The 115,343-nt window shown below is 46.4% G+C and carries 84 protein-coding genes and 2 pseudogenes (1 of these 86 running past the window's edge); 55 read left to right on the forward strand and 31 right to left on the reverse strand.

The window, feature by feature from the left end:
- Nucleotides 1-347 precede the first annotated feature (347 nt).
- The 6 genes from QUB77_RS12410 (at nucleotide 348) to QUB77_RS12435 (ending at nucleotide 6,650) form a co-directional block, all read left to right on the forward strand.
- Nucleotides 348-533, forward strand: coding sequence for a LysM domain-containing protein (locus QUB77_RS12410; protein ID WP_333138832.1), 186 nt, complete (start codon nucleotides 348-350; stop codon nucleotides 531-533).
- Nucleotides 534-697: 164 nt separating this feature from the next.
- A complete protein-coding gene (locus QUB77_RS12415) occupies nucleotides 698-1,402 on the forward strand; it encodes a CAP domain-containing protein (RefSeq protein WP_333172742.1) in 705 nt (234 codons plus the stop codon).
- 146 nt (nucleotides 1,403-1,548) lie between these two features.
- Nucleotides 1,549-5,436: a glycosyl hydrolase family 18 protein gene (locus QUB77_RS12420; RefSeq protein ID WP_333172739.1), complete on the forward strand. Its 3,888-nt coding sequence runs from the start codon at nucleotides 1,549-1,551 to the stop codon at nucleotides 5,434-5,436.
- Nucleotides 5,437-5,613: 177 nt separating this feature from the next.
- Entirely contained in the window at nucleotides 5,614-5,856 is a 243-nt protein-coding gene (locus QUB77_RS12425; protein ID WP_333172737.1) for a hypothetical protein, read from the forward strand.
- A 114-nt stretch (nucleotides 5,857-5,970) separates the two neighbouring features.
- Nucleotides 5,971-6,087 carry a hypothetical protein gene (locus QUB77_RS12430; RefSeq protein ID WP_333172735.1) on the forward strand — a complete coding sequence of 39 codons (117 nt, stop codon included), beginning with the start codon at nucleotides 5,971-5,973 and terminating at the stop codon, nucleotides 6,085-6,087.
- A gap of 206 nt (nucleotides 6,088-6,293) precedes the next feature.
- Nucleotides 6,294-6,650 (forward strand): DNA cytosine methyltransferase, encoded by a 357-nt coding sequence (locus QUB77_RS12435; protein ID WP_333172733.1) that lies wholly within the window; start codon nucleotides 6,294-6,296, stop codon nucleotides 6,648-6,650.
- 517 nt (nucleotides 6,651-7,167) lie between these two features.
- On the opposite strand, the gene QUB77_RS12440 is transcribed toward QUB77_RS12435, so the two are convergent.
- The gene (locus tag QUB77_RS12440; RefSeq protein WP_333172759.1) at nucleotides 7,168-8,172 is read right to left on the reverse strand and encodes a zinc-dependent alcohol dehydrogenase family protein; all 1,005 of its coding nucleotides are present in this window, start codon (nucleotides 8,170-8,172) and stop codon (nucleotides 7,168-7,170) included.
- A 91-nt stretch (nucleotides 8,173-8,263) separates the two neighbouring features.
- Between QUB77_RS12440 and QUB77_RS12445 the strand changes: the two genes are divergently transcribed.
- Both QUB77_RS12445 and QUB77_RS12450 read left to right on the forward strand, forming a co-directional pair.
- Nucleotides 8,264-9,490 (forward strand): transposase, encoded by a 1,227-nt coding sequence (locus QUB77_RS12445; RefSeq protein ID WP_333172730.1) that lies wholly within the window; start codon nucleotides 8,264-8,266, stop codon nucleotides 9,488-9,490.
- A gap of 190 nt (nucleotides 9,491-9,680) precedes the next feature.
- Entirely contained in the window at nucleotides 9,681-13,226 is a 3,546-nt protein-coding gene (locus tag QUB77_RS12450; protein ID WP_333172727.1) for an EAL domain-containing protein, read from the forward strand.
- A gap of 43 nt (nucleotides 13,227-13,269) precedes the next feature.
- Here the strand turns inward: QUB77_RS12450 and QUB77_RS12455 are convergent, their stop codons facing one another.
- The 5 genes from QUB77_RS12455 to QUB77_RS12475 form a co-directional block, all read right to left on the reverse strand.
- Nucleotides 13,270-13,635: a four helix bundle protein gene (locus QUB77_RS12455; protein WP_333172725.1), complete on the reverse strand. Its 366-nt coding sequence runs from the start codon at nucleotides 13,633-13,635 to the stop codon at nucleotides 13,270-13,272.
- Between the two features lie 118 nt (nucleotides 13,636-13,753).
- Complete coding sequence (gene ilvN, locus QUB77_RS12460; RefSeq protein ID WP_333172723.1) at nucleotides 13,754-14,272, reverse strand: acetolactate synthase small subunit; 519 nt, start codon at nucleotides 14,270-14,272, stop codon at nucleotides 13,754-13,756.
- 452 nt (nucleotides 14,273-14,724) lie between these two features.
- A complete protein-coding gene (locus QUB77_RS12465) occupies nucleotides 14,725-15,537 on the reverse strand; it encodes a carbon-nitrogen hydrolase family protein (protein WP_333172720.1) in 813 nt (270 codons plus the stop codon).
- Nucleotides 15,538-15,781: 244 nt separating this feature from the next.
- The gene (psaJ, locus tag QUB77_RS12470) at nucleotides 15,782-15,910 is read right to left on the reverse strand and encodes a photosystem I reaction center subunit IX (protein WP_333037175.1); all 129 of its coding nucleotides are present in this window, start codon (nucleotides 15,908-15,910) and stop codon (nucleotides 15,782-15,784) included.
- A 118-nt stretch (nucleotides 15,911-16,028) separates the two neighbouring features.
- On the reverse strand, nucleotides 16,029-16,517 hold the full coding sequence (locus QUB77_RS12475) for a Photosystem I reaction center subunit III (protein WP_333172718.1): 489 nt from the start codon (nucleotides 16,515-16,517) through the stop codon (nucleotides 16,029-16,031).
- 330 nt (nucleotides 16,518-16,847) lie between these two features.
- Between QUB77_RS12475 and tsaD the strand changes: the two genes are divergently transcribed.
- Both tsaD and QUB77_RS12485 read left to right on the forward strand, forming a co-directional pair.
- Nucleotides 16,848-17,921 (forward strand): tRNA (adenosine(37)-N6)-threonylcarbamoyltransferase complex transferase subunit TsaD, encoded by a 1,074-nt coding sequence (gene tsaD / locus QUB77_RS12480; protein ID WP_333172715.1) that lies wholly within the window; start codon nucleotides 16,848-16,850, stop codon nucleotides 17,919-17,921.
- 53 nt (nucleotides 17,922-17,974) lie between these two features.
- Nucleotides 17,975-18,463 carry an N-acetyltransferase family protein gene (locus QUB77_RS12485; protein WP_333172713.1) on the forward strand — a complete coding sequence of 163 codons (489 nt, stop codon included), beginning with the start codon at nucleotides 17,975-17,977 and terminating at the stop codon, nucleotides 18,461-18,463.
- A 292-nt stretch (nucleotides 18,464-18,755) separates the two neighbouring features.
- On the opposite strand, the gene QUB77_RS12490 is transcribed toward QUB77_RS12485, so the two are convergent.
- The 8 genes from QUB77_RS12490 to QUB77_RS12525 form a co-directional block, all read right to left on the reverse strand.
- Nucleotides 18,756-19,496: an HAD family hydrolase gene (locus QUB77_RS12490; protein WP_333172711.1), complete on the reverse strand. Its 741-nt coding sequence runs from the start codon at nucleotides 19,494-19,496 to the stop codon at nucleotides 18,756-18,758.
- A 242-nt stretch (nucleotides 19,497-19,738) separates the two neighbouring features.
- Nucleotides 19,739-23,896: a chemotaxis protein CheB gene (locus QUB77_RS12495; RefSeq protein WP_333172709.1), complete on the reverse strand. Its 4,158-nt coding sequence runs from the start codon at nucleotides 23,894-23,896 to the stop codon at nucleotides 19,739-19,741.
- A gap of 483 nt (nucleotides 23,897-24,379) precedes the next feature.
- Nucleotides 24,380-25,771 (reverse strand): adenylate/guanylate cyclase domain-containing protein, encoded by a 1,392-nt coding sequence (locus QUB77_RS12500; RefSeq protein ID WP_333172706.1) that lies wholly within the window; start codon nucleotides 25,769-25,771, stop codon nucleotides 24,380-24,382.
- 462 nt (nucleotides 25,772-26,233) lie between these two features.
- Entirely contained in the window at nucleotides 26,234-27,325 is a 1,092-nt protein-coding gene (locus QUB77_RS12505; RefSeq protein ID WP_333073817.1) for a 30S ribosomal protein S1, read from the reverse strand.
- Between the two features lie 639 nt (nucleotides 27,326-27,964).
- Nucleotides 27,965-28,522, reverse strand: coding sequence for a transcriptional regulator NrdR (gene nrdR, locus QUB77_RS12510; protein WP_333051824.1), 558 nt, complete (start codon nucleotides 28,520-28,522; stop codon nucleotides 27,965-27,967).
- A 194-nt stretch (nucleotides 28,523-28,716) separates the two neighbouring features.
- A complete protein-coding gene (locus QUB77_RS12515; RefSeq protein WP_006635641.1) occupies nucleotides 28,717-28,812 on the reverse strand; it encodes a photosystem II reaction center protein T in 96 nt (31 codons plus the stop codon).
- 143 nt (nucleotides 28,813-28,955) lie between these two features.
- The gene (gene psbB, locus QUB77_RS12520) at nucleotides 28,956-30,485 is read right to left on the reverse strand and encodes a photosystem II chlorophyll-binding protein CP47 (RefSeq protein ID WP_333172704.1); all 1,530 of its coding nucleotides are present in this window, start codon (nucleotides 30,483-30,485) and stop codon (nucleotides 28,956-28,958) included.
- A gap of 198 nt (nucleotides 30,486-30,683) precedes the next feature.
- Nucleotides 30,684-31,013 carry a hypothetical protein gene (locus QUB77_RS12525; protein WP_039887994.1) on the reverse strand — a complete coding sequence of 110 codons (330 nt, stop codon included), beginning with the start codon at nucleotides 31,011-31,013 and terminating at the stop codon, nucleotides 30,684-30,686.
- 215 nt (nucleotides 31,014-31,228) lie between these two features.
- Between QUB77_RS12525 and QUB77_RS12530 the strand changes: the two genes are divergently transcribed.
- Together QUB77_RS12530 and mnmG are read left to right on the forward strand one after the other, a co-directional pair.
- Nucleotides 31,229-31,576 (forward strand): transcriptional regulator, encoded by a 348-nt coding sequence (locus tag QUB77_RS12530; RefSeq protein ID WP_333172701.1) that lies wholly within the window; start codon nucleotides 31,229-31,231, stop codon nucleotides 31,574-31,576.
- A gap of 82 nt (nucleotides 31,577-31,658) precedes the next feature.
- Nucleotides 31,659-33,575, forward strand: coding sequence for a tRNA uridine-5-carboxymethylaminomethyl(34) synthesis enzyme MnmG (gene mnmG / locus QUB77_RS12535; protein ID WP_333172698.1), 1,917 nt, complete (start codon nucleotides 31,659-31,661; stop codon nucleotides 33,573-33,575).
- Nucleotides 33,576-34,252: 677 nt separating this feature from the next.
- On the opposite strand, the gene glgP is transcribed toward mnmG, so the two are convergent.
- Nucleotides 34,253-36,811: an alpha-glucan family phosphorylase gene (gene glgP / locus QUB77_RS12540; RefSeq protein WP_333172757.1), complete on the reverse strand. Its 2,559-nt coding sequence runs from the start codon at nucleotides 36,809-36,811 to the stop codon at nucleotides 34,253-34,255.
- Between the two features lie 362 nt (nucleotides 36,812-37,173).
- Between glgP and QUB77_RS12545 the strand changes: the two genes are divergently transcribed.
- From QUB77_RS12545 to QUB77_RS12555, 3 genes are all read left to right on the forward strand, one after another.
- Nucleotides 37,174-40,092, forward strand: a complete 2,919-nt coding sequence (locus QUB77_RS12545) for a TonB-dependent receptor (protein ID WP_333323027.1) — start codon at nucleotides 37,174-37,176, stop codon at nucleotides 40,090-40,092.
- A 62-nt stretch (nucleotides 40,093-40,154) separates the two neighbouring features.
- Nucleotides 40,155-40,847: a hypothetical protein gene (locus QUB77_RS12550; protein ID WP_333172693.1), complete on the forward strand. Its 693-nt coding sequence runs from the start codon at nucleotides 40,155-40,157 to the stop codon at nucleotides 40,845-40,847.
- 11 nt (nucleotides 40,848-40,858) lie between these two features.
- Nucleotides 40,859-41,983: a PepSY-associated TM helix domain-containing protein gene (locus tag QUB77_RS12555; RefSeq protein ID WP_333323029.1), complete on the forward strand. Its 1,125-nt coding sequence runs from the start codon at nucleotides 40,859-40,861 to the stop codon at nucleotides 41,981-41,983.
- Nucleotides 41,984-42,050: 67 nt separating this feature from the next.
- Here the strand turns inward: QUB77_RS12555 and QUB77_RS12560 are convergent, their stop codons facing one another.
- Nucleotides 42,051-45,398 carry an EAL domain-containing protein gene (locus QUB77_RS12560; protein ID WP_333323031.1) on the reverse strand — a complete coding sequence of 1,116 codons (3,348 nt, stop codon included), beginning with the start codon at nucleotides 45,396-45,398 and terminating at the stop codon, nucleotides 42,051-42,053.
- A gap of 342 nt (nucleotides 45,399-45,740) precedes the next feature.
- On the opposite strand from QUB77_RS12560, the gene QUB77_RS12565 reads away from it, so the two are divergent.
- The 6 genes from QUB77_RS12565 (at nucleotide 45,741) to QUB77_RS12590 (ending at nucleotide 53,149) form a co-directional block, all read left to right on the forward strand.
- Nucleotides 45,741-46,319 carry a hypothetical protein gene (locus QUB77_RS12565; RefSeq protein WP_333172685.1) on the forward strand — a complete coding sequence of 193 codons (579 nt, stop codon included), beginning with the start codon at nucleotides 45,741-45,743 and terminating at the stop codon, nucleotides 46,317-46,319.
- A 352-nt stretch (nucleotides 46,320-46,671) separates the two neighbouring features.
- Nucleotides 46,672-47,709 (forward strand): M28 family peptidase, encoded by a 1,038-nt coding sequence (locus QUB77_RS12570; protein ID WP_333172682.1) that lies wholly within the window; start codon nucleotides 46,672-46,674, stop codon nucleotides 47,707-47,709.
- Between the two features lie 89 nt (nucleotides 47,710-47,798).
- A complete protein-coding gene (locus QUB77_RS12575; RefSeq protein ID WP_333172679.1) occupies nucleotides 47,799-49,712 on the forward strand; it encodes a P-loop domain-containing protein in 1,914 nt (637 codons plus the stop codon).
- Nucleotides 49,713-49,791: 79 nt separating this feature from the next.
- On the forward strand, nucleotides 49,792-52,152 hold the full coding sequence (locus tag QUB77_RS12580) for an FHA domain-containing protein (RefSeq protein WP_333172676.1): 2,361 nt from the start codon (nucleotides 49,792-49,794) through the stop codon (nucleotides 52,150-52,152).
- A 59-nt stretch (nucleotides 52,153-52,211) separates the two neighbouring features.
- Complete coding sequence (locus QUB77_RS12585; RefSeq protein WP_333172673.1) at nucleotides 52,212-52,694, forward strand: SRPBCC family protein; 483 nt, start codon at nucleotides 52,212-52,214, stop codon at nucleotides 52,692-52,694.
- 5 nt (nucleotides 52,695-52,699) lie between these two features.
- Nucleotides 52,700-53,149 carry an EVE domain-containing protein gene (locus QUB77_RS12590; protein ID WP_333172670.1) on the forward strand — a complete coding sequence of 150 codons (450 nt, stop codon included), beginning with the start codon at nucleotides 52,700-52,702 and terminating at the stop codon, nucleotides 53,147-53,149.
- Nucleotides 53,150-53,233: 84 nt separating this feature from the next.
- Here QUB77_RS12590 and QUB77_RS12595 read toward each other — a convergent pair whose 3' ends face one another.
- Together QUB77_RS12595 and QUB77_RS12600 are read right to left on the reverse strand one after the other, a co-directional pair.
- On the reverse strand, nucleotides 53,234-54,274 hold the full coding sequence (locus tag QUB77_RS12595; RefSeq protein WP_333172668.1) for a glucokinase: 1,041 nt from the start codon (nucleotides 54,272-54,274) through the stop codon (nucleotides 53,234-53,236).
- Nucleotides 54,275-54,309: 35 nt separating this feature from the next.
- Nucleotides 54,310-56,370 carry an amylo-alpha-1,6-glucosidase gene (locus tag QUB77_RS12600; RefSeq protein ID WP_333172666.1) on the reverse strand — a complete coding sequence of 687 codons (2,061 nt, stop codon included), beginning with the start codon at nucleotides 56,368-56,370 and terminating at the stop codon, nucleotides 54,310-54,312.
- A 316-nt stretch (nucleotides 56,371-56,686) separates the two neighbouring features.
- Here QUB77_RS12600 and treZ point away from each other — a divergent pair, with 316 nt between their 5' ends.
- The 7 genes from treZ to QUB77_RS12635 all read left to right on the forward strand — a co-directional run bounded on the left by treZ (nucleotide 56,687) and on the right by QUB77_RS12635 (nucleotide 71,070).
- Nucleotides 56,687-58,510, forward strand: a complete 1,824-nt coding sequence (treZ, locus tag QUB77_RS12605) for a malto-oligosyltrehalose trehalohydrolase (RefSeq protein ID WP_333172664.1) — start codon at nucleotides 56,687-56,689, stop codon at nucleotides 58,508-58,510.
- A gap of 233 nt (nucleotides 58,511-58,743) precedes the next feature.
- Nucleotides 58,744-61,539, forward strand: coding sequence for a malto-oligosyltrehalose synthase (gene treY, locus QUB77_RS12610; RefSeq protein WP_333172662.1), 2,796 nt, complete (start codon nucleotides 58,744-58,746; stop codon nucleotides 61,537-61,539).
- Nucleotides 61,540-62,075: 536 nt separating this feature from the next.
- Complete coding sequence (gene dnaK / locus QUB77_RS12615; RefSeq protein WP_333073796.1) at nucleotides 62,076-63,983, forward strand: molecular chaperone DnaK; 1,908 nt, start codon at nucleotides 62,076-62,078, stop codon at nucleotides 63,981-63,983.
- 198 nt (nucleotides 63,984-64,181) lie between these two features.
- Complete coding sequence (locus QUB77_RS12620) at nucleotides 64,182-64,694, forward strand: DUF4112 domain-containing protein (RefSeq protein WP_333172660.1); 513 nt, start codon at nucleotides 64,182-64,184, stop codon at nucleotides 64,692-64,694.
- 321 nt (nucleotides 64,695-65,015) lie between these two features.
- A complete protein-coding gene (locus QUB77_RS12625) occupies nucleotides 65,016-65,624 on the forward strand; it encodes a PadR family transcriptional regulator (protein ID WP_333172658.1) in 609 nt (202 codons plus the stop codon).
- 270 nt (nucleotides 65,625-65,894) lie between these two features.
- Entirely contained in the window at nucleotides 65,895-67,679 is a 1,785-nt protein-coding gene (locus QUB77_RS12630) for an efflux RND transporter periplasmic adaptor subunit (RefSeq protein WP_333172656.1), read from the forward strand.
- Between the two features lie 187 nt (nucleotides 67,680-67,866).
- Complete coding sequence (locus QUB77_RS12635) at nucleotides 67,867-71,070, forward strand: efflux RND transporter permease subunit (protein WP_333172653.1); 3,204 nt, start codon at nucleotides 67,867-67,869, stop codon at nucleotides 71,068-71,070.
- Nucleotides 71,071-71,342: 272 nt separating this feature from the next.
- Here the strand turns inward: QUB77_RS12635 and QUB77_RS12640 are convergent, their stop codons facing one another.
- Nucleotides 71,343-71,498: a hypothetical protein gene (locus QUB77_RS12640; RefSeq protein WP_333073783.1), complete on the reverse strand. Its 156-nt coding sequence runs from the start codon at nucleotides 71,496-71,498 to the stop codon at nucleotides 71,343-71,345.
- A gap of 88 nt (nucleotides 71,499-71,586) precedes the next feature.
- Here QUB77_RS12640 and QUB77_RS12645 point away from each other — a divergent pair, with 88 nt between their 5' ends.
- Nucleotides 71,587-71,880 carry a hypothetical protein gene (locus QUB77_RS12645; RefSeq protein WP_333172651.1) on the forward strand — a complete coding sequence of 98 codons (294 nt, stop codon included), beginning with the start codon at nucleotides 71,587-71,589 and terminating at the stop codon, nucleotides 71,878-71,880.
- Between the two features lie 98 nt (nucleotides 71,881-71,978).
- Here QUB77_RS12645 and QUB77_RS12650 read toward each other — a convergent pair whose 3' ends face one another.
- The 4 genes and pseudogenes from QUB77_RS12650 to QUB77_RS12665 all read right to left on the reverse strand — a co-directional run bounded on the left by QUB77_RS12650 (nucleotide 71,979) and on the right by QUB77_RS12665 (nucleotide 75,444).
- Nucleotides 71,979-72,620: a hypothetical protein gene (locus QUB77_RS12650; protein ID WP_333172649.1), complete on the reverse strand. Its 642-nt coding sequence runs from the start codon at nucleotides 72,618-72,620 to the stop codon at nucleotides 71,979-71,981.
- Between the two features lie 21 nt (nucleotides 72,621-72,641).
- On the reverse strand, nucleotides 72,642-73,181 hold the full coding sequence (locus tag QUB77_RS12655) for a hypothetical protein (RefSeq protein ID WP_333172647.1): 540 nt from the start codon (nucleotides 73,179-73,181) through the stop codon (nucleotides 72,642-72,644).
- Nucleotides 73,182-73,241: 60 nt separating this feature from the next.
- Nucleotides 73,242-75,128 (reverse strand): pentapeptide repeat-containing protein, encoded by a 1,887-nt coding sequence (locus tag QUB77_RS12660; protein ID WP_333172645.1) that lies wholly within the window; start codon nucleotides 75,126-75,128, stop codon nucleotides 73,242-73,244.
- Between the two features lie 133 nt (nucleotides 75,129-75,261).
- A pseudogene (locus QUB77_RS12665) lies at nucleotides 75,262-75,444 on the reverse strand (DUF433 domain-containing protein).
- A gap of 364 nt (nucleotides 75,445-75,808) precedes the next feature.
- On the opposite strand from QUB77_RS12665, the gene QUB77_RS12670 reads away from it, so the two are divergent.
- The gene (locus tag QUB77_RS12670) at nucleotides 75,809-76,837 is read left to right on the forward strand and encodes a hypothetical protein (RefSeq protein WP_333172644.1); all 1,029 of its coding nucleotides are present in this window, start codon (nucleotides 75,809-75,811) and stop codon (nucleotides 76,835-76,837) included.
- A gap of 60 nt (nucleotides 76,838-76,897) precedes the next feature.
- On the opposite strand, the gene QUB77_RS12675 is transcribed toward QUB77_RS12670, so the two are convergent.
- From QUB77_RS12675 to QUB77_RS12685, 3 genes are all read right to left on the reverse strand, one after another.
- The gene (locus tag QUB77_RS12675) at nucleotides 76,898-77,146 is read right to left on the reverse strand and encodes a transporter suffix domain-containing protein (protein ID WP_333172640.1); all 249 of its coding nucleotides are present in this window, start codon (nucleotides 77,144-77,146) and stop codon (nucleotides 76,898-76,900) included.
- A 244-nt stretch (nucleotides 77,147-77,390) separates the two neighbouring features.
- Nucleotides 77,391-78,209 carry a carbohydrate ABC transporter permease gene (locus QUB77_RS12680; RefSeq protein WP_333172637.1) on the reverse strand — a complete coding sequence of 273 codons (819 nt, stop codon included), beginning with the start codon at nucleotides 78,207-78,209 and terminating at the stop codon, nucleotides 77,391-77,393.
- Nucleotides 78,210-78,440: 231 nt separating this feature from the next.
- On the reverse strand, nucleotides 78,441-78,638 hold the full coding sequence (locus tag QUB77_RS12685) for a hypothetical protein (RefSeq protein ID WP_333172635.1): 198 nt from the start codon (nucleotides 78,636-78,638) through the stop codon (nucleotides 78,441-78,443).
- Between the two features lie 63 nt (nucleotides 78,639-78,701).
- On the opposite strand from QUB77_RS12685, the gene QUB77_RS12690 reads away from it, so the two are divergent.
- The 14 genes from QUB77_RS12690 (at nucleotide 78,702) to rdgB (ending at nucleotide 94,207) form a co-directional block, all read left to right on the forward strand.
- Entirely contained in the window at nucleotides 78,702-79,394 is a 693-nt protein-coding gene (locus QUB77_RS12690; protein ID WP_333172633.1) for an aldehyde oxygenase (deformylating), read from the forward strand.
- A 149-nt stretch (nucleotides 79,395-79,543) separates the two neighbouring features.
- Complete coding sequence (locus tag QUB77_RS12695) at nucleotides 79,544-80,569, forward strand: long-chain acyl-[acyl-carrier-protein] reductase (RefSeq protein WP_333172630.1); 1,026 nt, start codon at nucleotides 79,544-79,546, stop codon at nucleotides 80,567-80,569.
- 273 nt (nucleotides 80,570-80,842) lie between these two features.
- Nucleotides 80,843-81,823 (forward strand): acetyl-CoA carboxylase carboxyl transferase subunit alpha, encoded by a 981-nt coding sequence (gene accA, locus QUB77_RS12700; RefSeq protein ID WP_333323033.1) that lies wholly within the window; start codon nucleotides 80,843-80,845, stop codon nucleotides 81,821-81,823.
- A gap of 241 nt (nucleotides 81,824-82,064) precedes the next feature.
- Nucleotides 82,065-82,790, forward strand: coding sequence for an SDR family oxidoreductase (locus tag QUB77_RS12705; protein WP_333323036.1), 726 nt, complete (start codon nucleotides 82,065-82,067; stop codon nucleotides 82,788-82,790).
- A 105-nt stretch (nucleotides 82,791-82,895) separates the two neighbouring features.
- The gene (gene folE, locus QUB77_RS12710; protein ID WP_333323038.1) at nucleotides 82,896-83,630 is read left to right on the forward strand and encodes a GTP cyclohydrolase I FolE; all 735 of its coding nucleotides are present in this window, start codon (nucleotides 82,896-82,898) and stop codon (nucleotides 83,628-83,630) included.
- Nucleotides 83,631-84,065: 435 nt separating this feature from the next.
- The gene (locus QUB77_RS12715) at nucleotides 84,066-85,508 is read left to right on the forward strand and encodes a tyrosine-type recombinase/integrase (RefSeq protein WP_333172618.1); all 1,443 of its coding nucleotides are present in this window, start codon (nucleotides 84,066-84,068) and stop codon (nucleotides 85,506-85,508) included.
- 438 nt (nucleotides 85,509-85,946) lie between these two features.
- Complete coding sequence (locus QUB77_RS12720; RefSeq protein WP_333172615.1) at nucleotides 85,947-86,699, forward strand: hypothetical protein; 753 nt, start codon at nucleotides 85,947-85,949, stop codon at nucleotides 86,697-86,699.
- 90 nt (nucleotides 86,700-86,789) lie between these two features.
- Nucleotides 86,790-87,164 (forward strand): hypothetical protein, encoded by a 375-nt coding sequence (locus QUB77_RS12725; RefSeq protein ID WP_333172613.1) that lies wholly within the window; start codon nucleotides 86,790-86,792, stop codon nucleotides 87,162-87,164.
- 545 nt (nucleotides 87,165-87,709) lie between these two features.
- Entirely contained in the window at nucleotides 87,710-89,317 is a 1,608-nt protein-coding gene (locus QUB77_RS12730; RefSeq protein ID WP_333172611.1) for a DUF3854 domain-containing protein, read from the forward strand.
- Nucleotides 89,311-90,492, forward strand: a complete 1,182-nt coding sequence (locus QUB77_RS12735; protein ID WP_333172609.1) for a hypothetical protein — start codon at nucleotides 89,311-89,313, stop codon at nucleotides 90,490-90,492. The genes QUB77_RS12730 and QUB77_RS12735 overlap by 7 nt, the downstream gene beginning before the upstream one ends.
- Nucleotides 90,493-90,659: 167 nt before the next feature.
- Nucleotides 90,660-90,938, forward strand: coding sequence for a hypothetical protein (locus QUB77_RS12740; RefSeq protein WP_333172606.1), 279 nt, complete (start codon nucleotides 90,660-90,662; stop codon nucleotides 90,936-90,938).
- Nucleotides 90,939-91,282: 344 nt separating this feature from the next.
- A complete protein-coding gene (locus QUB77_RS12745) occupies nucleotides 91,283-92,707 on the forward strand; it encodes a phosphoglucomutase/phosphomannomutase family protein (protein ID WP_333172604.1) in 1,425 nt (474 codons plus the stop codon).
- Between the two features lie 275 nt (nucleotides 92,708-92,982).
- The gene (locus tag QUB77_RS12750) at nucleotides 92,983-93,591 is read left to right on the forward strand and encodes a hypothetical protein (RefSeq protein WP_333172602.1); all 609 of its coding nucleotides are present in this window, start codon (nucleotides 92,983-92,985) and stop codon (nucleotides 93,589-93,591) included.
- A 28-nt stretch (nucleotides 93,592-93,619) separates the two neighbouring features.
- Entirely contained in the window at nucleotides 93,620-94,207 is a 588-nt protein-coding gene (rdgB, locus tag QUB77_RS12755) for an RdgB/HAM1 family non-canonical purine NTP pyrophosphatase (RefSeq protein ID WP_333172600.1), read from the forward strand.
- Nucleotides 94,208-94,363: 156 nt separating this feature from the next.
- Here rdgB and QUB77_RS12760 read toward each other — a convergent pair whose 3' ends face one another.
- Nucleotides 94,364-94,702 (reverse strand): P-II family nitrogen regulator, encoded by a 339-nt coding sequence (locus QUB77_RS12760; protein ID WP_006633346.1) that lies wholly within the window; start codon nucleotides 94,700-94,702, stop codon nucleotides 94,364-94,366.
- Nucleotides 94,703-95,055: 353 nt separating this feature from the next.
- Here QUB77_RS12760 and QUB77_RS12765 point away from each other — a divergent pair, with 353 nt between their 5' ends.
- From QUB77_RS12765 to QUB77_RS12790, 6 genes are all read left to right on the forward strand, one after another.
- Nucleotides 95,056-96,366, forward strand: coding sequence for an MFS transporter (locus tag QUB77_RS12765; protein WP_333172597.1), 1,311 nt, complete (start codon nucleotides 95,056-95,058; stop codon nucleotides 96,364-96,366).
- A complete protein-coding gene (locus QUB77_RS12770; RefSeq protein WP_333172595.1) occupies nucleotides 96,356-96,502 on the forward strand; it encodes a hypothetical protein in 147 nt (48 codons plus the stop codon). The genes QUB77_RS12765 and QUB77_RS12770 overlap by 11 nt, the downstream gene beginning before the upstream one ends.
- A 304-nt stretch (nucleotides 96,503-96,806) precedes the next feature.
- A complete protein-coding gene (gene ilvB / locus QUB77_RS12775) occupies nucleotides 96,807-98,642 on the forward strand; it encodes a biosynthetic-type acetolactate synthase large subunit (RefSeq protein WP_333172593.1) in 1,836 nt (611 codons plus the stop codon).
- Between the two features lie 196 nt (nucleotides 98,643-98,838).
- Nucleotides 98,839-100,266 (forward strand): serine/threonine-protein kinase, encoded by a 1,428-nt coding sequence (locus QUB77_RS12780; protein ID WP_333172590.1) that lies wholly within the window; start codon nucleotides 98,839-98,841, stop codon nucleotides 100,264-100,266.
- 580 nt (nucleotides 100,267-100,846) lie between these two features.
- A complete protein-coding gene (locus QUB77_RS12785; protein WP_333172587.1) occupies nucleotides 100,847-102,208 on the forward strand; it encodes a cytochrome 450 in 1,362 nt (453 codons plus the stop codon).
- Between the two features lie 397 nt (nucleotides 102,209-102,605).
- Nucleotides 102,606-103,151, forward strand: coding sequence for a hypothetical protein (locus QUB77_RS12790; protein WP_333172583.1), 546 nt, complete (start codon nucleotides 102,606-102,608; stop codon nucleotides 103,149-103,151).
- 492 nt (nucleotides 103,152-103,643) lie between these two features.
- On the opposite strand, the gene QUB77_RS12795 is transcribed toward QUB77_RS12790, so the two are convergent.
- Nucleotides 103,644-109,142 (reverse strand): SdrD B-like domain-containing protein, encoded by a 5,499-nt coding sequence (locus tag QUB77_RS12795; protein ID WP_333323040.1) that lies wholly within the window; start codon nucleotides 109,140-109,142, stop codon nucleotides 103,644-103,646.
- 349 nt (nucleotides 109,143-109,491) lie between these two features.
- On the reverse strand, nucleotides 109,492-109,635 hold the full coding sequence (locus QUB77_RS12800) for a hypothetical protein (protein ID WP_333172576.1): 144 nt from the start codon (nucleotides 109,633-109,635) through the stop codon (nucleotides 109,492-109,494).
- 38 nt (nucleotides 109,636-109,673) lie between these two features.
- On the opposite strand from QUB77_RS12800, the gene mtnA reads away from it, so the two are divergent.
- Genes mtnA through QUB77_RS12815 form a run of 3 tightly spaced genes read left to right on the forward strand, consistent with a single transcriptional unit; the run spans nucleotide 109,674 to nucleotide 112,122 of the window.
- Nucleotides 109,674-110,735, forward strand: a complete 1,062-nt coding sequence (gene mtnA, locus QUB77_RS12805) for an S-methyl-5-thioribose-1-phosphate isomerase (protein WP_333172573.1) — start codon at nucleotides 109,674-109,676, stop codon at nucleotides 110,733-110,735.
- Nucleotides 110,736-110,763: 28 nt separating this feature from the next.
- Nucleotides 110,764-111,261 carry a type IV pilin-like G/H family protein gene (locus QUB77_RS12810; RefSeq protein ID WP_333172754.1) on the forward strand — a complete coding sequence of 166 codons (498 nt, stop codon included), beginning with the start codon at nucleotides 110,764-110,766 and terminating at the stop codon, nucleotides 111,259-111,261.
- Nucleotides 111,262-111,264: 3 nt separating this feature from the next.
- A complete protein-coding gene (locus QUB77_RS12815) occupies nucleotides 111,265-112,122 on the forward strand; it encodes a rhodanese-like domain-containing protein (RefSeq protein WP_333172571.1) in 858 nt (285 codons plus the stop codon).
- 117 nt (nucleotides 112,123-112,239) lie between these two features.
- Here the strand turns inward: QUB77_RS12815 and QUB77_RS12820 are convergent, their stop codons facing one another.
- A complete protein-coding gene (locus QUB77_RS12820) occupies nucleotides 112,240-112,587 on the reverse strand; it encodes a hypothetical protein (protein ID WP_333172567.1) in 348 nt (115 codons plus the stop codon).
- A gap of 241 nt (nucleotides 112,588-112,828) precedes the next feature.
- Here QUB77_RS12820 and QUB77_RS12825 point away from each other — a divergent pair, with 241 nt between their 5' ends.
- A complete protein-coding gene (locus tag QUB77_RS12825; RefSeq protein ID WP_333172566.1) occupies nucleotides 112,829-113,776 on the forward strand; it encodes a cation diffusion facilitator family transporter in 948 nt (315 codons plus the stop codon).
- A gap of 276 nt (nucleotides 113,777-114,052) precedes the next feature.
- Here the strand turns inward: QUB77_RS12825 and QUB77_RS12830 are convergent.
- Nucleotides 114,053-114,349 (reverse strand): annotated as a pseudogene (locus tag QUB77_RS12830) (TIGR03985 family CRISPR-associated protein); the annotation flags it as partial.
- A 78-nt stretch (nucleotides 114,350-114,427) separates the two neighbouring features.
- On the opposite strand from QUB77_RS12830, the gene QUB77_RS12835 reads away from it, so the two are divergent.
- Nucleotides 114,428-115,343, forward strand: partial view of a Card1-like endonuclease domain-containing protein gene (locus QUB77_RS12835; RefSeq protein WP_333172563.1) — the 5' portion only. 398 nt of this gene lie beyond the right edge of the window; only the first 916 of its 1,314 coding nucleotides appear in the window; its start codon is at nucleotides 114,428-114,430; the stop codon falls past the right edge of the window.

A 115,343-nucleotide genomic window follows, 5' to 3' on the forward strand; every position in this document is an offset into this window, starting at 1 on the left:
TTATTCATTTTTTTATTCACGATCGAGTATTGCATATAATTGTATCATAGTCTTGATAATGATTTAGGATTGCTATATAAGCTGCTACGCATTTAAATTGAATCCAGAGACGGGATCTAACTCCCGACCAATTTTGGCCGGGTTTTTTTTGTCAATCGCCCGCCCTCGCCACAAATTCTCCTAAATTCTGCCAAAGTGTCCTGAAAGAGGTGCTGTGAGGCGAAAGACTAAATTAGTAGATGCACCCGTCGCTAATTTAGGATGATTGTATTTATGTATTTGTGTAGTTAATTCTGTCTAACTACTTATCTAACACAACTACGTCAATAATCTTTCAAGGAAAAAATATGTCCAGTAAACAAGGTCAACCCCCCTGTCAACATACTGTAGAGTCTGGAGATACATTTTCCAATCTTGCACTTGCCTACTATGGTGATGGTAGCGATGCGAACGCGAACAAAATTGCAGGTGCAAATCCTGGCGTTTCCCCTACAAGTTTGCAAATTGGTCAGAAACTTCAAATTCCTGCTTAACAGATTTGGAAAGCTTGTCCAACTAACCACTGCTAATAGCAGTTATTAAGAGTGCAGAAGGTTAGCCAATCAAACTGACCTTCTGCAACTAACACTTGCAAATGGATTTATATTGACCCGAAGAAGCCAGAAATAACTCTTTTTCAAATTTTGGAGCGTTAATTATGTCAGTCGAAATTTTTGTGGATTCCCAATTCTCTGGAACCGCATCAGGTTCTCTGGATCAGGACTATTCTTATGTTGGGGATTTTTGGAACGACAAAATATCCTCAATTAAAGTTTACTCCGGCACTTGGGAATTTTTTGAGCATGCAAACTTCCAAGGGCGAAGTTTTCAGCTTACACCAGGTCAATATCCTTGGGTCACCAACGCCTGGAATGATATGATCTCATCCTTCAAACAAGTCGAACAAGGTACTCCATCTGCTCCGTCAGGCGGTGGTATGGCGCAAGAGATCCTGAACGCCCACAACTCGTACCGATCGCAAGTCGGAGTTCCACCCCTCACTTGGTCTGATACTTTGGCGAGTCATGCTCAAGAGTGGGCAAATTACCTCAGTTCTAACGGATTATTTGAGCATAGTGGAGCGGAAGGAGAAGGAGAGAACCTTTGGATGGGTACTTCAGGGGCGTTCTCTTTTACGCAAATGATTCAGAGTTTTGGTAACGAAAAGCAGCATTTTGTCAGTGGAACTTTCCCGAATGTTAGTAATACTGGCAATTGGCAGGATGTCGGTCACTATACTCAAATGGTTTGGAAGAATACTACGCAAGTAGGATGTGCTGTTGTTGACGGTGGTGATGGGAACGCTAGACTCGTTTGCCGCTACAGTCCTCAAGGAAATTTTATGGGTCAATCAGTTTTCTAACGGCATCTATCTTCATTAGACATCGACCGAATTTAGATTTTTACTCCAGCATTGCAAGGGTTTTAGTCTCCTAATCGGAGATGTCTAATGGCAGATTTATTGTAAGTTAAATGTAGAACAGTTTATTTAGCGAAAAAAGTTGAAAAATGGGATTCTCTCAATATTATTCAAACGTTCCTGACTGGGTAGCTAAAAGCGAAGGATACCAGACAGGAGCAATGGTCAAATACCAAGGCAACATCTTTTATGCCAACTTCGGGGCTTCAGAACCAGGGGTAGGGGATGCAGCTTATAATGGTTGGCGGTTTTACGATGAGTTGTACGATCAAACACCTCACACGCCGACCGCACAAGCTAAAATCATTGCCTATATTCCTACTTGGAGAAAGAAAGAGGGATTTAACTATGCCAATGATGAGATGTATCGATACATCACCCACGGTATCGTCTCGTTTCTCATGTTTAGTGAGGTAAATCTCAGTGAGTTTGAACCAAAGTCCTTGGATGACGTTAAGGCAATCCTCTCAGATGTGGTCAACACCGGACATCGAAACGGCACCAGAATCTTAATTGCGCTGGGAGGTGCAGTTGATTATGGATTTCTCAATTTGATGACTTCTATAGGAAATAATCCCGATAATCAACTTCTGGATCTCGCCGTACAAAATGTAGTCAATTTTGTCAAGTCAAACAATCTCGATGGCGTAGACCTGGATTTAGAGTGCTGGTGGGGTAAGCCCGGTCAAGGAGATATAGGAGGAAGAGCAAAAGCGGATGGCCCCCACCCAGCAGGATTTGCATTAACTTCATTTGCCCAAAAATTAAAGCAAGCGATGCCTGATAAACTGGTTTCCGCAGCTATTTTTGGCACCTCATGGTATGGCAATAACTACGATCCGAAATTAGCAGACTATACTGATTGGCTTGCGATTATGACCTATGATCTGACGGGTTCGTGGAATGCGTCTCCAGTCGGACCTCAGTCAGCGCTTCTTAAAATACGCAATCAAGAGTCTTATCTGCGAGAGCAACAGGGGAAGTGGCCCGATCCCCAAAATCAAGATCAAGGCCCCGTCAATAATCCGATTCTTTCTGTGGAAGATACTCTCTGGTACTGGACGAACCCATTATTTGTGAACTGGCAAGGTAAGGGACAAAATATACCCAGAGATAAGATAGCGGGAGGAGTTCCAATCTATGGCTATGACTTTGCCTACGGGAAAGATCCAGATGACCTGAGTGGTGAAGTTCCTCCAGGGTATAAATCTATTCGGTACAAAGATATCCTGGCTCAATTTCCGGATGCTCATACGGCTGCCAATGGCAATATTAAAGTGTCGGGAAGTACACCTAGACCTCCTTTTATCTCTGCTTCAGGAAATTACCCGTATACTCACAATATCTACTTTGAAACTCCAGACACTGCTGTTAGCAAACTGAATTTCTTAAAGGATGTGGGAGCGCAGGGAGTGATTATTTGGGAACTTTCTAATGATGTCTGGGAAGATAATAAGAGTATCATTAAAGCTCTTTACCAAAACTCAGGTAATCCGGAGAAACCGCCCTTGCCCTCGACGTTAGAGCCATCTATCACCCCTTTAGGTATTTTTGATAATGCTAAAGCCCTAACGACTGATAGCGCCAACATTATTGGTACATCTGGACCACCAGCCGTGGCGGTCTATGATGACAAGCTTTTCTGCGTTCATGAGGGACAAAGAGAAGATGGTTACCTATGGTACTGCACTTTTGATTTTAAACGTAACGAATGGTCTCAAGATATAAAGTTGAGTTTTGGAACAGGTGGACCACCAGCCGTGGCGGTCTATGATAACAAGCTTTTCTGCGTTCATGAGGGACAAGGAGAAGATGGTTACCTATGGTACTGCACTTTTGATTTTAAACGTAACGAATGGTCTCAAGATATAAGGCTGAATGTAGGAGTAGGATCGAGGAGACATAACAACCCCTCTGCGGCTTTAGCAGTGTATCGTGAGAAGCTTTTCTGCGTTCACGAGGGACGAGGGGAAGATGGGTTGCTGTGGGGCTGCACTTTTGATAAAAATACTCAGACTTGGTCTGAAGATTCAAAGTTGTCATCAGGAGGAAAATGGCCTTGGGACCTCAAAGCAGGAACTTTCGGCTCTGCTCCGCCATTTATCAAAAGCTCTGGTGCACCAGGTCTAGCGGTATTAAATGATCGGCTAATTTGCTTGCATGAGGGATCGTCTGAAAGTGGCACCTTGTGGCATTGTGATTTTAACGGTACAGAATGGTCTAAAGACCAAGAATTCTTTCCGACAGCGGAGCTAGCAGCGCCAGTAATTAGTATAACTGGTCCTCCCTCTCTGGAAGTAATCGATGGCAAGCTCTTCTGCTTTTATGAGGGACCTGGAGCAGATGGTTCCCTACGTACTTTGAATTACGATTCAAAACATGAAGATCGAAATACAAATATTGGTCTATCCGGTTCTCCCGCTGTAAAAGCCTATAATGGCGAGTTGTACATCCTCCATGAGGGGCCTGGGGAAGATGGTCGTTTAATGATGACTATTGCTCCTTTACCCAAAGTACAAAAAGGCTGGATTGAAGTACGAGGGGAGAATTCTTACTGCTACTGTGTATGTAATAGAGCTTCTAGTGAGCAACAAGGGGATATCTCTCATAGCCATACGATGAATATCGAAGCGGGTGCCCCATATTTTTATGCTGTCCTCACTAAAGATGATGATACGGTAGATTTCCCAACTGGTGCAATACTGACAATTCAAGATCCCGATGGAACCAAATACGATCGCGACATTCAAGAAGAAAACCTACTGGTGATCATGTCGGATTCTTCGGTTCGATGTCTTATTGTCAAAGACCCCAAGCCCGGAAATTGGACGATGACGATGACAGTGCCTGAGGGAGTTGGCTTCCATTGTGAATGCAATACAGTTCCGTCTAAAGACCCCTATAAAACGATAACGACTGCCCACAGATATACAAATCGACTTCAGAAGAGAGATTTTTCAGATGACAAGTGGGCGTGGGTTGGACTAGCTATGGTAGCGACCATAACTACTGGCTTTACTCTTACAGGAACCTCCATAGGAGGTCCGTTAGTAGGAGCCGCCATAGGAGGTGCAGTAAACAGCACAATGCTTGCATACATCGCTATTCATTCGGTCGATAACAATGTCCATTATCTTAAATCCATTGCAGAGGCTAATAGTCAGCAGTCCAACATTACCGCTCATGTAGTAAGAATAGCAACATGGAATGTTTTCCATGGCAGGTTAGCAGCCGGCGTTGACCCTTATGGTAACGACCGACCGACATCGGAGGTTGCAAATCGGGTGAATGAGCTGGTTAACTATGGAGCTGACAATAATATTGATATCATTGCTTTCCAAGAGATCCCGCAGTCAATTTTGACTGATGACAACCATCAAATATTTGCAAACATTCGTAACACACCCTATGGATGCATAAAAGTTAATAATGAGTACCCACCACGCCCTAACATAAATGCTCCAGCCCCAGCAAGTGCAACAACTGATGGTTATTTGATACTTTATAATCGACAGCGATTGACATTGATTGGTAATTGGCAGTATTTCAATCCAGCGTCGTTTTTGCAAGGATTAGCCCAGTCTCGTCCGCCAGTCCAACTCCAATTCGGTTTTCGTGAAGTAGATTTCAATTTTTTAACATGGCATACTGAACCTCAACACCACTTCGCCAGCGCGGGTGTGGCACAGGCGGTTAATCTACTCACTCAGCAGCAAGGCAATTGGATAATAGCAGGAGATTTGAATATATATGAACATGAACTCCCACAAGGTGTTGTAAATCCACATCACTTGACACATGATGCTCAGACTCTAGACCACATCATTACAAGCGGAACAGTTGTTAATCCACATGAAGTTCCAGTCATAGGTCCAAACGGAATTCCTGTTAATCCTATTATAGTAACCGATACGCAATGGGGTCGTTTCTGGAGTGATGCCCATTATGTATTATTTGGGATAGCGTGGTTCGAATAAAAGCAGTGCGAGCGCCGCTTTCATCGGGTGCTAAAACATGCGTTACACGCACCATCTAATTCCCCTCTAAATGCCTCAGTCGAGGTGGGTTAGAGTCAGCATAACCCACCCTACAAAATTCTACTCATCCCTATTGCCTTTCAATCATACTCAATTCTTCGGAAGAAGAATATACCCATGAATAACTTACAAATTGTTGCCCCAAAAGGGCATCAAGTCGAGGAAACCATGATAGCCAAAGAGACCATCAGTACAGCAATGCAAAATCTTCGCGAAGCTGTCACGAGCATAGCGCAAAGCTCCAACAAAGAAAAAATTATAGTCGAGGAGTTTCAGGTCGTCGGCTTCGACCCCCAGTCTGCTGTAGCACTTCTCACTCTCCTCGAAGACTCTCAAGGCAATCTCCTCGAAGACCAATGAATATCTAGAGGCTCTGCCTCGATTGAAAAATAGTAGAAAAGATGAGTTTTTACCGCCGGCTTAATAGCCATGAAAAAAATCCGTTTTATTGACTTATTCTCAGGAAGAGGGGGCATGAGATTAGCGTTTGAAGCCGCCGCTCGTTCCTTGAATCTGGGAACGGAATGCCTCTTAAGCAGCGAAATTAATCCCGACGCTCAGTTACTTTACCAGTACCGGGTAGGCGACTAATTGACTATCGCGGTGGCACTTCTCTTCATTCTTGGGAACTGGGTTTGCGAGGCGAGTTCAGTTTAGACAAAATTGAGTTGATGAAGAGTTTTATTTTGAAAAGGCGAAATAAATAATTTGGGCATGACCCAGATGACAAGCTATTAACTAAAGAGCAAATAGCTACTTTTTTTGCTCATCCCAATCTCGATAAAATTTTGGATTCCTTGGTAACAAAAAAGTACCTGCAAGGGAACAACAATCAGCACAAACCTGTAGCCAGTAACTTTTCCTTTGAAGTCTATAAATTTCTCGCTCCGCATAAGATTTCGGTAACAATTGTTGCCAGTGATGCTAATAGATTAGGGGTTTACTCTCATAACCGAGTCCGCAGGATTACTCCCCGCGAAGCAGCACGGTTACAAGGTTTTTCAGATAGTTTTATTTTGCATCCTAACGATGATAAAGCTTATCATCAACTGGGTAATAGTGTAAGTATTAATGTAGTTAAAGCTGTTGCTCTAGAAGTTATCCATAATTGTTTATCCTCAGCAAAGCAAGTTCCTTTGAAAAATGCAGTTTAATAATTCTCAATCATAACCTAAAACTGTATAGGATGGGCAAAGCGATTCGCCCGCCCAACTAATTATTGCGTCACGACCTGTATTATGCAAATGGTGAGTAGTATGGGGAGCATCTCATATTTGTAAAAACACTTCTTCTGGCTCCTTCCTTCTTCCTCCTGCCTTCTGCCTCAAAACTTAGATTTCTACCTGGCTTGGCTGCAAAAGTGAGATTCTCCCGACGGGATCTCCTGCCCGTTCCACAATAATTATATAAAAATTGACTGTCAAATTAGGTGTACAACAGCTTAGCAATCCTCGCATCATTTGTGAATTTCTTACTCCCTCCCCTTGGTAAGGGGAGGGTTGGGGTGGGGTAAAAAATTTACTGCTCCTGCAAGGATTACTATAGCTTTCCTGGGATGATTATGGGATGTTTTGTTTCACCCTTTTTAAATTCACCAACAGTCTCTGGAAATCGCCCCCAATTCTCAATCGCCTGCGATTCTTCAACCCGCCAATTTAAAAATCCGCATTTTTAACCCCCAATTTCAAACACTATTTTACCAGTTACTGAGCCTGTTTCTAACAGTTCGTGAGCGGCTTGCGCTTCTTCGAGAGGGAAAGTTTTGCTGACGTGAATTTGTAGCAAGTTGCGATCGCACAAACGAGCACACTTCTGCAAAATATGAGCCTGCTGTTCCTGTTCCTCCACCAAACCTTCCAGCATTGGTGTTAACATTAATTCCAGACTAATTCTCAGATTCCGCATTCTCGCTGTTTTCAAATTGCCCAAAGCTGGATCGGGTTCCAAAATTGTTACCAAATCTCCATAAATCTTCACCGCCGGAATAGTTTGGTAAAAAGTTTCTCCCCCGACTGTATCGAAAGCCAAATCAACTCCTTGTCCTTGAGTCCAAGTCAAAACCTCATCGACAACATTGGTATTTTTGTATAAAATAACTGAATCTGCCCCTAAGTGCTTGACAAAATTGGCTTTTTCCTCAGAGCTAACAGTTGTGCAAACCTCTGCCCCCTGCAACTTAGCCAACTGTACCGCGACGTGGCCGACACCGCCGGCACCAGCTTGAATCAGCACTTTTTGGCCGGCTTCCAAGCGCCCTCGATCGTACAGCGATTCCCAAGCTGTAATTAAAACTAACGGTGCCGCCGCCGCCTCAGCAAAACTTAAAGCAGCAGGCTTGAGGGCGAGAAAGCGTTCGTCTACAACGGCAAACTCAGCATAAGTACCGATCGACCCGCCCAAACCGCCATTGCAGAAAAAAACCTCGTCTCCCACTTGGAAACTTTGCACACCAGCACCGACAGCCTCTACGACTCCAGCACCGTCGCACCCCAAAACGTGAGGAGCTTTATCGGGGTAAAAAGTGCCGCGCGATCGCAACTTAGTATCGATCGGATTGATACCTGCCGCTCGCAACCGTACCAAAACTTCAGTTTCTGTTTGTATAGTAGGGGCGGGGATATCTTGCAGTTTCAATACGGACGGGCTGCCGGGGGTTTGAAAAACGATCGCTTTCATCATGGGTGTTACACTAGATCAGATAATCCGTAGACTTTATTGTATATTGCTTAGCAAAGCAACAAAAAACTTTTCGTTTATCCCCAAATTTATGATTGTTGTTGAAAGGCCTTACATAGATCGGCAGCATCAGTTTTATAAACAGTTTGAGGACTTTTTCTTTCTGTCGTTCAATCTCTACAATCATGGTAAATATTATATGAGGAAACACTTTTTTACTTCAGGAGCTAAAGGGGGTAGTACCAGAATTATCAAAGAGTTATCGGCCCTTTTAAAACCTACAGATATCTCTCAATCATTCCCTGCTACAATTAGCCATCAAGTTCTCAAGCAAATTCTCAAACAAGTAGTTCACGATTGGGAGGACGGCCAAAAGTCAAAAATAGCTTATGACCGAGATATACCTCGATTTTCATTCCTCCCCAGCATCCCCCAATACAAACATCAAATCTGGGGACATAACTTGGTAAGTCATGATAACCAATCGATAGAAAAAAGGGTAGGCAACAAAAATAATAAACTACTTTATTTATCTCAAAATGACCTAATAATTTCTACAAAATTTCCAATTTTAATCAAGGTAGGTATAGGTCTTGAAACAGCGCTATACTTTGTTAAGGCTGCCCATCAAAAGCTTGTAAGGTTGGTGGATTTAAATTATCACCTCATAACAGGTATAGATTTAGGGATCGATTATCTCGTAGTTGTGGCATCCAATAAGCCAACATTTACTCCAACTATATATGATAAAAAACATCTCAAATCAATCAATCAAGGTTTCAATCAGCGCCGAGCATTTTTACTGTCAAAACTTGATCAGGGAAAATCTACCACGCGCCAAACCCAGCAAATCACCTTTAATCGAAACAAGCAATTAGAAAACTACCTTCATCAAACCAGCAGTTTGATTGTCAAGCGGTTGGTGGATGAGAAAATTATCCAGTTAATTATTGGCACAAATGTGACGTATAAACAAAATATAAGATTAGAAAAAAAGTATGATAATTTTATGGTAATTCCTCCTAGCCAGCTCATAAAATTTATTACTTACAAAAGTGAGTTATTCGGTATCAAGGTAATAGTTACACAAGCATCTTATACAAATAAGCACAGCTTTTGGGATTTAGAGCCTGTGGGTAAGCAAGAGTCTTACCAGCGTAAGAGAGGTAAACGAGGGTGGTTTAGGTCTTTCAATGAAAGTCGGATTAATGCTGATGTCAAGGCCGCGTTAAATATGATTATAAAAGTAAACGAAAACTCACTCTTAGAGGAGTGCCACAACCGTATATGTGTTTGCAATTTCACCTGTCCGGGTTGATCCGGTACGAAAAGAACAACAAAAAGTTTGGTAATGTCAAGTATTGTCCGGTTTTTTGTGAACTGTTAACTCTCTTGTCGCCTTCACGGCGATCTGACCTTGTATTCGTTACCCATCCGTGACGATACTTAGTTATTTTTAAATAGATTGGCTTCAGATAACTACCATAATTGTCGAGCGGTGCTAATCGATGTTCGAGCTAGATTTATTTTTTTACTTTGAGATTCTTGCATATTTTCTGGGATTATCGGCGACTTTAGCCTTGGTGTCCGCGATTTATCTCAAGTGGCGCCGAAGGCCTTCCAATCTACCGCTAGCCCAAGAGCAACGGCAGTTGGCAGAATTAAAGCCCGACGATTTATCTGCGGGATTGAAAATGCGGAAAAACTTTTTGATTTTCCCCAACTCAAATCAGTGGCCGGCAACTGACAGCTTCTTGGGTAAAGTTTTAGGTATGGGCCGCGCTGTATTCTTGGCCAAGCAAGAGCGCCTAAGTGTTAATTCTTCGCCTCTTTTGGGGTCTGGAACTAGCAAAACCCTAAATCTGAGCATTTCGGGTTCGATGGGAGAAAATCCCGATCGCCCGAATGCCGAGAATCCTCCCAAAGTTACTGCTTCCGAGCAATTAGAAGAACATTTGCTGGGCGAAATCCTAGCAGCTACTGATTCGCCGGGGGGAGCTGAATTCTTTGATGCCTTAGTTTGCCACTTAGCCTCAGCACTCGGAGTTCGCACCGCCGTCGCTGCCAAATCGATTAAGTCGAAGGCACGCACCAATGCTGCGACCAATAGATTGCAACTTATCAGTTTTTGGAGCGACGGACAGCAGCAGCCAAACTTTGAGTTCGACACCGCCAATACTCCCGAAGCGCGGGTGCTCGAGGCGGGAATGTATTCGTGTCCCGACTACCTGTGGGAAACTTTTCCAGAAGACCGCAGACCGGTAGTTAAAGGTGCGCGCAGTTTCCTAGGAGTCTTGCTTAAGAACTCTTACGGGGAACCTTTAGGCATTATTTGTATTTTTCACGATCGACCCTTGGTCGAAGCGGATCTGGCCAAATTCCGATTAATTCTCAGCATCTTTGCGGGACGGGCCGCCGCCGAATTAGAGCGGCAGCGCCTAGAAGCAGCACTGTCCACTGTAGAAGCGAAATACTGCGCCTTGGTAGAACAAATGCCCGCTGTCACCTACATTTCTCCCCTCAACCGCAAGGCTGCCAAACTTTACATCAGCCCGCAAATCGAGACTTTTCTGGGTTATTCTGTAGCTGAATGGAGAGCCGACCCCGACCTGTGGCTGAAACTCGTTCACCCAGAAGACCGCGACCGCGTGTTAGTTGAAAACGCTACACAGAAATTCAGCGATGGAGAAGATATCTTCTGCGAGGGGTCGCTGGTTTCAGAATACCGCGCGATCGCCCGCAACGGTCGAGTCGTCTGGTTTCGCGATCAAGCGACTGCAGTTCGCGATGAAGCAAGCAAGTCTGTCATCCTTCAAGGTGCAATGTTTGACATCACAGAGACTAAAGTAGCAGCCAGCGCGCTGCTAGAAAGTGAATACCGCTATTACACTTTGGCAAAAATACTGCCGGTCGGGATTTTCCGCGCCGACGCGGCTGGAGATTGCTTGTATGTCAATGAGCGATTTTTGGAGATGGCGGGACTGACGGCGCCAAAGGCACTAGGCGAAGGTTGGGCGCAAAGTTTGCATCCCGAAGACCGCGAGCGTGTTTTGAGCCAGTGGTATGGCGCTGTTACACAAAAGTTGCCCTGTAAGTTAGAGTATCGCTTTTGCAACGGTGACTTCACAACCTGGGTATTTTGGCAAGCAGTGCCAGAAATGACCAAAAGCGGAGAAGTTCTAGGCTATCTAGGCACGTTGACCGATATCACCGATCGCAAGCAGGCAGAATTCGCCCTGCAACAGGCGGAAGAGAAATACCGCAGTATCTTTGAAAATGCGATCGAAGGCATTTTTCAGACAACGCCCGACGGACGCTACCTCAGCGCTAACCCTGCTTTGGCGAGAATTTACGGCTACGAGTCGGCGGCCGAATTGATCGCGAATATCCAAGACATAGACCGCCAACTCTACGTCGATCCCAGCCGGCGTGTCGAGTTTTTGCGCGCGATCGAAAAACAAGGTTTTGTGTCTGAGTTCGAGTCCCAAGTTTACCGCGCTGACGGCACTACTATCTGGGTTTCGGAGAACGGCCGGGCAGTTCGTGACCCTGATGGAAATTTACTTTACTACGAAGGCACTGTCGAAGATATTACCCTCCGCAAAATAGCCGAAGATAAGTTAGTACACGATGCTTTGCACGATATGCTAACCGGTTTGCCCAACCGATCTTTATTTATGGATCGCTTGGGACACGCGATCGATCTTTCAAAACGCCGCCCCGAGATTTTGTTTGCGGTGCTGTTTATCGATCTCGATCGCTTTAAGGTTGTTAACGACAGTTTGGGGCATTTAGTGGGCGATCGGTTGCTGATCGCGATCGCGCAGCGCCTGGGAATCTGTTTACGCGCTGGAGATACTGTTGCCCGTCTCGGCGGCGACGAATTCGCTATTTTGCTGGAAAATATCAAAAGCGCCGAGGATGCGATCCAGATTGCCGAACGAGTGCAGGCGGAACTGGCAGAGCCTTTTTACCTTAACGAATATCAAGTTTTTACCAGTGCTAGCATTGGCATTGTTTGTTCTGGTTTTCCTCCGTATCCAACGGAAACTCGCAAACTGTCGAGTCCCGAAAATCTGGGAAATATCGATCGGGAAACTTCTTTGTCTTGCTTATCTTCCGACTCTCCTGTTCCCAATGTCCCGTTCGCCATGTTGTACGATCGACCGGAAGAACTGCTCCGAGATGCAGATGCTGCCATGTATCATGCGAAGGGATTGGGCAAAGCTCGCCACGAAGTTTTTGACTTAAGTATGCACACTCGCGCCGTCGCCCTTTTGCAACTGGAAAACGACCTGCGACGCGCTTTAGACTCCCAGGAATTTCAGCTTTACTATCAGCCCATCGTCTCTCTAATTACGGGTAAAATCAGCGGTTTTGAAGCGCTGCTGCGGTGGTATCACCCGGAGCGGGGTGTCGTATCTCCTGCCGAGTTTATTTTAGTAGCTGAAGAAACTAGATTGATTATACCTATGGGCTGGTGGATGATGCGATCGGCTTGTCATCAGATCCACGAGTGGCACCAAAAATTCCCAGCAAATCCGCCCTTGACTGTCAGCGTCAACCTTTCTAATCAACAATTTAAACAACCGGATTTAATCGATCGCATTCGCGAAATTTTACAAGAAACTCAGCTTGACCCCCGCACTTTAAAGGTAGAAATTACTGAAGGCGTCATCATGGAGAATGCCGAATCGGCAGTCGCTATCCTCGCGGAATTGAAAAATTTAGAAATTCAATTATATATTGACGATTTCGGCACTGGCTATTCTTCTTTGAGCCGCCTGCACACTTTTCCAACTGATGCTTTAAAAATTGATCGAGCTTTTGTCAGCCGCATGACTGAAGATGAAGGCAACGAAGCGATTGTACAGACTATTTTAATTTTAGCCAGTCATTTAGGTATGGATGTAATTGCTGAAGGCATCGAAACCAGCGAACAGCTTAATTTACTCAGAGCGCTGCAATGCGAATACGGACAAGGATACTTTTTCTCAAAGCCGATAGACAGCATCGCAGCCACACTTTTGATAGAAAGTCAACCCAAGTGGTAATTTGACTGTTAACTGTTGACTGTTAACTGTTGACTGTTGACTGTTAACTTTTGGGTTTTTGTTTTAGTGAGTTAAGATCAGCATTAAGTTTTGGTGAAAGTTCATTTAATAAGGGATGCAGTCGATCGCTCTGTTCTTGAGTTAAAAGATTTCGAGCGTAGGCTAGTCTTAACCAGTGTCTTGTTTCGTTTAAGGAGCCTCTGGCAATTTTAACAAAACGCTGATTATCTTGGCAGCTATAGCGTCCATGTCCTTCTGCAATATTAGCACCAACACTATCAGCCGATCGCACTATTTGTTTGCCCATCGTATCCTTCGTAAACTCGTCCCATTTTTTAACAATAAACCATATTTCGTTTGATATTTTTTCAGCTAATTGATAAACTTGTAGCTGGTGAAAGCTTTCCATATTAGCTTGTTTAAATAATTGATAGCCAACAATTAATTAATAACCCATACAAGTAAACCGTCAACAGTCAACAGTCAACAGTCAACAGTCAACCATCAACTGTCAACCGTCAACTTCCTTAAAGCTTCGCTTCCAAAGACTTGAGAAACTCAGTATTTACACCCGACTCCCGCGTCAGGGCAATTTTCCCAGTACGAGCAATTTCCTTAATCCCAAATCTATTGAGAACCTGGACGATCGCCACCATTTTACCGGGATCTCCGACAACTTCCAATGTCAGCGTATCATCACCAATATCGACCACTCGCGCTCTAAAAATTTGAGCTAACTCAATGATCTCCGATCGCGTCCCGCTAGCAGCATTAACTTTCAGCAACATCAACTCCCGTTCCACACAGGGAATTTCCGTTATATCCTGAACTTTAAGCACGTTAATCAACTTGTACAGTTGTTTTGTCAACTGCTCGATAATTTGGTCGTCTCCCGGTACAACCATCGTAATCCGAGAAATTCCTCCTTGTTCCGCCGGGCCAACGGCCAGACTTTCAATATTAAAACCCCGACGGGCAAACAAACCAGCAATTCGAGTGAGGACACCCGCTTCATCTTCAACTAAAACCGAAAGAGTGTGTTTCATTTATCCCAAAAAGACGCATTTCGTGCAATTCTACTGTTGCCAATTCGCCTTTTAGCAGAACTGCACGGTCATTGAACCTGTATTAAACAATATATAGCAGTTGACAGTTGGCAGTTACATATAGCAGTTCGATCGCTTTGTGAGGTAAGCCCGCTGTGCCCTATATCCCAGAACACCTGATGTTACTGAGAAAGGCTCTAGTATCCGCCTCAAACCGTTGATGAAGCAAGGGATCGGGGGAGCTATTCATCACGTTGTTTATGTCAAGACCGATGTAGCGGTTGCTATATTATGTTGTACGAGCAGGTATGGGGTCGATTCTTCAATTCAAAAATTGCTTTCGCATTGTTCGCGATCGCCCTGCAACCTCTAAAATCTAAAATCTAAAATCTAAAATCTAAAATCGATTGACAGGGACTGAAATTTTGAGACCAATCGGTCTCAAAATTCCTTCAAATAAAAACCCGGTGTTGCAGAGATGGCATCTGGCGGCGGACTTGTTCTAGTCGATCGGGATTAATTTCTGCAATCGCCACACCCGGTTCCTCTCCAGCATCCGCCAAAACCGCGCCCCAAGGATCTATAATCATCGCGTGGCCGTGAGTTTGACGGCGACCGTAGTGGCGGCCAGTTTGTGCAGGGGCAATCATATAACAAGTATTTTCGATCGCCCTAGCTTGCAACAAAACCTTCCAGTGATCCTTGCCTGTGTAAGCAGTAAACGCCGCGGGCACGAACAAAATATCAGCCCCCTTGTACGACAAATGCCTGTACACTTCCGGGAACCGCACGTCATAGCACACCGAAAGTCCCAGCGTCCCCAACTCCGGCGACACATAAAGCGATGGCAAATCTTCACCAGCTTTCACAGTGTTCGATTCCCTGTAAGTAATGCCGTCGGGAACATCCACATCGAACAAATGTACTTTTCTGTACCTTGCCACTTCAGTGCCGTTTGGGTCTACCAGCAAACAAGTATTGTATACCTTCCCCCCAGCAGTCGGCACGGGAAATCCGCCGCCCAGAATCGTTACCTGGAACCGTTGTGCCATTGTTTTGAGGAATTTTTCGCTTTGGAGCCCGATCGCCTCTGCTTGAGCAATCTTTTCTTCCTCTTCTCCCATAAACGAGAAATTTTCTGGTAAGGAAACTAACTCCGCACCCCGACGCACTGCCAGGTCGATTAATTCCTCTGCCTGAACCAAATTTTTTTGCAGGTCAGGCAAGCTAGTCATTTGAATTGCTGCGGCGAGATAAGACTTCATCGATTCACAATATTAGTCAATAGTCAATAGTTATTAGTCATTAGTCATTAGTCATTGGTAACTAATTTGATAACTAAATAGTTGATATCCTTGGATTTTACCCATTTATGCGCTGTCTGGCACGAACTGGTATGGCTTGAGAGTTTTGATATTTGAGCTTTAAATTAACCTGTAACTCATCATTCAAAAATCAAAACTCTCAACTTTTGCTTTCTAGGTTTTGCAACCTAATTTCCCTCAAATCTTAAGGCATTGGATGGAAAAGCAGGTCGGGGAAAAAGCGATTAAATTCAATTAAAGCCGCAGCTTGAATAGATATCCAAAGGATAGCCAATACTGGTGCTGTCGAAAGAAACTTGACAAAGTATTGCATGAATTCTGCTCCTGAAAATTCGAGACAGTTGGTAATTGCCGATCGATAAGCGCCCTAATTGCTAATTTGCAGTTAATAGATTAACTGTTAGCTATTAGCTCTTCTCCATTTCCCAATTTTAGCGGGGGGAAACAGTAATTTCGTCGTCCTTCGCAAACATTTCACCGCTGGTGATTGATGTCAGAGCTGCCAGAGGCCATAAAACGCCGCTCAGCATACATTTGATTGCCAAAGGAACGTCGATAATAATCTCTTTTTCCTCTGGGGTTGCTGATTTTTTGGTAACTTGCAGATAAGAACGGCCCACCCAACCAATCCAACCTGCCATATACAAGAACAGTATGCTAGGAATCAAAAAGTCCCCTGCTTTGCTCAAGTTGCCGTCTACGATTAAGTGCGGGTATCCTTCCGGGCCGCACATAGCTTGAGAGTAGCGATCGAATCTTGCTTTCGCAGATGCCGGGTCGCCATTTGTAGAACGTGCATTTTTAGCCAGTTCCTTGAATTCGGGAGAGTCTTTGCACGGCACTAAATTGTAAGCCGAAGCAACTGGAGCAAAACTGAACCAGACACTCAACACTAAAATTGCAGCAAACAATCGTCGCATGGAATTGTTTCCTTTTGTTACAAAACAATAAGTTTTTGTACAAGCATTTCAACTTGCCGATCTGGAATCCAGATTACCGTGTTTGTTGACAGTGTAAAGTATCCATCATTGATGTGGCAAAGCGCAATAGAATGAGGGATTCCCGTTTTCATAGGTCAATGCTGAGCTAGCAATACCGCGAGGATATTCCTTCCTTGCATCAGATGATGGCCTTACCTGTCGATCGGGCAAATATCCCTTAACAATAACCTGAGTACAGGTAGAGCGGGGGACTGGCGCCGAATTAGCTAAGCTAGCAATAACTAACCTATCAAATAAAATTACCAGTTAATGGCAACCATTTTCGCGATCGAAACAAGTTGTGACGAAACAGCAGCAGCGATTGTTAAGAATCGTCAAGTTTGCAGCAATGTTGTAGCATCACAAATTAAAATCCACGAGCAGTTTGGCGGAGTAGTGCCGGAAGTCGCTTCGCGGAGTCACCTAGAAATGCTCAATCAGGTAATTGCCCAGTGTCTCGGTGAAGCAAACCTGAGTTGGTCAGAAATTGACGGCATTGCAGCGACTTGTGCCCCCGGTTTAGTAGGTGCATTGTTAGTCGGGCTGACAGCGGCGAAAAGCTTGGCAATAGTCCATCAAAAACCTTTTTTAGGCGTCCACCACCTCGAAGGGCACATCTACGCTTCTTACCTTACCGAACCAGACTTGCAGCCACCGTTTTTGTGTTTGTTAGTTTCCGGGGGACACACTAGCTTTATTTATGTCAAAGATTGCGGCGTTTACGAAACAGTAGGACACACGCGCGACGACGCCGCCGGCGAAGCTTTTGATAAAGTTGCGAGACTGTTGCAGCTAGGATATCCGGGCGGGCCGCTGATTGACAAATTGGCCACCCTTGGCAATCCCCAAGCATACCCCCTACCAGAAGGCAGAATTTCTTTGCCTGGTGGCGGCTACCATCCTTACGACAGCAGTTTTAGCGGCTTGAAAACCGCAGTTTTGCAATTAGTACAGAAACTCAAGAAACAAAATAACAATGTGGGTGCGGAAAGCACCTTGCCTGCCTCTACAATTAATGATATTGCGGCCAGCTTTCAGGAAACAGTAGCCAAGGGTTTAACAAAAAGAGCGATCGACTGTGCCGTAAATTTCGGGCTTACCACTATTGTAGTCGGTGGGGGAGTTGCAGCTAACAGCGGACTGCGAAAAAATTTACAAGCAGCAGCAGCAAAACACAACTTGCGAGTATTGTTTCCGCCATTAAAATATTGTACGGACAACGCAGCAATGATTGGCTGTGCGGCGGCAGAACACTTGCAGCGAGGACACACATCGCCCCTGACTTTGGGACCAAATTCAAGAATGGCCCTCAGCGATATTATGGAACTGTACAAGAGTCCTTAGTTATTAGTCATTAGTCAACAGTCAACAGTCAACAGTTAACCGTCAACCCAACGATGAAAATTCGCGACGCAGAAGAAAGCGATTTGCCAGCAATTGTCCAAATATATAACGCAGCAATACCGGGCAGAATGGCCACAGCAGATTTAAAACCAGTCTCAGTCGAAAGCCGCCTCCCGTGGTACAGAGAACACTCGCCCAATTCCTGGCCGATTTTGGTAATGGAATCAGAACAAAATATTGTTGGCTGGCTGAGTTTTCAGCTTTTCTACGGACGCGCTGCCTATCAGCATACAGCAGAAGTTAGCATCTACGTTGCACCCGATCGCCAACGCTGCGGAATCGGACAAAATTTATTGCAATCGGCAATTGTGCGGAGTCCAGAATTGAAGCTTAAAACTCTAATAGGAATAATTTTTGCTCACAATCAGCCGAGTGTAAGATTGTTTGAGAAATTTGGCTTTCAGCGCTGGGGATATCTGCCACAAGTTGCCGAACTTGACGGCTTTGAAAGAGATGTAGTAATTCTAGGTTTGCGTTGTTAGCTGTAGGGAAACGGCAATGCTTTTTATCGTGTTAACTTAAGATTAAAAACCTTTGTATCTCTCGCTTATAGCCGAGGCCAGATCCCCCTAAATCCCCCTTAAGAAGGGGGACTTTGGATGCTCTTTCTTGTCCCCCTTCTTAACGGGACGAAAGAGAATACTCTTCTCCGTTAAAAAGGGAGACTTAAAACACTCTTGTCCCCCCCTTTTTAAGCGGGGCTAGGGGGGATCGGGACTCAGCTACAAGCGAGATTTTCCCAAGCAAAACCTGCCCAGGCGATGTGATGTTTGCTCAATCTGCTAAAATTGTAATTTCATCCAAAGATGCGATCGCCACATCCGCATTTTCCAAATGACTAACCTGGGCCTTCCCCCAACAAATCCCGATACAGCCAGCCGCGCCCGCATTTTTACCCATCTGAATATCGCCCGCTGAATCTCCCACCATCAAAGTTGCTGCGGGATTTACTCCGAGTTTCTCACAAGCTTCCAAAAACAATTTCGGGTCTGGTTTGTGAACCGTTGAATCCACTCCCATCTCTAACTGAATGTAGTCACCTAATGCGTGGTGTTTCACAAATTTATGCACTACGTCCGTCGTAGCCGCCGAAAGAATTCCCAGTTTTAAACCCGCTTCCGAAAGATATTTAAGCACTTCCAAACTGCCGACAAATAAAGGAGAAACAGCACTATTTTTAAACATTTCGTCAGCTTCGTCAAAAGCGCGGCGCGCAATAGTTAAAGATTCCAGCCATCCCCTGCCGGTTTCCGCGATGTATCCCGCTGCAACAATCTCATTTTCCCTGCGACTGCCCACTGCTAGCAAGCCCGTGGGGTCGATGCTGCCGCTTTCGATGCCGAAAGCCATTTGTAAAGGCTCTCCAACGCCCGGAATTTGAGCGTCTGCGAGGCGCGATCGCTTAATCCCCAACAGTCTCAAAAACTCCTGAGAATCCTCTAGAGTGCCGTCTTTGTCAAAGATTACGGCTTCGATATTTGAGAAGGTAATGCCCCGACATTTAATATTTACCAAGAATCTGAACTCCGTAATTTTTATATTTTTTTACATTTTCCCATATTGCGCTATTTTTGGCAATTCTTAATTGCCCGCGATCGTTGTGTTCCTACAAAATCATGAGACAAAATTAGACATCTCTAATAATTATTGTGGAACAGGCCGGGAAGCCTGTTCAAAACAGGCTTTTCTGGACATAACTCTTGTTGTGTATCTACAAAATTAGGACACAACATTATTGTGTCCCTACTATCAAAAAATTAAGATCTTCCCGCTAAATTGGCAACTATTAATGCTATTTGATCGGGCTGGACAGGTTTGGAAATATGTATTTGAAAACCAGCTTCGATCGCCCTTTCGCGCTCTCGATCGCTCGCATACGCAGTCAACGCAACGGCTGGGATTTCTCCTCCGGCTTCTGCAGCAAGAGCTCGCACTTCTCGAATTAAGAAATACCCATCATCCTCTGGCATTCCGATATCCGAGATTAGCACGTCATATCTGCCGGGGTTTTCCTTCATAGCAGCGATCGCACTTCTGGCAGATTCCACCGTCCAAACTTCCGCCCCGTAGCTTTTGAGCACAAATTCTAAGAGTTCCCTGGTATCGATCCGATCGTCTACAGCTAAAACGTGCAAGCCTTCGAGAGAGGGGACGACATGATTTGAGGGGTTTAAAGGCCCTACCAAAACAGTTGACTTTAAATTGATTGCCGAAGTCAACTCTTGAGGCAACAACCGCAACGGCAATCTCACAGTCAGTGTAGTTCCTTGTCCCTCACCGGGACTTTCGGCTTGCACCGTTCCTCCGTGCAATTCTACCAGATGGCGCACGATCGACAAACCCAATCCTAGCCCTTGATTCCGCTTAGTGCTGCTGGAATCGGCTTGATGGAAACGATCGAAAATATACGGCAAAAAGTCTGCCCGAATGCCTTTTCCCGTGTCGCTGATTTGAAGATGAGCCTGATTCTCGATCGCCGACAGCGTGACTTCCACTCGTCCCCCCGCAGGAGTAAACTTAATGGCATTAGACAGAAGATTCCACACAACTTGCTGCAAGCGAGCAGCATCACCTAAAACAGTCGCACCGCTCAACTGCGAAACAATTTGAATGTTTTTTGCTGCGGCTGATAATTGAACCACATCGAGTGCAGCTTGCACCACCACAACCAGATCGATCCAATTGATATTAAGAGCCAGCTTCCCATTGGTAATCCTGGCAAAATCTAGAATATCTTCGATTAACTGAGATTGTGTCTTCGCGCTGCGCTCGATCACCTCTAGAGCGCGATCCGCTGCTGCTTCCTTAAGCTGGCCGGAGCGCAGGATGTTTGCCCACCCCAGGATCGGAGTCAGGGGATTGCGGAGTTCGTGGGAGAGATTCGCGAGAAATTCATCTTTAGCACGGTTAGCGGTTTCTGCCTGTTGGCGGGCCAACTGTTCCTGCTCCAATAACTGCGATCGCTGTTTCTCAAACTGCTTGCGCTCAGTGATATCCTCGATCGACAACAGAATCATTAAAGCTCGGTCTTCTCGTTCAAGTTTACAAGCATTGAGCAGCATAGTTTTCTGCCCTATCTGCTCAAAAATGTGCTCCCACTCAAAGTTTTGAAGCTCAACATCACTAACCAGAATATCTTCCAATATCGATCGCAATTGGGGGATATTCCACTGCCCGTTGCCTAGCTCAAACAGCGAACATTTTGTTATTTCTGACGGTGAAACCTGAAAGGTTTTATAGAACGCTCGATTTGCTTTATTCACTCGTAAATCAGCATCTAGCGCGACTAAAGGCGTTTGCACAGTTTCCACGATCGTTTCAGCGTAATTTCGGGCCTCCTCTAAAGTTCTGGCACTGCGTTTAAGAGCATCAATATCGATCAAAACTATTACCACACCGTCAATCCTGTTTTCCGCTGTGCGGTAAGGACGAATGCGGAGGTTGTACCAATATCCCGATAAAGTTTGAACTTCTTGTTCTTTCGTCTGGAGAGTATTAATCACCTCCAAAATCATCGCTGACAAATCAGGAACATCAAGAGCCGAGCGAATATCGTTAAAAGGTCGTCCAATATCTGTCGGAATCAGATTAAAAACTTCTTGAGCCGTTGGCGTAAATCGTCGAATCTGTAAATCGTTTGCCAGCATTAAGACGGGGATCTTAATACTAGCAAGCAAATTTGTCAGATCGTTATTGAGCTGCTGCTGTTCAAAATTTCGATTGCGAAGTTCATCGTTAGTAGTGGTGAGTTCCTCGTTAGTGGCTTGAATCTCTTCTTTTGCAGTTTCTAGCTCCTCGTTGGTGCTTTGCAACTCCTCGTTGCTGGATAGGATTTCTTCGTTCGCAATTGTGAGGTCTTGGTTGAGAATTTCCTGCTCCTGGAGCAGCGCTTGCAGGTGCGCTTGATTCGCCATTTTTTCTTCGTTAGCGCTGGCAAGTGCCTGCCTCAGCAGTTTAATTTCAGGGTCTAAATCACCTCGATCGAAGCTTTCAGAAGAGAGGGGGCAGAAGTTGAGCGCCGCGGGTAAAGCCTCTTCAAATAGCACCAAAAAATATCGTGCTGCGGCGGGGTGTGACGGGAACGGTATCACCTCAATATTGACGATATTATATCGTCCGCCCGCTGCCACCGATACCCTTTCTTTCCTAACAGTAACGTTTTGCATTTGTGCCTGAGAAATCGCAGTCCGCAGATCAACGATCAAGCCTTCTCTTGCCATAGTCAGCAAGTTTAAGTCCGGCGTTCCGGCTGCCACTCTCAAGTAAGGATCGATGTCTCCCCGCACTTGCATGATTTTCATCTGCTCGTTGACAACCACACTTGGTGGGGAATAGCGATTCACAATCAGTTGGTCAGTTGCTCGCTGCAAGTCAAAGCTATTTATCAATTTTTCTTCATTCGCTCCCTGCTGTTGAGCAGCTTTAGCGACGGGATACGAACTCGGCGTCAACGAAAAAGAGGGACGACTTGCAGTCAAATTTTTCGCATAAACTTTACACTTTTTATCCACTGAAGTAAACAAGTATGAAAATTTTCCGGTACTCTCAGAAGTGCCTAACAGGAGAAAGCCCGTTGGGTTAAGACTGTAATGAAAAATCGGCATCACTTTTTTTTGCAATGGCTCTGCCAAGTAGATCAGTACATTGCGACAGCTAACTAAATCGACATTGGAAAAAGGCGGGTCGCTGCCTAAGTCTTGTCGGGCAAATACACACAGTTCGCGGACTGCCTTACAGATTGTATAACTACCTCCTTCTTCGGCGCGAACAAAGAAGCGAATACGCCGTTCTGGTGAAACGTCTACCATCTGGTTTTCTAAGTAGAAACCAGACCTCGCTTTGGCGATCGCGTTCTCGCTAATGTCGGTGGCAAAAATCTGGATCGGCGGCTGGATGATTCGATCGCTCAAAAACTCTAACAAGCAAATGGCGATCGAATAAACTTCTTCACCTGTGGAACATCCTGCCACCCAAATCCGAATCGGATCGTTTGCCGATTTATTTTGGGTAATTGTGGGGAAAACCAGCTCTTTTAACTTTTTAAAGACTTCGGGATCGCGGAAGAAACTGGTAACGTGGATCAGGATTTCTTCATACAAAGCTTTGACTTCAGCCGAATGTTGTCGGAGGTTTTGGGCGTAATCTTCCAAGCTTTCCAGCTTGTACAACACCATCCGCCGCTGGATGCGTCTAGCGATCGTAGTGGGTTTATAGTGTCTAAAATCAACGCCTGCGGTCGATTTGAGCAGCGCAAAAATAGTTGCCAGGGCATCTGCCTGTTGGGGCGATTCCTCAACTTTTTTCAGGGAAATCGTGGAAGAGAGAAGGGGACTGCGACTATAGTTTGCCAGTTCCTCGGCAATTTTTTCCGGTGGCAGAATGAAATCGACATTTCCTGTCGCAACAGCGGTATTCGGCATACTATCGAATTTTGCCGTGTCTTGACATTGAGCAAAAGTCATGCCTCCGGCTGCTTTGATTGCCCTGAGCCCCTGTGAACCGTCTCCGTCTGACCCAGATAATACTACGCCGATCGCTTTGTGTCCGCGATCGGCTGCCAATGACGTAAAAAACGCATCTCCCGGCATAAATTTGCCATAAACCTTCTCGCGGGGAGATAGCTGCAGCACGCCTTTAGATAGCACCATCTTGGTGTTGGGCGCAATGACGTAGACTTGATTCGGCTCTACAGCCATGCCGTCTTCTGCCTCACTAACAGGCATTTCCGTGACTCTCGCGAGAATCTCGGCAAGCATACTCTTGTGATGGGGCGCTAAATGCTGAATCAGCACAAACGCCATACCCGTATCTGCTGGTAAATTGCTCAGTAACCCCCTGAATGCTTCCAACCCTCCTGCTGAGGCGGCAATCCCAACTATGGGAAAGGGGGCATCGTTTTTTGCTGATGGTTTCATGTCGATGGTAACTGGCGCGATCTATTATCGTGTATTTTGTGGAAATAAGTTTATAAGATCCATTTAAACCGTAGTTATTCGCAGCCAACCAATATCGTCAGCCTCGAAGAATGTCATGCGGACTATTGTAATTTCACCTTGAGTTACTCGCATGGTGCAACCGTCTTAAGGATGAGGCGCTGTGTGATAGCGATTATAGGATTGATGTACAAATACGGAATAAATCGGTTTTTTTATACTTTTGTCGGCGATTTTTTTTTGTAGAAAAACCCGGTTTCTACGTAATACCAATTTTTTATGAGGCTGCATACAATCCGAGCCCCCCGCGGGAGGGGGACACGATTCAGATCTTTCGTCCCCCAACAACCAGGGGGAGTAGGGGGTATGCGAAGGGGATCGAGATATGTGCCACTTCACCTTAAATTGGTATAATTGCTAAATTAGTCGATCGCCCTCTAAAAATTTTCTACTGATTTCAATTACCTATGGGGCACACAGCGCGATTACAGATTCGGTATTGATTCTAGCAGTATAAGCGACTTGCGCTCCTTGTATCCCTTTTAAATCTTCAACTCGTTTGTGAATTTCGGACACTCCAGCAGCTTTTAATGCACTTAAAAATGCTTGGTCGTTGTAAACATCTTCGGAAAACGAAACTTCGTCACTTTTAGAAAGATTTTGAATCCTGGCGGCTTTGTTGACTGTGGAGCCAAAATAGTCGATCGAATTATTGAGATTTACCAGCAAAGCCGTACCTCGGTGAATACCAATTCTGACTTGAATCCACTCTGTTTGTTGGCGAGTTGAATTGTATTCTCTGAAACGGGTCACAGCATCGGTGGCTGTCATAATTGCTTGTTCATTGCTGATAAAGGAAGCCATGACGGCATCGCCGATGGTTTTAATGACTTTACCGCCAAATTTCTCGATCGAGTCAAAGAAAATTTCAAAATGGTCGCGCACAATATTGTAAGCTTTAGTATCTCCCAGTGTTTCGTACATTCTGGTAGAACCGGTAATATCAGTAAACATAATAGTAATCGCCCGAATCTTGACTCGCTCTCTTTCCGATATTACTTGATCGCCGAACAAACGCTTATAATCCGGGTGATGAAGCAGTTGCATTCCTGACAGCCGCAGGGGCAGTTTTTCTACTGTCAATTCATCGGGCAATTCATCAGAATGCAAAATCAGCCCCGACAAATTGTGTTCGGTATTAGTTAATTCTATCTTGACTTTTCCAGGACGCACAGCGAGCTCTTTTTTGTCAAAATCTGGCCCGGCTAACTGCTGGAGTTTAATTTCTTGTATTTCTTCTGTTTCTTTGCCTTCAACCTTTAAAATCCCTTTAGCTAAAGTCAGGGGACAGCAGTAGCGATATCTACCTTCTTCTAAGGTTACAGTTTCGGATTCGGTGCAGTATAAAGGCGTTACCAGTTGCAGTTTGCTCTGGAGTACGGGAGGGGGAGCGCAGACGGGCCGCAGTTGCGGGTTTTCGATTTCTTTGTTCAGGGAAAAAGTAACTTCGACGCGATCGAGCAAATCAATTTTAAACTCGCGATCGCACATCGGGCAAAAAGACATTTCTGATGTGTCTGCCAAGTCCTTAAATTCTTCTGTAATCATGTTGCAGTGAGGACAGTGAATATCCCAGTGCAAGTCGAAGGCGCCGGCTTTTACTCCGTGCAGAAATTCCGAAGTAATTCTTTTAATATTCTTGACTGTATCCCCTGCGACGTAGTAAGGGTTAATTCTCAATCTCTGCAAAATGTGGGAACCGATTAACCATTTTTCGATTTGGTCGATCGTTCCTTTGCTAGAATTGGGACGTTTTTTGAGCAGTTCTAATTTTTCTTTTAATAGTTCGATGTTCATGATCCACTTGCCTTTTAGCTTTAGGGCAAGAAATTTATAAGAATTTTGTTCTATACTTTGCTCATCTGCTTGGTTCTGGCGTGAGAATTATGATGAGTTTGCAACTGTGCGGATATCTCTGACCTTTATAAATCTTAACAAATTAGCACCATGAAGGCGATGCCTATTTAGGCAGATTGATTCCGCTGTCACTTGTTTTAGTTCCAAGTGCGATCGCTGCATCGGTCTACAGAAATATCTTAAATCTCGGTAATTAATAATGGGGAATTGGGAATTGGGAATTGGGAATTGTCAACCACCCAGCAGCGACTAATATCGTTTCCGTACCTCGGAATAATAAAATAGAGTCAACAGTCAACAGTCAACAGTCATGAGGAGTGCAACCGGAATTGATAATAATTAATGATTAACTCAAAAAAAAAAGAGGGAATTTTCCCTCTTTTAATCACACTAACTGCGATGTTATTCTTCCGTCGCAGGAGGGATTTCTTCCTCTACATCTAATACTGCTTCGGGTGCTGCTTCGGGTGCTGCTTCGGGTGCTACTTCCGGCAGATCCTCTTCCATTGCTGAGGGCACATCTTCGAGTTCGTCGGAGAGGTCATCATCAGCATCGATGGAGTCTACAGGAATGTCTATGCCTGCTTTAGCTTGTTTTTGAGCGAGCATTTTCTCGCGGAACTTAGCTGCCATTTCCTCAGCTTTTTCGTACACCAATTCGCGATTTTTGACCATCGCGCCCGGTTCCGGTTCCAACTGCTTGGTGGAGAGAGAAATCCGGCCCCTCTCGGCATCCAAGTCAATGATCATCACTTTCACTTCGTCGTTGACATTGAAGACGCTATGAGGCGTATCGATGTGATCGTGTGAAATTTCCGAGATGTGCAGCAAGCCGCTGACGCCGCCGATGTCGATAAAGGCACCGTAAGGCTTGATACCGCGTACTGTACCGATGACGACTTCCCCGACTTCGAGGCGGTTCATCTTGCGCTCAACTAAGGCGCGACGATGGCTCAACACTAGGCGGTTGCGGTCTTCGTCTACCTCTAAGAATTTTAATGGTAATTCTTCGGCGACTAATTCTTCCTTCGGTTTGCGGGTACTTATATGAGAACCGGGAATAAAGCCTCGCAAGCCTTCTATTCTCACGAGTGCGCCGCCGCGGTTGGTGGCAAATACTTGCGATCGTACTGTGGCATCTTCTGCTTGCAGTTGTCGCACTCTTTCCCACGCCCGCATATACTCGATGCGCCGGATGGACAGGGTTAATTGTCCGTCTTCATTTTCATCGGTTAGAATGAAAAATTCTCTGGTTTCGTTTGATTGCAATACCTCTTCAGGGCTTTCCACTCGATTGATGGACATTTCCTGAATGGGAATGTAGGCTGCTGTTTTAGCACCGATATCAATCAGAGCGCCCCTGGGTTCTATACTAAAAACTGTACCCGCTACTACATCGCCCGGGCTAAAGTGATAGTCATATTTATCAAGTAGGGCTGCAAAATCTTCGTGAGTAAAGCCGATGTCTTTGACTGTGGTTTTGAGATTGACCATGCGAATAGTTTCCTAGGATTTCTCTCCTTCATGTTTTTCGTTTGTGCCGGCAGATATTAGAGATTTTGGTGAAAAAGCGATTAACTTTTTTCAAAATCTTTTACTAAAGTCAGTTTTCGCTAACTTTTGCCAGGTGCAACTGCACACCAGCGCTTGCCATTACTGTTACTCCATACTCTGTGTTAAAACGTTGAATCTTAACATTCCGAGTCAAGTAGACTATTTTGACACTCTCAGGTATAAATAAACTGAGATTCTTCATTCAACGAGCCGACTTGCTGGCGACAGGATGACTCCAGTCTAAGTAGAGGTCGGTTTCTCCAGAAGCGTAAATTTCGGTATGCCCTACCGTATTTAATTAGTCACCGATCTTTAGTTAGGTTTTGTTCAAATGCGAGCTTTCCTAAACTGCAACACCGTTAGGTGTGACTACGCACTCAACTAATCCAGTTAAGTTTTTACGTTGTCTAGTTATACTCTATTTTAGACCGATGACGATCATATCACACCCAGCACTCTTACTGAGAAAAAAGAACACTCGCTCGAAGGATAGTCCCTTGAGTCGCTATTCCTCCGGGCCTTCCTCGCGACACGGTTTTCCATCTCCCAGAATATTTCTATAAATTAATTTAAGCGAGCTTAGCTGGGAGTAGCGCAGGATGCTGGGCTTTCTCGATCGACTGCTTCGGAATCCGGCAAATCTGCGTCAAAATTTGTCCCTGTTTCTGTATCTTCAGCTTCGTTGAGGGGATTCTGAAGGTGATTTAGGGTATCTACAAAATCTCGGATGCCTCGAAATTGCCGATATACGGAGGCAAAACGGACATAAGCGACTTCGCTGAGCGGCCGCAGGTGCAACAGCACCAGTTCTCCTATTTCTGAACTGGCGATTTCTCGGAGCGATCGACCTTGGAGTTGCGCCTCAATTTCTTCTGCCAGAGTTTCGAGATGCCCGGAAGACAAACCGGTTTTTTCGCAGGCCCGAATCAATCCCCTGACTAATTTTGACCTGTCAAAAGATTCGCGCTTCCCGTCCCGCTTGATCACCGTAATCGGTACAAATTCTATGCGTTCGTAAGTTGTGAAGCGGTGCTGGCAGTTCAAACACTCGCGCCGCCGACGGATGCTTTGACCTGATTCGGCTGAACGCGATTCTAGAACGCGGCTATTTGTGTGTTGGCAGGAGGAACAGCGCATGATTGCTGATTTTAACAGGCGTTGCCAGCAAATTGCCATTCATCTAACCGCCTGGGGTCTGATGAATGGCTGGACTAGAAAAATCACTTAGCACACAGCGGTGAAATAGTCCCGCACCAAATTAGATCACTATGATGCGGGCTAACCGCAGTCCGGTTCAAGATATTTTGGACTTGCTGGAGGCGTATAGCTAATTATTTGCCAATCCGGGGAGGTTCCCGAAAGGCGATCGCAAAAAATAGTACGCCTATGGCTAAAGCCAGAATCAAAATGTAAGCAACACTTTCCATGTTAAATTTTCCCTATCTTCCCTTGCCGTATTATTTTATCTTAATTGTTGGTTTTATTTTTAACTAAAAAAACCCGGTTTCTTCAAGAAACCGGGTTTTTTTACACCGGGAAAGTTTCCCGGCTAGCCAGAGGCTGGCGAAATCTAGAGAGGTTCTTCTCTTCTGGTGGTTACGTCGCCCAGTTTTTGGAACAAGCCCCACTCGACTTGTTCTTCCATATCAGCCTCAACTCCAGCAAACACGTCGCGGAAGATTGTCCGAGAACCGTGCCAGATATGGCCGAAGAAGAACAGCAAAGCAAAGCAAACGTGTCCGAAAGTGAACCAACCGCGAGTCGAAGTGCGGAACACCCCGTCAGAGTTCAAGGTTTCGCGATCGAATTCAAACACTTCACCTTTTTGAGCAGCGCGAGCAAACTGCTTAACATCTAGAGGATTATTAAAGGTTTGACCGTTAAATTCGCCGCCGTAGAAGCTGACGGTAACTCCGCTTTGTTCAAAGCTGTATTTTGATTCAGCACGGCGGAAGGGGATGTCAGCGCGAACGACCCCATCTTTGTCCGTCAAAATCACTGGGAAAGTTTCAAAGAAGTTGGGGAGGCGGCGAACCGACAATACCCGACCTTCGCTGTCAGTAAATACTGGATGGCCCAGCCAAGATTTAGCAATACCGTCGCCATTGACCATCGCGCCGGCCCGGAACAAACCGCCTTTAGCAGGAGAGTTGCCCACGTAGTCGTAGAAAGCCAATTTTTCAGGAATTTGTTCGTAAGCTTCTTGGAAGCTAGCGCCACCGGCTAAGCTAGCTTGAGCTCTGCGATCGATTTCTTGTTGGAAATAGCCGCTGTCCCACTGATAGCGAGTCGGGCCAAAAAGTTCGATCGGAGTCGCAGCAGAACCGTACCACATCGTACCTGCAACCACAAAGGCTGCGAAGAATACGGCAGCGATACTGCTAGAAAGTACAGTTTCGATATTCCCCATCCGCAGGGCTTTGTAAAGACGTTCCGGCGGCCGCACTGTCAAGTGGAACAAACCGGCAATTACGCCGACTACGCCCGCTGCAATGTGGTGAGCCACGATGCCGCCCGGATTGAAGGGATCGAAGCCTTCAGGGCCCCAAGAAGGCGCCACGGGCTGGACGTGACCGGTCAGGCCGTAGGGGTCGGAAACCCACATTCCCGGACCAAAAAGTCCCGAAAGGTGAAATGCGCCGAAGCCGAAGCAGAGCAAGCCGGAGAGGAACAGGTGAATGCCAAACATTTTTGGCAAGTCGAGGGCTGGTTCACCGGTGCGAGGGTCTCTGAAAAGTTCTAAGTCCCAAAATACCCAGTGCCAAACTGCTGCTAAGAACAGCAGGCCCGATAGAACGATGTGAGCGACAGCGACGCCTTCAAAGGACCAGAAGCCCGGATCGACGTTACCTTCGCCGGTGATGCTCCAACCGCCCCAAGAGCCCGTAACTCCCAAGCGAGTCATGAAGGGCAACACGAACATCCCTTGACGCCACATTGGGTTCAGAACTGGGTCTGTGGGGTCAAAAACTGCTAGTTCATAAAGGGCCATTGAGCCGGCCCAACCTGCCACGAGGGCAGTGTGCATTAAGTGTACAGAAATCAATCGGCCTGGGTCATTTAAGACGACTGTGTGTACGCGATACCAGGGTAGTCCCATTGACTGCGGTTCTCCAAGGTGTAAGTGATGATGTCTATTTTTACGGAAAAATCAGATTCTGAATCCCCAGCAGTTACCTGCAGGGTTTAAACTCTGCCTTTTGCCGACTGCCATCTACCTTCAAAGGTGGAGGCATAAAAATGAAAGTTATTTAAAGAAGTGTATCGAGTGTTAGAACCGATTGCAATATGTTGAGCATTACATTAGTTGCGGGTTGCCCATTTCGCAGCGGGCGGCGATCGTCCCGAGGCGTTCGAGGACTTGCTCGGCATCGATCAGTCTGGTGAGGGTGACGTTGCCGATATTTTTGGCAGGATCGGCGGGATCGGGACGGACTGCTGGTTGGACTTCTACCATGAGTACGGCGTCTTCTACGCGGTAGAGCCACATTTTTTCGTTGCGATCGGAAAGACAGAGGTTGAGCTGTTGGATGTCCGGCGCCCGCCTCCAGGCGGCGTGACTCCACTCGCCGCCTACGCCCCACACGCGCCCAACTTTCCAGCCGTCGGATAAGAAGAAGTATTTCACTTGTGTACGCTTGTTGAGATTTTTTTGTCTAACATAGCGCAAAACTGCAATTGTACGGAATGATTGAACTGCGAAGACGCGAAGGGTGCAGATAAATATTGTTATTCGAGCGACTATTGCCTATAATATGCTATGTAAGGCATAGTTTACTCAAATTAAGATAGCAGATAGTAGATTTACCGATTATTTGAATAAATTAATGGAGCCAGAAACAGATGACAATTAGCCTGAAGACTATTATGGAGAATTTGCCTCCCGAACAACGAGCAATAGTCGAAAAGCGATCGGTTGAATTAATGGCTGAAGAAATGACATTGCAAGACTTACGAAAAGCAAGGAAATTTACTCAGATTCGCATGGCAGAATTATTAAATATGCGTCAAGAAAATGTCTCGCGACTCGAACGCCGTGCGGATTTGTTGGTATCTACTTTGCAAAGTTATATCGCTGCAATGGGTGGGGAGTTGTCATTTGTCGTAGAATTTAAAGATCGACTCCCCGTAAAAATTACTGGATTAACATCGATGTTTGAAGAAAACAGCTACACTAAGGGAGAGGAATAGTTTTAATTGAGGAAACTAAAACCTAATTTTGCCAGATGTCTATTATTCAATCTAAAATCTAAAATCTAAAATCTAAAATCGAATGACCGCACAAACTCCAGTACAATTCCAAGACAGTTTCGACATCATCGTAGTAGGTGGCGGCCACTCCGGTTGCGAAGCCGCCCTCGCCACTTCTCGCCTCGGCTGTCGCACCCTTCTCCTCACCCTCAACCTCGACAAAATTGCGTGGCAACCTTGCAATCCGGCTGTCGGAGGCCCGGCTAAAACCCAACTTACTAACGAAGTTGATGCGTTAGGCGGGGAAATTGGCAAAATGGCCGATCGCACCTACTTACAAAAGCGCGTCCTCAACGCTTCGAGAGGCCCCGCAGTGTGGGCCCTGCGAGCACAAACTGACAAGCGGGAATACGCCGCTGTAATGAATAATATTGTCGAAAATCAAGAAAATTTAACCATCAGGGAAGCGATGGTAACAGACTTAGTTTTGGGCAAAAACGAAGAAGTAATCGGAGTAGAAACATACTTCGGCGTCGCTTTTGAATGCAAAGCAGTAATTCTGACTACAGGCACTTTTTTAGGTGGCACGATTTGGGTGGGCAATAAGTCGATGCCCGCCGGACGTGCGGGAGAATTTGCCGCCGTTGGCTTGACGGAAACTCTCAATCGTTTGGGCTTTGAAACTGGCAGGTTAAAAACAGGAACTCCGGCAAGAGTTGACAAACGTACTCTGGATTATACCAACCTGGAACCGCAGCCGGGAGATGCAGAGGTTCGCTGGTTTAGTTTCGATCCAGAAGTTTGGATAGAACGGGAACAAATGCCTTGTTATTTAACTCGAACTACGCCAGCTACTCATCAGTTAATTAGAGAAAATTTGCACCTTTCTCCAGTCTACGGCGGCTGGGTGGATGCGAAGGGGCCCCGCTATTGTCCGAGTATTGAAGATAAGATTGTGCGGTTTGCGGATAAGGAAAGTCACCAGATTTTTATTGAACCGGAAGGTAGAGATATTCCTGAACTTTATATCCAAGGATTTTCTACTGGTTTACCGGAAAATTTGCAATTGCAAATGCTGCGGACTCTTCCGGGTTTGGAAAAGTGCGAGATGATGCGCCCTGCTTATGCTGTGGAGTACGATTATTTGCCTGCTACTCAGTGCTTTCCAACGCTGATGACTAAGAAGATAGAAGGGCTGTTTTGCGCGGGTCAGGTGAACGGTACAACTGGATATGAGGAGGCGGCTGCACAGGGGATTGTGGCGGGGATTAATGCAGCCAGGTTTGCGAAAAATCAGGAGATGATTGTGTTTCCTCGCGAGCAAAGTTATATCGGCACTTTGATCGATGATTTGTGTACGAAGGATTTGCGGGAACCTTACCGGATGTTGACTTCGCGATCGGAATACCGGTTATTATTGCGATCGGACAATGCTGACCAACGCTTGACGCCGCTGGGACGGGAAATTGGTTTGATTGACGATCGCCGGTGGGAGTTGTTCGATCGCAAACAAGCTAATATCGTGGCAGAGAAGGAACGCTTGTACTCGACGCGGGTGAAAGAGCACGAGGAAGTTGGCAAGGCAATTTTTGCTGATACTCAACAAGCAATTAAAGGTTCAATTACTCTGGCTGACTTGTTGCGTCGTCCTGGTTTTCATTATGTCGATTTGGAACGCTACAATTTAGGCAATTCTAGTCTGAAGTTGGCTGAGAAAGATGGTGCAGAAATTGACATCAAATATTCCGGCTACCTGCAAAGACAGCAAAATCAAATTGATGATATTGCCAAACACGAACGCCGACAATTGCCGGCAGATTTGGATTACATGGCAATTACAACTCTCTCCAAAGAATCGCGGGAAAAATTGGCTAAGGTGAAACCGCTGACGATTGGCCAAGCTGCCAGAATTGGCGGGGTAAATCCGGCTGATGTTAATGCTTTGTTGATTTTTCTGGAAGTGCGAAACCGTCAGCAGCCAGCGGGTGTAGGTAAATAACCTCAACTAGAGGTGTCTCAAGGCTTCCTTCAATTTTAGGAAATCGCAGTATGAAAAAGTGTGATTATTGTGGAACCACTATTTTGTTCGGCGGCTTTCATAGTGATGGATATAAATTTTGGGCTTTGCTGATTCACGGTATGAATAAAGTTTTTGCTTGATGTTACAAAACTCACCCGACTGGGCTGAGAAAAATTCCGAAATCTTGAATTTCTACCTGTATTCAGCAACGATACCAAAAAGGAAAACTGGCCGAATGTCAACTCTAATTGATGAAATTCGGCCAGTATATTGTAGATATTGAGCAATCCTCGAACCCACTCTGAATTTCACAAACATCCTGCATAATAATCAGCGTTCATCCGTGCCTCAAACATCCCCAAAATCCCACCACTTTTGCCCCCCTCCAAGCCTTAGAAGACCAGCGAGATGCCTTGCGGTACGCTTTATACGGGCTCACTGGTACTAGGAAATAGAGGGGAATGTGGTATTGGGCGATCGTTGCACAATCCGCTAAATAGTCATTCCCCAACTACGATAAAAAGAGTAGGAGAGTGGGAGAGTGGGAGAGGGGGAGAATAGGTAAAATCTTCCTGATTCCTGATTCCCTCTTCCTTCCATCCGTTACATCCGTTACATCCGTTACATCCGTTACAGAATCCGTTGCCGAACTTCCTTTAATGTGCCCAGAGAATCACGCCAGCTTCATAAGGACTGCTGAGATTATCGTGCTTCGGCAAAACCCGCAACGACAAACCTTGCAAACCACTAGAAGTATAAGTAATGTCAGCCGTATAAAGGCTAGCATTGTTAGCATCTTCTCCCAAATACTCCATCACCACCGGCACGCCGCCGACAATATCTCCGTTAGCATCAACCGAACCTTGATAAAGTTCGACTTGCACGTCTGCAGGCGTCAATCCCATCAGATTAATCCGAGATTTAACAGCGATCGACTGATGGACCTTAACTTCCTTATCCTGGGAAATATCAACAGCCTCAATCTTAATATCCTTCCACTTGGCGAGAACGTGCTTCTTCCAATGAGACAACTCCTTGGCCGGAGCACAATTATCCGAAGTCATCGTGAAGAATCGATCGCTCACTGGGAAATATGCCCGCCGCGCGTAATCCTTCACCATCCGAGCAGTATTGAAGAAAGGACAGTTCAAGCGAATCGAATCCTTCATTTTCGCCGTCCAACCGCGGGGAATTCCATCAGCATCCCGGTTGTAAAATAGGGGTACAACTTCCTTTTCCATCAAGTCGTACAAAGCATTAGCCTCGACTTCATCCTGATACTTAGTATCTTCGTAAAATTCCCCATGTCCGATCGGCCAACCGGTACGAACATAATCCGCCTCATCCCACCATCCGTCGAGGATGCTCAGATTAGGCAAACCGTTCATCGAAGCTTTCATCCCGGAAGTACCCGAAGCCTCACGCGGGCGGCGTGGCGTATTCAGCCACACATCGCAGCCCGACACCATCATCCGAGCGACGTTAATGTCGTAGTTCGGTAAAAACACCATCGAGCTCATCGTCTCGTGCTCGCGGATGAAGTGAACGATATCCCGAATCAATTCCTTACCCGGAATATCCATCGGGTGAGCCTTCCCAGCAATCACAAACTGCACCGGGCGATTTTGATCCCGCATGATCCGCATAATTCGATCGACATCGCGCAAAAACAGCGTCGCCCGCTTGTAAGTAGCAAAGCGGCGGGCAAACCCGATCGTCAGCACCTTCGGATTGAGTGCCTCCCGCGCGTGTTCGATTTCCGTTTGGGCCGCACCGCGCTCGCGCAAAGTCTTTTCCAGCCACTCCCGCGCGAACACCACCAACTCCGATCGACAGCGTTCGTGATTGCGCCACAATTCCTCATCAGGAATCGACGACATCCTGTCCCAGAGCCGATCGTCCTTGCGAGTCATTTCCCAATCCGGGCCGAGGTATCGATCGTATAACTCCTGAGTAGACTTCGCCACACAACTGCGAGCGTGCACCCCGTTGGTAATCGAAGTAATCGGTACTTCTTCCTGCGGCAAACCCGGCCACAAACCCTGAAACATCGGGCGCGACACCACACCGTGCAAAGCCGCCACCCCGTTGACAAAACTCGACATTTTAATTGCCAAAATTGCCATATTCAGAGGTGCGGACAAATCGCCAGTATTCTCGCGGCCCAATCCTAAAAACTCATCTTGCGACAAGCCAAACATCTTGGGATACTGACCTAGATAGTGCATCACCATATCCGGCTCGAACAAGTCAAACCCAGCAGGCACCGGCGTGTGAGTCGTAAACATACTGCTCGAAACCACCACCTGTTCCGCTTCTACGAAACTCAGGTGATATTCCTCCATCAGCATCCGAATGCGTTCCAAAGCCATGAAAGCCGCGTGGCCTTCATTCATGTGATAAGCCGTAACTGTCAGCCCCAATGCCTTGAGCATTTTCACGCCGCCGATGCCCAGCATGATTTCTTGGTGCATCCGCAGAGTTTTATCGCCGCCGTACAGTTGGTCGGTAATATCTTGGTCGTAGCGGCTGTTAGGTTCAATATTTGTATCCATTAGGTACAAAGGAACCGTTCCCACTTGTACCCGCCAAATCCGGGCATACACCTTGCGGCCGGGATAGTCCACCTCAATCCGCAATTCCGAACCGTCGGGATTGCGTTCTGGGTGCAGCGGCATATTGTAGAAATCATTGAGCGGATAGCGTTCTTGCTGCCAGCCGTCGGCGTTGAGATACTGCGAAAAATAACCTTCTTGGTATAGCAAGCCGACACCGACTAAGGGCAAGCCCAAATCACTAGCTGATTTGAGGTGGTCGCCTGCGAGTACGCCCAAACCGCCGGAATAGATGGGTAGGGCTTTAACTAAGCCGAATTCCATCGAAAAGTAAGCGTAGCATTCTTGCTGCTCGGTGCCGCGCTGTTTCCGGTACCAGGCGCGATTTTTGAGATAATCGTCTAATTGTTGGGCTGCTCGGTTCATTTGGGCAATGAAGCCTTCGTCTTCTGCCATTTCTTGCAGTCGCTCTTGAGATATGGTTCCGAGCATTAGCACCGGGTTTTGGTTGCTGGAGTCCCAGAGGTCTCGATCGAGGCGGCGGAAGAGGTCTTTGGTATCGACGTTCCAGTCCCAGTGCAAGTTGTAGGCAAGTTTGCGTAGGGGTTCGAGAATTGTCGGTAGCGACGGGGAAACGTTAAATGTGCGAATTGGCTGCATAGACAAAGCGTTTATGTTGAGGTAGCGATATTTTCCTCTGTCTTTGGGTACAAGTCCGTTATTCTGCACACTATTTTAAGTTTTAACAAGCGGGCGATCGGCAGTTGCGATCGATCCCTCATCTGCAGCCAGGGCTGTTTCATTCTTTGTAGGGCCAATTCCCCCGTCATAGGCGCATTTCACTCAAAAAACTGACAATAGTTATCAACAAAAAGTTAGCAAATTTACTTGACATTAGCCGCAGAGTTATTTTATTTTAAGCTAGCTATTGCAAATAATTAGTAATAAGGAGCTGGTTGTTGACCGCGACTATTACCAATTTGCGCTGCAGCCCCAAAATATTATCGGTGTGTGGTGTTCCGATGAAACTGTATTTACCGTTGGCGTGCGTTGCACTGTTGAGTATTGGTATCGCACCGTCTGTGGCGGCTGAGGCTGCTAGGGGGGACAGGACTGAAGCCTCGCGCTCGATCGCCCTTACACCAGAACCGATCGAGCCTCCGGGCGAATCAGAGGGCAGGACTGAAGCCTCGCGCTCGATCGCCCTTACACCAGAACCGATCGAGCCTCCGGGCGAGTCAGAGGAATTGCCTCAACCGTTGCCCGATCGCGCTTTTGGGGCACGGCTAGAACTTTCCCTTAACAAGTCGTCGATTAAAAGTGAGAAGCTTGAAACCAGGCAAACTGCGACAGACCCCGATCGCCAACCCAATCCCCTGTTGACGCAAAAAATTTGCAACAATGACGATTGCTCTACCTCTATCCCCAATCCTCCACCAGTAGCCACTGGACTCTCAATACCGACGACATCCATTCCTAAAGTTGACGAAATAGAACAACCCAGCACCAGTGCCCAGGGGCTATTGCGTCCGTCGGTACGGAGTTTTACAGGTTTGGACGATACCGTACAAATCTCTCAATCAGTTGTACAAGTAACGGGTGTGCGGATCAACCCAACTGCAAACGGTTTAGAAGTAATTCTAGAAACACCATCCGGGCAAGTGCTGCAAGCGGTGACGAGAATAGAGGGAAAAAGCGCGATCTCAGATATTGAAAATGCCCAATTAGCTTTACCTTCAGGTGGGGAATTTAAAGCTTCTAGTCCAGATCGAGGAATTGCATCCGTAACAGTAACTCAGTTGGAAGGCAATCGGATTCAAGTGAGTGTAACTGGCATAAAAGCAGCACCGACATCAGAGGTAGTAAAGAGCGATCTGGGATTAGTTTTAGGCGTGACACCCAGTCCCCAAGAAGATATTAATATCATAGTCACAACCAGACGGCAAACTCCCTATGTCATCCCCAATGCTTCCTCCGCCACCCGCACCGACACGCCAATTCGCGATATTCCGCAGTCGATCCAAGTAGTTCCTCAAGAAGTGATAGAAGATCAACAAGTCGTGCGACTCGAAGAAGCATTACGCAACGTTAGCGGCGTAACTTATAGCGGAAATATTACAGGCCGAGGCAGCACTTTCGGCATTCGAGGTTTTGACAATGCTCCTATCTTGCGAGATGGGTTTAGGCAGTACGGTTCTTTTGGAACTATTCCAGAAGTCGCCAACCTCGATCGCGTTGAAGTTCTTAAAGGGCCGGCTTCAATATTGTACGGCGAAATTCAACCGGGGGGTTTAATTAACTTAGTATCCAAACAACCGCTGTCAGAACCTTTTTACGAAGCTGAACTGCAACTCGGAAGCAGGAATTTTGTCAGCCCCCGCTTTGACATTTCCGGCCCCTTAACCTCAGATGGCAACCTGCTTTACCGCCTGAACGGATTGTACCAAACAACTGAGAATTTTCGAGGCTACGAACAAAACGACGAGCGCTTGTTTATTGCGCCGACGCTTGCTTGGAGAATTGGCGATCGCACCGACTTGACAGTTTCCCTGGAATACACCGATGATAAGCGAGATCCTGATGATGGATTTCCTGTTAGAGGCAATCGGATTGTTGACGTTCCGCGCGATCGTATTAGCGGCGAACCCGGCGATATCCTAGGAACCCAATATTTCAATGTTGGCTACAATTTCGAACACCGTTTCAGCGATAACTGGAAGCTGCGGAATGCGTTTCGCTATTCATCCTACAACTATGATTACAACGTAATCGCTCTTCCATTTGACTTTGATGATGAAACTGGCAGCGTTACTCGCTTCTGGGCTTCTCAAGACGGGCAGAATAAAAACTACGCTCTCCAAACAAACTTCGTTGGCGAATTTGCTACAGGTTCAGTCGAGCACACTCTCATTTTCGGTGCAGACATCAGCTACAGCGATGAGAGAATTTACTCGGTGGGTGATTTTGTCACACCGATTCCTCTCAATATTTTCAATCCGGTTTACGGTCAATTTCCCAAACCAGACGAGGGTACACTAGCTGGCTTTGGTGGGAATGATGTAGAGACAAGCCGATATGGATTCTACGTGCAAGATCAAATTTCAATCTTAGAGAATTTAAAGCTGCTAGCAGGTCTTCGCTATGACACTGCAGAGCAAACAAACCGAGTAATTCCGGGTACTTCCAACCCAGATGCGAGCGAAACAACTCAAACTTACGATGATTTTACCCCGCGTGTAGGGATTGTTTATCAACCCATCCCAGAACTTTCTCTTTATGCTAGTTATTCGCGATCGTTTAATCCGGGTTCGGCAACAACATCCGGCGGAGGTCTGATCGAACCCGAAACCGGATCGGGGTACGAAGTCGGTGTCAAAGCTGAGTTGCTCGACAGAAGGTTACTCGCTACTCTGGCATACTTTGACATTAAAAAACAAAACGTTGCTGTCACCGATCCAAATAATCCTTTATTCTCAATTGCCTCTGGGGAACAGCGGAGTCGAGGAGTTGAATTAGACGTAGCTGGACAAATTTTGCCCGGTTGGAATGTGATTGCCGCTTACGCCTACACTGACGCGGAAGTTACAGCAGATACAGACCGATCTCTGGTTGGCAACAGATTGTTTAATGTTCCCAAACACAGCGCTAGTCTGTGGACAACTTATGAAATTCAAAGCGGCGATTTGCAGGGTTTAGGTTTTGGGGTTGGGTTCAACTTTCTTGGCGAAAGACAAGGGGATTTAGCTAACAGCTTTCAAGCAAGTAGTTATTTCGTTACCAATGCCGCTGTTTTTTATCAGCGGGATAATTGGCGAGCTGCCATCAACGTCAAAAACCTGTTCAATATCGACTACATAGAAGCAGTCCGAAATAGCAGGTCTTCGGGCAATATGCCTGGTGAACCACTGACAGTAATTGGTTCATTTTCCATACAGTTTTGAGAGTTATTTTGCGAGTTGGCAGCAACTCGATCGCACTCTAATTTTTCTACAAGGAGATATCCATGAAACGATTTCAACTCAAAACAATTCTAGCTTTAACTGCGGTAGTGGCGATCGCTTGTCAAGCCACATCCGATATACCAGAAGCGAATAAACCAGCCGATGGGGCAGCTCCGACAAACGCTTCTAGTACCTCTGAAAAGACATCCCCGCAAGCGCCCCAAAATATCGCGCCCCCGTCGCCTGTAGCGACTCAGGTTCTCTCCCTCAATGCCTACAAAGTCCCTTATTTAGGATTTGATGGCGTGTTTAATCTCAACACAGAACACCAGAACTCTGTCAAAGATCCGCGCAATCCCAAACGCATTGATGTCGAGAAAATGGAGAAGTTCAGCTTCTACAAAGATGCAGCCGGAAAACAGCCGCTCGCCCGCAACTGTAAATACGTCTACATGGGTGCAATGGCCGATGGCAAGTATTACAAAGAGTACAAAATAGCTTGGGATTTATTTGAGTTAGCGAAAGAAGAAAAGCAAGATCCAGGCTGCAATAAATTCCAGTACCTCAGCTTCGTCCCGCCGCACGGTGAATCAAGTGGTGAACCAATACATATGCACTTTCGTTATGCTAGCAAGCCATCTAGCTTCACAACGCTTGTGAATATGACCAACGATAAAGAAGATGCCGCTAAATTCAGTCCTTGGTTTGCGACTTATTGCGGTGGTGGTAAAACAAAATGTGGCAAAGGAGAGTGAGGTTAAAAGCGATGAAAATTCGGGATTTCGTTCTCAACATTCACAGCATCATTGGCATATTTCTGGGATTAATCTTTGTCATTAGTGGTTTGACGGGTAGCGCGATCGTCTTTCGTGAAGAAGCCGATCGAGCATTAAATCAAACTTTGATGCAGGTCACTCCCCAACCCAAAAAAGCGTCGATCGACCGGATTTTTGATTCTGTCCAGCAAGCCTATCCAAATCTGCGATCGCCGTTGATTCGGTTTCCCAAAACACCCGAAGATACCTATAACTTTGGCGGAGATTTACCCGACGAAAATCACTTAGAAGTCTATGTGAATCCTTATACAGCAAAGGTATTGGGTTCGAGAGTGTGGGAGCGATCGTTTATCGGTTTTATGCACACTTTACACTACACCCTCTTTCTAAAAAAGCCCGGTCACATGGCAATGGGTTTTGTGGCTATATTGCTATTGCTGACCACTCTCACGGGAACTTTACTTTGGACGGGTTGGCGAAACTTAAAAATCGGCTTCAAAATTCGCTGGAGAGCACCTGCACCGCTATTGAATTACGACTTGCATAACGTCGGCGGTATCCTCACAACAATTATACTCAGCATCCTTGCTGTTACTGGCTCGGCAATTATTGCGGCGCAGTTTGCATTAGGTGGAGGTGGAGGTGGAGGCGATGTCCCCGCAGCAAAACCCGTTCCCGAGCGAACTCCAATTGCACTCAGTAAATTACTGCCAAAAGCCGAGGCAGCCCTTCCCGGCGGCAGGATTGCCTACGTCCAATTTCCTGAAGATTCAGGAAATAAACTTGTCATCACTAAAACTTTTCCCGAACAAAAAACGGGACGTTTTGACTTCAGTACAGTGGAGGTCGATCGCTTTACAGGAAAGATTTTGAAAGCAGAGAAAGTGCTGGAACCGAATCCCGTATTTAAGGTGCTGTTGGTAATAGTTGCTTTGCACTTCGGCACTTTTGGGGGAATTTTCACTCGCATTCTCTATGTTTTCATTGGATTAATGCCGGCGGTTTTATTAATTACTGGTTTAGCGATGTGGAAACGCCGAGGTTGGCAGAAAGTAAGAGGAGAATCAGCATCCCAATTGCGGACTGAGGAAACTCAGTCAAATCGGCTTTCTTAGGATAACTTCAGTCAATAAAGTATTGAAAGCCTGCGCCACAGATGTACTCAGCTTGGCGGTAGCTAGTTTACGCAATTTGCACTTTCCTCAACAGAGAATTTACCAGCAGTTTACTAGCCTCACCAGCCGAGAGGGCAGGGCTGAAATAATAACCCTGAATTTCTTGACAGTGGAGTTCGCGCAAACACTCCAACTGCTCTTTAGTTTCTACTCCTTCGGCTACCACGCTCAAGTTCAAATCTCGCCCCAGCGTCGCTACAGCCTTGGCGATCGCCCGTTCGCAGGGATCTGTCGTCAATCCGCTGACAAAGGATTTATCTATTTTTAAGATATTCAAGGGAAACTTTTTGAGATAATTGAGAGAACAATAACCCGTGCCGAAATCGTCCAGCGCAATTTGCACTCCCATATTCTGCAACTCCCTGAGAACTTTTGTGGTATAATCCACATCTTGCATGGCTGTAGTCTCGGTAATTTCTAACTCTAAATACTTGGGTGCTAAACCGCTTTTTTCCAAGCAATTCGCTACCATTTCTAATAAATTAAATTGCTGGAACTGCCGAGCCGAAACGTTGACTGCTACCCGCAAATCTGGCTGCAAAGCATCCTGCCAAGCTTTATTTTGAGTGCAGGCTGTTTGCAGCACCCATTCCCCAATAGCTACAATTAATCCGTTATCTTCGGCGATCGGAATAAATGTAGCGGGAGTAACTAAACCTAATTGTGGATGTTGCCAGCGCAGCAGGGCTTCCATGCCCTGAATTTCCCAAGTAGTTATGTTGACTTTTGGCTGGTAGAAAACCTCAAATTCTCCCTGTTCTAAAGCCTCGTGCAACCTGTGTTCTATAGTTAGTAACTGGCTGCCTTGGGGATTAATTGTTGAAGTATATAACTGATAGTTATTTCTTCCCATTTCTTTAGCGTGGTACAAGGCAGCATCGGCATTTTTGACTAAAGTTTCGGCATCTTCACCATCATCTGGATAAAGAGCAATGCCGATGCTGCTGCTAACATGAAACGGTTGTCCTTCTAGTTTAAATGCTGGCTTTAAATTGTTGAGTATTCTTTGAGCTGTTTTAACTGCATCTTCTAAGCAATTGATATCGGGAAGTAGTATGGTAAATTCGTCGCCTCCCCAGCGGGCAACCGTGTCAGTCGATCGCAAAGTGTCGCTGATGCGTCCGGCAAAACCTTCCAACAGGCGATCGCCCGCAGCGTGACCTAATGTATCATTAATCTTTTTGAACCTGTCTAAGTCTAAAAACATCACAGCTAGCATTTTTTTGGTTTTTTTAGATTCTCTTAATGAGGCCAGCAGACGCTCGTTAAAAAGTATCCGGTTCGGTAAACCGGTGAGTTGGTCATAAACAGCTTGATAGCGAATAATTTCTTCAGCTTGCTTGCGCTGAGTGATGTCCATCATCGTACCGATCGCCCTTACTGCTTTGCCACTTTCATTACGGATGATATAGCCGCGATCGAGTACAAAAACATATCCCCCATCTGCACGGTGAAAGCTGTATTCTTCCGACCAACATTGAGCGTCTGAGTTCATTGCTTCGTGGAAGCTTAACATCACTCTTTCTCGTTCTTCGGGATGAATATTTAGCCACCAAGATTCTAATTCTATCGTCTGAGTTTCGTTGAGTTTGTATCCAAAAACTTTTTCAAATTCTGCGCTTAACCAATACTCATTTTTTAACAAATCAAAATCCCATACGGCATCATTTGTCGCCCGCGTCAGCAGGTGAAACCGTTCTTCGCTTTTGCGTAGTTTTTCTTCGGATTGCACCCGTTCCGTTACATCCCGAAAACTGAATACTCGACCAGTAATTTTGCCTCCCGTGCGCTGGGGCAACGAGTAGCGCTCGAAGATTCTGCCATCTGTCAACTCTATGAGATCGTAACTTTCTTCGGCAGGGCGATCGGACAATTCTTTAGCACGGTTGAGAAATATTTCCGGGTATTTTAACTGGTTGATTCCAAACTCCACAATTGGGTGGTTATCTCTCGAATCAACCAGTAAATCCGGCAACTGCCACATTTCGGCAAATTTACGGTTAAAGCTGACAACGTTTCCTCCACTGTCAACCGCCAGAATACCGTCAGCAGTAGATTCAATGGTTGCTTGAAGCAATGAAACAGATGTTTCTAGTTCTAACTCTGCTAATTTGCGATCGCTGATGTCAAACGCTGTGATTAATATTGAAGGTTTTTTTTCAAATTTTATAATATCTACAGTTGCTTCAATCCAGCGCATTTGTCCGGTTTTCGTGACTATTATTAATTCATATTTTGACCCGGCTGTTGAGCGCGCGTGGCTGGATTTACCCCAGTTTCTAACTATTTCTAGAAAATCTTGATGAATTAAGTCGTATAAATCCAATGCGAGTAATTCTTCGCGAGTATATCCTGTCAGAGCTTCTGTCTGAGCATTGACATAGCGGAACTGTCTGCGGTGATAGATAAACGCAACAGCATTAACAGTTTCTATCAGTTGGCGAAACTTTTTTTCACTGCGCCGCAAATTTTTTTCCGCCCGCTTGCTATCGGTAATATCTTGTGCTATGTATAACTTGCCACTGACCTTGCCTTGACCGTCGCGAATAATTAAAATAGAAAGCTGTACAATTATTTTTTTTCGGTGTTTAGAAAGGTAGACTTTTTCGACCTTGCGGACAGAACCTTCGGCTGTTAAACTTGCTAACTCTAACTCCGGGTCGGGTGATTCAGTTTTCTTAAAAAGTCCGGCTATTGGTTTGCCTAACAACTCTTTTTTAGAGTATCCCAGAAGTTTACAGGTAGCTTGGTTTAACGACAGGATATGACCGCCAGGGGTGGTTGCAATTATCGAGAGTTTCATTTCCTCGCAAATATCGAGAGCATATTCAGCAGTTTGCTGCAAATCTTGGGTCATTTGGGCAATAGTATGCCAGATATCCAGTTCTTTTTTTGGATACAACACTTTTTCTCCTTTTGGTAGCTTGTCATTCTCTGTTTCAGACTTCTGCTTAATTAAGCTCATCGTCTTGGATAAGCTATTTACTGTTTTACCCCTAATCAATAATGAGATTAATAAAAAAATAAAAACCAGATAATTACCGATTATTTTTAAGCTAAAATTAGGTTCTTTTATCTGACTTTCCTGAGATTGTATATAATTGTAAGTCGGTAATTGTACTGGCTCAATAGGGGATAATTTATCCAAAAATAATGTGGCGTTTGCAGAAGCAAGGGGGCGAGATGCCGATCGCAAATAGCTATGTTTCTGAAACCGAACCAAAATCCCTGCTACAGGGGGAGTGCCATGCCCATCTCCTAGGCTTGTCGGTAATATTTTTTGATTTATGCCACATTCCACACCAAAAATAGCAAGAGCGAAATATCCCAACATTAAGTGAAAAATTATTTTCATTGGCTCTATTTCCTAACTTTAAATATTTTTTTTGGCAATCATAAATTTCCAAAAAATTAGCAGAACTTTCTGTACAATAGGAAAACCCAGCCACCCGGAATTTATGTGGATTTGTAAATTAAATTTTACCAAGCTAATAATTTAGCTTTATAACTAATTACAATTTTAATCTTAATTTAAAATGTGTCATCAGCCATTGTGCCACAAATTATCCGCCATTCTGCCTAGACACCGCGTGGGAGCGCGCTAAAATTAGATAATTCCCGCAAGGAGGCGATCGGGATTTGTTAGAAAAATAAACAATTAGCTTAAAATCGATGCAGAGGTCCACTAATTGAACCCATGAGTCAGACCATCCCAGAAGTCCAAAAAGAAGTCCGCACGCTGCAAGCAGAAGTTACCGCCCTGCAAGAGGCGCGGGAAAAACTTGCCATACAGCGCTCAGAGTGCCGAGTGGCAGTCAGTTTTCCCAAAAATAATACTCCTGAAGCCATTGCCGAGTTCCACCAGCAAACTGCTGCTTTTGGGGAGCAGTGGTTACAGCAAATCCAGGAAATTGACCGAGAGACTAAAAATATTGAAAAGCAACTGCAACAAAAACAGGCTTTACTCAATTACAAGCAAGGTGAACTAGAAAAATTGCTGGCCGGAGAACACTGGCAAGAAGTAGAAAACCAAGTTCAAACCGGAGAAAAGCGCTTGCAAGCACAAGCTCGCAGAATCAATCAAGCCGCAGCGCAGCTAGAGGTAGAAATCCAAGCTTTGAAAGCACTGTACGACCAACTAAATCCGAGTTATTCCGAGTGGTTTCAACAACCAACTGAAATAGTCAAGTTTTCGGCAACAACTATTCCTTACGCTGTTCCCAGCAGCAGCGGGTTGATATTGGATAATAAGGAGATTGAGTGGGAAAAAAAGTAGTTAGGAATGGTAAATTTTAAATGTAAATTAGTGATTTGAATGTCGCCGTCGAAGGCTTCAATAAACAAGACAGATTCGACGGCAACATCCCAAGGCTTTTACCTGCTTGTTTAAATCAAAAATACAAAAATGCCTCTGGTTCAGCTAATTTTAAGATTTTTGAGTTTCATTTTTTGAAACAGGTTTATTTTTAACTCTGGTGTCAACCTAAAATCTAAAATATAACAGTTTTGGATGCATCAACCGGGTTTTACGAAAAGACTTTGTTGCAGCCCTCGCTTCCGCTAAAACACCCGGTTGATGAGAGCGAAGAGTGCGTAAGCCCTGTCTAAAATCTCACATATACTTACTGATGAAACAATTGATTTGGATAGTGCTATTTATTCTGGTTGCGGTGGCGGCTGTGGGTTGGCGTTCTGACTCGTGGCAGCGGTTGTCGGGTGTACCCGCAGTTTCGATCGATCGCAATATCCACACTTCCCAAAACCCTTCTCCCCCACCGCTTCCTACTGAAAAAGATGCAGTCTATCAGCCGCAAATTGACCCGTCTCGGTTGTGGAAACACGTCGAAACTTTAGTAGGAGAACGTGAGGGAGAAGGAGCTCGCTCTTTTACGAGAGACTACATTTCCCAGCAATTGCAAACATTAGGATTTTCCGCAGAGTTGCAGCGGTTCGATCGCGGAATCAACGTTTTCGCTGAGAGAAAAGGCACTGACTCAAACGCCGGGGCAATTTTAGTGGCAGCACACTACGATACTGTACCAAACTCCCCAGGCGCTGACGACAATGCGACGGGAGTTGCTGTAGTTTTAGAAGTAGCAAGATTGCTGGGTTCTCGTCCCACGCCTCGGACATTGCAAGTAGCATTTTTCGACAGGGAAGAACTGGGACTTTTAGGCAGTTTAGCATTCACCGGTAGCGAGGCGCGGTTAAAAAATTTGCAGGGTGCGATCGTCCTAGATATGGTAGGTTATGCCTGCCGCACGCCCGGATGCCAGCAATATCCCGAAGGATTGACAGCGCAACCTTTTCTAGAAGCATCGGGGGTAAAATCTCCTGACAAAGGCGAGTTTATCGCTGTGATTGGGGATGCGGAACATCCGCTGCTATTGAAAAGTTTTGCGCAGTCTGGAAAAGCCGATTTGCCGCCGGTGGTGGCGCTGCCGGTTCCCCTGAAAGGGTTGCTGACTCCCGATGTTTTACGCAGCGACCACGCGCCTTTCTGGTATAAAGGGATTGGTGCTGTGTTGGTGACGGATACTGCAAATTTGCGATCGCCCCACTATCACCAATCTAGCGATACATTAGCAACTATCGATCGACCTTTTTTCGCCGGTTCTGCTCAAATTGTTGTTAATGCCGTGGCTAAATTATTGGAAATTCGGTAATTGGTAATGAGGTAAGGTGCGCAGTGCGCACCACGATTAGATCAGGTGCGCAGTGCGCACCCTACGATTAACTTCTTTCGTTCTTTTTAATGACTAACAAAGAAAGCCTGCAACGGCATTTACTGCAACTAGATAATCGAGGTTACAAAGCCTACAAAGACATTCAAGATAGCTACGACTTTTCTGACTTTACATTAATTATTGATTACGTGCAGGGAGATCCGTTTGCTTCTCCCAGTAAATTTAGAGTCATAGTTCCGCCAAACCTTGCTCAAATTCCCCGCGAACTTTTCAACTCTCGCAGTCGAGAAATAGCCCTGCGAGATTACCTAACTCGCCAGTTTGACAAAGCCGCACACAGCATCAGCAGCAAGCGCGGTACTGGGAAAAGTGGTATGATTGCAGTGACTGGCTTTGGACAAGAAGTTTTAGAGCGAACTTCCGCATTTATCATTTCGTCAAATACATCCGATATCGCAGATTTAGGAGGAGTTGAACTGCGATTTGCCGTCGGACTTCCAGCGGGAGGACGCAGTATCTTAGGGCGACAAGCTGCTGAAATGCTGTGCGAGGATATTCCGCAAATTGTCAGTAAATCTCTGAAATATGGTAACTTAAATGCTGCTGAATGTCGCCGTCACGTTGAAACTGTAGAAGATGCTGACTGGCTGCGGCAGCAGTTAGCTGAAAACGGATTAGTTGCGTTTGTGGCTAACGGTTCTATTTTGCCCCGCCGCAGCGGTGTTGACAATCGCCCTTTGTTAAATCATGCTGTGGCTTTTCAGTCGCCGCCGTCGTTAAAAGTTGACTTTAACTGTCCGAATCGCGGTTTGATTTCCGGTATGGGTATTCCCGCTGGGATTACTTTGATTGTTGGCGGCGGCTATCACGGCAAATCTACTTTACTCAGGGCGATAGAGTTGGGAGTTTACAACAGAATTCCGGGAGATGGTAGGGAATTTGGGGTGACTAATCCGGCGGCGGTTAAAATTAGGGCGGAAGATGGCAGAAGTGTGGCGGGAGTTGATATTTCGCCTTTTATTAACCACTTGCCGCAAGGTAGAGATACTGCACAATTTTATACGGAAAATGCGAGCGGTAGCACGTCGCAAGCTGCTAATATTATTGAGGCTTTGGAAGTGGGGAGAAGGAAGAAGGAAGAAGGAAGAGGGAAGAAGGAAGAAGGAAGAGGGAAGAAGGAAGAGGGAAAAGGGAAGAGGGAAGAGGGAAGAGGGAAAAAGCAAGAAGGAACAGGGAATAAGGAAGAAGCTCAGTATTTTGCTTTAAAAAGGCAATTAGTCGCTATTTCAGAAGGGGATTTAGTGCCTGTTTTATTAGTTGATGAGGATAAGGCGGCGACGAATTTTATGATTCGCGATCGCCGAATGCAGGAACTCATCGCTAAGGATAAGGAACCGATTACGCCATTTATTGATAAAGTTAAACAATTGTATGCAGATTATGGCGTATCGACTATTTTAGTCATGGGGGGAAGTGGCGATTATTTTGATGTGGCGGATACTGTGATTTCAATGGATAACTTTCAAGCATATAATGTGACGGAAAAAGCTAAAAAAATTGCTAAAGATTACTCGATTAGCCGTGCTGCTGAAGGGGGAGAAAATTTTGGTGAGATTACTCCAAGAGTGCCGATTCCTGCTAGTTTAGATCCGAGTCGGGGACGGCGAGATGTGGGGGTGAAGGTACGGGATGTTGATGAATTGGCTTTCGGAACTGAGGAGATTGATTTGGGTGCTATTGAGCAAATTGTGGACAGGGGACAGTTAAGGGCGATCGCAGCAGCAATGGTTTATGCTAAGCAGCAATACATGGACGGAAAACGCACTTTGTCGGAAATCATAGATTTGGTGATGGCAGATATTGAGGCCCAGGGGATGGATATTTTATCGCCTTTTCCTGAAGGGGATTTTGCCATGTTTCGGCGGTTTGAATTGGCGGCGGTAATTAATCGGCTTCGCAGTTTGTCGGTTGTTGCTAAGTAGACTTGCTTAATAAATATAAGTATTGTTGTCCTACTTTTGATATGCTGACAAAAGTGAGTGCAAAAACCGCGGTTGAAGTATGACAGGCAATATAGGACAACTGACTGCTTTAAGCGATCGACCTTATATAGTATTAAGCAATCAAGGCGACGTTTTACAGTTAGAGTTAAAACAGCAGCAGCACGTATTGGGGCGCGATCGCACTCGTGCTGATTTAGTCATTCCCGAACCCTGGCGCGCAGTTTCCGGCGTTCACGCTGTTTTGCGCCAAATTGGGGATAATTACTGGATTTACGACGGTGACGGGCAGCGGCCGAGCACTAATGGCTTATTTGTCGATCGCACTCGCATCACTCCCAATGACGGTTATTGTCTGAAAAACGGCACAGAAATTAAAATTGGTCTCGATCCTCAAAATCAAGTTTTGCTGAGTTATTTTAATCCGCTGGCGAATCAGGTTGCTGTCCCTAGCAAGCAGTCAATTCTTCTAAAGAATCGGTCGGTTTTGTTGGGCCGCGATCCAAACGCTTCGCTGCAATTAGATGCGCCGCTTGTTTCTAGACGCCACGCCACAATCGACCAAGACAGTCGCGGTAATTATATTTTGCGAGACTACAGCGTTAACGGGGTTTTTGTTAACGGTCAGCGAGTGACAAATTCTGTACAGTTGTCCGAGGGAGATGCAATTCGGATCGGCCCGTTTACTCTAACTTACCGCAGCGGTGAGTTGCAGATGCAAGACTCCGGCCATCAAATTCGTTTGGATGCTGACAGTCTGGTGATTCCCAAGCGTTTGGATAACATCACTTTGGCGATCGAACCGGGGCAGTTTGTGGCTTTAGTCGGCGGTAGCGGTGCTGGCAAATCTACTTTAATGCGGACGCTTTTAGGCATCGAAAAAACTACTAACGGCGCTGTGTTTCTCAACGGCGACAACCTGCGCCAAAACTTCAATATTTACCGCAATCAAATCGGTTACGTGCCTCAAGATGATATTGTGCACGCAGATTTGACAGTAGAAGAAGTGTTGAGTTATGCAGCTAAATTGCGCTTACCTCCCGATACAGATGTCAAGCAGGTAGTCGCAAAAACTTTAGAAGATATTGAAATGACTCACCGCCGCAAGGCTTTGGTAAAACAGCTTAGCGGCGGACAGCGGAAGCGGGTCAGCATCGGAGTTGAACTGTTAGCAGACCCGAAACTTTTCTTTTTAGACGAACCGACTTCAGGACTCGATCCGGGTTTGGATAAGAAGATGATGCAACTGCTGCGAAAGTTGGCAAGTCAAGGCCGGACGGTGGTTCTGGTGACTCACGCGACGGCAAATATCACGATGTGCGATCGGATTGTGTTTATGGGTCGCGGCGGACGCCTTTGTTACTTCGGCCCGCCGAGGGAAGCGCTCGATTTTTTCGATGTCAAAACAAGCGATTTTGCCGACATTTACAACGAATTAGAAACAGGAGAAACCAACGTTCAAAGCTGGGCCGAAAAGTTTAATAAATCTCCCTACAATCAGCGCTATATTGTCAACCACTTCAGCACAGGCAAGGCTAATGCAAAAATAGCTTCTGCACCTTCTGCACCAAAATCTCAATCTTTTGTAAAACAACTCTTTTTGCTTGCCCAGCGCTATTTTCAACTCGTTTCCCGCGACTTAGTTAACTTAAGCTTAGCTCTTTTAACGGCTCCGATAGGCATTAGTTTGCTGCGGCTTGCGGTCAGAGATAAAGACCCATTAATTGGCGCACCGGAGGCAACTTTAGCACCTTTAGCGCTCAGAGTTTTGTTTGTATTTACCTGTGCGGCCATTTGGGTAGGACTGGCAACTTCTCTGCAAGAAATCGTCAAAGAATCTGCTATTTATTTGCGAGAACGTTTGGTCAATTTAGGGTTGTTTGCTTATTTAGGTTCAAAAATTTTTATACTTTCTGGTTTGGCCGTATGGCAAACACTGTTAATGGTAGGAGTTATTTTGATTGCTTTTAAATCCCCCGAACCGAGTTTTATTTCCTGGGAGATGGGGGCAACTATTACCACATTCCTAACTTTGATGAGCTGCATAAGTCTCGGATTAGTCGTTTCCGCGATTGTTAAAAATAGCTCTCAAGCTAATAGCGCTTTGCCTCTATTATTGCTGCCTCAGATTATTTTTTCTGGAGTTTTGTTTAAGATGGAAGGTGCGGCGAGCAAGTTTTCTTGGCTGATGTTAAGCCGCTGGTCTGTGGGTGCTTACGGGTCTTTAGTTAATGTGAATGGGATGGTTCCGGCGCCTACTACATTACCGGACGGGAGTACGCTTCCTCAGCCGTTTGAGCCTACTCCTGTTTACGATCCAACCTGGGAGAATTTGAGTTTAAATTGGGGTATTTTGTGCGTGCATATTTTCGTTTATTTGATGTTGACTCTGTGGTTGCAGAAGCGGAAGGATATTTTATAATTTAAATTACGCACTTTTAACTCACAGTTCATTATCACATCAGATGGGGGGAGGAATAAATGTTAGTTAAAACCAACGCCTTAGTAGAAATTGCTGCCTCGCCTGAAGTAGTCTTTGATTTTGTTACGTCCCTGTCAAATCTGCCCAAAGTCTTTCGCGGATATGGCCCAATTCCAGCAATTATTAAAGCTGAGATGGCAGATGGTGGAGAGATGCGTGAAGGCGGCCTGCGGCGGGTAAAAAATTCCGACGCTTCGGTGATTGATGAAGAAATCATTACTTTCAAAAAGCCAGAAAGACAAACCTACCGACTGGTTAGAGGGTTTAAGTTTCCGATTTCTCTACTCATTGAGTCTGGTGGCGGAGATTGGAATTTCACTGCTACAGCAAAGGGAACTCGGATTGATTGGGAGTTTTATTTTATGCTGACTTCTCCGGTATTCTATCCGCTTGGGTTGTTGCTAGTTCAGGTTTTTATGCAAAAAGCTATGCAGCAGTGTTTAGATAATATTCAAGAATTTTTGGCTAACCCAAGCGAATAGATTGTATGAATTATTGGCTAATGAAGTCGGAGCCTGATGTTTATAGTATTGCGGATTTGAAGCACGATCGCACTTCCATTTGGGATGGCGTTCGCAACTATCAAGCGCGCAATTTTATGCGAGAAATGAGTCGGGGAGATTTAGTATTTTTTTACCATTCTAATACTAAAATACCGGGAATTGTGGGCTTAGTGCGCGTCGTTGAAACTGGAATTGCTGACCCGACCCAGTTCGATATAAATAGCGAATATTATGATGCTAAATCGCAGTTTGATGCTCCTCGCTGGCAAACTGTGAGAGTTGAGTTTGTTGAAGAATTTGCTAAATTAATATCTTTGGATGAACTGAAACAAAAGTTTAGCGGTGATGAGATTTTGCTGGTGAGGAAAGGCAATCGGTTATCGGTGATGCCGATATCTGAAAGTGCTGCTGAGAAGATTTTGAATATGACATAACTCTAGCTAAGTATGGTGCGTCATCAGAGCGTTATTTATTCACATATTTAGAAGCTTAAAGCTGACGCACCATACAATTATTAACTAAAGACCGGCGGCACAAACAGCCGCACCAATTAACCCTACATTGGGATTCAAAACCAATCGAACTGGCATCATTTCTAACAGCGAATCCATCCGGCCTTTGTGCGTAAACGATCGCATAAAACCCCCTTCTAGCATCAGCGGCAAAATCTTAGCAGCAATGCCGCCAGCTACGTACAAACCGCCGTAAGGTAACAGTGTCAGAGCCAGATTTCCTGCCACTGCACCGTAGGCTTCTACAAACATTTGCATTGTTTGTTCCGAAAGCCGATCGCACTTTTTGAGTGCCGCCTGTGCAATTGTCGCCCCCGGATCGACAGTTTTCTCGCTTTTACCCATTTCTGACTCCCATTTTTTGATAACTTCCCCTATCTCCGGCGATTCTGGAGCAAACTTTTTGTCCCGCAAAAACTGGTAAATTGAAACAATCCCTTGTCCCGAAACCACACGCTCGATCGATATTCTGGGAATGTCGTGTTTGGCTAACAAATATTTCAGCAATTGAAACTCCAACTCCGAACGAGGAGCAAAGTCACCGTGTCCCCCTTCCGAAGAAAAAACCTTGATGCCATTTGCCTCGGGAATTCCAAAACAATTTCCCAAACCAGTACCCGCACCAATCACAGCAATTGGATCGTGTTCGCGGGGTTTTCCTACTTGCAAAGTGTGCAAATCTCGATCGTCCAAAGCCCACACGCCGTAGCCAACCGCGACAAAATCATTAATTAAACTAACGTGTGATATTCCTAATTCCTGTTCCAGACGCTTCGCATCCAACATCCAAGGCAAATTAGTCAGTTTTGCAGTGTTGTTAACTACCGGGCCTGCGATCGCAAAACAAGCTTTTTCAGGCAATGGCGTCAAATTCAACTTAGTAGCAGCTTCCGTCAAAAACTGCTGCACCATCGGCACTAAATCTGGAAACTCTCCGCTCGGATAGCGAAACTCGTAAAGAGCGTTCATTTCACCCTTAACAGTCCTTTCCACTAAGCGCAAAATTGTCTTAGTTCCGCCAATATCGCCCGCTAATAATAATGCCATAAATCTCTTTTTCCACCAAAGATAACATTCCCTATTTAAACACCCACAGTATTAATTGCCAACCAAGCCCGCAGCACCTCAGCCACAGTCCAAGCTTGAGCGGTGCAGCCTCGCGGCGAGTGAGGGGCGTCGCCCTCAAAAATTTCGCCCAAACTGCCAACTCCGCCGGCCCTTATATGATGTGCCATCGGTTCGAGGAATTCGCTCGCTTGTGCTGGGTTTTTGTATACGTGCAAGTGCGCCAAGACAAACGGGCCAATCAGCCAGCCCCAAACTGTGCCCTGGTGGTAGGCGCTGTCGCGCTGGAATTGGTCGCCTCCGTATGCGCCGCGATACTGCGGGTGCTGCGGCGAGAGGCTGCGGAGGCCGACAGAAGTTAGAAGCTGCTGGGCGCAGCCGTCCACCACGCCGCGCTGCTGGATGGGCGTCAGTAACGGTGTATAGCGGGTTTCCTGGCGCATCCCCGCTGACAAGGAGTTGGCGGAGTGAGGAGGAATCGAGTCTAGGGGCAGGGATACGGCGAATATTTGGTTGGGCCGCAGGCAGCTATCGTGTCCGTCTGGGCCGTCGAGAACGTCGTAACAGTAACAGGTTGAGGCGTTCCAGAAGCGAGGGAATCCGGCGGCTGTTCGATCGCCCAATCGATCGTATTCATTGTGAGGTTTGCCCAATTTTCGAGCAAAACTTGCCATAGCTTGTATAGCATTGTACCAAAGCGCGCTGAGTTCGATCGGCTTACCAATCCGAGGCGTCACCACCCAATCGCCGATTTTCGCATCCATCCAAGTCAGTTGCACGCCGGTTTCGCCCGCGTAGACTAAACCGTCATCGGGATCGACGCGGATGTTATACCGAGTTCCCTGTATGTGCCAGTCAACAATCTCACATAACACCGGCCAGAGTTCGGTCAAAAGTTCGTCGTCGCCCGTGGCATCGATATAAGCGCGGATTGCCTCAAAGTACCACAGCGTGGCGTCTGCGGTGTTGTATTCCGGTTCGCCGCCCGCATCCGGGAAGCGGTTCGGCAGCATTCCCCGATCGACATACCGCGCAAATGTCCGCAAAATCGATCGCGCAATTTCCCATCGCCCGGTACAGATTGTGAGGCCGGGTAGGGCGATCGTCGTATCGCGCCCCCAGTCGCTGAACCAGGGATATCCGGCGATGATTGTTTTGCCTTCGGGTTCCTCCGCTAGCGGGCGGCTGACGATAAATTGGTCGGCGGCGAGCACTAAGGTATTGATCCAGTCGGGAGATTCGCTCACTTTTGACCAGTTTTGCAGCAGTTGTTGGTCATAAGTGTGACGCCCTTCTAAAGCTTTACCGCCGTTGAGTTCGGGATTTTTCTCGGTGCTCGCTATCAATGTCAGAGAACTTCCCGGTGCGATCGTCATGTGAAAAGTCGCCGCGTGCAAGTGATCCTCACAGCAGTCCAATCCGCGCCGCTTTTCTGCTGCTAGATCCAATCCGTAATGCCAATTGTATAAAGCCGCAGAGACTCGAAATTTAGCCTCTGGTGCGGCATCTGTCAGCAGGTACAGGGGTGCGGCCTTGGGAAATGCAGTCACGCAAACCCCGCGTTCCAAGGTTTCTAGGCTCACCTGCCAGTCGTCGGCGCGAGTTGTGTGGTGGTAGTCGCGGTAGTTGACTAGGGCTTTGACAGCGAGGGCGATCGGTTGTGAGGCGCGGTGCAAGCGGTATTGAATATATGTTGTGTTAGCACCTTGCTGCATCCAAATCCGCTTTTCCAGGATAGCGTCGGCGAGAGCAAACCTCCAAACAGGCGTCGTGCCTTCTAGGTGAAAGCTTTCGACGTATTTGTAGCCGTGGGGTTCGATCGTCGCGTCGGCCCAGCGGTTTGTATAAAGCGGATAGGCGCGATCGTGATACACAGCCGTCTCGTCCAGCTTGGCGAGCATCAAAGTGCGTCCCAGCGGAGGTTTGAGGGCGGCTACCAGCAAGCCGTGATAGCGGCGGGTGAGGAGATTTGCGATCGTCCCGCTAGCGTAACCGCCAATCCCGTTTGTAACCAACCACTCGCGAGACTCCGCCGAGTCGAGATTGCAGCAGATTTCCCGTCCAAAAGCCATAACCATAAAATCCACACTCGCGCTGATTTTTGACCTATCTTTAGGTAGATTTTCGACATGATATCAACCAGAAATATTAACGCTTCCAGACCGTTAATTTTGCGATCGCCGGCGTGCCGATTCCTGCTCTAATTTAGACATAACCAACCGCTAATTTTGCTGCTTACACAATTTTAGCTTTTGAGGCCTCTATCTAAAGTTAGTTGTTTGTTATATTAAGTAATATTACCGTCTAAACAGGCGCTGAACGTTAAGGACAAGCATTTGATAGCGCGTCGGGCGATCGAACTACCAACCTATTTTATAAGGAGAACAGCTCAAAGTGAAGATAGGAGCAAATTACCTCGGCAATAACCAATGTGAATTTACCGTTTGGGCGCCCACCCTCAAACAAATCGCAGTCCAAATTGTTTCCCCAAAAAAACGCCTGATACCCATGCAACAATCCGCAGAAGGTTATTGGCAAACCACAGCTACAGACATCGAACCAGGAACCCTTTACACCTACCAAATCGAAGGAAAAACCGACCGACCAGACCCAGCCTCAAAATATCAACCTCAAGGCGTACACGCTCCGTCACAAGTAATAGATGAAAATATTTTTACTTGGACTGACACAAATTGGCAAGGCGTGCCGTTAGCCGAAATGATTATTTACGAACTCCACGTCGGCACATTCACCCAAGCCGGAACATTTGAAGCAATAATTCCCCTGCTAAAACAACTTAAAGAATTGGGAATCAACGCCATCGAAATCATGCCAGTAGCCCAATTTCCTGGCGAGCGAAACTGGGGATACGACGGCGTATATCCCTACGCAGTTCAAAACTCCTACGGCGGCCCCGAAGGCTTCAAAACACTCGTCAACGCCTGCCACGAACACGGCATTTCAGTAATTCTCGATGTAGTTTACAACCACCTCGGCCCCGAAGGAAATTCTCTCAGGGACTTCGGCCCCTACTTTACCTCAAAATACGGCTCGGTTTGGGGAGAGCCCCTCAACTTCGACGACGCCTACAGCGACGGCGTGCGTAACTACTTTATTGAAAACGCCCTCTACTGGTTTCGAGACTATCACATCGACGCCCTGAGATTAGATGCAATTCAAGCAATATTTGAAGTAGGTGCCAGACCTTTTTTACAAGAACTATCCGATGCCACAGCCGAGTTTTCCCAAGAACTTGGACGGAAACTTTACTTAATAGCCGAAAGTGATTTAAATGATGTCCGCACTATACGTCCTAAAGAACTCGGTGGCTTTGGATTAGACGCCCAATGGTGCGATGATTTTCACCACGCACTGCACGCCTTGCTCACCGGAGAAGACGACCGATACTACCAAGATTTCGGCAAGTGCGAACACTTAGAAAAAGCCTTCAAAGAAAGCTTTGTTTACTCCGGCCAGTACGCCCCCCACAGAAAGCGGAAACACGGCAATTCTGTTAAGGATGAACCGGGTCATAAATTTCTAGTGTTTGCCCAAACCCACGACCAAATCGGCAACCGCATTTTGGGAGACAGACTCTCCAAAATAGTTGACTTTGAAGCATTGAAACTCGCAGCCGGCACAGTTTTAATTTCTCCCTACATTCCCTTCTTTTTTATGGGAGAAGAATACGGAGAAGAAGCACCGTTTTTTTACTTTGTTTCCCACTCGGACGAAAAGTTAATTGAAGCTATCCGCAAAGACAAACAACAAGAATTTAAAAGCTTTGAAGGCCGAGGCGAGTTTCACGACCCCCAGAGTCCTGAGACTTTCAATAAGTGTAAGTTAAACTGGCAAAAACAAACCGAAGGCAAACACAAAATCCTTTGGGAATGGCACCAACATTTGATTCAACTGCGGCGGACAATACCGGCACTTAAAAAACTCGACAAAAACAGTCTAGAAGTGTCAAGCATTGAAGCGGAAAAAATCTTATTTCTACGTCGCTGGACAGATGACAGCCAGATATTCTGCATTCTAAACTTCAACAGGCAAGAAGTAGCTTTTACGGCTGCACTTCCCCAAGGTAACTGGAACAAAATTTTAGACTCTGCTGATGAAAAATGGATGGGTTCAGGTTCTAGCTTGCCTGAAAAGATAAATTCAGAGCAAAAATTGACCGTTAAACCGCAGAGTTTCGCACTCTATGAATTAGAGTAATTAAAACGGGAGGCAGAGCCTCAAATACAGGCGTTCCCAGGCAGAGCCTAGGAACAAGCAACAGGAGGCCGAACCTATCTCGTTCTCAGCCTCCGTCGCTGAATGTAGTCCCACAAGAAACCGGAGACAGAGCCTCTGTCGTTCCCAGCCTCTGCCGGGGAATGCAGTCGAGGCGGCTCTGCCTCATATATTAAAAAAGAAAACCCTAAAAAACCTGGAGTAAAATTAACATCATGAGAATTCCCACAACAACTTATCGGATTCAATTTCATGGAGGTTTTAACTTTGAATCCGCCAAACAAATCCTTAGCTATCTGGAAGATTTAGGAATTACCGACGTTTACGCTTCACCGATATTTAAAGCCAGAAAAGGCAGCTCTCACGGATACGATGTCGTTGACTCAAATCAGCTCAATCCAGATTTGGGAACATCAGAAAATTTTGAAGCCCTCACCTACGAAATCAAGAAACGGAACATGGGATGGCTGCAAGATATTGTCCCTAACCACATGGCTTACGACACTCAAAATTTGTTGCTGTTAGACGTATTGGAACACGGCCCAGATTCCGACTATTTCGATTACTTCGATATTGAATGGAATCACGCTTACGAACATCTCAGGGGTCGAGTGCTAGCTCCGCTGCTGGGCAATTTTTATGGAGAGTGTCTGGAAAATGGCGAGATTCAACTTAAATACAGCGAAATTGGGCTGACCATCAATTATTATAGCTTACAATTGCCCGTAAGAATTGAATCTTATGCTAAGTTTATCAGTCATAATTTGGGGCATTTAGCCAGGGAATTAGGCAGACGCCATCCAGATTTTATCAAGTTTTTGGGAATTCTTTATTTGATTAAAAATACACCTTCAGAAACTAAAGGAAAAACCCGATACGATCAGATAGCTTTTGTCAAAGGACTGCTGTGGGAACTCTACAATCAAAATCCCCTTGTACAGGAATTTATTGATGAAAATATCACAGTTTTTAACGGAGAAAAGGGAAATGCCGAAAGCTTTAATCTGCTAGACGATTTGCTTTCCGAGCAGTTTTACCGTCTGTCTTTCTGGAAAGTGGGGGCAGAAGAAATTAACTACCGAAGGTTTTTTACAGTCAACGAACTTATTTCGGTAAAAGTTGAAGAGATTAAAGTTTTTCACAAAAACCATGCTCTGATATTCGACATGGTTGATGAGGGAAAGTTTACTGGATTGAGAATCGATCACATCGACGGACTTTACGACCCCACAGAATATTTGAAACGGCTACGGGAGAAAGTCGGAGACACTTATATTACTGTTGAAAAAATTCTGGAACACCAAGAAGATTTGCCGTCATATTGGCCGATTGAGGGAACTAGCGGCTACGACTTTTTGAATTACGTAAACGGCGTTTTTTGTCGGTGCGATCGCGAGCAGCAATTTAGCGAAATATATCAGAGATTTACTCGCTTGAATGTTCCCTATGAACAGTTATTTTTAGATAAAAAAGGGCTGATTGTTGAGAAAAATTTGGCTGGAGATGTAGACAATCTAGCTCAACTTTTGAAGAATATATCAGGTCAATCGAGACAGGGAAATGACTTTACTCGTCCCGGTTTGGAAAAAGCATTGGCGGCGGTGTTGACGATTTTTCCAGTCTACCGAACTTACATCAATCAAGATGGCTTGAGAGAGTCCGATCGCACTTACGTCAAATATGCGATCGCCCATGCCAAAGAACAAGTACCGCGACTCCTCAAGGAACTTAATTTTATCGAAACGGTGCTGTTGCTCGAAGAAGAAGAAACTCTAACACCAGAACAAAAAGAGCAGCGTCGGCACTTCGTAATGAAACTCCAGCAATTGACAGGCCCATTAATGGCAAAAGGCATTGAAGACACGCTTTTATACGTCTACTATCGGCTTTTATCACTCAACGAAGTGGGAGGAAATCCCAGCCAGTTCGGCGTGTCCCTGGGAGATTTTCACGAGTTCAACAAACAACAGCAAGTCGCTTGGCCGCACAAAATGAATGCGACAGCTACCCACGATACCAAACGCGGCGAAGATGTGCGAGCCCGAATAAACGTTTTGTCAGAAATTCCCGATGAATGGGAACAACAAGTCAGGTCTTGGAGAGAGGTAAACTCTTCTAAGAAAGTCAACTTTGTGAATCGAATGGTTCCAGATACTAATGACGAATACTTCCTGTACCAAACTCTGATCGGCAGTTTTCCATTTGAAGGAATAGAAAACAGTGATTATGTCGATCGCCTGAAAGATTATGTGATTAAAGCTGTCCGCGAAGCCAAAGTTTATACGGCTTGGCTGAGACCGGATAACGACTACGAAGCTGGTTTTATGACCTTTGTCGATAGCGTTCTCGAACCTTCGGAACAAAATCAGTTTCTAAACAAATTTACACCTTTCTGGAAAAAAGTAGCTAATTACGGAATTTTCAATTCTTTATCTCAAACGCTTCTGAAAATCACGGCTCCGGGCGTTCCCGACATTTATCAAGGGACGGAATTCTGGGATTTAAGCCACGTCGATCCGGATAACCGCCGTCCCGTTGATTTCGATCGCAGAATCGAGGTTTTGCGGGAAATTAAAGAGCAAGCTCAGACGGATATTTTGCAACTGGTTGAAGATTTGATTGCGACGCGAGAAGACGCTAGAATTAAGTTATTTTTGACGGCAAGAGCGCTAGAAGCGAGAAAAAAATACTTGCAAGTTTTTCAATCAGGTGACTATGTGCCGCTGCAAGCAGTTGGCACGTTTAAAGATAATGTTGTTGCCTTTGCCAGAACTTTTGGAGAGACTACAGTTATTATCATTGCTCCCCGGTTTTTGACGGGAATTGTCAAAGCCGAAGAAATGCCGATCGGCAAACAAGTCTGGAAAGATACTAATTTGAAATTATCCGAGCAAATGCCGTCGGTTTGGAAAGATGCAATTACAAATCAGGCGGTAGAAAGTAACGGTACGTTGGCAATTGGTGAAGCTCTGACTTACTTTCCAGCAGCTCTGCTGATCGGTGAAAGATAGCAATTAAAAGCTGGAAAATTCCCGAATAATCCGAGATTCCCAGGAGGCGGACTTGAGGCTCTCCCTCAATATATTGCTTCCCAGGCACAGCCTGGAAGTAAACCGATAGGGGCACGGCATTGCCGTGTCCCTTTTCAGAATTGATATTAAACCTGATTGGAAGTCAAAAAACCGCTCGCCCATACCAACCAAACAAAATTTATACAACAAAGACGGCAAATACAACACAACGTATACGGTTTGCCACAATACCCGAATCGATCGCACACCGTACATTGGGAAGAGTAAAGAAAAGCAGTCAACAACTGTAGCGGTGCAAGCCTCACGGATGCAACCGTCCCCCAACAGGTTCGGTAAATACCCCTTCATCGCAAGGTCTACCGCCCGCAGTATAGAGATCAGCACCCTATCGAAGACTGTATTAAAGCAGGACTCACTACCCGTAAACAGCGAGGTAAAATCGCAGTCCTGAATAACCAGACTATCGCACAGATAAAACACCAAAATTTTGTAGAGATTGGAGCCGGAACACCCCTATGGGAAAAGTAGTTGGAATTGACTTAGGTACGACAAACTCCTGCGTCGCAGTTATGGAAGGCGGCAAACCCACCGTCATAGCCAACGCCGAGGGGGGTCGCACCACACCTTCTGTAGTAGCATATGCTAAAAATGGCGATCAACTTGTCGGACAAATCGCCAAGCGTCAAGCCGTGATGAACGCCGAAAACACCTTTTACTCAGTAAAACGGTTTATCGGGCGTCGGGTTGATGAAGTAGCCCACGAAACCACTGAAGTTTCCTACAAAGTCCTCAAAGTTGGCAACAGCCTCAAACTAGACTGTCCCGCGCGCGGCAAGCAATTTGCCCCAGAAGAAATTTCTGCACAAGTTCTCCGCAAACTCGTAGAAGACGCCAGCAAATACCTCGGCGAAACTGTCACCCAAGCGGTAATTACTGTTCCCGCTTACTTCAACGACTCCCAGCGCCAAGCTACGAAAGACGCGGGAAAAATTGCCGGTATAGAAGTGCTGCGGATTATTAACGAACCTACAGCAGCCGCTTTAGCTTACGGGTTAGATAAAAAGAGCAACGAAACCATCCTCGTATTTGACTTAGGTGGCGGTACTTTCGACGTATCTATTCTCGAAGTAGGCGACGGCGTATTTGAAGTGTTAGCAACTTCTGGAGACACTCACCTCGGCGGTGACGACTTCGACAAAAAAATCGTCGATTACATCGCTAATGAATTCCAAAGAGCCGAAGGCATTGACCTTCGCAAAGACAAACAAGCACTGCAACGCCTGACGGAAGCAGCAGAAAAAGCCAAGATTGAGCTTTCGAGCGTTACCCAAGCAGAAATCAACCTGCCGTTTATTACCGCGACTCAAGACGGGCCAAAACACTTGGACACGACTTTGACGCGGGGCAAGTTTGAAGAACTGTGCTCGGATTTGATCGATCGCTCCCGCATCCCCGTAGAAAATGCGATCCGCGACGCCAAATTAGACAAATCTGCAATTAATGAAGTCGTCTTAGTTGGTGGTTCTACACGCATTCCTGCGGTGCAAGAACTGGTCAAAAAACTCCTTGGCAAAGATCCAAACCAAACGGTAAACCCGGACGAAGTGGTCGCAGTGGGTGCAGCAATTCAAGCCGGCGTACTCTCCGGCGAAGTCAAAGACATCTTGTTGCTCGACGTTACTCCGCTGTCTCTCGGTGTGGAAACCTTGGGCGGCGTGATGACGAAAATCATTCCCCGCAACACCACTATTCCTACCAAGAAGTCGGAAACTTTCTCGACTGCTGTAGACGGCCAAACAAACGTGGAAATTCACGTTTTGCAAGGCGAACGGGAAATGGCGAATGATAACAAGGATTTGGGAACCTTCCGCTTAGATGGAGTTCCTCCAGCCCCCCGTGGCGTACCTCAAATTGAAGTTACTTTCGATATCGATGCTAACGGTATTTTGAATGTAGCTGCTAAGGATAAAGGTACTGGCAAGGAGCAATCGATTAGCATTACTGGTGCTTCTACTTTGCCCAGCAATGAAGTCGAGAAAATGGTCAAGGAAGCCGAGGCCAATGCGGCTGCTGACAAAGAGCGTCGCGAAAGGATCGATCGCAAAAACCAAGCTGATTCTCAAGCCTATCAAATCGAGAAGCAGTTGGCAGAATTGGGCGATAAAGTTCCCGCTGATGACAAAACTAAGATTGAAGGGTTGCTTAAAGACTTGCGAGCCGCGATCGAGAGTGAAGATGACGATCGCATCAAAACCCTAACAACAGAGTTGCAGCAAGCATTCTACGCTGTCAGCAGCAACCTGTACCAGCAAGCAGGCGGCCCAACTGATGGCCCTGGCGGCCCTGGTGGCTATGGAGACGGCGGCCCCACTGGCGGCGGCGACGACGTGATTGACGCCGACTTCACTGAAGGCAACAAATAACAGGCTAAATTAAAAGCCCCCAGCTAGAAGCAAGAAACCCGGTTTTGAACAGAAACCGGGTTTCTGTGCATTCAAAAACAAACAAAAGGCGATCGGCCCAAATTACTAAAAATCTTGCTTGAGGCATAGAGACAAAACTAGAATATGCTTCAACAAATATCATAAACTAGCAGTAATATCGCAATCGAGAGCAATTAAATGTCACGTTCTCCTATACAAAATTCCTCCGCAAATACTCCAAGCCAATCTCATGTTGCATCCTTGCGCCGACTCCGCCGGATCAGCCATTTACTAGACAATGCAATTGCGATTCCCGGCACAAAATACCGCATTGGACTCGATCCGATATTGGGACTTATACCGGGTGGCGGCGATTTAATCAGTTCAATCTTTGCAGGTTATGTTGTCTTCAAATCCGCTCAAATGGGAGTGCCGCAAGAGACTTTAGTAAAAATGGCAACTAATATCGTATTTGATACAGTTGCTGGTACTGTACCGGTAGCCGGAGATTTGTTGGATGTTGCTTGGAAAGCTAATGTCAAAAATATAGAATTGCTGGATGCTCATTTAGGTTCCCCGGAACAAGGCAAAAAAGCCGACTGGCTATTTGTGGCTGCTTTGCTGTTGGGTTTGGTATTAATTGTCGGAGGCGTGATTTTCTTGAGTGTGATGCTTTTTGCGTGGGTATTTCGATTACTGACAGGGCAGTGATTTGGGCTTTTAGGATTAAGCGATCGCCATTTGTTGAATTAAAAAATATACCTTAAGACTATTGACAAATATTACTTTATATGCAAACGACTATAAATTTTCTTTTAAACTCGGTATTGACCAAGAATTTCTTGATGATACCCGCCACGTGATTTATCCGTGGAATCAATCCAAAATCTCAAATCGAAAATCCTCAAGCCCCGGAATTTATCCGTGGGGCCAATCTAAAATCTAAAATCTAAAATCTAAAATCGAATGACCCGATAGCCCTTGAGTCCGATATAGTGATATAATCCAGACTATAATATCAATTTGATATAAATGCTTGAATTATCAGCCCTTGGGCTGCTACAGTTGCAACCCCTGCACGGCTATCGGCTAAAGCAACAACTGGAGCTGTTTATGAGCAGTTGCATCAGCGTCAACTACGGAGCGATTTACCCGCTGCTGAAGCGCTTGGAAGAGCGAGGGGAGATTTCGGTAATTGCCGAAGAAGCCGGAGATGCGGGCTGTCCGCGCAAAATCTACGGAATTACCGCCCAAGGGCGCGAACTCTGGCGGCAAAAAATGCTCGAACACCCTCAAGAAAGCTGGGTTAACAGTGGTTCCCGGTTCCGAATTAAGTTTTTCTTTTTTGGTAACTTAGAACCCGAAGAACGGCTGAAGCTATTGGAACACCGCTTGCGAGCCTGTTACACCCGGCAAGACTACATCGAAAGCCTCAAGAGCGAATATCCACTAACCGACGACTATCAATTCGCCTCTCGCGATCGCTGCAAGTCAGTGCTGGCATCAGAGATAGATTGGTTAACCGAGCAACTAGCCAAGGAAAAAAGCGCGATCGCCGGAGTGCGTGAGTCCCCAACCTTCGCTGAATCCGCCGACTCCCAGGAAAAATCTTTCCAACTCACCCACTCAGGTGAGTCATAAGAAGGATGTGCAATCTTCCCTGCCATCGTAACTTTTGAGAGATAACAAGAAGCTTTCCTAAAAATAATCACTCCCTGGCTTGGCTAACTGCGATCGGACTAAAGCCCTTCACATACCCCAACCCGATTAAAAAGGGACTTTCCACATTCCATCCTGTTTAAAATCGCTTGTCCTTATTCCCCCTCTGTTTGAGGGAAACGCCGGAGAATCAAATATTCCGCCCAAGTCTCAGTAAGTCAGAAGTTAAAAAAAATCTAAGTGGTGCTGCCCATGAGTTATTCTAAATCCCCAGAATCCGTCGTTGAAGCCCAAGAGCAAAAATCTCCCACACCGGAACTGCACCCAACCGATGCAGACAGGGAGCAACAGCAGGATTCTGCAGCCGTTGCCGATGATCGCCCCGAACCTGTTGGTAAACCACGATCGCGCTGGCCCCTAATTGCCGCGATCGCGATCGTCACAGGCGCAGCAGGTTTCGGCTGGTACTCGTGGCAATCCGGTCATAATCGCGCACAGCAACCGGCAGCAGCAGCCCAACCCCCAGGCATACCAGTCAAGCTCGCAGCCGTACAAACCAGCTCAGTCCAAGATTCCTCGGAATTTGTCAGCAGCTTAGAAGCCAAGCGTTCGGTAGAGATCAAACCCCAAGTAGAAGGGCTAGTCACGGAGATTTTTGTCAAATCCGGGGACTTCATCAACAAAGGGCAAGCCATCGCCCGCATGAAAAGCGACAGCGCCCAAGCTGACTTGAGGGAATCCCAAGCCAACCTGATTCGCGCTCAATCCCATTTAGCCGAATTGCAAGCAGGAGCCAGGCCCGAAGAAATCGCCCAAGCTCAAGCCCAAGTCGCCCAAGCCCAAGCCAACCTCGCCCAACTGCGATCGGGTTCTCGGCCAGAAGAAATTGGCCAAGCCCAAGCCCGTGTTAGCCAAGCTGAAGCCGACCTCGCCGACGCCCAAACAGGTAGCCTCTTAGAAGAAATTGCCCAAGCAAAAGCGCAAATAGAGGCAAGCACAGCCGAAGCCAAGTTAGCCACCCAGCAGTTGGCCAGATATCAGGCATTGGCAAAAGAAGGTGCAACATCTGCAAACACCCTCCAGGAATACATCCAAAAAGAAAGCACCGCCAAAGCCAACCTCCGAGAAGCTCAAAGGCGGTTCGAGCAGCGGCAAAAGAACAGACAAGCCGAGATCGAGCGCCGGACAGCAGCCTTGCAACAGCAGCGGCAAGCTTTGCGGCAATTGCAAAACGGTTCGCGCCCAGAGGAAATAGCCAAAGCCGAAGCAGAAGTCGCACAAGCCAAGAGCAGATTAGCGGAGTTAGCCAACGGCACTCGCCAAGAACAGCTAGATCAAGCTGAAGCGCAAGTTGCCGAGGCCGCCGCTCAAGTGCGCGGCTTTGAAGTACAACTACAAGAAACTGCTGTCATCGCGCCCTTCGCGGGAGTCATCGGCGACATACCAGTGAAAGTAGGTGATTACTTGCAAAAAGGTAACGCCATTGCCATCCTGACAGAGAACCAATTGCTAGACTTGCGGTTATCAATTCCTTTGGAACGGCAGCCTCAATTACGCTTAGGGCTGCCAGTACAAATGCTCGATGCTCAAGGTAAGGCGATCGCCCAAGGTCAAATCAGTTTTATCTCCCCCAACGTCAGCGCTAATTCCCAAACAATTTTAGCTAAAGCCACCTTTCCCAACCCCAGCGGCGAACTGCTTAATCTCCAGTTTGTAAAAGCTAAAGTCATCTGGAAACAGAACCCGGGAATTTTAGTTCCCGTAACAGCAGTCACTCGCTTAGGTGGAGAAACTTTTGTCTTCACAGCTCAAAAGCCGGAACAGCAAAAACCTGGAATGCCACCTTTAGTAGCGCGCCAAAAGGCAGTGAAATTGGGAACCATTCAGGGGAATAATTATCAAGTTATCGAAGGTTTGAAAGCAGGCGAAAAAATTGTTACCGCAGGCATCCTTAACCTGACAGACGGCGCTCCCATTATGGCTCAAGAGGAAGGAAAAGGAACCGAAGAAAAATTCCCAGTAGGAAGCAAAAAATAAGGTATGCTGTTTCGCTTGTGCGCTCTTGATTCACCTCTTAAGAGCGCACAAGCGCAACTACGTACCTTATGTGAAACTACTTGATTGCTCAGCTATTAAAAAAGGGGAAATTTTAATTTTTGACGTAAGTCTAATTAGGAATTACGAATTACGAATTATCAACTAACAACTACCCATTACCCAAATAATGTTTGCAGATTTCTTTATTAAACGACCAGTCTTTGCTAGCGTCTGCGCCTTAATTATTATTTTGGTAGGCGCAATCAGCATTCCCAGCATACCTATCGAGCGCTTCCCCGACATCAGCCCTACGCAAATCAACGTCACAGCTAACTATAGCGGGGCGAGTGCTGAAATTGTCGAAAATGCTGTCACCAACATCCTAGAAAGGCAAATCAACGGCGTTGAAGGACTAAAATATCTAACTTCCAGTAGTAGTAACGATGGTACCAGCACCATTACAGCTACCTTTGATTCCTCGCGCAACAAAGACATTGCCGGCGTCGATGTTCAAAATCGAGTTGCAGTTGCTCAACCACAACTACCAGATGCCGTACAACGCACAGGAGTTAGAGTTACCAAACAATCTACAAGTCTCCTATTAGCGATCGGTTTATTTACAGAAAATAAAGAATACGACACCATATTTTTAAGCAACTACGCTGACCTATATTTAGCAGATGCTTTAAAGCGGGTAAAAGGTGTTGGCGACGTGCGAATTTTTGGGGAAAGACGCTATGCAATGCGTTTATGGATAGATCCCAATAAATTAGCAGCTCGCAGTCTCACAATGCAAGATGTAACGAGGGCTCTCAACGAACAAAACTTGCAAGTTGGTGCTGGGAGAGTTGGCCAAGAACCTGCTCCCCAGGGACAAATGTATCAAATTGACTTGCGTGCTGAAAGTCGCCTCAAAGAACCAGCAGAATTTGAAGAAATCGTCCTCAAAACAGAGACAAATGGAACGTTAGTTAAATTAAAAGATGTGGGGAGAGCAGAACTAGGGGCAGAAAATTACAGCTCATTTCTGCGATTTAGAGGCAATGATGCAGTAGGTTTAGGGATTTACCAACTGCCTGGAAGTAATGCTTTGAATGTTGCCCATGCCGTCAAAACCGAAATGGAAAAACTAGCGGTTGCTTTCCCTCCGGGGTTGCAACATAGAGTAGCACTGGACACGACTTTGTTTGTAGAAGAGTCGATGGCAGAAGTAGTCAAGACATTATTTGAAGCAGTCTTGTTAGTGGTGATAGTAATTTTTGTTTTCTTGCAAGACTGGCGCACAACTATTATTCCTATCATCACAATTCCAATTTCTTTGATTGGGACGTTTGCCTTTATCAAAGTTTTTGGATTTACGATTAACAGTTTATCTCTGTTTGGTCTGACATTAGCGACCGGATTAGTGGTTGATGACGCTATCATTGTAGTAGAAAATATTGACCGCCTGATCCGCCAAGGGATGAATGCCCGCCAAGCGGCTTTTGAGTCAATGCGGGAGCTTTTTAGCGCTGTAATTGCGACTTCTTTAGTGTTGATGGCAGTGTTCGTGCCAGTGGCATTTTTTCCCGGAACTACGGGAGCGCTTTATAAACAATTTGCGCTGACAATCGCTTTTTCAGTATTGCTTTCTACCTTTATGGCTATTACTCTCACGCCCTCACTTGCAGCTATATTACTGCGTCGAGGGTCGAAGTTTGGGGGCCCGCTAGGTTGGGTTTTTGACCGTTTTAATGGAGTTCTAGATTGGGTACAGCGGCAATATCGGAAATCCTTAATATTTCTCACAGGAATTAAGACTATTGTCACCCTCGTGTTCATCGCTTCTCTGGGAGTAACAGCTTGGCTTTATTTATCAGTGCCCACAGCATTTATCCCGGAAGAAGACCAGGGCTATTTTCTGACAATTATTCAAGGGCCCCAAGGTGTTTCGCTGCAATACACTCAGAAAGTAATGGATCAAGTAGAACAAGAAATCCTCAAACTTCCTGAAGTTGTCGGGACTTTTTCAGTGGGCGGATTTGGTTTTAGCGGTAGCACTTCTAATCAAGGCATTATATTTACTACACTTAAAGCCTGGGATGAACGTCACGGAGAAGATCAAACTGTACAAGCGATTATTGGTAAGTTGCGCGGTAAGTTTTTCTCGATTCCAGAAGCGAGAATTTTCCCTGTGAATCCGCCGGCTATTCAAGGTTTAGGTCAATTTGGTGGTTTCCAATTTCAATTGCAAGACCGCAAAGGTAACAGCGGTTTAGATGGCTTAGTCCAGACTATGGGCGCAATTTTGAAGCAGGCAAATCAGACACCGGGATTGCAGGCGGTATTTAGTACGTTTGCTGCCAATACGCCTCAGTTAATTGTGGAGGTTGACCGCAATCGAGCTAAGGCTCTCGATATTCCCATTGATGATGTTTTCAGTACGTTACAAACGGCTCTGGGTGCTCAGTATGTGAACGATTTTAACCTCCAGCAGCGCAATTATCGGGTGTATGTTCAGGCGGATAAACAGTTTCGTGATAACCCTGAAGATATTGGGAAATTGTATGTGCGTTCTGGAAAGAATGAAATGATTTCTTTGAGCAATGTGGTGAAGATTACTCCGGTGGTGGGGGCGCAAACTGTTAACCACTACAATTTATATAGGTCAATTGAAATTACTGGTACTCCGGCTCCGGGAGCGAGTTCTGGACAAGCGCTAAAATCGATGGAAAAGGTGTCTGCTCAAGTTTTGCCTTCTGGTTTTGGCTATGAATGGTCGGGGAGTTCTTTAGAAGAAATTGAGTCGGGCGGTCAAGCACCGATTATTTTCGGTTTGGGGCTGATTTTTGTGTTTTTGGTTTTGGCTGCACAGTACGAAAATTATGTCGATCCTTTCATTATTTTGCTATCGGTGCCTCTGGCGATTTTAGGTGCTCTTTTAGCTCAGTCGTTGCGGGGTTTGGCGAATGATGTTTATTGCCAGATTGGTTTGGTGATGTTGATTGGATTGGCTAGTAAAAATGCGATTTTAATTGTGGAGTTTGCGAACCAGTTGCGGGAGCAGGGATATTCAATTGCTAAGGCGGCAGTTGAGGCTTCTCAAGAGCGTTTACGACCGATTTTGATGACTTCTCTGTCTTTCATTTTGGGTATTGCTCCTCTGGTTAACCCAGAAGGTGCGGGTGCAGCCAGTCGCCGATCGCTAGGGAATGCGATCGCGGGGGGGATGGTTGTTTCTACTGTCTTGAGTTTGTTTATAGTGCCGGTTCTGTATGTGGTGGTTGTCTCGGCTCGCGATCGCTTTAAGAAGCGCGATCGACTAGACAATCTCCCCGATGATGGTACAACTTTGAACGGGAAAACGGCTTCCCACGAGGAGGTTGAACGCGATAAAGTATCGCCGCTGTAGTTGCTAAGTGGAAAAGGCGATCGTTCGTTTTGCGAGTCTCATTGGTGCGATCGCCCAAAACCCGCCAATCCCGCATCAAAACCCCCAAAGTCCCCAGATTAGTCCGGGGCTCAATTCTTCAATCCCAAATCCCAAATCCCAAATCCCAAATCTAAAATCTAAAATCGATAGATTAGTTCGGGGCTCAATTCTTCAATCCCAAATCCCAAATCTAAAATCTAAAATCTAAAATCTAAAATCTAAAATCGATTGACGGCGGCCCCCATCTGCGGCTACGCTTTGAAGTGAGAGGTTGCTTGCTTGTAGAGGAGGCAACCCGCGTCGCCCAAAAATCTAGTTGCACTGCCCAAAGCTGCTACCAACAGCAATGGACAGCTAACCGCCAAACTGGGTATAGCAGTCTGGAGGCTAACGGAGTATCTTAACATCCTCTGTAGCTGCCCTGCTATGTGTTGAAATGCGGGGCGGCTGGGTTTTTGGGTTTTTCTAGAAAACCCAAAACCAGGAGAACATATTATGTCACAGGAATTCTTGCCTGACGACAACAAATTCGTTAGCGAAGCCCTCGAAGAGGATCGCCCAAATGACGGCTCAGCAGCAGTATCGGAACAGGAAGTGGTGCTGTTAACGGTTGTCGGTTCGCCCAAGGGTGTCAGGGAAACCATACTCACTTTGTACCGACTGGGATTTGCCCAAGTCGGCGATTGGAGTCCCGTACAACGTGCAGCCAATCCGAAGCAGGTGATGAGCGTGCTGATCCGTCGGAAGCGATCGACTGATGATACACCGCCGAGAAAATCGGGACGGTAAGCTGCGCTGTCATTTTGATTGAAGCGAAGAATCTTCGTGGGGTGGGCGTCTCGCCCGCCCTAAAAATACCATTACTTACTGGGCGTTGATATTGGATTTCAGGGTAAAAGTAAGAGACTTGCGATCGCGGGCAACAATTTACTGCAAGCTTCCACCAACGTCGCCGCACTAGGTAAACCAGCAATAGTCCCTTTCAAAATTTTCATTGCCGTTTTCCCCGCCTTTTGCATTGTACTTTCTTGGGGATTTTTCCCTACTTCTGCCAAAGTTTTTACCTGTTCCAATGCTTCAGCTTTATCATCATCAGATAAATCAGTTTCAGCCTCGATCGCTGTTTGTAACTCAGTCAACAGTTCTTTGATTCCCGGTTCATCTGGTTTAGCAGAATCAGATAATTGATTAATTGTATTAGCAACTGTACCGCTGATATCACCTAAACTTAACGCTCCTGCGCCGCTAGCGTTAACGGTTCCGCCTGTAATTTCTATTTTGCGACTTTGGTCGATTTGGTCACTCATAGCTTTACTTTCTGATGTAGATTTAACTTCATTATTAATAATAACATTAACAGGTCGCGTAGCCAACAATTTGAGAAGTTCATTTAACTCCAAACTTTTTTGACGGTAAAAGTCTATATCTCTATCTTTAGCTTGCAGTTCAGATTTGTGCTTGGCTTCTAAATTTTTGATAATTTGCTCATAGGCCTGGATGATTCGAGTAAGACTTTCGTCACTTTGCATGGTTTGGGTAAGACTTTATGCTTACTTATCCTCCTGAATAATATTAATCGACAGCGGTTGTTTAGCTAACATCTCTGTTAGTTCTCTCATTTCAGCTATTTGCTGGCGATATAAAGCGATTTCGTCATCTTTATATTTTAATTCTGCCTTGTATTTTTGGGCGATCGCCCTTAGTGACTCCACATCCTCTGATTGGGAGATCGACTCATCTTGCTGACTGGAATGAGCATCGGTTTCAAGTTGTGTCAAACTTTTAGAAACTGCTTCGGAAATAGCTCTCTCTTGACGGTACATGGCTATCTCGCAATCTTTGGCTCGCAATTCAGCTTGATATTTATCTTCAATAGCCTTTAACAGTAGTTCGTAGTTTTGCTTTAACTCGTGATAAATGATAGCTTGCTTATCATCTGTCAGAGCATTGACAAAGATTGCAATTACTCCCTTTTCGGAATTTTCTATACTCTGGATTGACAATTCTGTATTTTCATTGGCAATGGCAGCTTGCAATTGCAGCAGTAATTCTTTAAATTCCGGTTTTTCTGAACCTACTGATACGCTCATAGCTTTGATTTCCGCTGTTACCAGAGTTTGACTAAAATTATAGCATTACTCACTTTGTGATTAAGGGCGAGCGGCTGGATCGGGCAACTCCTCGATCGTGTTGGCTGTTGTACCGCCATTGTCTCCTAAACTTAAAGATCCCGCACCGGTAGCGTTAACCGTTCCTCCTGAAATTTTAGCTTTGCGACTTTGGTCGATGTTGTCGCTTGCGACTTTATTCTCTGCTGTAGATTGATTGTTAATGTTAATTATAGGATTCGATGGCTGAGGCACGGTTGAAGGATTTACCACATATTGACTAAACACTCCTTTCACAAAGTCTTGAAAGACACGATAGTGATGTCTTTCTATTGCAAGAATTTCATCTTTAGATTTTAATTGCTCGGCTCGCATTTGAGCTTCTAGCCTTGCTTGATAAACTTCGTCCCAAATTTGCTCAACTTTACCCTTATCCGTTCCTTCGGGAACTTTGAGAGTCAGTAAAACATCGTTTTCTTTCTTCTCAACTCCTTGAATTGACTCCGCTGTCAGGTCTGGAAATTCTCGCATTAACTTCTGAAAAGCGGCGACAAAAGCTTCGGGGTTAATCCCATCTTTGAGGAGGATTTGCATCGTTGCCATAATCTTTTTATATAGTTTCTCGAAATCCCCCGGTTCAAAACATTTACTGATGTGGTGAGGGCGGCGATCGCGATCGTCAGTTCCCGGTTTGGGATATTCTAGAAGATAAACAAACCGACAGTCAACGCGATCGAGCTTTGTATTAGCGTCAATGTTCCAAGCTTCCAAACAAGCACCTGTAAAACAAGCTTCTGTAAAATCTGTTGCTAAGGCTTGAGTTTCAGTCAGGTTTGCAAATTCCAAATTAGCTTGATGCAAAGTTGCTTCGCTGAGGTTAGCCTGCTTGAGATTAGCATAGCTGAGATTAACATCGCGTGTCAGGTTTGCTCCTTGGAGATTCGCACCAACATAGGATTTTTTGTAGCCCTTGCCAGTGATGAGTAATTCTCGAACGCGGGTATCAGCTAATATCGAATTACCGACTCGCGCGCGATCGAGTTTTTCTGTATTGCGGAAGCAAGTGCGAGTGAGATTGGCGGTTCTAAAATCTGTACTTTTGAGAGTTGCCTCAGTGAAATTGGCATCAGTTAAGTCGGCATTGCGAAAGCTAGTGCCACCTGTAGCCGCAAAGGCAATGACAATGGTGCGAATTAAGGCCTCTTTCTCATCCCCAGCCAGGGCACGCCAAGCAACGTAAATACCTAGTCCTGTCGCAGCCGCAGCCGCTGCCGCAGCCACTGCCACTGGCCCAGCCCCTGCCATTGGAATTGCCGCAGCCACTGTCGCAGCCACTGCCGCAGCCACTGCCACTGCTCCTGTCGCTGCTCCTGCCCCTGCCCCTGCCATTGCCCCTGCCACTGCCGCTACCGCTGCCCCTGCCACTGGCCCTGCCGTTACCGCTGTCCATGTCCCTATACCTGCCACTGCCGCTGCCACTGGCACTGCCGTTACCGCTGTCCATGTCGCTGCCACTGTCACTGCCACTGCCGCTGCCACTGCCGCTGCCACTGCGACTGCCACTGCCCCTGCCACTAAACTTTGGCGCAGGGTCACTATAAAGAAAATTGTGAAAATTATCAGAAATAAGACACCTAGAGTCAGGAGGTTTTGTTTGATGCTATCTGGAGCTAAAAACCGTGTTACCCAACCGGTAGTCAAGCCTGATATCAATCCCGATATTGCCGATAGAAATAGCGAGATAGTTACTAGAAAAATTGTCCAGCGGCGTTGCAGTCCGGCTTTGGCACGGGTGAAGTCAGCTTTTCTGAGGATGGCATTGGTGAAGTTTGCGCCTCGGATGTCTGCACCGATGAATTTTGCACCTGTGAGGTCTTGACCTTTGAAATTGTGGCCTCGGAGATTTTTACCGGAGAAGTCTGTGGGCATGATTTCACGTAGGGATATAATATTATGTCCAGTCAATTAATGACGACTACAGTGCGAACTTCTAGCTCGCGAGCCTTACCCTCTTACTACAGAATCATTATTAGCGATTACCGAAACATAATATGATAACGATTTAATAAAAACTCAAACAAGCCCAAATATCCTGTTGGGTAAGATACGGAAAATTATCTAGGATTTATTGATAACTCATCCCCGAAGCGAGATATTCCAACACATCATAAACCGTAATTATCATGCCTAGAATACAAGGTTTACCACCTCGCTTACCCGGTTCGCTCGTAATGATATTAGCGATGTCTTGTTGTGACCTGGCACTTTTCCTTTAGCTTATTTTCTCACTTCTAGGCTAACAAAGGGATAGAGCGCTCCTAACGTTTGGTAGCTTCCAGCATTTTATTAGTTCCTTTAATTTCCTAATTCACTTTAACTCAATCCCCACACAGCCAGCACTCGCATGAAGTCCCATCAGGCGCGTGCCCGGAGTCTTTTTGGGTATCTTTTCGCCGATCGCCCTCCATCGTGCAATAATAATATGACTTGCACAAAAACTCTATTAGTAGGTAAATCTTGCCTACCTTACCGCTACATATAGCGTCTCAACTGTCAACCCGTGCAGGTTCCCAATTAAACCGGCTGTTGCACTACACAAAATTTTCCTAATGGCTGAAGTCCCCCTAAATCCCGCAGAACTTGCAGAAGCCCTCAACGGCTTTACCGATATCAATTTCCAATTGCCAGACCCCGAAGACGAACAACTACCCGACTTTGATTTTGAAAATCAAGTTGACAATGCCTGGAAAGTGTGCGAGCGCTTCGACTTGCAAACCGACATTTGGCGGGGACGCATTCTCCGAACAGTCCGAGACAGAGAAAAAAAAGGTGGCGAAGGACGCGGCACAGGCTTTTTGAACTGGCTCAAAGAAAGAGAAATTGGCAAAAGTCAAGCCTATTCTTTGATAGAATTAGCTAATAGTGCCGATACTCTGATCCAGCAAGGAGATTTAGACCCAGATTCCATTAGAAACTTCAGCAAAAGAGCTTTTGTAGAAACCGCCAAAGCATCTCCCGAAGTCCAGCAAATGGTAACAGATGCCGCAGCAAATGGCGATCGCATCACCCGCCGCGAAGTCAAACAACTATCCGACGAATGGATGGCAATGAACTCAGATTTATTGCCAGAAGAAGTCAAAGAAAAAGCATCTACGGGTTCTCTACCTTCCCGCTACCTCGCTCCTTTAGTCAAAGAAATGGAGAAACTCTCCCCATCTCACCAAAGCGAAATACAAAAAGAAGTAGCAGAAAATCCCGACGTTGATACTGTCAAACAGCTAACTTCAGACGCCAAGAACTTATCAAAATATCTCGACGCCGCCGCCCAAGTGCAAGCTCTCAATCAGTCGCACCTCGACATGGAAATGGCCTTAGAAGAATCTTTGCGAGTAGGCTGTTTGGGAACCACCGCCGACGTTGTAAAACAAGCCGCACAGCTAGAACAAACAGTAGTCAAACTCTACACAATTTGGAAGCGTTTAGGCAGTTTGGCTGATAGATTATACGTGGATACAGGAGCAAGCACACCCAATTTGCGGTTGCTTTTGGGATGCTTGGACAGTCTTTCGGGAGAAAAGATAGAAGTGGACTTTGGAGACGGAGAACGCTCTATTCGCTTGCAAATTTTCAGCGAATAGCTCAACCTTGACCGCAGATAAACGCCCACATCCAGGCTGAATATCTGCGTCGAGTCCTGTTCATCTGCGGTTAAAATTTCTGAGTTTTTTCCAAAGATAGCGGGGATGCAAATAACGCCGATATTTGGTAACTACTTCTTTTCCCAACAGCACTACGCTAATCCAAAAACAAACTTCCGCCCCAACAGCAAGAACGATATCAATCGTAGTTTTTTCGGCGATGCTTAGCGGCAGGAACGGCACCACAAAAAAGATTACCAGCCAGGGCAGAAAAGATAGAACAAATAAAAACAAACCGAGTTTTTGCATAGATTCACATAATACCGCTTTGATATCCCCTTTATCTGTTAGTCTGCTGAAAGTGCACTTCGTTTGTATCGTAGCGATTTCCATCGCCGAGTTACTACAAACTCACATCGGAAACCAATGTCAGCAACAGGCTTTCCGGCCTGTTCCACAAGAAAGTTCACTCTTTGTGGAACAGGCCGGAAAGCCTGTTAAGCGAGAATGGTTCAACAAATGACTACAAACTTAATTGCCAAACATCTCCCACTCAATTCTTAATCCCCGTCGCCGCAATCCCCCGAATAAACTGGCGTTGACCGGCCAAAAACAGCAAAACGACCGGTACAGTTCCAATTACCACCGCCGCCATCAACAATTGCCAACTGCTAGTAAACTGTTCCTGAAACTCAGCCAAAACCAACTGCACAGTCCGCAACTCCGGCCGCGTCGTAAACACCAGCGGCTTAAACAAATCATTCCACTCCCCGATAAAGGTAAACAAAAACAGCGTCACCAAAGCAGGGCGGGCTAAAGGTAACATCACCTGCCACAAAACCTGCCAGCGGTTAGCCCCATCCAGCATTGCAGCCTCCTCCAACTCCACCGGAACAGTCATAAAATACTGGCGCAGCAGAAAAATCCCAAAACCGTTAGCCGCCGTAGGCAAAATCAGCGCCCCGTAAGTATTCAGCAGATGACCCCACTTCAAAACCAAGAAAATCGGAATCACCAAAAGCTGAAACGGAATTACCAGCGTTGCCAAAACCCCCAAAACTACGGCCTGTCGCCCGCGAAACTTCAGCCGGGCCAAGGCGTAACCGGCCAAAGCAGAAGTTACAACCTGAAAACCCGTCACTGCGATCGCCACTAGAGTAGAATTAACAAATGCCAACAAAAAATTGCCCCGTCGCCAAGCCTCCTGATAGTTCGCAAAAGTCAGGCCTGTGGCCTTGACATCGACACCAGATGGTGATAAAGAAACCAAAAATACAGCAGCCAGCGGCAGCAGCACCAGCGCAGCCCCCGCCAGCAACAAAATAAAACTCAGCAGTTGCAGCGCTTGAGATATGTCAAAGGATTTACCCATAAATTTGTGAATTAACCTAAAATAATAAGCCTGTGAGGTTCTCCCACCCGATCACATCCCAGATTCCCATACAACAACATAATAGTCGTAGAACGAAAGAAGGAGTACCTAGGGAGGAAGTTGTGATTAGGATATAATGTTATAGATAGAGTTGGTACTGTAAAACCCTCAAAGGTGGAGACATAGACCGTATTTCTATCATCTATTTCCGGGCAAAAGATCGACTAACGACTAATTCAAGTAATTAGTAAATAGATAGCATTCTAGCGATAGTCTTTCTGGAGTGTTCGACGGCAAAACTCCGCCAAACACGCTGATGACGCCAGTTTTTCCCGGAACGTCAAAGAAAAGTTCTTTGTCGAAAGAATCCTCAGCTATAATCTCTGATTTAGATGGGGTGCGTTCAAAAAAGGTAAAGTGCACTGTCACTGACCCCAATTTTAAAGTGGTTTGCAGACATCCCACAAGCTTATATGAGGAGACTACATATCTATGCCCCAGCTTGAGGCCAGCTCAACAATTGACTTTCAAACCGAAACTTACAAAGATGCTTACAGTCGCATCAACGCCATTGTGATTGAAGGCGAACAAGAAGCTCACGACAATTACCTGACACTGGCCGAACTGTTGGCTGACAAAAAAGCAGAGTTAGTTGGCTTGTCCAAGATGGAGAACCGCCACATGAAAGGCTTCCAAGCTTGTGGCCGGAATCTTAAAGTCACGCCGGACATGGCATTTGCCAAAGAGTTCTTTTCGGAACTGCACAAAAACTTCCAGACGGCAGCGGCCCAAGGTCAGATTGTAACTTGCTTGTTGATTCAATCGCTAATTATCGAGTGTTTTGCGATCGCAGCTTACAACATCTACATCCCCGTCGCCGATGACTTTGCTCGCAAAATCACCGAAGGCGTCGTCAAAGAAGAATACAGCCACCTCAACTTTGGGGAAGTCTGGCTGCAAGCTCACTTTGAGGAATCCAAAGCCGAACTCGAAGCGGCAAACCGCCAAAACCTGCCCATCATCTGGAGACTGCTAAACTCTGTCGCAGACGATGCCCGCGTTTTGGGAATGGAAAAAGACGCTTTAATCGAAGACTTTATGATTGCCTACGGCGAAGCCCTAGGCAACATAGGCTTTAACAACCGCGATATCATGCGGATGTCAGCACAAGGCCTCGCAGCCTAGTTAATTCGGAAATAAGGAATGGGAAAAAAATTAAAAATTAAAAATTAACAATGGGATAACTCATTTTAAAATATAAATTTTTAATCTTCCCATCTTTCATCTTCCATCTTCCATCTTCCACCTTCAATCTTCCTTCATTTGACAACTTAATGTTTGGTCTAATCGGTCACTTAACCAGCTTAGAACACGCCCAATCAGTAGCTAACGAGCTGGGCTATCCAGAATATGCCGATCAAGGTCTCGATTTTTGGTGCAGCGCACCGCCCCAAATAGTTGATCATATCACGGTAACAAGCATCACTGGACAAAAAATAGAAGGCCGCTATGTGGAGTCCTGTTTTCTGCCAGAAATGCTAGCCACTCGCCGGATAAAAGCAGCCACTCGCAAAATCATTAATGCGATGGCACACGCTCAAAAAAACGGGATTAACATCACTGCTTTAGGCGGCTTTTCTTCAATCATTTTTGAGAATTTCAACTTGCAGCAAATTAAGCAAATTCGCAATATCAAGTTGGAGTTCGAGCGCTTCACCACTGGTAACACTCACACGGCTTACATCCTCTGCCGCCAAGTAGAAGAAGCAGCCCCAAAATTGGGAATTGAACTTTCAAAAGCCACTGTAGCGGTTTGCGGTGCTACTGGGGATATTGGCAGTGCGGTGTGTCGCTGGCTCAATCTTAAAACAAATGTAGCAGAATTGTTGCTCATTGCCCGCGACAAAGAACGATTGCAAGATTTGCAATCGGAATTGGGGCGAGGCAAAATCATGGATTTGGAAGAAGCCCTGCCCCAAGCGGATATTGTAGTCTGGGTAGCCAGTATGCCAAAGGGAGTAGAAATTGACCCTAAGACATTGAAGCAACCCTGTTTATTGATTGACGGTGGCTATCCGAAAAATTTGGCAACTCAGGTTCAGCACCCCGGAATTTACGTACTAAATGGCGGGATTGTGGAGCATTCCCTCGATATTGAGTGGAAAATTATGAAGATTGTCAATATGGATGTACCGGGCCGACAGTTGTTTGCGTGTTTTGCCGAATCAATGCTGCTGGAATTTGAAAAATTGTATACCAATTTTTCTTGGGGACGGAATCAAATTACTGTGGAAAAGATGGAGCAAATCGGTCTTATTTCTGTCAAACACGGTTTCCGACCTTTATTAATGTCAGTTTGATGTTAACAGTTGACAGTTGACAGTTGACAGTTGACTGTTGACTGTTGACTGTTGATAGTTGGGGGGAAGTAAGAATGAGGGTATGCGCCTTAACCTATTATATTAAAAAGTGAAACGAAGCTGGAACCCCTGGTTTTTAAGCACAGTACGAAGCACATCACAATTTAAAACTCAAAACTTCCAATTTTGCCCTATTTTTTAGTATCCCCTGACAGGGTAGGATCGGGAAAGAGTCGATCGACAAAACCTTAAAACCTTATAGAAATTATCAGCGTGGCAAACCCCGACCGCAAACCACTACTCCTAGATTTTGAAAAGCCCCTGGCGGAACTAGAAAGCCGAATTCACCAGATTCGCGAACTGGCCGAAGAAAACAGCGTCGATGTTACCGACGAAATTCGCAAACTCGAAGCTCGCTCGGCCCAACTGCGACAAGAAATTTTCAGCAGCTTGTCCCCCATGCAGCGGCTGCAACTCGCTCGTCACCCGCGCCGCCCCAGCACCCTCGATTACATTCAGGCAATTAGCGACGAGTGGATCGAGCTTCACGGCGATCGGCGCGGCGGAGACGACCCGGCCCTCGTCGGTGGAATTGCCCGCATAGATGGGCGTCCCACAGTCATTATCGGCCATCAAAAAGGGCGCGACACTAAAGACAATATCGCCCGCAACTTCGGTATGGCTGCTCCCGGCGGCTACCGCAAAGCCCTGCGGTTGATGGAACACGCCGATCGCTTCGGAATGCCAATTTTCACCTTTATCGACACTCCCGGAGCTTGGGCGGGCTTAGAAGCAGAACAGCTCGGACAGGGAGAGGCGATCGCCTGTAACCTCCGAGAAATGTTTCGCCTCGACGTTCCCATTATTTGCACCGTCATCGGCGAAGGCGGTTCCGGCGGCGCCTTGGGTATCGGCGTCGGCGAGCGGCTGTTGATGCTGGAACATTCCGTCTACACCGTCGCCACTCCCGAAGCTTGCGCCGCCATTCTCTGGAAAGACTCTGGCAAAGCTAACTTGGCCGCAGAAGCCCTGAAAATCACTTCCTGGGACTTGAAAAACCTCGGCATTCTCGATCAAATAGTACCAGAGCCGATCGGTGGCGCTCACTCGAATCCCCTCAAAGCTGCGTCCATACTCAAACAAGCTTTGTTAGAAAACTTAGCAGAACTCACACAGCTTACGGCTCAGCAGCGACGCGAGCTTCGATATCAAAAGTTTCGCCACATCGGTGTATTCACTGAAATTGCGGCTTGAGCCGATCAATTCAGAGCTGTGAGTGATGAGTTAAAAATCTCTTACTTTAAACTCATAACTCACAGCTCACTATTCTGCTGCTCTATCAGCAGTGTTATAATTTCTCAGGTGACACGGCTTAACAGTTCTTAATGTTCATCTCATAATTAACTGTTATCACCCGCAGCAGACAGTTGTCTAATTTGCCTCAGAAGGCTGCAACGCTGTAGGGGGTTGCCGAGCGAAAGTATTAGGACACTGAATGAACCATCCCACAACAAAGCAGGCTCTGATAACCGGAGCCAGCAGCGGTATTGGCAAAGCAACGGCTCTAGCGTTCGCCGCCGAGGGCATAAATCTGGCCTTAGTTAGCCGAGAGTCAGAAAAGTTAGAAGCCGTTGCCGCAGCAGCCCGAGAAGTCGGAGTGAAAGCAAAAGCTTATCCCTTAGACTTGGCAAAAATTGAGCAAGTGCAAAGCAGCATCAGCGCGATCGCATCTCAATTGGGTTCCGTAGATATCCTGGTCAACAGCGCTGGCATGGGCTACACAGGCTCCTTAACGGAAACGCCGCTAGCCGAGTGGCAAAGCGTTCTAGACCTTAATCTTACTAGCGTTTGGCAGTGCATTTTAGGAGTTTTGCCCTCCATGCGCGATCGCGGATCGGGAATCATCATCAACGTTTCCTCGATCGCCGGCAGCCAAACCTTCCCCAACTGGGGAGCCTACTGCGTCAGTAAATTCGGTCTCATGGCTTTGTCTAAAACCTTAGCCGCCGAAGAACGGGCTCACGGAATTCGCGTAACAGCAATCTGTCCGGGTTCTGTCAACACTCCTATGTGGGACACAGACACCGTGCACGCCGACTTCGATCGCACCGCCATGTTAACCCCAGAAATCGTCGCCCAATCAATTCTGCACGCAGTTCAGTTGCCAGCAAGTGCAGTAATTGAAGAAATCACGCTCATGTCCAACGCAGGAGTTTTGTGAACTTGAGATTTGAGACTGCTGGATTTTTTTCTCGAATTCAACAATCTTTGAATCTCTAGCTATATCCCCCAATCCAAAATCGATTCACCCTCACACCAACTTCTTATGACAATTGCATCTTCCGCCGATTCCAATGGCTCGAACTCAATCTCCACTGACAGCATGAAACTGTTACAAACCGCAGATAACAACACCCCGCGCATCCCCACTAGACCCGATCGCAATTCCTCGCACGGTCAAGAATCCAGCGTGCCTAAACCCTCAGAAGTAGGCCAAGAAGAAATGATGGAGGCCGTTCGGACAATGCTGCTGGGAGTAGGAGAAGACCCCGAACGCGAAGGATTGCTCAAAACCCCAAAACGGGTAGCAGAAGCAATGCGGTTTCTCACCAGTGGTTACAGTCAATCCCTCGAAGAACTCCTCAACGGCGCTATCTTTGACGAAGGCCACAACGAAATGGTACTGGTGCGAGACATCAGCGTATTCAGTATGTGCGAACACCATATGCTGCCGTTTATGGGCCGAGTTCACATTGCTTACATTCCCAACCAAAAAGTAGTGGGATTGAGCAAATTAGCCCGAATTTCGGAGATGTACAGCCGCCGATTGCAGGTGCAAGAACGTTTGACGCGCCAAATTGCCGAAGCAGTTCAGACAATATTGGAACCGAAGGGAGTAGCTGTGGTAATGGAAGCCAGCCATATGTGCATGACGATGCGGGGTGTGCAAAAACCTGGTGCTTGGACGGTTACGAGTGCAATGTTGGGCGTGTTCCAAGAGGAACAAAAAACTCGCGAAGAATTCCTGAATTTGATCCGCCACCAACCGGCATTCTTTTAATCAGTTGACAGTTGACAGTTGACAGTTGACAGTTGGGAGTTAACAGTAATTAGTAGATTGGGTTGAGGGACGAACCCTCCGTTTCACTCGGCCCAACATCATCTATCAAGCAAGGCTAATGACAACTAAAAGTCAGCAGTCAACAGTCAACAGCCACAGTACAGGCTATGGGAGCGATTCCCAAATCTAAAATCTAAAATCTAAAATCTAAAATCAGATGACGATCGACTGATAAACCCATAAAATAGACGGGTGACTCATGACTTGTGACTAAATGAATCCTATTCAATTCGGGTAAAACTATGCTATAGTATTTTCAAACGTATGCGGCTACGTTAGGCGGCTAGCTCTGGAAAACCTAGCTAGAGCAAGAATCTAGAAATAGTCTAGAAACCCCCGAACATTGAAAAATCAATACTTTTGGAGCAAACAACCATGAGAGCCGATAAACGTCCTCAACCTTGTGATGTGACTGTGTACTCTGACAAAGGCTCCCTCGCCTTACGCTTCCCGAAGCGCCATGCCTCTCTCTGGGAACAGTTGGACGGCAAGCGCCCGAACAAGGACATTAAAACCCTTGGAATAGGCAAATATGGCTACAAAGACAATCCAGAGGACTGGAAGCGGGCAACACAACTTGCGATCGCACTAGAAGCTGACCTTGACCATCCTGAATGGGAAAAACTATTTGACCCTACCCTTGCCAAGTACGGCTTAGGTGGTGGCAAGTACGCCAAGTTAGCTGATGTACTTCAACTACCGGGTACTAAGCAACCAGAGCCTGAAATTACCGTAGGGGAGATGTGGGAAGCTTACCTAGAGTGGAAAAAGACTGTTATCGAGGAGACAACGTTTAAAGCCACCTATGAGAGAAAGTTTTCTAATTTGGTGTACGGTCAAGTCTGGGACAATCAAGCGAGAGTATACAAGAAAGCTAATAATTGTTCGCTTTCTAAGATTTCTTTAAACGATAGTCAACTCAATGAGAAGCTGGCAGAAATCAAGTCTCATGCTAAATCTTTATTTTTGAAAGAACTTAAACGAGCTTTTGAGTTTTCAAAAACAAAAAAATTACTGCGACATGAAACAGCAGACCCTTTTGTTGATATAGAGAAGTACGCAGTGCCAGCACTGACTACTCAAGACAAATATGCGCCAAAAATAATCAATGGTGAGGAAAAACAATGGCATGAAGTGTTAGATGAAAAAAGTCTTGAAGAAAATCGGCGTGCTTTTACCAGGGAAGAGCGAGATATTATTATCAAGGCTTTTTATGAGTCTGAGTCTTACTCCACGAGAGAATATATAGCACCATTGATTGAGTTTTACTTTTTAACTGGTTGTCGAACAAGTGAAGCTTTTGCTTTAACTTGGAATGATGTCGATTTCCAGCGCCAAACAATTCGATTTAGCAAGTCATTAGGTGCTACTACAGGTAAAGTAAAAGAGACAAAAACAGGAGAAGTACGCCTTTTTTACTTTAAAAAAGGGTCACGATTAGAAAAGTTGATTTTAACAATCAAGCAAAAAAGCATTAACTCTAAATTGGTTTTTACTAACACAAAAGGTGAACGAGTGACAGCTTCTCTGTTAAAAAGTCACTGGTTGTATTACGTCAACAAAAAAACGCTTGCCGATGGCACTGTAAAAAGCTACCACTATCCTGGTATTGTCACTCGGTTAGCTGATGAAGGCAAAATATCAGGCTACCTACCTCAGTATCACACTAGACATACTTACATCACCCTTGCTGCGGAAGCTAATAAACATAACAACAACGCACTGTTACTTATAGCTACTTCCTGCGGTAACAGTGTTGATGTGATTCTTAGGCACTACTTGGGGTTAAGTGAAGCAAGTGAGATCGTAGAAGCCTAACCCACATTACCTACCGACCGCCCCCACAAAGGGCGGTTTTTTATTGGCTAACCGTCGGGTCGGTAGTGCGATCGCTTCAATCACAAAGTGTGCATAGTGTGAATAGAGAGGAAGTATCTCTCTTGGTCTCTGCTGGCATTTCTAGGCGTAGCCGCCTACAGTAGGCGGCTACGGTTGAAAAAGGACTTAAATAGACACTAAAAAACCCGCTGGGTGAGGGAGCTATTACGAGCACAATCACTTGTGTCAGGTGATCAACGATCGTTAGTTCCAATCTGTCGGTAACAACACTTAACCCTATCAGGGATTGACAAATCTACCTGTTCCTTGCGATCGTCTAGTGATGAGGAAGATTTAGGCGTGCTACCCGGTGCTACTAACACCGAATAGCTACGACTTCCCCAACAGTTGACCTAGAACAGTTGGAGCAAAATTATCATGACATTTCAGAACGCCTGCGGCAATGCACAGCCGCAATTCTTGACGCGAGAATCTCTTTTCGACGTGAAAGTCTCGCGTATGCACGTATTTGACAACATCAGCCACGGAACCGCACGGTACATACTCTCTGCGACCATCCCTAAGTACAAGTGGAAAAAGTATTTTGGCTTACCAGTAGCGCCAGTTGCCGATGTGGCTGACTGCTACGGACTGAGAGCGAAAAACATCAAGCACGTGCTCAGTGCCAATAGCTCTTGCCTCGACGAACTAATTGAAGGGGGCTTGCTGATATTGAGGGACAATGCGCTAAACGAAATCCGATCGCAGTTTGAGGTAGACCCAAAGAGTAAAGAACTTTTGCTGTTTCCACCGCAGGCACTTTTAAGACTGTGTCTGTTCTTGCCCGCCCTTCCTGCCGTGTTTCGTACCTTCAATGCCCTCTGGGACTACATCGTGAGCAAAGGGTTGGACGAGTCCACTATTGCCGATTGGGAAAAAACGGCTCACCGCTACTGTGCCATCCACTGCGATCGCATCGGCGAAGACCGAGAACTGGCTGACAGTCTCAAGGTAGAAGCCAAAAACCTCAATTTATACCCTTACGTTCAACATTTCGGAGTTCAAGATTGTCTCGAAAGTTGGTTTGCATTGCTGGCTTACAAGGGTGATTTTCCGCCTCCCAGGGGCAACTACTACATCAGGAAACACCTCTGGGCTGACAGGATAGCTGAAGTCTGCTTGCGCCAATAGTAGTGCCAGCTTACCTCTTTTAACTTTTTCGAGTTTAGCCGCCTATGATAGGCGGCTATTCCTGAAGATACACTTAGTCAAAAATAAACAATGAGAATCGAAGCTACACCCTGGCACGAAACTCGCACTCTCATTCCTCCTCGGATCGAGATGCTGCAAGAGGACGGGATGATTCAGTACAAAAGTTCATTCCTAAAAAAGGAAAGCCCTCGGTGTGCGACTCTTAAACTGAGATTCATTCACTACAACGTTAATTACGTCAAATATTGCTTCCTGAAAGAGTTTTACCCAATCTTGTTTGACGGCGTTAGGGGTGACTCGGTGGCTATGAAAGATGGTAGCGAGCTAACTACCATTGTCAGTGAAGTAATAGCCGACTTTGTTGAATACTGCCGCGAACAACCTTCAGAGGAAAGCGATCGAGAATTGTTTCGAGACTTTTGTAAAGCTCACCTTTTTGGATAGTAATCTCTTTTCAAGTCAATCCGCTCCGGTAGTCGGAGCGGTTTTTGTTGCGGTTTCGCTTGTTGTTGTCAAAATAATCCTAAACTCTAAAGGTTGGGAGGCACAAAATATACAAAAAAGTATGTGACTGTAACCACTTAAACCCTACGGGTTTCGCCAAAATTGTATAGCGTTGTATTGCAAAAATTTGTTCAACCCCGTAGGGTTCCAACAAGTCTTTTTTGCTATCAATTGCCACATTTTGCTATCCCTGCCATCCACCAATAAACTATAATCGGAGTCAGGTTGACTATTGCCGACAGTATCAACCGCACCGCCCGACCTTCGGGCAAAAAAAAAGAGCCGCGAAGCCTTTGACGAGGAACGCGACAAAACAAAAATAATTTCTAGATTCACTTTAACTCGATCGTGTAGCCAGCGGCAAAAATAAAAAATAAATTTTTGCTTTGCAAAACTTCAAAAAATTAACTTTCGGGTTTTTGTAATTTGCGTTCCTCGTCTTTGAGCATAGCGACTCTCCTTGTATAACTACCTTGGAGAACGTTATGTATAGTATACCTCGTCCTGATTTAAGTAGCTCAATTTTTTCCAAACTTGCTCAAAATTGTCACAATTCTTCACGGCTAAACGACACCCACGATTACGAGATTATCTTGAAGCGCGGGATAAAACGCGAGTGGGCTGAGGCAAATTGCCAGACATCCAGTATTTCCGATGCTTCGCTAATGCTTGGATACGAGGCAAAATCAGAAGGTATCATGCTGGAATCGGCTGAGTACAGTCAGTGGCAATTTAAGCCGGATACCCCTTGGGAGAGCAAAGATGGCAGCAAACCTAAGTATCGCACCCCTTTAGGGGAATACGATATTTTCCTTGCCAAACACCCGGAGATAAAGGCATACTGGCGCGACTTAGAGGCGCTCAAAGCGCGGTGCTTCACAATTGACGGCAAACCCTACCTACTCATCACAGAAGGCGGATTCAAAGCGATAATGGGTTGTCAGCACGACATTCCGACTGTTGCCTTAGTGGGAGTAACGATGGGACTAACGCCAAAATCAAAAGGAGAACCCGATTTAGTACCGGGGCTGAAGCGGTTAGCGGAAGCTGGATTTGGTTTTATCATTGCATTCGATGCAGACGCGACTACAAATAAGAATGTACGCATCGCCGAAGCTAAACTCACAAAAGTCCTAAAATCCTACGGTTGCCCGGTACTATCGGTTACAGGTCACTGGAAGAAGGAGGGCGGCAAGGGAATGGACGATTTTATCCAAAAGAACGGGATTGAGGCTTTCCGGGCAATCCTGAGGAAAGCACATCCCGTAGACAGTGAATCGCGTGACACAGGTGATTGCAATAAAAAAGCCAAGTTCCCCAGCTCCGACGCGATGGCAAGGGAAATTGCTGAGGACTACCGCGATAGGCTGAGATTTAACAATACAAACCTTTGCTGGTATCGCTACGAAGCCGACTCGCCGGGAATTTGGAGTCCCGAAACTGACGAGTACATCGAATCGGTTGTGTACCAGATAGTAAAGTCAAAAGGTTTAACCAACCTGCCACCAGCGTACATCGGCGCAACAGTGCGCTTTTTACGGCACGAACTAATAGAGCGGCAGTGGAAGTCGCGAGCCGACCTGTTGCCGTTTCAAAATGGAGCGCTTGAAATTGCCACGGGCAAACTGTTGCCCCATTCTCCCGGATACCATTTTACTTGGACTTTGCCCCGCGCCCACTGCGCTGTTGCCTCGGACTGGCACAAGATTGAAGCGTGGTTGGACTTTGCGACCCAAGGCAACCAGCACGTCAAAAACCTGCTGATAGCATTCTGCAACGCCGTGCTAAAGGGGCGAGCCGACCTTCAGAAGGCTTTGCACCTTATCGGTATAGGTGGCAGCGGTAAAGGCAGTTTTTGCCGCTTAGTTATCGCCCTGATTGGTATAGAAAACACGCACAGCAGCAGCTTGGACGACTGGAGCGGCAATCGGTTTGAGGTAGCTCAGGCTTACGAAAAACGCCTGCTGCTGTTCCCCGACGAAGACAAGGGTGCGAGGCAGCTCAGCAAATTCAAACAAGTGACGGGGGTGACTGGCTCAGGGCGGAAGAAAAAGGCAAGAAGCCCTTCAAATTCAAGTTTGGCGGTATGGTAGCAGTCGCATCCAATTTCCCTATTTTTGGCAGTGACAACTCTAGTGGCATGGCGCGCCGCATTATTCCCGTGCCATTTAACGCGGTAGTAGCCGCTGGCAACCGCCGCGACCTCGACAGCACCTTCGAGCCTGAATTAGCAGCATTCACCAACTACCTACTGGCGCTGGATGACAGTTGGGTGGAACGCACCTTGCGGGGTGTGATCGAGATTCCAGAAATTAACCTTCAGGGTTGGGAGAATAAAATTCGAGAGGACAGCGTTGCGGGCTTCCTCAATGACAGGCTCGTCTATGACCCGTTGGCTCAAACTTCGATAGGAGACTCGGCTTATGCCGAGGGGTCACTATACCAAGCTTACGACCTCTACTGTTCCGACCAGGGACATAAACCACAGGCAGTGAAAAACTTCAGTCCTAACCTTATCGAAGTAGCCAGCGTAATTTTGGGCTGGCAGGTGGAAAAATGTCACACAAGGGTAGGAAAAATAATTAAGGGGCTCCGGCTCCGAACCAAGGCTGACGAACACATTCCGACCTACGATTTTGAACTTCAATCTCGCTGTGACGGATTGGGTGACGGGTCGGTGACGGATAGTGTGACGGGTCAGAACCCTTACCCAGAGCAGATTGTGACGGGTGTGACGGATAAACATCTTATTCAAGTGGAAAAAATTATTGATGATGTCGAGGTCGGTACCGAGGCTTGCGAGGAAGTGCAAACCGAAAATATCCAGAGCAATATAGGCTTCAATCCGTCACACCAGTCACCAGAGCCAGAACCCTTGCCAGTAGCCAATCCTGACCCGTCACCTGACCCGTCACCTGACCCGTCCGAGATTTCCACTGCTGCGAACAAGAGCCGCGCACAAGGGTTAGCTGACGAGATGCGGGAGGCTATTGCTGAAGGCAACCGTGAAAAAGCAAAAGATATTATGAATCGAGTCGCCACTTCCGCTCGTCAAGTACGAGGTTTTTTCAGCAAAAGTTTTACCGAGAAAGAAAACCTGAACATCCGCTTGCTAAAAAACTGTGACGTAACTAAAGGGACATCGGTCAAATATGTAGGGGAAAAATTTGCAGAACAATACCAGGGTGAAATACTAACCGTTGATAGCCTTAATGCTCAAAATGAAATTGCCTGCATCCGACCTGATGGTAAAGGTTTCACGACGTGACTGAAGTCGGAGGACTTACGCAAGCTGTAGCAGTTCTGAGTTTTTGGTTTTGAGTCGAGATACAACCTACTTTTTGCTTTGATTCACCTGATACAGGTGATTATACGCTTGACAGGACAAAGGCAACCGTGCCAAGCTGTTAACATTAAATCACCTGACACAAGTGAATGACTAAAAATATCAACGATGCTAGTTTAGCCAACCTCAAGCATTACGAGGGTAAATGGAAACACGGGCAAACCCGCACCATCCGAGTACCGATTGCTCTAGCCGATCGGGTGCTAGCCCTAGCCAGACAGCTAGATAGCAATGAGTCACTTGACACAAGTGATTTACCTGATGCTGCTACCTTGCTTAACCAGTTGAAAGCCAAGCGCAAAAAGTCCAAGTGTGACCTAGCGGACGTACAAGCAATCTTGGATATGCTGGATAGCTTGTTACCTTAACTTGCCGATCGTCGGCACGGGAGTGCGACTGTTTCATTCACACTATGCACATCTCTCGATTGTAGGTTTTTGGTTCTGACCGGGAGAGCTAACTGCTGATACAACAGAAAACAGGTTAGTATTTCCCGGTCTAGCCGCCTACAGTAGGCGGCTACTTCTAAAAAAGCAAGGTAGGGCAAACACGGTGTGGTGTCGGTAAATCGGCTCTAGAATATTGCTAGAAAAGTACGATCGCAAAAGTAAGCTAGCTCAACGCCTAAAATGACGTAAATACGTTACCTTACTAGAAACAGTCTAGAAAGTACGGTTACAATAGCTGAAAGTATTGATTTATCGAGGTAACAATGAATCCCATTCAATTCGGTACAGATGGCTGGCGCGGCATCATTGCTGACGATTTTACATTCGATCGCGTAGCATTAGTCGCTCCCCTAGCGGCACAAGTTCTCGCACAAACCGGCGGCAGCGATGGCAGCAGCGGTACCGTAATTGTCGGTCACGACCGCCGATTTCTGGCTGAAGAATTTGCCAAAACAGCGGCTGTTGCCATCCAAAACGCAGGATTTGACGTGCTGCTGAGCGAATCCTACGCCCCCACTCCAGCTTTCAGTTTAGCTGCTAAACAATTAAATGCTTTAGGTGCGATCGTCATGACAGCCAGCCACAATCCCGGTGCATATTTAGGGTTAAAAGTCAAGGGCGGATTTGGCGGTTCAGTTTCACCCGAAGTTACTCAACAGATAGAAGAAAAACTAGACAATCCGGCGGCACTTTCAGCAACTCACGGAAAATTAGAGAATTTCAATCCTTGGCCCGCTTACTGCAAAACCTTGCGGGCAATGGTAGATATTGAGGCGATTAAAGAAGCCATCGCCAGCGGCAAAATTACAGTATTTGTAGATGTAATGCACGGGGCCGCCGCCGGAGGATTAGCTCAAATTTTAGAAGAAACGGTACATGAAGTCAACAGCGATCGAGATCCGCTGTTCGGCGGCGGTGCACCGGAACCCTTGCCGCGCTACCTGTCGCAGTTGTTCCGCGTGATGCGTACTCACCAGCGAAAAAGTTCTGGTTTGTCAATTGGATTTGTATTTGACGGAGATAGCGATCGAATTGCAGCCGTTGACTCTAGCGGCAACTTTCTCAGTTCACAAATCCTAGTTCCCATCTTAATCGAACATTTAGCAAAACGGCGCGGCTTGACCGGGGAAGTGATCAAAACAGTCAGCGGTTCAGACATAATTCCCAAAATTGCCAAGCTGTACGACTTGCCTTTATTTGAAACGCCGATCGGTTACAAGTATATAGCCGATAGAATGTTAACCACCCAAGTCTTAGTCGGTGGCGAAGAATCGGGAGGAATTGGCTACGGTACACACATCCCCGAACGAGATGCTTTGCTGTCAGCCCTGTACTTGTTAGAAGCCGTTGTCAAATCCGGCGAAGACTTAAGCGAAATTTACAGCCGACTGCAACAAGAAACAAACTTTACTTCAGCGTATGACAGAATCGACTTGCACTTAGCAAACATGGACGAACGTTCCCGCTTGCTGTCGCTGCTGCAAAATCAACCCTTAACAGAAATCGCAGGCAAAGCAGTTGTTGATTGCAACAAAGTTGACGGATATAAATTCCGCTTAGCCGACGGAAGTTGGCTGTTAATTCGCTTTAGCGGAACCGAACCCGTGTTGAGGTTATATTCGGAAGCAGCGACCTTGAAAGAAGTTATGCAAAACTTAAACTGGGCGAAAGCTTGGGCGCATAATTAATCGGAGTTGTCAACCGCAGATGAACGCAGATGAACGCAGATAAATTGATATCAAATCTCTCTTTCTCCGTGTCCTCTGCGCCCTCTGCGGTCAAAAAAAATCTTCTTCGTAAATGAAATCGTGTTGCCGTAGCAATCCTCCCATCAATTGTTAACTCTTTCTCTTCTATTATCTTCTCTTCCTTGGCGTCATTAGCGTGTTCGCGGTTCGTAAAAAAATCTTACTCACCAAGGAAATACTATTGCTATATCAGATAAATTTTAGGATAAAAGAAGATGGCATACAGCGATTTCAGCCTTGCAAGAGTCAAAAAAGATTTTGGATTAACCTTGGATGAAACACGCAATTTATTTGTTGATACAAAACCAGTTTCCCCCTCCGAAATTTTAACAACAATCCTGATTGATTATGTACCGCTAGCCACTTTTATTTCCACAGAAAAAGCTCGATCGGAATTTTTGACTGCCCCGATATTAGCAGAAGTTCGGCGATTGTTAAACAAACGAGTTTCTCTTTTTTCCGGCAAGGATTTTACTGTCGATCCAGAAAAAGGTTTGCAAGGATTTTGCGATTATATTATTAGCGGGTCTTCAGAACAATTGTTTATCAGCGCTCCAGTTGTGACCATCTTTGAGGCAAAAAAGGAAGATATAATTGGCGGTTTGGGTCAATGCGTAGCCGCAATGGTAGCGGCCCAATGTTTCAATCGAAACCAAGACACTGAGGTCGATCGCATTTACGGCGCGGTGACGACGGGAACTAACTGGAAATTCTTGATTTTGGAGCAAACTACTGTTTATATCGATCCGATTGAATACTATATTCAAGATGTTGATAAGATTTTGGGAATTTTGTTGCAACCATTTTCCCAATATGTTTGTTAATATGGAGCCGTAAGTTTTAAGAGAAATAATGACCGATCGCAAATTGCTAGTTGTAGCTACGGGCAATCCGGGTAAACTAAAGGAAATGCAAGTTTATCTTCAGGATTTGGGATGGGAATTGGAACTCAAACCGTCCGAGTTGGAAATCGAGGAAATAGGCGAAACTTTTATTGCTAATGCTTGCTTGAAGGCCTCTGAAGTGGCAAAAGCAACGGGCAAATGGTCGATCGCCGATGATTCTGGTTTAATGGTAGATGCACTCAACGGCCAACCCGGGATTTACTCGGCACGTTACGGGAAAACCGATGCTGACAGGATATCTCGACTCCTCAAAGAATTGGGTAGCGAACAAAACCGGGAAGCACAATTTGTTTGCGCGATCGCGATCGCCCGTCCCGACGGTACAATTGCCTTGCAAGTAGAAGGAATTTGTCGGGGCGAAATTCTCCACACTCCTCGCGGTACGGGAGGTTTCGGATATGACCCCATTTTTTACGTACCCGCACAGCAACAGACTTTTGCGGAAATGACACCGGATATCAAGCGAGCGCACTCTCACCGCGGCCGAGCCTTCCAGGCTCTTTTACCACAACTTACGAAAATTGTCAACCCATAATGAGGAAAACAGCCAAAACAGGGGGTAACTGTGGCATTGGAGATTGACACTTAGGTATCAAAATTAAACAGGAAAGAGGTTTTTGGTTGGCAATGATTAGTTACCGACGACCAATTACCTGTTTGGCCAATGCCCAATGCCCAATGCCCCAGTATCTTAGATTGCTTCCAAGTTCTTTTCCCCAGTCCGAATCCGAATAATTTGTTCTACAGGAGAGATGAAAATCTTGCCGTCGCCAATCTCGCCCGTGCGGGAAGCCGCGATAATTTTATCAACCACCATGTCAACCTGATCGTTTTCCACAACAATCTCGACCTTGAGCTTTTGCAAGAACTCAACGGTGTACTCAGAACCACGATAGCGTTCTGTCATGCCCTTCTGACGACCAAAACCTCTAACTTCAGAAACAGTCATCCCCACAATACCAGCATTGACGAGTGCGATTTTCACTTCGTCTAGTTTAAAGGGGCGAATAATAGCTTCAACCTTTTTCAAGTTTTTCACTCCTAACAGTTAGTACCTTCGTTATATTACTTAATCGGCGTGACATCTTTTAATATCACTGCCAGCAACAAGTATTTTGTCAAGTATATTACCGTATCTTGTACTCGCGATGAAATGCACGCCAACCTTTAACAATCTTCTCGGATTTTCCCGGCGAGCGGGTTCTCGGCTCCGGCCGATCGCGCTAGAGTTAAGAAGACTGCAGCAGCCGTCCCCCGCCGATCTGCTAAAACAGAACAAGAACCCAGGAGACAGGAGTTTTCCGAGTTTCCGCTTTCCTATGTCAGATTTGCACATATTGCTGAAAACTATAATTGCCAGAGGCGGTCAGTTAAACTATTCCTATGCACCCAGCCAGCCCTCCCCCTGACCGCAGCGGGCTTGATGCCCTACTGAGAAATCGCCCCTTCCTCGCCTTGTGGACGGGCCAGTTATTGGCCCAAGTGGCGGATAAAATCTTTTACGTATTGCTGATTATTCTGTTGAAAACAGGCGACTACCGACCGTGGCCTGTTTCTTGGCAGCATTCGGAAAATTCTATGGAAAATTCTATGCTGTCAGCGGTGATGATTGCCTACACCGTGCCGGCAATCGTCTTTGGTTCCGTAGCCGGTATCGTGGTAGACCGCTTTTCCAAAAAGCAAATGCTGATCGCCTGCAACGTGATTCGAGCCGGGTTGATTGTAGCTTTGCCGTTTTTGCCCAAAGCTTTTGTGGTTTTGTTGACGATGACGTTTTTGATCTCTACCGTAACGCAATTTTTTGCTCCGGCAGAGCAGGCTGCAATCCCCCTGGCCGTGGGCCGAGAGGGACTGATGTCGGCAAATGCGCTGTTCGCCTCGTCCACAATGGGCGGCATTATTGTCGGTATGACGATCGGCGAACCGCTGTTTAGTTGGGTCAAACACAGCTTCGGATCAGTTTCTCAAGAGTTTTTGCTGGGCGGGTTGTACCTGATATCGGCAGGTTTGATCTATGCCATGCGGATCAAAGAAGGTCATGTCGGCAGCAGTGGCAAAAACGTCCATCCTTGGCAAGACCTCAAAGAAGGTTTGCGCTACTTGAAACACAATCACCTTGTCAGCAACGCGATGGTGCAGTTGACCATTTTGTATTCCGTGTTTGCGGCGCTTCAGGTGCTGGCGATCGCGCTTTCGGGCAAAATAGGTCTCAAAGAAACTCAATTTGGCTTTTTGCTCGCTGCTGCAGGAATTGGAATGGTCTTCGGTGCAGCCTTTTTGGGACACTGGGGTCATCGAATGCACCACAAACCTCTGCCTTTAATCGGTTTCTTGATGATGGGTTTTGTATTAGCAATGTTTGCCTTTACTCGACAGTTATGGGTGGGATTCGGATTGAGTGCTCTGTTTGGTTTTGGTGCTTCCTTGATTAACGGGCCGATGCAGGCTCTGATTCAAGAAAAAACTCCAGAATCTATGCGGGGCAAAGTCTTTGGATTGGAAAACAATGCGATTAATATTGCTCTGAGCCTGCCTTTAGCACTGACCGGCCCGCTGACGGATGCTGTCAGTAATGCTGTCGGCGACGATGACTTGGGCTTGCGGATCGTGTTGCTGAGTTTGGGCTTTTTGGTTTCGGTGATGGGCATGGCAGCTTGGAAACATACTCGCAAAGTCTTGCAGGATGTTCTCTGAACTGTGGCAAGAAGGAAGTTCGGCAACGAGCAATGTAGGGGATGTAACGGATGTAACGGATGTAACGGAGGTCAGGAAGAAGGAAGAGGGAAGAGGGAAGAGGGAAGAGGGCTTTATTTTAGCGATCAATCTCTAACATCGTAACCGCCCTGATGGTTAGGACGTTCTTAATTGCTGAAACGATTGTTTTTCTTGTCGAATGGCGAATGACAAATGCTATACAAGCCTCATATTGCGGTAAATCGGCATAGAAGCCACGATTTCCTCGGTTTCTTTTCTGCCTCTGCTGTTCCACGATTTCTCGATCGGGCGAACCCTGTCCAATCGCGAAATCTTTTGTAAAATCTCACCACTTAAATTTTCATAGTTTCATTAATTGAGATTAAAGTAGTATAAAAGCTTTCATTAAAAATCATAATTAGTTTAAGGAAGGAAATTCTGTGCAACTAAAAACTAAAGTGACCATCAGACGTGCAACTGGTGGATTTGCTCTGATTGACAGCTTGATCCGCCACGGCGTCAAGCATATTTTTGGTTATCCCGGCGGCGCCATTCTGCCGCTTTACGACGAACTCTACCGCGCTGAAGAAACCGGCGCTATCAAACATATTCTGGTGCGACACGAGCAAGGTGCCGCCCACGCGGCCGACGGGTACGCCCGCGCTACCGGACAAGTTGGGGTTTGTTTTGCTACTTCGGGCCCCGGCGCAACTAATTTAGTGACGGGGATTGCGACGGCCCACATGGATTCGATCCCGATGGTAATTATTACCGGTCAGGTTCCCCGTCCGGCGATCGGCACTGATGCGTTTCAGGAAACAGATATTTACGGCATTACTTTGCCAATTGTCAAGCATTCTTATGTAGTGCGCGATCCGAGAGATATGGCGCGAATTGTGGCAGAAGCTTTCCACATCGCGAGTACAGGGCGGCCCGGGCCGGTGTTGATTGACGTACCCAAGGATGTGGGTTTAGAAGAATTTGACTATCTGCCGGTGGAACCCGGATCTGTGAGAATTCCGGGCTACAGGCCGACGGTGAAGGGAAATCCCCGGCAAATTAATCAAGCGATTCATTTGCTGAAGGAAGCAAAGCGTCCTTTGCTTTATGTGGGCGGCGGGGCGATCGCCGCGGGGGCCCACGAGGAAATTAAGGAACTGGCCGAACTTTTCCAATTGCCGGTCACCACAACGCTGATGGGCAAAGGTTCCTTTGACGAAAACCATCCTTTGTCGGTGAAAATGCTGGGGATGCACGGCACTGCTTACGCTAATTTTGCCGTTACCGAGTGCGATTTGCTGATGGCTGTAGGGGCGAGGTTTGACGATCGCGTGACGGGGAAATTAGACGAGTTTGCCGCGCGCGCTAAGGTGATTCACATCGATATCGACCCGGCGGAAGTAGGCAAAACTCGCGGCCCTGACGTGCCGATTGTTGGAGATGTCCGCCAAGTTTTGATCGATTTGCTGCGCCGCTGTCGGGAAACTGGAGTTTCGGGGAAAACCGGACAGACTGCGGAATGGCTGCACAGGATCGATCGCTGGAAACAGGACTATCCGTTAGTTGTGCCTCATTACCCAGACATTTTGGCTCCGCAAGAGGTGATCTCGGAGTTGGCGACTCAAGCGCCTGATGCTTACTACACAACGGATGTCGGTCAACATCAAATGTGGTCGGCTCAATTCTTGAACAACGGGCCGCGTCGCTGGATTTCGAGCGCTGGTTTGGGAACGATGGGTTTCGGGGTGCCGGCGGCGATGGGCGCGAAAATGGCGCTACCCGATGAGCAAGTGATTTGTATTGCTGGCGATGCTAGCGTGCAAATGAATATTCAAGAGTTGGGAACACTAGCACAATACGGCATTAATATCAAGATTGTGATTGTAAATAATGGCTGGCAAGGCATGGTGCGGCAGTGGCAGCAGGCGTTCTATGGGGAGCGTTATTCGTCGTCGAACATGACTGTAGGGATGCCGGATTTTGTGAAGCTGGCTGAAGCTTATGGCGTGAAGGGGATGCAGGTTTCGCAGCCGGAGGAACTCAAAGGTGCGATCGCTCAAATGCTCGCTCACGACGGCCCGGTGCTGATGAACGTGAAGGTGACGAGGGACGAAAACTGCTATCCGATGGTAGTTCCGGGTAAGAGCAACGCTCAAATGGTTGGTTTGCCGGAACGCAGCACGTTGCCATCTGCGGAGTTGGTTTATTGTCCGAGTTGCGGCGCTAAGAATGTTTCGACCAATAACTTTTGTCCTGAGTGCGGGACAAAAGTTTAACTAGGGACGCGGCAATGCCTTATCTGGCAGGGGTTTAAACCCCTGCCGAGCTTTCGGGTGAAGCGGTTTTTCCGGTTAAGTTGACACGATGAAAGGCCAATGCTGTGTGCTGACCGAAATCTGCTGTTCCACATGGAACACCATGTCCGCTGGCATCGCATCGAGAGCTTTAATCTGTAATCTCTAAGCATATTTTATGAGCCAGTGTCTAAACCCGGATTGCCTATTCCAAAACCCGTCTGGCTCTACAAAATTTTGTCAAAAATGCGGGAATAAACTGCTATTGGGCGATCGCTACGGAGCCCAAAAAATTATTGGACAAGGGGGATTTGGGCGCACTTTTCTAGCTGTTGACGAGTATAAACCATCAAAACCTCCCTGTGTTATTAAACAATTCTACCCCCAACTTCAAGGCGCTTCTAGTATCCAGAAAGCTGCTGAATTATTTGAGCTGGAAGCAGTACGCCTAGAACAGTTGGGTAAACATTCTCAAATTCCCGACTTATTAGCATATTTTAGTCAAGATGGACGGCAGTATTTAGTCCAAGAATTCATCGACGGTGAAAATTTAGCCCAAGCACTAGAATCTCAGGGATATTTTAGCGAAACGCAGATTCGCGACTTGCTTAATAATTTATTGCCAGTATTCGAGTTCATTCATTCCCGCCAAGTAATTCACCGGGATATCAAGCCAGAAAATATTATTCTTAGGCAAGATAGGCAATTGGTTTTAGTTGACTTTGGAGCCGCGAAATATGCGACACAAACGGCTCTAGGGCTAACGGGAACGAGAATCGGGACGGCGGGATATATGGCACCAGAACAAGCCAACGGTAAACCGATTCATGCTAGTGATATTTATAGTCTGGGTGTGACTTGTCTGTGTCTGTTAACTCAGGTTGAGCCGATTGATTTATTCGATGATAGCGAGTTTGAGTGGGTGTGGCGAGAACACTTAAAAACATCTGTCAGTTCGGAACTGGGTCTGATTTTAGATAAAATGATACAACCTGCTAGTAAGCGACGTTATCAATCTGCTACTGAAGTTTTGCAGGCTCTTGGTACTCAATCACCTCAATTATCAGCTAAAACACCTTCACCGGCACCGCGACCAGACTCGCTTAAATCAGCGCAGGGTGTTGACTATACTCGTCTCCGGGATTTATTGGCCACAGGGGAGTGGAAAGAGGCGGATCAGGAAACATTCAAAGTGATGTTAAAAGCTGCTAGACGGGAGAAGGAAGGTTGGTTCGATACGAACTCGATCGAGAATTTTCCAGGCGATGATTTGCGGACGATCGACAAATTGTGGGTAAAATACAGTCAGGGTCGTTTTGGCTTTAGCGTCCAGAAAAAAATCTGGTTAGAAATAGGCGGTAAAGTTGATTATGACACTGAATGCAAGCTAGGCGATCGTGTGGGTTGGAGAAAGAGGAGAAAGGGGAGGAAAGGTTGGTTGGAGTACGATGATTTAACCTTTAATCTAGAAGCACCACGGGGGCACCTTCCGTCGTGTGCGCGTGTGTTTGCGTGGGGGGGGGAAGGATTTGTTTGGGTTGTTGGGGTGTTGGGGTGGTTGGGGTTGGTTGTGTGGTTCTCTCTTCTCTCGCATCAAGAGCTGTAAGCTGTAATTTATAGGGATTTTAGCCCTTTGTCAAGTCTTTTTTTGAGAACCTTTTTCTACGAAGTTATCGGCTTTTAGTCATCTCATTACCTGTTACGCTTTGATATCACTCTTCAAACAACAGACTTGCGAAATTCGGGTCATAGTAATTGGCTAAAACAAACTGTTTATGGTTCAGAAACCGGGTTTTCAACCAAATATTTGGTTGTAGTCACCAGATTCGGTAAAAACCCGGTTTCTGGGGTCAGTGCGTAAATCCTAATCAACTGTAAATTCGAGATAAACGGTTTATGTGCGACTCTCAGAGATAGGGTCTAATACTTGAGAACCCGAAAGTCTATCTACTTAGGAGGAATCGTTATAAATTACACTCACTCTCCGGAAAAAGGCTAGACTTAGAGGCAGACATATTCAGTACAACTATCTCTATATTGCCACTGGGGGCACAAAGAAAAATGGCTATAGTTATACTTACTGATTTTGGCATTTAAGTGGGACTCAATACCCGCTCTATTACTGCTCAATACCCTCTTGCTGCTAAATGCAAAGCGGGTTATGGCGAGGGATTCTCGGAGGAATTATGATGAACCTAAATTTAGATACTATTTTCTCATCGCTGATGAACCCGGCCCTGAACGAGTTTCAGGTTTGGGCTTTGCAAAACCCGGAAGAAAGTCTCAGCAAAACGATGCTACCGCCGATCGCCCTGATTGAGGGTTTGATTGCCAACGAACCCACCTATTTGCAGATAAAACGGCTGGCTTTCGGAGCCAACTTTTGCTGCGCGGGGCAAGTCGTGATGGGAGAGTTTGACACGCTGGAAAAAGCACTCACATCGCCCCAGGCGCGCGGATGGCGGCTAGGTACTTCTGTACTCGATCCCGATAGCGCCCCCAACCAAGATGTCGGCGGCAGGAACCTTTTCCTGCTGTCTTTGTCCGATCGCGCTACTGATGTTAGCAGCAACCACGCAGCATTCCGAAGCTGTATGCAGAAGTATCTCTTCAACAGTGCCACAACGGATCGCCAGGGAGACGAAATCAGCAGACGGTTGCTCGATCGGCTAGCCGCAGATTATGCCGAGATGTCGCACGGTGCGGGGGGAGCGTTTTTTACCGATGTCAAGCGGGGTTGGATGGGATTTTTAGTCCGATATTTGCACTACGTCATCTTTGGGATTAATCCAGACGATTCAGAGTCGATCGAACTTCTCACCGAATTGCATTACACCCGCCAAAGCCCGCTGCACTACTTCGCCGTCATCGGCAATTTGCTGCAAAGCCTGAACCTGTTTGGACACGGGGATTTGTCCGCTCTAATCGAGCGTGCGGCGACTATCTATGAAAATTCCCCAGCTTTAGCCGACTTCCAGGAGAGCTCGGAAAACAACGGCATGACTAAGCGGGAATTGGCGAAGCTGATGACATCAATTATGGGGATAGCGGGACTGCAAGGCCCCCTGCACCTAGGCAACACGGCAATGGGATACCGCCCTCTCCCCGCCTATAAAGGACAGCAGACGGCCGAAATTAACCCGACTGATTTTTGGGATCAGCTCGATTTGGACGATCGCCCGTCGATCGAGCTCTTCCTCCTCGAATGCGCCCGCCTCTGGGCTCCCGTCAGCGCCACCCACCGAGTCGCAACAGAGCCCTTCACCGCAACGGTAGCGGGCAAAGAGCGCACTTTCCCTGCCGGAACCAAGGTACTGATACCGCTCAGCCTGGGGCTGCTAGACGAGAGTTTCTGGGGCTCTACGGTATACGAATTCAACCCTAAGCGCGAGAATCTGTGCCCTTTTCATATGGGATTTCATTCCGTGGGCGATCGGAGTGCGGGACGGATTTGCCCCGGTAAAGAGATCGCACTCAAGATGCTGGTGGATGTCGTGAGTACGGTAGGCAAAGTGCGCCGAGCCTCGGAGCCGAATTTGCAGAGGTAATCAATCCAAAAGCTCGATCGGACAGCGGTTGAAACTGAGATATTATATCATTCTCAAGAACAGGCTCTCCGGCCTGTTCCACAAAGAATTAATTGCTTGTGGGGAGTAGGGGTTGGGCATCCTGCCGGCACATAAAAGCCTTATTGAGAATGGTGCAAGATGTGAGTTGAAACCGCACGCCACACAAACTATCTATCGATCGACTAAGAAATCATATCATTTGCGGTTACACCGGAATGATGTTGACTGTTGACTGTTGACTGTTGACTGTTCACGGCGTCAACTGTCAACTGTCAACCGTGAACTCGAATTTACTATTCCGATGCTAAGGGATTTGATATCAAGGGGGTATCTAATAGGAAACCAAAACACAACTATTTTGAGGATAGATAATACCATGTTAATCGAACACAAGCAACTAAAAGACATCGCGAATTGGATGAAAGTAGAACATCCAGCCGAGTTACCCGAAGCCCTGCAAGGTATCTTTTTTATGGACGGGAATGTTTTACCAGACGATTGTCTGATGATGTACAGTTCAGACTGGAATGCTGCCGAACGGACGTTATTGCTGCGCGTTTTTGACCCTGTTATCTGGACATTTCATTCATCAATTGCGGGACGGATGTTAATTTATTTAGTTAAATTTTCTCGCTTCAGCTACTTGTTCCGATTCTCGGATGCAACTTTGCAGCACGGGCACATTACGCCCATAGTGTTTGGATTTGCTGTGCCGCAGTGGCTTGTAGATTTTTTGATCGATCGAGATCCGAACACTCCGAATGGAGATATCTGGTATCGCACAAACTCGTTTTTCGGCAGACCTCCTGACAACGGATATATACTTCGCAGAATTGTAGACAAAGATGGCAATTACACCTCAGCTTTTCCAGATATGCTGTCTAAAGTTGAGAGTGATTGTTTAATCATTGCCAAAGAGTAAAAATATTTACAAAAACTACAAAACCCGCTTCGTTAGGCGGGTTTTGTCGTTCGAAGTGGGGGGATTTGAACCGACGACCTATACGATGCCAAGTGTGATGTGATATCGTTTCCGATTGTATCGGAATCATAAAATCGAGTCAACAGTTAACACTCAACCATTCAGTTTTTCGACCCCGATTCATATCAACTGCGGTAGCAGGAGAATTAATATTACCCACAGGTTGGACACGGCACCGTGCAACCGGAAACGATATTACTTCTGGTTTATCAGAGTTTATTTGCAATGATTATACAGCGTATTCTAGGTTCATAAAGTAGTAGGGACAAGGCATTGCCTTGTCCCTACGGGGATTCATGGATCAGGAGTGTACTTCACAAACAACGTGGAATTTGCAGTAAGATGTTTGGTTTCACCCTTTTTTTATTTGCCAACAGTCTCTTAATCCATCGTCCCTACAGTATTCTCACCTAATTAATTAGCTCGATCGGACTAGAGGAGAGCAAAATCTGTGGCAGTAATCACGCTTGCAGGCACATTGCGGAGAGTTGCCAAAAGTTGACCGGAACCCGTAACTCGGATGAGAGTGGAACTATTCTCAGCAACAATGCTCAGTTGGGAGAAATCCAGACCCCCAATTAAGCCGATCGAATCGAGGCCGTATTGAAAGTCTAAAATAGTCTCGCTGCCTAGGTCAATACCCAACATAAATCGATCGTTCCCGGTGCCTCCAATCAGAGTATCATTCCCTTGATCTCCAAACAAGAAGTCGTCCCCAGCACTGCCAAGCAAACTGTCCTCATCCTTACCGCCGTAAAGAGTATCGTTCCCGACCTCCCCATTGACAGTATCCTGACCTTCATTGCCAAACAGCAAATCGTTGCCCAAACCGCCGCATATTTGGTCTTTTCCGCCAGTAGAACCAATAGGAAGAGGGCTACCAATATCCCCGTACACTGTATCTTCCCCCTCGCCGCCACAGATAGTATCACTGCCTTCATCGCCAAACAGCAGGTTGCTGCCCAATTCGCCCAGAACAACGTCATCGCCCTTGCCAGCACGTACTGTATCATTACCATCACCACCTGCGATCGTATCTTGATTTTTCTCTCCGCTGAGGAAGTCATCGCCCGCCAAACCGAACACCAAATCGTTGCCAGTCAAATCCGGGTCGAAGGGGTTAATAGTTCCCCCGTAGATAGTATCGTTACCCTGGTCGCCAATTAAAGTATCGCTTTCTTGGTCGCCGAAAATAATATCGTCATCTTTGCCGCCGTAAACAACATCCTCGTTCTTGCCAGCAAAGATTAAATCATCTCCAGCAACCCCATTGAGGTAATCATTACCTTCATTGCCAAACACCAAGTCCCTGTCTATATCTGGACCAACCGGGAAAGCACTGTTAAGTCCCCCGTAAACATTATCATTGCCTCGCAACCCTGCCAACAAATCATCGCCGTCAAAACCATTTATTTCGTCACCGTTATTAGTGCCGAGAATAGTGTCGTTGCCGTTAGTACCGTTGCGGGTATTCGTGACAGAATTTGGGCCGCGAATACTGCTAATGCTGGGTAAAACAATTTGCGAACAAATGCACTCAGCATCTTGTCCTTCTTGCGGTGGTAGTGGTGTTGGTGGTGGTGTTGGTGGGACTGGGGCGAAGGAATTGCCAAAATTAATATTGCTAACATTAGTGCCACTGACAGCAATAATATCAGCAGGATTGGCAGTAGTTGGCGTCCAACCAGGTTGATTTACTTCCCGAACTCGATAAGTCCCCGGCCCTAAATTAGCGAAACTGTAGGCGCCCAAACTATCAGTTGAAGTGTTAACTTCTCCAGCATCTAAAGAGTTATTGCTGTTAGCGTCAAGGAAGATTTGCCAGTTCGGCAAGAGCGGTTCTTGAGTGTCCAAAACCCCATTGTTATTGAGGTCATTAAACTTGCTGCCGCTAATGCTAATATTTTGGAAATTGCCGAAATTAATTCCACTACGACTTTCGCTACTGCCCAGATTAACCGCCCCCGGATTAGCAGTAGTTTGCGTCCAGCCAGTCTGCTGCACCTCCCGCACATTGTAGGTGCCGGGATTGAGATTGTTGAAACTGTAATTACCAGAATTGTCAGTGGTAACTATAGTTTCGCCCGAATCTAAAGAGTTGTTCCCGTTAGCATCGAGGAAAATTTGCCATCCCGAAAGACCAGTTTCCTCCGCATCCTGAGTAGCGTTGCCGTTGCGGTCGTTGAATTTAAGACCGCTGATGCTGCTTTGTTGGACGGGAGTCGGAGGCAGAGGCGGAGTCGGAGTCGGAGTCGGAGTCGGAGTCGGAGTCGGAGTCGGCGTTGGTGTTGGCGGGACTTGTTGGTTGCCGAAATTGGCAGTGGAAGTTTGACCTGGATCTAAGGGAACGGTTCGGGGGTTAGGGGTGGTTGGTGTAAAACCTGTCGGCACCACTTCCCCGACGTTGTAAGTGCCTGTTTGCAGGTTGGGGAAGCTGTAGCTGCCATCGGTACCGGTAGTAACTTGGGTTTCTCCGGTGTCTAAAGTGCCGTTGTTGTTAGTGTCAAGGAAAATCGTGACGCCAGGGATGCCAATTTCTCCGGTATCTTGAGTGCCGTTACCGTTGGTGTCGTTAAATTTAAGGCCAGTTATGGTGCCCGTCTGGAGGCTATTGCCGAAATTAACTGTAGCAGGAGTCGTTTCACCTGCTGCCAGCGTGACTGAAACCGGATTGGGAGTAGTTGGCTGGCTGAATGACGGTACAACTTCCCGAACGTTGTAAGTGCCTGCGGGCAAGTTGGGGAAATTGAAGCCGCCGTTAGCATCGGTAGTTGCCGAAGTTTCTGTGGCATCGAGAATGCCGTCGTTGTTCGTGTCGAGGAAAATCGTAACTCCCGGAACACCGGGTTCTCCGGCTCCTTGAGTCTGATCGCGGTCATCGTCGTTAAATTTGATGCCAGTAATGCTGCCTAGTACAGCGGGTGTCGATCGATTGCCGAAATTCACCGGAGCAGGAGTAGTTTCACCTGCTGTCAGAGTCACTGAAACCGGATTGGGAGTAGTCGGTTCGCTGTTTGGCGGCACGACTTCCCGAACGTTGTAAGTACCTGCGGGCAAGTTGCCGAAAGTGAAACTGCCGTCAGCCCCGGTAGTTGTGCGAGTTTCGCCGGCATCGAGAATGCCGTCGTTGTTCGTGTCGAGGAAAATCGTAACTCCCGGAACACCGGGTTCTCCGGCTCCTTGAGTCTGATCGCGGTCAATGTCGTTAAATTTGATGCCAGTAATGCTGCCTAGTACAGCGGGTGTCGATCGATTGCCGAAATTCACCGGAGCAGGAGTAGTTTCACCTGCTGTCAGAGTCACTGAAACCGGATTGGGAGTAGTCGGTTCGCTGTTTGGCGGCACGACTTCCCGAACGTTGTAAGTACCTGCGGGCAAGTTGCCGAAAGTGAAACTGCCGTCAGCCCCGGTAGTTGTGCGAGTTTCGCCGGCATCGAGAATACCGTCGTTGTTCGTGTCGAGGAAAATCGTAACTCCCGGAACACCGGGTTCTCCGGCTCCTTGAGTCTGATCGCGGTCAATGTCGTTGAATTTGATGCCGGTGATGGTACTCAGCGGTACGACAACGGGAACAGGCTGTGCCGAAAATTCCGAAGTGTTGCCGACGGCGTCGGTTGCTGTCGCGGTGATTAATTGGCCTGCGGTGACTGCTGCTGGGAAAGTTTGATTAAAAGCAGCGTTGCCGGCGGCGTCAGTCGTTACCGGGATAGAAGCAATTAAGGTTTGACCTTGGGTTCCCGGGGGATTGTTGGCGAAAAATTGGAGGGTGAAATTGGCACTGGGAATGCTGTTGTAAGTTCCCGCGACGGTGACGCTGCCAGCGCTGGCGATAGCGGTGGTGAGTACGGGGGTGTTTTGGAGGTTGTTTGCACCGATGTCGGCGTCGCTTGCATCGTTGGCCGTGGGGCCGTTGTTGCCGAGGTCGATGCCTAAGCCGGCGTTGGCGAAGATCGAGTTGTTTTGGATGCGGTTGCCGGTACCGGCAAGGAGGTTTACTCCTGAACCGAGGTTGCTGGCGATCGTATTTCCTTGACCTGCTGCTGTACCGCCGATCGCATTATTGTTTGCTCCGTCAATCAACACCCCAGTAATATTGGGCACGGGGGAGGTACCGTCGAAGCCGACGCCGATGAAGTTACCGAACAAGGAGTTGCCCGTGGTGCTGGGGCCAGAAAGTGATAGGCCGTTACCGTTGCTGTTGCCGGAAATAATGTTGCGGGCGGCTGGGGTTGTCCCGCCAACAATGTTGTTGTTTGCACCTCCCTGGATGACGACGCCGATACCAGTGTTGGGCAAAGCGGCGTTACCTGAGACGTTGGTGCCGATGAAGTTCCCTGTCAGAGTATTGCCCGTAGTGGTGGGACCAGACAGTCCCACACCGTTACTGTTGCCGGAAATAATGTTGCGGGCGGCTGGGGTTGTCCCGCCAACAATGTTGTTGTTTGCACCTCCCTCAATGGAGACGCCGAAAGCAGCGTTGGGCAAAGCGGCGCTGCCGATAGCGTTGGTGCCGATGAAGTTGCCTGTCAGGGTATTGCCGGTGGCACCGGCACCCAGAATGGCAGCACCGTGAATGCTGTTACCGGAAATGACATTCCCGCTAATCGTGTTGGTGGGTAAGCCGTTGATGCTAACGCCGCTGGTGTTGGGCAAGGCCAGGGTGCCGGCAGCGTTGGTGCCAATGTAGTTGCCCAGTACTTGGTTGCCTCCTGTACCGCCAACGATGGTGATACCGTCGGCTGTATTCCCAGAAATGATGTTGCGATCGCCCGGGTTAGTTCCGCCAATTATGTTGCCACTGCCACTCTGAACGGCGATGCCGAAAACAGCGTTGGGCAAGGCCGCAGTGCCGGCAGCGTTGGTGCCGATGTAGTTGCCCAGCACTTGGTTGCCTCCTGTACCGCCAACGATGGCGATACCGTTGGCTGTATTCCCAGAAATGACGTTGCGATCGCCCGGGTTAGGCCCGCCAATTATGTTACCGCTGCCACTCTGAACAAGGACGCCAAATAAGTTGGGTGCAGCGGTGTCAGCGGCGTTGATGCCGATGTAGTTGCCCACTAAGGTGTTGCCGTTGCTTTGGAGGGATATGCCGCTGCTGGTGAAGCGATTAATTATTAATCCCCGCAAAGTGCTGCCACCGCTACCAAGGAGGCTCAAACCCGTGTCAACCGCATTTGCTCCATCGAGTTGGATCAGGGGGGTGTCGACGAACTCCGGTTGAGAGGTGCCGTTAATTGTTACAGGACTGATAATAGGTGGCAAGGCAGTGGCAAGCGCGATCGTCTGAACGCCTGCGGCGGGAATATTGAAATTAATAATATCCGCCCCAGCAAGGGCATTGGCTTGAGTAATTGCATCTCGCAGCGAAAACGGCCCAGCATCGTTGGTATTAGTAACAGTAAACGTCGCCAAGGTATGTGCGTAATTTGCCATTACCTCTGGCTCGATCGCCAATCCTGTTTTAATCGCTCCCGTAGCGTATTCAAGTACCCAGTTTCCGCCTTTTTGGGCACTGCCCGTAATATCTGCAGAAGCAGCAATATTAGCTTTTGTGAACTTGCTCAGCTTTTGTACAAAAGCCTCTCCTTTTTCACCTGCTGCTACGTTACATCCGTATAGCAGAATTTCAAATCGATTTTTAATTGAGTTGACAGATGACGAAAACCACTGTTTCAAACTGTCGCGATATGTTTCTAAATTGTCGGAATTCACGATTGTTTGCCCTAGCTGCAAACTTCCCGAATCCCCGTGAGAAATAATGTGAACGCTTTCTATACCTTTGCGGCTCTGCAATGCTTCGGCAATTTGTTCGATGCCGTCCCGCGTGCGATCGACTAAAATTACCTCCATCCCAGCTTTAACACCAACCGCCAGACTTAGCCAATCTTCAACTGCTGAATCTACGAAGACTATGTGTAGGTTTTTCATAATTACTGTTCCCCCATGCACCTAAGTAGGTTTTCAAAATGTTGTTTCCGTGCGACGATAGTCGCTACTTCAATCACCACAAATACGGCAAGCACAAAACCCGCCTTCAACTTAGTAAAAGTTGTACAGACAAAGCTTTACAATTATCTATTTTTGTGATTCTTGTAAATCTGTTGGAGCTGCAAAGTTGCTCGATCGCACTTTTTTATTCTCAACTTAAAAAAACCAGACACCAGGTACAGCTAGCTTGTTCCCGATTACGGAAATTTTTCAAAAAACGTAAGTATAATTTACATAACTTAATGTAGGGTTTTTTACTAAGTACACTTTTGTGAAAAAGAATCCAACTCTACGCAAATTCCAAACCCAGAGAGTGGTAGGTATCTAGCAATTCTTCAATCTCAAATCTCCACTCTCGAATCTCAAACCGCAGGGCTGGGATTTTGGCAAATTCAGCGTGTCCCTCATAACATAGAGGAATAGTCGCCTTCATGGCATCATAGAAACTTGTCCCTCACATCATGGAAATAGATGACCCCTCAAAACTCCCCTGTTTCGCCCGTCACTTGGAAAGAAGACCGAGTTCTGCTAATTGACCAAAACCGACTCCCGAAAGAATACGGTGTAGTCGAAATTAGCCGCTGCGAAGATATGGCTGAGGCGATTAAAACTATGATAGTCCGAGGTGCTCCGGCGATCGGGGTAGCAGCAGCTTACGGGATGTATTTGGGGGCGCGAGAAATCGAAACGGGCGATCGTACCGAATTTCTCGCTAAATTAGAACAAGTTGGCGAGTTATTGCGTTCCACCCGTCCCACGGCGGTTAATTTGTTTTGGGCAATATCGCGAATGCTCAAAACAGCCGAGAAAACTAGCGGTTCTGTCGAACAAGTGCAAAAAACTTTGTTAGAAATGGCCAAAACCATTCAAGCAGAAGACTTGCAAACTTGTAAAGATATCGGTGACAAAGGTTTAGAAGTTCTGCCCGCTACACCGGAAAAATTGAACTTACTAACTCACTGCAATGCAGGTGCATTAGCAACTGCCGGCTACGGAACTGCTTTAGGTGTATTTCGTTCTGCTTGGCGAGAAGGAAGACTCGGAAGAGTTTTTGCAGACGAAACTCGGCCGCGTCTCCAAGGTGCAAAACTCACCACTTGGGAGTGCGTGCAAGAAGGAATTCCCGTGACATTGATAGCAGACAATATGGCCGCTCACTGCATGAAACTCGGCATGATTCACGCAGTAGTTGTCGGTGCAGACAGAATCGCTGCTAACGGCGACGCGGCCAATAAAATTGGCACTTACAGTTTAGCAATTGTTGCCAAAGCTCACAATGTCCCCTTCTTTGTCGCCGCCCCTTTGTCAACAATTGATTTTGAACTTTCCGACGGCAGTAAAATCCCCATTGAAGAACGCGATCCAGTTGAAATGTATCAAGTTGGAACTACGCGAATTTGTCCTGTGGGAGTAGAATTTTACAATCCCGCTTTTGACGTAACTCCGGCGGAATTAATATCGGGAATAATCACAGAACACGGCACGGTTGCTCCTGGAGCGTTGAAACAGTTTCAGGCAAAACAATTAGTTTAATTATATGTTTCTCAACTGCTCATTCCACATGGTTTCTGTGAAATTAAGCAGGATTTATAGCAGCAGCAACTGGCAGATCAAAGTTGCGATCGCAGCTCTAACTCTGCCAGTTGTTTTCAGTCCAGTCTCGGAAGCTCAAGTTTCACAAACGCTTAAAGCTAAGGAATCAGAAGCAAAAAAAATTGTGGGTTCGATGAATAAAGCTCAGCAAGTTTACTATGCTGAAAAAGCAGGTTTTACAAGTTCTGTTTCCAATCTATTGGTTTATATGGGTCTCCAAGTTAAACCTGACGCAGCCAATTATAGCTACTCGATCGCCATGGTGAAAAAAGGTGCTGTGTTTAACTACGGAGTATCGAAGCGAGCTAATCTCAAAAGTTTTGTGGGGGGAGTCTTTTTGGTGGGAAACAAGACCCAAACAATCTTGTGTCTAAATGTTGAGCCTGGCAAGACTAAACCAGCTCCTCCAACTAATACCAAAGGGGTTTTAGCCTGCGGTGCTAATACAGCAAAATTTACTCAATAAATTATGTCTAATTTACTGGGTAATTTAGCAAATAACTGGATAGTAAATGCAGATTTAGCTAAGCAATTGCTGGAACAAGAAGCTACTTTACTAGATGCTCGCGCACCTATTTTAAAGTGGTTTTGTCGTTTCCCACCAGCTATTCCCGTAACTTGGCAGGAATTTTCGCGTTCCGACTTTCCCCACAAGGGAAAAATTATCGAAAATAACACAATTTTAACTCTAAAACTGCAAGCAATTAGTATTTGTCAAGACAAACTTGTGATAGTGGTTGCCGATTCTGTGAAAGGGTGGGGCGAAGATGGGCGAATTGTTTGGATGTTGCGGACTTTGGGACACGAAAAAGCAGTTTTTGTCGATGGAGGATATCGGGCTTTAATCAAAGCAGGAATTAATCGAGTAAAAGCTGCAAACAATCCACCGAAAACAGGAGATTTTGTAATATCTCGCTGCTCGACTTGGGAAATCAAGCAGGATGATTTAAAAGCAATTTTAGGCAATGAGAATTTAGTCATTATTGACGCCAGAGAGCCGCGAGAATATGCAGGTAAAACGCCTTACGGAGAAAAGCGGGGCGGCCACATTCCCGGTGCGGTTCACCTCTACTACAAACAGTTAATGGACAAACAGGGACAACTGCTGGCTCGCGGGGAAATTGTCGCTATTTTGCAGCAAAAAGGAGTTTCGCAGTCAACTCAAATTGTGAGTTATTGCTCCGGGGGAATTCGCTCTGCATGGTTGACTTGTGTGTTGACAAATGTGGGATTTAATGCTAAGAATTATGCAGGTTCTATGTGGGAATGGTCGGCTTCGCGTGCCGATAGCTATCCTCTTTCAATAAGCCTTTCAGGGGCGGGCTAGAAGCCCACCCACAAGAAAATTTAATGTTTGTGGAACAGGCCGGAAAGCCTGTTAAGCGAGAATGGTATCTGAACTCAGATTCAACCTATTAACTACAAACGATCGAGGTTGAGATTCTCAACCGACTTGTTCGATATACTGAGCGAGATCGTCGCGCAGGCGGCTGAGTTCGGCTTCGGTGGTGACGCGCACGCGATCGTCCCTAACCGTAATCAGCACTTTTGCAGCAAAAGGAGTTGGCCAGATATTCGGGTTGCAGAAAACTTCCAAAAATACATCTCCTGCATACCGATATTCCATCGGTTTCTGGGGAGAAGCTTTGCCGCCAGAGGTTTTGGCTGCTACAGCTTTCAAACTGTCCATCAAAGCGGCGATCGCACTTTGCAAATCCCGCGCAGCTTGCGGGGAAAAGCTAAAGGAGACAGAACCTTCAACTAAATTCAGTGTCAGCGGAGAAAGAGACATGGGCAATGAAATTTAACATACTATTGTTAATGATAAAAAATATAGTAACCCAAAAGAAGTACATTCCAGCTCAATTGGACTGCGAAACTGGTATTAATTAAAAATTGTCTCAAGAAGCTAGGCTAAATTAATGAATATAAATCTAGTCGCAAGCTAGATTCAGCAATACTTTTAACCTGTTAGGACTTGATAAGCTTTAAACTAGAAGCCAGAAAACTTGACGGCCGAGCGAGGATATTTTATGGTTGCCGATAACCGTTCCGAAGTCCGCAAGGTTTTAATAATTACCTTATTGCTAAATTTGCTGGTGATGGCAATTAAAGCAGCCGTGGGATGGCTGACTGGTTCCCTCAGTTTGCTGGCAGATGCTTTGCACAGCGTCACGGACAGCGCTAATAATATTTTAGGATTGGTAACTAATCATTATGCCAATCCGCAGCCCGATCGCGATCATCCCTACGGGCACCAAAAATTTGATGCTCTCGGAGCTCTGGGAATTGCTGCTTTTCTGGGAATTGCCTGTTTTGAAATTCTCAGCGGTGCTGTCGAAAGGCTGATTAACGGGGGTAAAGCTGTCAAAATATCCCCAAATGAACTGTGGATTTTGCTGATTGTACTGGGGATTAATATTTTTGTCACCTTTTACGAGCGCAGAGTTGGCAAACGTCTCGGTAGCGCGATTTTAGTGGCTGACGCTCAGCACACGATGAGCGATGTTTGGGTGACAATTATGGTCATCGGCGGGTTGATTGGTGTTTGGCAAGGGCAGGTTTGGAATATACCTCAATTACAATCCCTGGATGTGTTTTTGTCTTTTCCTGTGGCTGTTTTGGTATTTAGAAGCGGTTGGAAGGTTTTAACAGAAAATCTGCCTTGGTTGGTGGATGAAATGGCGATCGCACCGGAAGTTATTCACGCGATCGCGCTCGATGTACCGGGGGTTGTCAACTGTCACTCGATCGCCTCCCGCGGCGTTGTAGGGCGTCAAGTATTTATTGATATGCACATGATTGTCGATGCTGTCGATGTAGAAACTGCTCACGGGATTACAGAAGAAGTAGAAGCCCGTTTGGAAGAACGTTTCAGCCCTGTACGCATCTTAATTCACGTTGAGCCGCCGGCTTACCATTCCGACCAAATTAGCTACGATTCTGGAGAGAAGGAAGAAGTTAAGCGTGAAGTTCGGTAACGGATGAGTGTAACGGATTTAACGGATAGACTGAAGCTGGAAGAGGATGGATGTGAAGGAGGAAATATTTAGGCTGTATTTCCAGGAAACAGCAGGTTGAGGGATGAAGGAGGAAGGCGGTTTTTGCGATCGCAATTCCTCTAATTTTTTAAATGCTATCAAGGGAATTAACGCGATCGCACTTAATTTAGTGCTAGTTTTCCACAGGAAAAGGGGGGTTTTCCACAGAAATCGGCAAGTTTTCCACAATAGTTTTGATAATTATCGGGCAAGAGACTATTGGTACAAGTTCCGAGTTTTTTGGATTTCTACGGCCATTTTCTGTCGCAAGTCCCAAGGTAGCAGAATTTCGACTTCTGAACCTAAAGCGCGCAACCACCTCAGCGGGTAGTAGTCTGTCTCTCGGTAAGTGACTTGGTAGTAAGCATCGTCGGTTGGGCGAGACTGGAGGATTTGTAAAAGTGCCGATCGATGTTCTGGGTTGGGAGTGTATTGTGTGATTAATGTGGCGGCGCGATCGTACTCTATGGCGGTACAGGTAGAGTGAATGCTGATTCCTTGCAGGTAGGATTGAGCGAAAGTGCTATTTCGCGTTCATCCTAGCTCTGATTAACAGTATGATATACTCAAATATCTAGGAGGTTAAATTTGATGAGTAGTAACGATACTTTCCAAGACTACAAAGTTAAGCACCTTTTCTTGCTGGTGGGTGAAAACCCACTGCCTAATTATGTAGCTACCATGAAGCTACTAGACACAGGCGGCACAGTATATCTTGTTTACACTAATCAAACACTATCGCAAAAAGCTCTATTGATGACGGCACTAAAAACTCAAGGCTTCAAAAACAAAGAGGTGGAATTAAAGGACAATAAATCTAATGCCTATCGAATCTATGACAAAGTTCATCAAGAAGCTAAAAAAATATCAAATACCAATCCTAATGAAGAGCCAGAAAAAAAACTAATAGGGCTACATTATACAGGCGGTACAAACACAATGGCAGTTCACGCTTATCGAGCCATAGATGCTTTAAATAGAAATGATACAGTCTATAGTTACCTAGATGCCAAAACGCTAGAGATATTTATAGACAATCCCTCTTCTGATTCTACTCACAGAGGAGTTCATTTAACAGTGCCTCTAGAAGTCTTATTTAAACTCCACAAGTATGAATGGCACGAATATAAGAAGCCACTTACTAAACCAATTTTACCAGATGCAGCCGCTGAATTTGTCAGACTATATCAAGATGAGGTAATAGCCAAAACCTGGAGAACCTGGGCTAATACTCATCAGTATAAGAACTGGGGAGAACTTAACAAAGCAAAAAATTTAGAAACTGGTCAGTGGAAATCTGAAGATGAGCTTTCTAATTTATCTTTGAGTTTAACAGGCGTACACCCAGAAATTATCGAAGTTCTGCGTCATAATTTAGATGCTTCGCCGACTCAACTTTCCTTAAATGTCACTAAAGCAAAAGGATTTGAGAGTTTTCAACAAGTTTGTGGATGGCTAGGAGGTATTTGGTTAGAACATTATGTGCTTCAGCAAGTTAAGGAACTGA

This window comes from Microcoleus sp. AT9b-C3 (genome assembly GCF_036705485.1).
Taxonomy (GTDB): Bacteria; Cyanobacteriota; Cyanobacteriia; order Cyanobacteriales; family Microcoleaceae; genus Microcoleus.

Bases quoted from the DNA above. Each gene is read 5' to 3' on its own strand.
- QUB77_RS12410 (WP_333138832.1), top strand. From the start codon at position 348: ATGTCCAGTAAACAAGGTCAACCCCCCTGTCAACATACTGTAGAGTCT.
- QUB77_RS12415 (WP_333172742.1), top strand. From the start codon at position 698: ATGTCAGTCGAAATTTTTGTGGATTCCCAATTCTCTGGAACCGCATCA.
- QUB77_RS12420 (WP_333172739.1), top strand. From the start codon at position 1,549: ATGGGATTCTCTCAATATTATTCAAACGTTCCTGACTGGGTAGCTAAA.
- QUB77_RS12425 (WP_333172737.1), top strand. From the start codon at position 5,614: ATGAATAACTTACAAATTGTTGCCCCAAAAGGGCATCAAGTCGAGGAA.
- QUB77_RS12430 (WP_333172735.1), top strand. From the start codon at position 5,971: ATGAGATTAGCGTTTGAAGCCGCCGCTCGTTCCTTGAATCTGGGAACG.
- QUB77_RS12440 (WP_333172759.1), bottom strand. From the start codon at position 8,172: ATGAAAGCGATCGTTTTTCAAACCCCCGGCAGCCCGTCCGTATTGAAA.
- QUB77_RS12445 (WP_333172730.1), top strand. From the start codon at position 8,264: ATGATTGTTGTTGAAAGGCCTTACATAGATCGGCAGCATCAGTTTTAT.
- QUB77_RS12450 (WP_333172727.1), top strand. From the start codon at position 9,681: ATGTTCGAGCTAGATTTATTTTTTTACTTTGAGATTCTTGCATATTTT.
- QUB77_RS12455 (WP_333172725.1), bottom strand. From the start codon at position 13,635: ATGGAAAGCTTTCACCAGCTACAAGTTTATCAATTAGCTGAAAAAATA.
- ilvN (WP_333172723.1), bottom strand. From the start codon at position 14,272: ATGAAACACACTCTTTCGGTTTTAGTTGAAGATGAAGCGGGTGTCCTC.
- QUB77_RS12465 (WP_333172720.1), bottom strand. From the start codon at position 15,537: ATGAAGTCTTATCTCGCCGCAGCAATTCAAATGACTAGCTTGCCTGAC.
- psaJ (WP_333037175.1), bottom strand. From the start codon at position 15,910: ATGCAATACTTTGTCAAGTTTCTTTCGACAGCACCAGTATTGGCTATC.
- QUB77_RS12475 (WP_333172718.1), bottom strand. From the start codon at position 16,517: ATGCGACGATTGTTTGCTGCAATTTTAGTGTTGAGTGTCTGGTTCAGT.
- tsaD (WP_333172715.1), top strand. From the start codon at position 16,848: ATGGCAACCATTTTCGCGATCGAAACAAGTTGTGACGAAACAGCAGCA.
- QUB77_RS12485 (WP_333172713.1), top strand. From the start codon at position 17,975: ATGAAAATTCGCGACGCAGAAGAAAGCGATTTGCCAGCAATTGTCCAA.
- QUB77_RS12495 (WP_333172709.1), bottom strand. From the start codon at position 23,896: ATGAAACCATCAGCAAAAAACGATGCCCCCTTTCCCATAGTTGGGATT.
- QUB77_RS12500 (WP_333172706.1), bottom strand. From the start codon at position 25,771: ATGAACATCGAACTATTAAAAGAAAAATTAGAACTGCTCAAAAAACGT.
- QUB77_RS12505 (WP_333073817.1), bottom strand. From the start codon at position 27,325: ATGGTCAATCTCAAAACCACAGTCAAAGACATCGGCTTTACTCACGAA.
- nrdR (WP_333051824.1), bottom strand. From the start codon at position 28,522: ATGCGCTGTTCCTCCTGCCAACACACAAATAGCCGCGTTCTAGAATCG.
- QUB77_RS12515 (WP_006635641.1), bottom strand. From the start codon at position 28,812: ATGGAAAGTGTTGCTTACATTTTGATTCTGGCTTTAGCCATAGGCGTA.
- psbB (WP_333172704.1), bottom strand. From the start codon at position 30,485: ATGGGACTACCCTGGTATCGCGTACACACAGTCGTCTTAAATGACCCA.
- QUB77_RS12530 (WP_333172701.1), top strand. From the start codon at position 31,229: ATGACAATTAGCCTGAAGACTATTATGGAGAATTTGCCTCCCGAACAA.
- mnmG (WP_333172698.1), top strand. From the start codon at position 31,659: ATGACCGCACAAACTCCAGTACAATTCCAAGACAGTTTCGACATCATC.
- glgP (WP_333172757.1), bottom strand. From the start codon at position 36,811: ATGCAGCCAATTCGCACATTTAACGTTTCCCCGTCGCTACCGACAATT.
- QUB77_RS12545 (WP_333323027.1), top strand. From the start codon at position 37,174: ATGAAACTGTATTTACCGTTGGCGTGCGTTGCACTGTTGAGTATTGGT.
- QUB77_RS12550 (WP_333172693.1), top strand. From the start codon at position 40,155: ATGAAACGATTTCAACTCAAAACAATTCTAGCTTTAACTGCGGTAGTG.
- QUB77_RS12555 (WP_333323029.1), top strand. From the start codon at position 40,859: ATGAAAATTCGGGATTTCGTTCTCAACATTCACAGCATCATTGGCATA.
- QUB77_RS12560 (WP_333323031.1), bottom strand. From the start codon at position 45,398: ATGAAAATAATTTTTCACTTAATGTTGGGATATTTCGCTCTTGCTATT.
- QUB77_RS12565 (WP_333172685.1), top strand. From the start codon at position 45,741: ATGAGTCAGACCATCCCAGAAGTCCAAAAAGAAGTCCGCACGCTGCAA.
- QUB77_RS12570 (WP_333172682.1), top strand. From the start codon at position 46,672: ATGAAACAATTGATTTGGATAGTGCTATTTATTCTGGTTGCGGTGGCG.
- QUB77_RS12575 (WP_333172679.1), top strand. From the start codon at position 47,799: ATGACTAACAAAGAAAGCCTGCAACGGCATTTACTGCAACTAGATAAT.
- QUB77_RS12580 (WP_333172676.1), top strand. From the start codon at position 49,792: ATGACAGGCAATATAGGACAACTGACTGCTTTAAGCGATCGACCTTAT.
- QUB77_RS12585 (WP_333172673.1), top strand. From the start codon at position 52,212: ATGTTAGTTAAAACCAACGCCTTAGTAGAAATTGCTGCCTCGCCTGAA.
- QUB77_RS12590 (WP_333172670.1), top strand. From the start codon at position 52,700: ATGAATTATTGGCTAATGAAGTCGGAGCCTGATGTTTATAGTATTGCG.
- QUB77_RS12595 (WP_333172668.1), bottom strand. From the start codon at position 54,274: ATGGCATTATTATTAGCGGGCGATATTGGCGGAACTAAGACAATTTTG.
- QUB77_RS12600 (WP_333172666.1), bottom strand. From the start codon at position 56,370: ATGGTTATGGCTTTTGGACGGGAAATCTGCTGCAATCTCGACTCGGCG.
- treY (WP_333172662.1), top strand. From the start codon at position 58,744: ATGAGAATTCCCACAACAACTTATCGGATTCAATTTCATGGAGGTTTT.
- dnaK (WP_333073796.1), top strand. From the start codon at position 62,076: ATGGGAAAAGTAGTTGGAATTGACTTAGGTACGACAAACTCCTGCGTC.
- QUB77_RS12620 (WP_333172660.1), top strand. From the start codon at position 64,182: ATGTCACGTTCTCCTATACAAAATTCCTCCGCAAATACTCCAAGCCAA.
- QUB77_RS12625 (WP_333172658.1), top strand. From the start codon at position 65,016: ATGCTTGAATTATCAGCCCTTGGGCTGCTACAGTTGCAACCCCTGCAC.
- QUB77_RS12630 (WP_333172656.1), top strand. From the start codon at position 65,895: ATGAGTTATTCTAAATCCCCAGAATCCGTCGTTGAAGCCCAAGAGCAA.
- QUB77_RS12635 (WP_333172653.1), top strand. From the start codon at position 67,867: ATGTTTGCAGATTTCTTTATTAAACGACCAGTCTTTGCTAGCGTCTGC.
- QUB77_RS12640 (WP_333073783.1), bottom strand. From the start codon at position 71,498: ATGTTAAGATACTCCGTTAGCCTCCAGACTGCTATACCCAGTTTGGCG.
- QUB77_RS12645 (WP_333172651.1), top strand. From the start codon at position 71,587: ATGTCACAGGAATTCTTGCCTGACGACAACAAATTCGTTAGCGAAGCC.
- QUB77_RS12650 (WP_333172649.1), bottom strand. From the start codon at position 72,620: ATGCAAAGTGACGAAAGTCTTACTCGAATCATCCAGGCCTATGAGCAA.
- QUB77_RS12655 (WP_333172647.1), bottom strand. From the start codon at position 73,181: ATGAGCGTATCAGTAGGTTCAGAAAAACCGGAATTTAAAGAATTACTG.
- QUB77_RS12660 (WP_333172645.1), bottom strand. From the start codon at position 75,128: ATGCCCACAGACTTCTCCGGTAAAAATCTCCGAGGCCACAATTTCAAA.
- QUB77_RS12670 (WP_333172644.1), top strand. From the start codon at position 75,809: ATGGCTGAAGTCCCCCTAAATCCCGCAGAACTTGCAGAAGCCCTCAAC.
- QUB77_RS12675 (WP_333172640.1), bottom strand. From the start codon at position 77,146: ATGCAAAAACTCGGTTTGTTTTTATTTGTTCTATCTTTTCTGCCCTGG.
- QUB77_RS12680 (WP_333172637.1), bottom strand. From the start codon at position 78,209: ATGGGTAAATCCTTTGACATATCTCAAGCGCTGCAACTGCTGAGTTTT.
- QUB77_RS12690 (WP_333172633.1), top strand. From the start codon at position 78,702: ATGCCCCAGCTTGAGGCCAGCTCAACAATTGACTTTCAAACCGAAACT.
- QUB77_RS12695 (WP_333172630.1), top strand. From the start codon at position 79,544: ATGTTTGGTCTAATCGGTCACTTAACCAGCTTAGAACACGCCCAATCA.
- QUB77_RS12705 (WP_333323036.1), top strand. From the start codon at position 82,065: ATGAACCATCCCACAACAAAGCAGGCTCTGATAACCGGAGCCAGCAGC.
- folE (WP_333323038.1), top strand. From the start codon at position 82,896: ATGACAATTGCATCTTCCGCCGATTCCAATGGCTCGAACTCAATCTCC.
- QUB77_RS12715 (WP_333172618.1), top strand. From the start codon at position 84,066: ATGAGAGCCGATAAACGTCCTCAACCTTGTGATGTGACTGTGTACTCT.
- QUB77_RS12720 (WP_333172615.1), top strand. From the start codon at position 85,947: ATGACATTTCAGAACGCCTGCGGCAATGCACAGCCGCAATTCTTGACG.
- QUB77_RS12725 (WP_333172613.1), top strand. From the start codon at position 86,790: ATGAGAATCGAAGCTACACCCTGGCACGAAACTCGCACTCTCATTCCT.
- QUB77_RS12730 (WP_333172611.1), top strand. From the start codon at position 87,710: ATGTATAGTATACCTCGTCCTGATTTAAGTAGCTCAATTTTTTCCAAA.
- QUB77_RS12735 (WP_333172609.1), top strand. From the start codon at position 89,311: ATGGTAGCAGTCGCATCCAATTTCCCTATTTTTGGCAGTGACAACTCT.
- QUB77_RS12740 (WP_333172606.1), top strand. From the start codon at position 90,660: ATGACTAAAAATATCAACGATGCTAGTTTAGCCAACCTCAAGCATTAC.
- QUB77_RS12745 (WP_333172604.1), top strand. From the start codon at position 91,283: ATGAATCCCATTCAATTCGGTACAGATGGCTGGCGCGGCATCATTGCT.
- QUB77_RS12750 (WP_333172602.1), top strand. From the start codon at position 92,983: ATGGCATACAGCGATTTCAGCCTTGCAAGAGTCAAAAAAGATTTTGGA.
- rdgB (WP_333172600.1), top strand. From the start codon at position 93,620: ATGACCGATCGCAAATTGCTAGTTGTAGCTACGGGCAATCCGGGTAAA.
- QUB77_RS12765 (WP_333172597.1), top strand. From the start codon at position 95,056: ATGCACCCAGCCAGCCCTCCCCCTGACCGCAGCGGGCTTGATGCCCTA.
- QUB77_RS12770 (WP_333172595.1), top strand. From the start codon at position 96,356: ATGTTCTCTGAACTGTGGCAAGAAGGAAGTTCGGCAACGAGCAATGTA.
- QUB77_RS12780 (WP_333172590.1), top strand. From the start codon at position 98,839: ATGAGCCAGTGTCTAAACCCGGATTGCCTATTCCAAAACCCGTCTGGC.
- QUB77_RS12785 (WP_333172587.1), top strand. From the start codon at position 100,847: ATGATGAACCTAAATTTAGATACTATTTTCTCATCGCTGATGAACCCG.
- QUB77_RS12790 (WP_333172583.1), top strand. From the start codon at position 102,606: ATGTTAATCGAACACAAGCAACTAAAAGACATCGCGAATTGGATGAAA.
- QUB77_RS12795 (WP_333323040.1), bottom strand. From the start codon at position 109,142: ATGAAAAACCTACACATAGTCTTCGTAGATTCAGCAGTTGAAGATTGG.
- QUB77_RS12800 (WP_333172576.1), bottom strand. From the start codon at position 109,635: ATGAAGGCGACTATTCCTCTATGTTATGAGGGACACGCTGAATTTGCC.
- mtnA (WP_333172573.1), top strand. From the start codon at position 109,674: ATGACCCCTCAAAACTCCCCTGTTTCGCCCGTCACTTGGAAAGAAGAC.
- QUB77_RS12810 (WP_333172754.1), top strand. From the start codon at position 110,764: ATGGTTTCTGTGAAATTAAGCAGGATTTATAGCAGCAGCAACTGGCAG.
- QUB77_RS12815 (WP_333172571.1), top strand. From the start codon at position 111,265: ATGTCTAATTTACTGGGTAATTTAGCAAATAACTGGATAGTAAATGCA.
- QUB77_RS12820 (WP_333172567.1), bottom strand. From the start codon at position 112,587: ATGTCTCTTTCTCCGCTGACACTGAATTTAGTTGAAGGTTCTGTCTCC.
- QUB77_RS12825 (WP_333172566.1), top strand. From the start codon at position 112,829: ATGGTTGCCGATAACCGTTCCGAAGTCCGCAAGGTTTTAATAATTACC.